The sequence below is a fragment of the Xanthomonas arboricola pv. populi genome, assembly GCF_002939945.1.
GTDB lineage: Bacteria > Pseudomonadota > Gammaproteobacteria > Xanthomonadales > Xanthomonadaceae > Xanthomonas > Xanthomonas arboricola_A.
The window spans coordinates 1-115343 of the sequence record NZ_MDEB01000010.1; the positions used below are offsets into that span (position 1 = coordinate 1).

Annotated in this window: 95 protein-coding genes, 2 tRNA genes and 3 pseudogenes (1 of these 100 running past the window's edge); 39 read left to right on the forward strand and 61 right to left on the reverse strand. The window is 65.4% G+C overall.

The window, feature by feature from the left end; translation table 11 throughout:
* Positions 1–800 precede the first annotated feature (800 nt).
* The 4 genes from XaplCFBP3123_RS19385 to XaplCFBP3123_RS19400 all read right to left on the reverse strand — a co-directional run bounded on the left by XaplCFBP3123_RS19385 (position 801) and on the right by XaplCFBP3123_RS19400 (position 5172).
* Positions 801–1679, reverse strand: a complete 879-nt coding sequence (locus tag XaplCFBP3123_RS19385) for an alpha/beta fold hydrolase (RefSeq protein ID WP_253254257.1) — start codon at positions 1677–1679, stop codon at positions 801–803.
* 197 nt (positions 1680–1876) lie between these two features.
* A complete protein-coding gene (acnB, locus tag XaplCFBP3123_RS19390; protein ID WP_104535508.1) occupies positions 1877–4468 on the reverse strand; it encodes a bifunctional aconitate hydratase 2/2-methylisocitrate dehydratase in 2592 nt (863 codons plus the stop codon).
* Positions 4469–4516: 48 nt separating this feature from the next.
* On the reverse strand, positions 4517–4927 hold the full coding sequence (locus tag XaplCFBP3123_RS19395) for a type II toxin-antitoxin system VapC family toxin (protein WP_016903181.1): 411 nt from the start codon (positions 4925–4927) through the stop codon (positions 4517–4519).
* Complete coding sequence (locus tag XaplCFBP3123_RS19400; protein WP_104535509.1) at positions 4924–5172, reverse strand: AbrB/MazE/SpoVT family DNA-binding domain-containing protein; 249 nt, start codon at positions 5170–5172, stop codon at positions 4924–4926. The genes XaplCFBP3123_RS19395 and XaplCFBP3123_RS19400 overlap by 4 nt, the downstream gene beginning before the upstream one ends.
* Before the next feature lie 151 nt (positions 5173–5323).
* On the opposite strand from XaplCFBP3123_RS19400, the gene acnA reads away from it, so the two are divergent.
* Entirely contained in the window at positions 5324–8092 is a 2769-nt protein-coding gene (gene acnA / locus XaplCFBP3123_RS19405; protein WP_104535510.1) for an aconitate hydratase AcnA, read from the forward strand.
* Positions 8093–8299: 207 nt separating this feature from the next.
* On the opposite strand, the gene XaplCFBP3123_RS19410 is transcribed toward acnA, so the two are convergent.
* Positions 8300–8752, reverse strand: coding sequence for a hypothetical protein (locus XaplCFBP3123_RS19410; RefSeq protein WP_104535511.1), 453 nt, complete (start codon positions 8750–8752; stop codon positions 8300–8302).
* Positions 8753–8846: 94 nt separating this feature from the next.
* Here XaplCFBP3123_RS19410 and XaplCFBP3123_RS19415 point away from each other — a divergent pair, with 94 nt between their 5' ends.
* The 3 genes from XaplCFBP3123_RS19415 (at position 8847) to XaplCFBP3123_RS19420 (ending at position 12348) form a co-directional block, all read left to right on the forward strand.
* The gene (locus XaplCFBP3123_RS19415) at positions 8847–10529 is read left to right on the forward strand and encodes a long-chain fatty acid--CoA ligase (RefSeq protein ID WP_104535512.1); all 1683 of its coding nucleotides are present in this window, start codon (positions 8847–8849) and stop codon (positions 10527–10529) included.
* A 253-nt stretch (positions 10530–10782) separates the two neighbouring features.
* On the forward strand, positions 10783–11067 hold the full coding sequence (locus tag XaplCFBP3123_RS21315) for a hypothetical protein (protein ID WP_146091400.1): 285 nt from the start codon (positions 10783–10785) through the stop codon (positions 11065–11067).
* Positions 11068–11481: 414 nt separating this feature from the next.
* Positions 11482–12348 (forward strand): crotonase/enoyl-CoA hydratase family protein, encoded by an 867-nt coding sequence (locus tag XaplCFBP3123_RS19420; RefSeq protein ID WP_104535513.1) that lies wholly within the window; start codon positions 11482–11484, stop codon positions 12346–12348.
* 8 nt (positions 12349–12356) lie between these two features.
* Here XaplCFBP3123_RS19420 and XaplCFBP3123_RS19425 read toward each other — a convergent pair whose 3' ends face one another.
* The 5 genes from XaplCFBP3123_RS19425 to XaplCFBP3123_RS19445 all read right to left on the reverse strand — a co-directional run bounded on the left by XaplCFBP3123_RS19425 (position 12357) and on the right by XaplCFBP3123_RS19445 (position 19807).
* On the reverse strand, positions 12357–14525 hold the full coding sequence (locus XaplCFBP3123_RS19425; RefSeq protein ID WP_104535514.1) for an ATP-binding protein: 2169 nt from the start codon (positions 14523–14525) through the stop codon (positions 12357–12359).
* On the reverse strand, positions 14522–15664 hold the full coding sequence (locus XaplCFBP3123_RS19430; protein WP_104535515.1) for an HD-GYP domain-containing protein: 1143 nt from the start codon (positions 15662–15664) through the stop codon (positions 14522–14524). Before XaplCFBP3123_RS19430 ends, XaplCFBP3123_RS19425 begins: the two co-directional genes overlap by 4 nt.
* Before the next feature lie 140 nt (positions 15665–15804).
* Complete coding sequence (gene lysS, locus XaplCFBP3123_RS19435) at positions 15805–17322, reverse strand: lysine--tRNA ligase (RefSeq protein ID WP_104535516.1); 1518 nt, start codon at positions 17320–17322, stop codon at positions 15805–15807.
* A gap of 209 nt (positions 17323–17531) precedes the next feature.
* Positions 17532–18657, reverse strand: a protein-coding gene (gene prfB / locus XaplCFBP3123_RS19440) for a peptide chain release factor 2 (protein WP_104535517.1) whose coding sequence is annotated in 2 segments (ribosomal slippage) — positions 17532–18581 and positions 18583–18657 — 1125 coding nt in all. Because the reading frame shifts where the segments join, the coding sequence is not laid out codon by codon here.
* A gap of 229 nt (positions 18658–18886) precedes the next feature.
* A complete protein-coding gene (locus XaplCFBP3123_RS19445; protein ID WP_253254258.1) occupies positions 18887–19807 on the reverse strand; it encodes a LytTR family DNA-binding domain-containing protein in 921 nt (306 codons plus the stop codon).
* A gap of 153 nt (positions 19808–19960) precedes the next feature.
* Here XaplCFBP3123_RS19445 and XaplCFBP3123_RS19450 point away from each other — a divergent pair, with 153 nt between their 5' ends.
* Both XaplCFBP3123_RS19450 and XaplCFBP3123_RS19455 read left to right on the forward strand, forming a co-directional pair.
* On the forward strand, positions 19961–21175 hold the full coding sequence (locus XaplCFBP3123_RS19450) for an acyltransferase family protein (protein WP_104535518.1): 1215 nt from the start codon (positions 19961–19963) through the stop codon (positions 21173–21175).
* Between the two features lie 100 nt (positions 21176–21275).
* On the forward strand, positions 21276–22313 hold the full coding sequence (locus tag XaplCFBP3123_RS19455) for a DUF1176 domain-containing protein (protein WP_104535590.1): 1038 nt from the start codon (positions 21276–21278) through the stop codon (positions 22311–22313).
* A gap of 806 nt (positions 22314–23119) precedes the next feature.
* On the opposite strand, the gene recJ is transcribed toward XaplCFBP3123_RS19455, so the two are convergent.
* From recJ to XaplCFBP3123_RS19525, 12 genes are all read right to left on the reverse strand, one after another.
* Complete coding sequence (recJ, locus tag XaplCFBP3123_RS19465) at positions 23120–24859, reverse strand: single-stranded-DNA-specific exonuclease RecJ (RefSeq protein ID WP_104535519.1); 1740 nt, start codon at positions 24857–24859, stop codon at positions 23120–23122.
* Positions 24856–25776, reverse strand: a complete 921-nt coding sequence (locus XaplCFBP3123_RS19470) for a phosphoglycerate mutase (RefSeq protein WP_104535520.1) — start codon at positions 25774–25776, stop codon at positions 24856–24858. Before XaplCFBP3123_RS19470 ends, recJ begins: the two co-directional genes overlap by 4 nt.
* Before the next feature lie 30 nt (positions 25777–25806).
* Positions 25807–26271 carry a transcription elongation factor GreA gene (greA, locus tag XaplCFBP3123_RS19475; protein ID WP_172453391.1) on the reverse strand — a complete coding sequence of 155 codons (465 nt, stop codon included), beginning with the start codon at positions 26269–26271 and terminating at the stop codon, positions 25807–25809.
* 8 nt (positions 26272–26279) lie between these two features.
* Positions 26280–29522, reverse strand: a complete 3243-nt coding sequence (carB, locus tag XaplCFBP3123_RS19480; protein ID WP_104535521.1) for a carbamoyl-phosphate synthase large subunit — start codon at positions 29520–29522, stop codon at positions 26280–26282.
* A gap of 114 nt (positions 29523–29636) precedes the next feature.
* Positions 29637–29978: a type II secretion system protein M gene (locus XaplCFBP3123_RS19485; RefSeq protein WP_253254259.1), complete on the reverse strand. Its 342-nt coding sequence runs from the start codon at positions 29976–29978 to the stop codon at positions 29637–29639.
* Positions 29979–29989: 11 nt separating this feature from the next.
* The gene (gene carA, locus XaplCFBP3123_RS19490; RefSeq protein ID WP_104535523.1) at positions 29990–31123 is read right to left on the reverse strand and encodes a glutamine-hydrolyzing carbamoyl-phosphate synthase small subunit; all 1134 of its coding nucleotides are present in this window, start codon (positions 31121–31123) and stop codon (positions 29990–29992) included.
* Between the two features lie 240 nt (positions 31124–31363).
* Complete coding sequence (gene dapB / locus XaplCFBP3123_RS19500; protein ID WP_104535525.1) at positions 31364–32080, reverse strand: 4-hydroxy-tetrahydrodipicolinate reductase; 717 nt, start codon at positions 32078–32080, stop codon at positions 31364–31366.
* A gap of 328 nt (positions 32081–32408) precedes the next feature.
* A complete protein-coding gene (locus XaplCFBP3123_RS19505; RefSeq protein WP_104535526.1) occupies positions 32409–33131 on the reverse strand; it encodes an MOSC domain-containing protein in 723 nt (240 codons plus the stop codon).
* Positions 33128–34330 carry a PLP-dependent aminotransferase family protein gene (locus XaplCFBP3123_RS19510; RefSeq protein ID WP_104535527.1) on the reverse strand — a complete coding sequence of 401 codons (1203 nt, stop codon included), beginning with the start codon at positions 34328–34330 and terminating at the stop codon, positions 33128–33130. Before XaplCFBP3123_RS19510 ends, XaplCFBP3123_RS19505 begins: the two co-directional genes overlap by 4 nt.
* 393 nt (positions 34331–34723) lie before the next feature.
* Positions 34724–34978: a DUF6587 family protein gene (locus tag XaplCFBP3123_RS19515; protein ID WP_172453392.1), complete on the reverse strand. Its 255-nt coding sequence runs from the start codon at positions 34976–34978 to the stop codon at positions 34724–34726.
* Between the two features lies 1 nt (position 34979).
* A complete protein-coding gene (feoB, locus tag XaplCFBP3123_RS19520) occupies positions 34980–36839 on the reverse strand; it encodes a ferrous iron transporter B (protein ID WP_104535528.1) in 1860 nt (619 codons plus the stop codon).
* Positions 36836–37084 carry a FeoA family protein gene (locus XaplCFBP3123_RS19525; protein ID WP_104535529.1) on the reverse strand — a complete coding sequence of 83 codons (249 nt, stop codon included), beginning with the start codon at positions 37082–37084 and terminating at the stop codon, positions 36836–36838. Before XaplCFBP3123_RS19525 ends, feoB begins: the two co-directional genes overlap by 4 nt.
* 116 nt (positions 37085–37200) lie before the next feature.
* On the opposite strand from XaplCFBP3123_RS19525, the gene XaplCFBP3123_RS19530 reads away from it, so the two are divergent.
* From XaplCFBP3123_RS19530 to XaplCFBP3123_RS19550, 5 genes are all read left to right on the forward strand, one after another.
* Positions 37201–37998 (forward strand): enoyl-CoA hydratase-related protein, encoded by a 798-nt coding sequence (locus tag XaplCFBP3123_RS19530; RefSeq protein WP_104535530.1) that lies wholly within the window; start codon positions 37201–37203, stop codon positions 37996–37998.
* Complete coding sequence (locus tag XaplCFBP3123_RS19535) at positions 37995–38891, forward strand: hydroxymethylglutaryl-CoA lyase (RefSeq protein ID WP_104535531.1); 897 nt, start codon at positions 37995–37997, stop codon at positions 38889–38891. The genes XaplCFBP3123_RS19530 and XaplCFBP3123_RS19535 overlap by 4 nt, the downstream gene beginning before the upstream one ends.
* A 146-nt stretch (positions 38892–39037) precedes the next feature.
* Positions 39038–39808: an SDR family oxidoreductase gene (locus tag XaplCFBP3123_RS19540; protein WP_104535532.1), complete on the forward strand. Its 771-nt coding sequence runs from the start codon at positions 39038–39040 to the stop codon at positions 39806–39808.
* A 100-nt stretch (positions 39809–39908) separates the two neighbouring features.
* Positions 39909–40475 (forward strand): elongation factor P-like protein YeiP, encoded by a 567-nt coding sequence (yeiP, locus tag XaplCFBP3123_RS19545; protein WP_104535533.1) that lies wholly within the window; start codon positions 39909–39911, stop codon positions 40473–40475.
* Positions 40475–40861, forward strand: a complete 387-nt coding sequence (locus XaplCFBP3123_RS19550; protein ID WP_172453393.1) for a hypothetical protein — start codon at positions 40475–40477, stop codon at positions 40859–40861. Before yeiP ends, XaplCFBP3123_RS19550 begins: the two co-directional genes overlap by 1 nt.
* Before the next feature lie 43 nt (positions 40862–40904).
* On the opposite strand, the gene XaplCFBP3123_RS19555 is transcribed toward XaplCFBP3123_RS19550, so the two are convergent.
* The 3 genes from XaplCFBP3123_RS19555 to XaplCFBP3123_RS19565 are packed head-to-tail and all read right to left on the reverse strand — an operon-like array spanning position 40905 to position 44507.
* Positions 40905–42764, reverse strand: coding sequence for a DUF4105 domain-containing protein (locus XaplCFBP3123_RS19555; protein WP_104535534.1), 1860 nt, complete (start codon positions 42762–42764; stop codon positions 40905–40907).
* Positions 42761–43054, reverse strand: a complete 294-nt coding sequence (locus tag XaplCFBP3123_RS19560) for a DUF2388 domain-containing protein (RefSeq protein WP_104535535.1) — start codon at positions 43052–43054, stop codon at positions 42761–42763. Before XaplCFBP3123_RS19560 ends, XaplCFBP3123_RS19555 begins: the two co-directional genes overlap by 4 nt.
* Positions 43055–43088: 34 nt before the next feature.
* On the reverse strand, positions 43089–44507 hold the full coding sequence (locus XaplCFBP3123_RS19565; RefSeq protein ID WP_104535536.1) for an FAD-binding oxidoreductase: 1419 nt from the start codon (positions 44505–44507) through the stop codon (positions 43089–43091).
* 208 nt (positions 44508–44715) lie between these two features.
* Between XaplCFBP3123_RS19565 and serA the strand changes: the two genes are divergently transcribed.
* Positions 44716–45957, forward strand: coding sequence for a phosphoglycerate dehydrogenase (gene serA, locus XaplCFBP3123_RS19570; RefSeq protein ID WP_104535537.1), 1242 nt, complete (start codon positions 44716–44718; stop codon positions 45955–45957).
* 271 nt (positions 45958–46228) lie between these two features.
* On the opposite strand, the gene XaplCFBP3123_RS19575 is transcribed toward serA, so the two are convergent.
* On the reverse strand, positions 46229–46816 hold the full coding sequence (locus XaplCFBP3123_RS19575) for an NUDIX hydrolase (RefSeq protein ID WP_104535538.1): 588 nt from the start codon (positions 46814–46816) through the stop codon (positions 46229–46231).
* Between the two features lie 141 nt (positions 46817–46957).
* Between XaplCFBP3123_RS19575 and XaplCFBP3123_RS19580 the strand changes: the two genes are divergently transcribed.
* The 6 genes from XaplCFBP3123_RS19580 to XaplCFBP3123_RS19610 all read left to right on the forward strand — a co-directional run bounded on the left by XaplCFBP3123_RS19580 (position 46958) and on the right by XaplCFBP3123_RS19610 (position 54090).
* Positions 46958–48430: an amino acid permease gene (locus XaplCFBP3123_RS19580; protein WP_172453394.1), complete on the forward strand. Its 1473-nt coding sequence runs from the start codon at positions 46958–46960 to the stop codon at positions 48428–48430.
* Positions 48431–48558: 128 nt separating this feature from the next.
* On the forward strand, positions 48559–49989 hold the full coding sequence (locus XaplCFBP3123_RS19585; protein ID WP_104535540.1) for an amino acid permease: 1431 nt from the start codon (positions 48559–48561) through the stop codon (positions 49987–49989).
* Positions 49990–50733: 744 nt separating this feature from the next.
* Entirely contained in the window at positions 50734–51387 is a 654-nt protein-coding gene (locus tag XaplCFBP3123_RS19595) for a methylthioribulose 1-phosphate dehydratase (protein ID WP_104535541.1), read from the forward strand.
* Positions 51388–51427: 40 nt separating this feature from the next.
* Positions 51428–51994, forward strand: coding sequence for a 1,2-dihydroxy-3-keto-5-methylthiopentene dioxygenase (locus XaplCFBP3123_RS19600; RefSeq protein ID WP_104535593.1), 567 nt, complete (start codon positions 51428–51430; stop codon positions 51992–51994).
* Between the two features lie 2 nt (positions 51995–51996).
* Positions 51997–52695 carry an acireductone synthase gene (gene mtnC / locus XaplCFBP3123_RS19605; RefSeq protein WP_104535542.1) on the forward strand — a complete coding sequence of 233 codons (699 nt, stop codon included), beginning with the start codon at positions 51997–51999 and terminating at the stop codon, positions 52693–52695.
* 318 nt (positions 52696–53013) lie between these two features.
* Entirely contained in the window at positions 53014–54090 is a 1077-nt protein-coding gene (locus XaplCFBP3123_RS19610) for a C13 family peptidase (RefSeq protein ID WP_104535594.1), read from the forward strand.
* 274 nt (positions 54091–54364) lie between these two features.
* Here XaplCFBP3123_RS19610 and XaplCFBP3123_RS19615 read toward each other — a convergent pair whose 3' ends face one another.
* From XaplCFBP3123_RS19615 to hisS, 11 genes are all read right to left on the reverse strand, one after another.
* Positions 54365–55948: a calcineurin-like phosphoesterase C-terminal domain-containing protein gene (locus XaplCFBP3123_RS19615; RefSeq protein WP_104535543.1), complete on the reverse strand. Its 1584-nt coding sequence runs from the start codon at positions 55946–55948 to the stop codon at positions 54365–54367.
* A 156-nt stretch (positions 55949–56104) separates the two neighbouring features.
* Positions 56105–56725, reverse strand: a complete 621-nt coding sequence (hisIE, locus tag XaplCFBP3123_RS19620) for a bifunctional phosphoribosyl-AMP cyclohydrolase/phosphoribosyl-ATP diphosphatase HisIE (protein WP_104535544.1) — start codon at positions 56723–56725, stop codon at positions 56105–56107.
* Positions 56715–57491 carry an imidazole glycerol phosphate synthase subunit HisF gene (gene hisF, locus XaplCFBP3123_RS19625; RefSeq protein WP_104535545.1) on the reverse strand — a complete coding sequence of 259 codons (777 nt, stop codon included), beginning with the start codon at positions 57489–57491 and terminating at the stop codon, positions 56715–56717. Before hisF ends, hisIE begins: the two co-directional genes overlap by 11 nt.
* Positions 57485–58219, reverse strand: a complete 735-nt coding sequence (gene hisA / locus XaplCFBP3123_RS19630) for a 1-(5-phosphoribosyl)-5-[(5-phosphoribosylamino)methylideneamino]imidazole-4-carboxamide isomerase (protein WP_104535546.1) — start codon at positions 58217–58219, stop codon at positions 57485–57487. Before hisA ends, hisF begins: the two co-directional genes overlap by 7 nt.
* Positions 58216–58818 carry an imidazole glycerol phosphate synthase subunit HisH gene (hisH, locus tag XaplCFBP3123_RS19635; protein WP_104535547.1) on the reverse strand — a complete coding sequence of 201 codons (603 nt, stop codon included), beginning with the start codon at positions 58816–58818 and terminating at the stop codon, positions 58216–58218. Before hisH ends, hisA begins: the two co-directional genes overlap by 4 nt.
* The gene (gene hisB, locus XaplCFBP3123_RS19640; RefSeq protein WP_104535548.1) at positions 58815–59942 is read right to left on the reverse strand and encodes a bifunctional histidinol-phosphatase/imidazoleglycerol-phosphate dehydratase HisB; all 1128 of its coding nucleotides are present in this window, start codon (positions 59940–59942) and stop codon (positions 58815–58817) included. Before hisB ends, hisH begins: the two co-directional genes overlap by 4 nt.
* Positions 59939–61030 (reverse strand): histidinol-phosphate transaminase, encoded by a 1092-nt coding sequence (gene hisC, locus XaplCFBP3123_RS19645; protein ID WP_104535549.1) that lies wholly within the window; start codon positions 61028–61030, stop codon positions 59939–59941. Before hisC ends, hisB begins: the two co-directional genes overlap by 4 nt.
* Positions 61027–62322, reverse strand: coding sequence for a histidinol dehydrogenase (gene hisD, locus XaplCFBP3123_RS19650; protein WP_104535550.1), 1296 nt, complete (start codon positions 62320–62322; stop codon positions 61027–61029). Before hisD ends, hisC begins: the two co-directional genes overlap by 4 nt.
* The gene (gene hisG, locus XaplCFBP3123_RS19655) at positions 62319–63233 is read right to left on the reverse strand and encodes an ATP phosphoribosyltransferase (RefSeq protein WP_104535551.1); all 915 of its coding nucleotides are present in this window, start codon (positions 63231–63233) and stop codon (positions 62319–62321) included. The genes hisD and hisG overlap by 4 nt, the downstream gene beginning before the upstream one ends.
* Before the next feature lie 9 nt (positions 63234–63242).
* Positions 63243–63569 carry a YerC/YecD family TrpR-related protein gene (locus XaplCFBP3123_RS19660; protein ID WP_104535552.1) on the reverse strand — a complete coding sequence of 109 codons (327 nt, stop codon included), beginning with the start codon at positions 63567–63569 and terminating at the stop codon, positions 63243–63245.
* Between the two features lie 224 nt (positions 63570–63793).
* Entirely contained in the window at positions 63794–65227 is a 1434-nt protein-coding gene (gene hisS / locus XaplCFBP3123_RS19665) for a histidine--tRNA ligase (protein WP_104535553.1), read from the reverse strand.
* 245 nt (positions 65228–65472) lie between these two features.
* Between hisS and XaplCFBP3123_RS19670 the strand changes: the two genes are divergently transcribed.
* The gene (locus XaplCFBP3123_RS19670; protein WP_172453396.1) at positions 65473–66096 is read left to right on the forward strand and encodes a Crp/Fnr family transcriptional regulator; all 624 of its coding nucleotides are present in this window, start codon (positions 65473–65475) and stop codon (positions 66094–66096) included.
* Between the two features lie 113 nt (positions 66097–66209).
* Here the strand turns inward: XaplCFBP3123_RS19670 and XaplCFBP3123_RS19675 are convergent, their stop codons facing one another.
* Both XaplCFBP3123_RS19675 and thrC read right to left on the reverse strand, forming a co-directional pair.
* Positions 66210–66956, reverse strand: a complete 747-nt coding sequence (locus XaplCFBP3123_RS19675; protein WP_104535555.1) for a murein L,D-transpeptidase catalytic domain family protein — start codon at positions 66954–66956, stop codon at positions 66210–66212.
* 101 nt (positions 66957–67057) lie between these two features.
* Positions 67058–68365 carry a threonine synthase gene (gene thrC, locus XaplCFBP3123_RS19680; protein WP_104535556.1) on the reverse strand — a complete coding sequence of 436 codons (1308 nt, stop codon included), beginning with the start codon at positions 68363–68365 and terminating at the stop codon, positions 67058–67060.
* A 146-nt stretch (positions 68366–68511) separates the two neighbouring features.
* Between thrC and XaplCFBP3123_RS19685 the strand changes: the two genes are divergently transcribed.
* Entirely contained in the window at positions 68512–68826 is a 315-nt protein-coding gene (locus XaplCFBP3123_RS19685) for an EthD family reductase (protein ID WP_104535557.1), read from the forward strand.
* A gap of 74 nt (positions 68827–68900) precedes the next feature.
* Here the strand turns inward: XaplCFBP3123_RS19685 and XaplCFBP3123_RS19690 are convergent, their stop codons facing one another.
* The 3 genes from XaplCFBP3123_RS19690 to XaplCFBP3123_RS19700 form a co-directional block, all read right to left on the reverse strand.
* Positions 68901–69851 carry a homoserine kinase gene (locus tag XaplCFBP3123_RS19690; protein ID WP_104535595.1) on the reverse strand — a complete coding sequence of 317 codons (951 nt, stop codon included), beginning with the start codon at positions 69849–69851 and terminating at the stop codon, positions 68901–68903.
* 29 nt (positions 69852–69880) lie between these two features.
* Positions 69881–72388, reverse strand: a complete 2508-nt coding sequence (gene thrA, locus XaplCFBP3123_RS19695; RefSeq protein ID WP_104535558.1) for a bifunctional aspartate kinase/homoserine dehydrogenase I — start codon at positions 72386–72388, stop codon at positions 69881–69883.
* 520 nt (positions 72389–72908) lie between these two features.
* Entirely contained in the window at positions 72909–73397 is a 489-nt protein-coding gene (locus XaplCFBP3123_RS19700) for a TspO/MBR family protein (protein WP_104535559.1), read from the reverse strand.
* Between the two features lie 777 nt (positions 73398–74174).
* On the opposite strand from XaplCFBP3123_RS19700, the gene XaplCFBP3123_RS19705 reads away from it, so the two are divergent.
* The 4 genes from XaplCFBP3123_RS19705 to pgaD are packed head-to-tail and all read left to right on the forward strand — an operon-like array spanning position 74175 to position 79713.
* Positions 74175–76133: a tetratricopeptide repeat protein gene (locus tag XaplCFBP3123_RS19705; RefSeq protein ID WP_104535560.1), complete on the forward strand. Its 1959-nt coding sequence runs from the start codon at positions 74175–74177 to the stop codon at positions 76131–76133.
* Complete coding sequence (gene pgaB, locus XaplCFBP3123_RS19710) at positions 76115–78013, forward strand: poly-beta-1,6-N-acetyl-D-glucosamine N-deacetylase PgaB (protein ID WP_104535561.1); 1899 nt, start codon at positions 76115–76117, stop codon at positions 78011–78013. The genes XaplCFBP3123_RS19705 and pgaB overlap by 19 nt, the downstream gene beginning before the upstream one ends.
* 3 nt (positions 78014–78016) lie before the next feature.
* Positions 78017–79270, forward strand: coding sequence for a poly-beta-1,6-N-acetyl-D-glucosamine synthase (gene pgaC, locus XaplCFBP3123_RS19715; RefSeq protein WP_104535562.1), 1254 nt, complete (start codon positions 78017–78019; stop codon positions 79268–79270).
* The gene (gene pgaD / locus XaplCFBP3123_RS19720; RefSeq protein ID WP_104535563.1) at positions 79267–79713 is read left to right on the forward strand and encodes a poly-beta-1,6-N-acetyl-D-glucosamine biosynthesis protein PgaD; all 447 of its coding nucleotides are present in this window, start codon (positions 79267–79269) and stop codon (positions 79711–79713) included. The genes pgaC and pgaD overlap by 4 nt, the downstream gene beginning before the upstream one ends.
* Before the next feature lie 320 nt (positions 79714–80033).
* Here the strand turns inward: pgaD and XaplCFBP3123_RS19725 are convergent.
* Positions 80034–80110: transfer RNA gene (locus XaplCFBP3123_RS19725), tRNA-Arg, on the reverse strand.
* A 134-nt stretch (positions 80111–80244) separates the two neighbouring features.
* Between XaplCFBP3123_RS19725 and amaB the strand changes: the two genes are divergently transcribed.
* The 8 genes from amaB (at position 80245) to XaplCFBP3123_RS19765 (ending at position 88519) form a co-directional block, all read left to right on the forward strand.
* Positions 80245–81780 carry an L-piperidine-6-carboxylate dehydrogenase gene (gene amaB / locus XaplCFBP3123_RS19730; RefSeq protein WP_104535564.1) on the forward strand — a complete coding sequence of 512 codons (1536 nt, stop codon included), beginning with the start codon at positions 80245–80247 and terminating at the stop codon, positions 81778–81780.
* Between the two features lie 361 nt (positions 81781–82141).
* Positions 82142–82426 (forward strand): DUF4190 domain-containing protein, encoded by a 285-nt coding sequence (locus XaplCFBP3123_RS19735; RefSeq protein WP_102596915.1) that lies wholly within the window; start codon positions 82142–82144, stop codon positions 82424–82426.
* 2 nt (positions 82427–82428) lie between these two features.
* On the forward strand, positions 82429–83196 hold the full coding sequence (locus tag XaplCFBP3123_RS19740; RefSeq protein ID WP_172453397.1) for a class I SAM-dependent methyltransferase: 768 nt from the start codon (positions 82429–82431) through the stop codon (positions 83194–83196).
* A gap of 5 nt (positions 83197–83201) precedes the next feature.
* Complete coding sequence (locus XaplCFBP3123_RS19745; RefSeq protein WP_104535566.1) at positions 83202–84257, forward strand: quinone-dependent dihydroorotate dehydrogenase; 1056 nt, start codon at positions 83202–83204, stop codon at positions 84255–84257.
* Complete coding sequence (gene murB / locus XaplCFBP3123_RS19750) at positions 84254–85306, forward strand: UDP-N-acetylmuramate dehydrogenase (protein ID WP_104535567.1); 1053 nt, start codon at positions 84254–84256, stop codon at positions 85304–85306. Before XaplCFBP3123_RS19745 ends, murB begins: the two co-directional genes overlap by 4 nt.
* Complete coding sequence (locus XaplCFBP3123_RS19755) at positions 85300–86211, forward strand: DMT family transporter (protein WP_104535568.1); 912 nt, start codon at positions 85300–85302, stop codon at positions 86209–86211. The genes murB and XaplCFBP3123_RS19755 overlap by 7 nt, the downstream gene beginning before the upstream one ends.
* A gap of 139 nt (positions 86212–86350) precedes the next feature.
* Entirely contained in the window at positions 86351–87055 is a 705-nt protein-coding gene (locus XaplCFBP3123_RS19760; protein ID WP_104535569.1) for an aspartate/glutamate racemase family protein, read from the forward strand.
* A gap of 165 nt (positions 87056–87220) precedes the next feature.
* A complete protein-coding gene (locus tag XaplCFBP3123_RS19765; RefSeq protein WP_104535570.1) occupies positions 87221–88519 on the forward strand; it encodes an MFS transporter in 1299 nt (432 codons plus the stop codon).
* A gap of 80 nt (positions 88520–88599) precedes the next feature.
* On the opposite strand, the gene XaplCFBP3123_RS19770 is transcribed toward XaplCFBP3123_RS19765, so the two are convergent.
* A complete protein-coding gene (locus XaplCFBP3123_RS19770; protein ID WP_104535571.1) occupies positions 88600–89298 on the reverse strand; it encodes a phosphatase PAP2 family protein in 699 nt (232 codons plus the stop codon).
* Positions 89279–90544, reverse strand: coding sequence for a flavodoxin-dependent (E)-4-hydroxy-3-methylbut-2-enyl-diphosphate synthase (gene ispG / locus XaplCFBP3123_RS19775; protein ID WP_104535572.1), 1266 nt, complete (start codon positions 90542–90544; stop codon positions 89279–89281). Before ispG ends, XaplCFBP3123_RS19770 begins: the two co-directional genes overlap by 20 nt.
* A 120-nt stretch (positions 90545–90664) precedes the next feature.
* Here ispG and XaplCFBP3123_RS19780 point away from each other — a divergent pair, with 120 nt between their 5' ends.
* Together XaplCFBP3123_RS19780 and XaplCFBP3123_RS19785 are read left to right on the forward strand one after the other, a co-directional pair.
* Positions 90665–91891: an ATP-binding protein gene (locus XaplCFBP3123_RS19780; protein ID WP_172453398.1), complete on the forward strand. Its 1227-nt coding sequence runs from the start codon at positions 90665–90667 to the stop codon at positions 91889–91891.
* Positions 91888–92466 carry a response regulator transcription factor gene (locus XaplCFBP3123_RS19785; RefSeq protein ID WP_104535574.1) on the forward strand — a complete coding sequence of 193 codons (579 nt, stop codon included), beginning with the start codon at positions 91888–91890 and terminating at the stop codon, positions 92464–92466. The genes XaplCFBP3123_RS19780 and XaplCFBP3123_RS19785 overlap by 4 nt, the downstream gene beginning before the upstream one ends.
* Positions 92467–92867: 401 nt before the next feature.
* Here the strand turns inward: XaplCFBP3123_RS19785 and XaplCFBP3123_RS19790 are convergent, their stop codons facing one another.
* On the reverse strand, positions 92868–93824 hold the full coding sequence (locus tag XaplCFBP3123_RS19790; RefSeq protein WP_104535575.1) for a glycoside hydrolase family 5 protein: 957 nt from the start codon (positions 93822–93824) through the stop codon (positions 92868–92870).
* 100 nt (positions 93825–93924) lie between these two features.
* Positions 93925–94218 (reverse strand): hypothetical protein, encoded by a 294-nt coding sequence (locus XaplCFBP3123_RS21325; protein WP_146091403.1) that lies wholly within the window; start codon positions 94216–94218, stop codon positions 93925–93927.
* Between the two features lie 79 nt (positions 94219–94297).
* Between XaplCFBP3123_RS21325 and XaplCFBP3123_RS19795 the strand changes: the two genes are divergently transcribed.
* Positions 94298–96154: a putative bifunctional diguanylate cyclase/phosphodiesterase gene (locus XaplCFBP3123_RS19795; protein ID WP_104535576.1), complete on the forward strand. Its 1857-nt coding sequence runs from the start codon at positions 94298–94300 to the stop codon at positions 96152–96154.
* A 93-nt stretch (positions 96155–96247) separates the two neighbouring features.
* On the opposite strand, the gene XaplCFBP3123_RS19800 is transcribed toward XaplCFBP3123_RS19795, so the two are convergent.
* Positions 96248–97810, reverse strand: a complete 1563-nt coding sequence (locus tag XaplCFBP3123_RS19800) for a sodium/sugar symporter (RefSeq protein ID WP_104535577.1) — start codon at positions 97808–97810, stop codon at positions 96248–96250.
* Positions 97811–98065: 255 nt separating this feature from the next.
* On the reverse strand, positions 98066–100678 hold the full coding sequence (locus XaplCFBP3123_RS19805) for a glycoside hydrolase family 3 protein (RefSeq protein WP_104535596.1): 2613 nt from the start codon (positions 100676–100678) through the stop codon (positions 98066–98068).
* A 434-nt stretch (positions 100679–101112) separates the two neighbouring features.
* Here XaplCFBP3123_RS19805 and XaplCFBP3123_RS19810 point away from each other — a divergent pair, with 434 nt between their 5' ends.
* Positions 101113–103068 (forward strand): PhoX family protein, encoded by a 1956-nt coding sequence (locus tag XaplCFBP3123_RS19810; protein WP_104535578.1) that lies wholly within the window; start codon positions 101113–101115, stop codon positions 103066–103068.
* A 331-nt stretch (positions 103069–103399) separates the two neighbouring features.
* On the opposite strand, the gene XaplCFBP3123_RS19820 is transcribed toward XaplCFBP3123_RS19810, so the two are convergent.
* The 8 genes from XaplCFBP3123_RS19820 to pcnB all read right to left on the reverse strand — a co-directional run bounded on the left by XaplCFBP3123_RS19820 (position 103400) and on the right by pcnB (position 110145).
* A complete protein-coding gene (locus tag XaplCFBP3123_RS19820; RefSeq protein ID WP_104535579.1) occupies positions 103400–104023 on the reverse strand; it encodes an AAA family ATPase in 624 nt (207 codons plus the stop codon).
* A 3-nt stretch (positions 104024–104026) separates the two neighbouring features.
* Entirely contained in the window at positions 104027–104371 is a 345-nt protein-coding gene (locus XaplCFBP3123_RS19825) for a type II toxin-antitoxin system prevent-host-death family antitoxin (protein ID WP_104535580.1), read from the reverse strand.
* Positions 104372–104529: 158 nt separating this feature from the next.
* Positions 104530–106044 carry a glucose-6-phosphate isomerase gene (pgi, locus tag XaplCFBP3123_RS19830; protein ID WP_104535581.1) on the reverse strand — a complete coding sequence of 505 codons (1515 nt, stop codon included), beginning with the start codon at positions 106042–106044 and terminating at the stop codon, positions 104530–104532.
* Entirely contained in the window at positions 106041–106421 is a 381-nt protein-coding gene (gene panD, locus XaplCFBP3123_RS19835; protein ID WP_008571260.1) for an aspartate 1-decarboxylase, read from the reverse strand. Before panD ends, pgi begins: the two co-directional genes overlap by 4 nt.
* A gap of 177 nt (positions 106422–106598) precedes the next feature.
* Complete coding sequence (gene panC / locus XaplCFBP3123_RS19840) at positions 106599–107441, reverse strand: pantoate--beta-alanine ligase (RefSeq protein ID WP_104535582.1); 843 nt, start codon at positions 107439–107441, stop codon at positions 106599–106601.
* Positions 107438–108253 carry a 3-methyl-2-oxobutanoate hydroxymethyltransferase gene (panB, locus tag XaplCFBP3123_RS19845; protein WP_104535583.1) on the reverse strand — a complete coding sequence of 272 codons (816 nt, stop codon included), beginning with the start codon at positions 108251–108253 and terminating at the stop codon, positions 107438–107440. The genes panC and panB overlap by 4 nt, the downstream gene beginning before the upstream one ends.
* A 35-nt stretch (positions 108254–108288) precedes the next feature.
* Positions 108289–108774 (reverse strand): 2-amino-4-hydroxy-6-hydroxymethyldihydropteridine diphosphokinase, encoded by a 486-nt coding sequence (folK, locus tag XaplCFBP3123_RS19850; protein WP_104535584.1) that lies wholly within the window; start codon positions 108772–108774, stop codon positions 108289–108291.
* Positions 108775–108777: 3 nt separating this feature from the next.
* On the reverse strand, positions 108778–110145 hold the full coding sequence (pcnB, locus tag XaplCFBP3123_RS19855) for a polynucleotide adenylyltransferase PcnB (RefSeq protein WP_104535585.1): 1368 nt from the start codon (positions 110143–110145) through the stop codon (positions 108778–108780).
* A 47-nt stretch (positions 110146–110192) separates the two neighbouring features.
* On the opposite strand from pcnB, the gene XaplCFBP3123_RS19860 reads away from it, so the two are divergent.
* Positions 110193–110267, forward strand: a tRNA-Glu gene (locus tag XaplCFBP3123_RS19860).
* Positions 110268–110707: 440 nt separating this feature from the next.
* Here the strand turns inward: XaplCFBP3123_RS19860 and XaplCFBP3123_RS19865 are convergent.
* Together XaplCFBP3123_RS19865 and XaplCFBP3123_RS19870 are read right to left on the reverse strand one after the other, a co-directional pair.
* Positions 110708–110914: pseudogene (locus XaplCFBP3123_RS19865) on the reverse strand (hypothetical protein); the annotation flags it as partial.
* Positions 110844–111330, reverse strand: a pseudogene (locus XaplCFBP3123_RS19870) (N-acetylmuramoyl-L-alanine amidase family protein); the annotation flags it as partial. The pseudogenes XaplCFBP3123_RS19865 and XaplCFBP3123_RS19870, both read right to left, overlap by 71 nt.
* Before the next feature lie 66 nt (positions 111331–111396).
* Here XaplCFBP3123_RS19870 and XaplCFBP3123_RS21870 point away from each other — a divergent pair.
* Positions 111397–111619 (forward strand): annotated as a pseudogene (locus XaplCFBP3123_RS21870) (hypothetical protein).
* Between the two features lie 209 nt (positions 111620–111828).
* A complete protein-coding gene (locus tag XaplCFBP3123_RS19880) occupies positions 111829–112302 on the forward strand; it encodes a hypothetical protein (protein ID WP_104535586.1) in 474 nt (157 codons plus the stop codon).
* Here the strand turns inward: XaplCFBP3123_RS19880 and XaplCFBP3123_RS19885 are convergent.
* Both XaplCFBP3123_RS19885 and XaplCFBP3123_RS19890 read right to left on the reverse strand, forming a co-directional pair.
* Complete coding sequence (locus XaplCFBP3123_RS19885) at positions 112247–113794, reverse strand: MASE1 domain-containing protein (protein WP_104535587.1); 1548 nt, start codon at positions 113792–113794, stop codon at positions 112247–112249. The two genes, XaplCFBP3123_RS19880 and XaplCFBP3123_RS19885, sit on opposite strands and share 56 nt — an antisense overlap.
* A gap of 396 nt (positions 113795–114190) precedes the next feature.
* On the reverse strand, positions 114191–115343 hold the 3' portion of the coding sequence (locus XaplCFBP3123_RS19890; protein WP_172453399.1) for a sugar porter family MFS transporter. The gene runs 275 nt beyond the window's last position; 1153 of the gene's 1428 nt are visible here — the last part of the coding sequence; the start codon falls outside the window, past its right edge; its stop codon occupies positions 114191–114193.

The following is a 115343-nucleotide window of genomic DNA, read 5'->3' on the forward strand; positions in this document are numbered from 1 at the left end:
CTGTGGCAATAGTGTCGCGCATCTGCTGTGCTTTGTTCAGAGGTTCCTTAAGGCTGCTGACAACGCTACGTCGTGGTCGTCAGACTTGCTCTCATAGCGTTTTACGCACACATCGGCAGGTGGAAGTAACCCGCCAGAAAGCAAAGCATCTGATCTGGTGCTTCTGTGCAGGGCCCTTGTGATCTGGCCGACGTGGTCTGATTTCCAAAACGTTCCGTCGAAGGCGGGCCGCAAGTTGCTTGGGTTTGCCCTTATCGCTAACCATGCATGCAGGCGACAAAGCCGTTGCGTTAAATGGCCTCGATTAAGTCATCTCGCTTTTGCGGTTGCATCAGTGCACGACCGACTTAGGAGGCGTGATGTCCTTACCGGTTCCGGGACCCTTGGCGGCCTGGATGCCGCCAAGGAGCCTCCAGGGACGGATTCACGGCGTGTCCCGGAAGTGGTGAGGGCATCGCGCCCTCGACCCGCCAGGCTTTGCTGCTTTGAAACGGCAGACAAAGTTCAAAAGCAGGTTGCCTCGAGCTAAGGCTGGCCAATGCGGACTGACCAAAGGCAAAGCATCTGATCTGGTGCTTCTGTGCAGGGCCCTTGCCCGCCCACCATCGCAGGACACGCCGCAAGTACGTCCGTGTAGCAACTGTGTTGATCAGGACCTTACAGATAAGGCTCTTACGCGGCATCCATGCCGCGTAAGGTCCCGCGACGGTGGGCGGGCAAGGACCAAGTGGGATGGTCGGTGCTCATGGTTGCAAGCAACGCATGGTGTCGTTCTGACCGCCAGATCAGCACCACACCAATCAGAGCGGTGCCTGTGCCTGAGCGCTGGCTTCAAGCGCGCGCCTTTCCATCCGCGTCGAATCCGATGCCACGGTACGCTTCAACCAACCCAGCAACTGCGCGGTGACGAACGCCGGATTCTCCAGCGATGCGATATGCCCGGCATCGGGGACCAGCTCGTAGTCGCAACCGATCACCTCGGCCATCAGCCACAGCTCTTCCGGCGGACGCGGAATATCGTCTGCGCCGCCGAGCAGGAACGTGCTTGCCGGATTCAGCGCAGACATCGCCTCCAGGCGATCCGCGCGCCCGAAGATCAGCCGACCCAACGGCACAATCGAGGTGCGCAACTGCTCGGCCGACATCGCCGCCAGGCGCTGCGCAAACGCGGCCGGCAGCGCGGAATTCAGATCGATACCGGGGCGGAAAAAGATCGGCACGATCGCCTCGATCAACGCAGGCGTCACCTGCCCGGCCGCTTCGATCGCATCGAGCAAAGCGAAGTAACGCGTTTGCGTGGCCTGCGGCTCGGCACCCAGGAAGGTATCCATCAGCACCAGGCTGCGGACGCGCTCCGGTGCCAGCAGCGCCAGCTCGGCGCCCCACATGCCACCGACCGACAAACCGACCACCGCGCACTGCGGCAGTTCCAATGCATCCAGCAACAGCAGCATCTGCCCGGCAAGATCGCCCACCGTTCGTGTGCCCGCCGGCAATGCCGAGGATTGCCCGTGCCCCCACAACTCGGGAACGATGACCCGATAGTGCTGCGAAAGCGCCTGGATCTGCGGCTCCCACATGGCCGCATCCCAGAGGTAACTGTGGCCGAGCAGAACCGGAAACCCTTGACCGTATTGTGCGTAGTGCAGCGTTTGACCAGCGATCGTGCAAATAGGCATTGGAAAATCATGAGAGCCGATGGGAGCGGCGCCACTCTAGTCCCCTGCACTTCAGATTTTTGTTGCAATGCGACAGGCGAGTTAACTGATATTGGCTTTAACGCCCGGCATCATGCGGAAAAGCGAAGCGACCGATCCAATAACGAAAAACGCCCGACATTGCCGGGCGTTTTCGAACACGTGATCAACCAGCTGAATCAGGCAGCGACGGTGTCGGCCACGTCCTGATATTCCTGGATCTGATCGAAGTTCATGTAGCGATAGATCTGATCGCCACTGGTCTTGATCACGCCCACATCGGCCATGTATTCGTCCTTGGTCGGGATGCGGCCCAGACGCGAGCAGATCGCGGCCAGTTCCGCCGAACCCAGGTACACGTTGGTGTTGCGGCCGAGACGGTTGGGGAAGTTACGCGTGGAGGTGGAGAACACCGTGGCGCCCTCGCGTGCCTGTGCCTGGTTGCCCATGCACAGCGAGCAGCCCGGCATTTCCATGCGTGCGCCGGCCGCGCCGAAGGTGCCGTAATGGCCTTCCTTGGTCAGCTCGGAGGCGTCCATCTTGGTCGGCGGCGCAACCCACAGACGTGTAGGAATATCGCGCTTGCCTTCCAGCAACTTGGCAGCGGCACGGAAGTGGCCGATGTTGGTCATGCACGAGCCGATGAACACTTCGTCGATCGCCGCACCGGCAACCTCGGACAGCGTCTTGACGTCGTCCGGGTCGTTCGGGCACGCCACGATCGGCTCGTGGATGTCGGCCAGATCGATCTCGATGACGGCCGCGTATTCGGCGTCGGCATCGGGCTGCAGCAGCTGCGGATCTGCCAGCCACTCTTCCATCTTCTTGATACGGCGGCCCAGCGTGCGCGCATCGGCATACCCTTCGGCGATCATCCAGCGCAGCAGCGTGATGTTGCTGGTCAGGTATTCGATGATCGGCGCCTTGTCCAGGTGCACGGTGCAACCGGCCGCCGAACGTTCGGCCGAGGCGTCGGACAACTCGAACGCCTGCTCCACCTTCAGATTCGGCAGACCTTCGATCTCCAGGATGCGGCCGGAGAAGATGTTCTTCTTGCCCTGCTTGGCCACGGTCAGCAGGCCGTCCTTGATCGCGTACAGCGGGATCGCGTTGACCAGGTCGCGCAAGGTCACGCCCGGCTGCATCTGCCCCTTGAAGCGCACCAGCACGCTCTCGGGCATGTCCAGCGGCATCACGCCGGTAGCGGCCGCGAAGGCCACCAGGCCGGAGCCGGCCGGGAACGAAATGCCGATCGGGAAACGCGTGTGCGAATCGCCACCGGTACCGACGGTGTCGGGCAGCAGCATGCGGTTGAGCCAGCTGTGGATCACGCCGTCGCCCGGACGCAGCGACACGCCGCCACGGGTGGAGATGAACTCCGGCAAGGTGTGGTGGGTCTTGACGTCGACAGGCTTCGGGTAGGCGGCGGTGTGGCAGAACGACTGCATCACCAGATCGGCCGAGAAGCCCAGGCAGGCCAGATCCTTCAGCTCGTCGCGCGTCATCGGGCCGGTGGTGTCCTGCGAGCCCACCGAGGTCATCTTCGGCTCGCAATACGTGCCCGGGCGCATGCCCTGGCCTTCCGGCAGACCGCAGGCGCGGCCGACCATCTTCTGCGCCAGCGAGAAACCCTTGCCGGTGTCCGGCGGGTCCATCGGCAGGCGGAACAGGTCCGAGGCCGGCAGGCCCAGGAACTCGCGCGCCTTGGCGGTCAGGCCGCGGCCGACGATCAGCGGAATGCGGCCACCGGCGCGCACTTCGTCGAACAGCACGTCCGACTTCATCGCGAACTCGGCGATCACCTGCCCGTTCTTCAGCGCCTTGCCGTCGTACGGACGCAGCTCGACAACATCGCCGTGCTCCATCTGCGACACGTCCAGCTCGATCGGCAACGCGCCGGCGTCTTCCATCGTGTTGTAGAAGATCGGCGCGATCTTGCTGCCCAGGCACACGCCGCCGAAGCGCTTGTTCGGAATGAACGGAATGTCTTCGCCGGTCCACCACAGCACCGAGTTGGTCGCCGACTTGCGCGAGGAACCGGTACCGACCACGTCGCCGACGTAGGCGACCAGATGGCCCTTGTCCTTGAGATCGGCGATGGCCTGGATCGGGCCGCGCTTGCCGTCTTCTTCCGGCACGAAGGCCGCGCCATCGCGGGCGTTCTTCAACATCGCCAGCGCGTGCAGCGGGATGTCCGGGCGGGTGGTCGCATCCGGCGCCGGCGACAGGTCGTCGGTGTTGGTCTCGCCCGGCACCTTGAACACGGTGACGGTCATGCTCTGCGGCACTTCCGGCTTGCTGGTGAACCACTCGGCATCGGCCCAGCTCTGCAGCACGGCCTTGGCGTGCGCGTTACCGGTTTCGGCCTTTTCCTGCACGTCGTGGAAGGCGTCGAACACCAGCAAGGTGTGCTTGAGCGCCTCGGCGGCGGTGGCGCCCAGCTCGGCGTTGTCGAGCAGATCGATCAGCGGCTGGATGTTGTAGCCACCCAGCATGGTGCCGAGCAGCTCGGTCGCACGCGTGGGGCTGATCAGCGCGGTTTTTTCGGTGCCGAAGGCCACCGCGGCCAGGTACGAGGCCTTGACCTTGGCAGCGTCGTCGACGCCGGCCGGCACGCGCTGGCTGAGCAGCTCGACCAGGAATGCTTCTTCGCCCGCCGGCGGAGCCTTCAGCAGCTCGATGACCTCGGCGGTCTGCTGCGCGGTCAGCGGCAGCGGCGGGATACCGAGCGCGGCGCGCTCTGCAACGTGGTGGCGATAGGCTTCCAACATGCGGATTCTCCGAAAGACAACAGTGAATGTGTAAACGCGAAACGTGGATCAGCGTGCGGGTTTGGGGACAACGATCTTCAAACCCTTGAAGTAGTCGCGGAAAAAGCCCTCGTCGCGGGTGATCAACCCGTCGCACTGGAGCATCGCGTGCGCGCCGATCAGAAAATCGGCCACCACCCGCTCGCGCTTGCCGCCGCGCGCGCGGAAGCGCTTGTTCATATGGCCGGCGCGTACTGCCGCCGCTTCCTGGGTGGCTTCGTAACGCACCCCGATCGAGGCCAGGGTCTCCATCAGGTCGACCTGGGTATCGAGCATGGCCAGCACCTCGGCCACCACCGCATCGCAGACCACCACCTCGTCGCGCGCCAGCGCATCGCCGATGCAGATCTCCGACACCTCGCCGTAGACCGCATCGCCGACCAGGATGTCGAGCAGCACCGAGGAATCCAGGGCGATCATGGGTCGAACGGGTCCCCGGGGGCGCGGCCACGGATGGCGCGCATCGCCTCGTCGGTACTGGTCAGCCCGTCGACCAGCCTGAACTTGCCGCGCACCTTGCGCAGCGCCTCGCTGACGTCCTTGCGCAGGATGATGCGCCCGCCGTCGAGCTCGATCTTGAGCGTGGTGCCCTTGGTCAGGCCCAGGGCATCGCGCACGGCCTTGGGCAGCGTGATCTGCCCGCGTTCGGCAACTGTGGCTTCCATGGAGGTGGCCCCGGCAAAAAGTATGCTGCGATTTTACATACTTGACTTGTCGTACTCAAGACCACATACCCTGTCCTGCAACCGAACGTACACACTGAATTGGTCACACTGTTCCAGACAGACCTAAAGCCTGCAGCCATAGGAGTGATGCATGAGCGATTCCTTTTCCACCCGCACCTCGCTTGAGGTCCACGGCAAGCGCTACGAGTACTACAGCCTGCCGAAGCTGGGCGAGCGCTTCGAGATCGGCCATCTGCCCTATTCGATGAAGATCCTGCTGGAGAACCTGCTCCGGCACGAGGACGGCGGTGTCACCGTCGGCAAGGACCATATCGAAGCGGTCGCCAAGTGGGACCCCAACGCCGAGCCCGATATCGAAATCGCCTTCATGCCCGCCCGCGTGGTGCTGCAGGACTTCACCGGCGTGCCGTGCGTGGTCGACCTGGCCGCGATGCGCGATGCCGTGGTCAAGCTCGGCGGCAACGCCGACCAGATCAACCCGCAGATCCCCTCCGAACTGGTCATCGACCACTCGGTGCAGGTGGACGTATTCGGCTCGGCCGATGCGCTCGACCTCAACGGCAAGATCGAATTCCAGCGTAACCAGGAACGCTACGGCTTCCTGCGCTGGGGCCAGAAGGCGTTCGAAAACTTCAAGGTGGTGCCGCCCAACACCGGCATCGTCCACCAGGTGAACCTGGAAAATCTGGCGCGCGTGGTGATGAGCGCGGACATCGACGGCACCCGGGTCGCGTACCCGGACACCGTGTTCGGCACCGACAGCCACACCACCATGATCAACGGCATCGGCGTGCTGGGCTGGGGCGTGGGCGGGATCGAGGCGGAGGCTGCGATGCTGGGCCAGCCCTCGTCCATGCTGATTCCACAGGTGGTCGGCTTCAAGCTCAGCGGCAAGCTGCCCGAAGGCGCCACCGCCACCGATCTGGTGCTCACCGTCACCCAGATGCTGCGCAAGGCCGGCGTGGTCGGCAAGTTCGTGGAGTTCTACGGCGAAGGCCTGCAGCATCTGCCGCTGGCCGATCGCGCCACGATCGGCAACATGGCACCGGAATACGGCGCCACCTGCGGCATCTTCCCGGTCGACGACGAATCGCTGACCTACCTGCGCCTGTCCGGCCGCAGCGAGGAGCAGATCGCCCTGGTCGAAGCCTATGCCAAGGCGCAGGGCCTGTGGCACGACGCCAACACTCCGCCGGCCCAGTACAGCGCCACGCTGGAGCTGGACATGGGCGAGGTCAAGCCGTCGCTGGCCGGCCCCAAGCGCCCGCAGGACCGCGTGCTGCTGGAAGACATGCAGGCCAACTTCCGCGAGAGCCTCAAGCCGTTCGTGGACGCGCGCAGCAAGCGCCTGACCGACGTCAAGCAGGAAGACCGCCTGAAGAACGAAGGCGGCGGCGGCACTGCGGTCGGCGCCAAGGCCGCGCAAGCCGAGAGTTCCACCGACAGCGGCGCCGGCTGGCAGCTGCGCGACGGCTCGGTGGTGATTGCCGCGATCACCTCCTGCACCAACACCTCCAACCCGGCAGTAATGCTGGGTGCCGGCCTGCTCGCGCGTAACGCGGCGGCCAAGGGGCTGAAGGCGCAGCCGTGGGTGAAGACCTCGCTCGGGCCGGGCTCGCGCGTGGTCACCGATTATCTGAGCAAGGCCGGCGTACTTGCCGATCTGGAAAAGCTCGGTTTCTACGTGGTCGGCTACGGCTGCACCACCTGCATCGGCAATTCCGGCCCGCTGCCGGACGATGTGTCTGCGGCGATCGCCAAGGACGATCTGGTGGTGTCTTCGGTGTTGTCGGGCAACCGCAACTTCGAAGGCCGTGTGCATCCCGAAGTGAAGATGAACTACCTCGCCTCGCCACCGCTGGTGGTGGCGTATGCGATCGCCGGCACCACCGACATCGATCTCACCACCGATCCGCTGGGCACCGGCAGCGACGGGCAGCCGGTGTATCTGCGCGACATCTGGCCGAGCAACAAGGAAATCGGCGACACCATCGCCGCCACCGTCGGCCCGGAGATGTTCAAGCAGAACTATGCCGACGTGTTCAAGGGCGACAGCCGCTGGAACACCATCGCCTCCCCGGATGGCGCGCTGTACGAATGGGACGCGGCCTCGACCTACATCAAGAATCCGCCCTACTTCGACGGCATGACCATGCAGGTCGGCCATGTCGAGGACGTGCATGGCGCGCGCATCATGGGCCTGTTCGGCGATTCGATCACCACCGACCACATCTCGCCGGCCGGCAACATCAAGAAGGATTCGCCGGCGGGCCGCTTCCTGCAGGAGCGTGGCGTCCAACCGGCCGACTTCAACAGCTACGGCAGCCGCCGCGGCAATGACGACGTGATGGTGCGCGGCACCTTCGCCAACATCCGCATCAAGAACCTGATGTTCGGCGGCGAAGAAGGCGGCAACACGCTGTATTACGCAAAGGACGGCACTGCGCCGGAAAAACTGGCGATCTACGATGCGGCAGTGAAGTACAAGGCCGACGGCGTGCCGCTGGTGGTACTGGCCGGCAAGGAATACGGCACCGGTTCCTCGCGTGATTGGGCGGCCAAGGGCACCAACCTGCTCGGCGTCAAGGCGGTGATCGCCGAGAGCTTCGAGCGTATCCACCGCTCCAACCTGGTCGGCATGGGCGTGTTGCCGCTGCAGTTCCTCGAGAACGAAAACGCGCAGACGCTGGGCCTGGATGGTTCGGAAGTGCTGGATATCACCGGCCTGCAGGACGGCGCCAGCCGTCGCGCCACAGTGGATGCCAAAAAGTCCGATGGCAGCGTCAAGCAGTTCCAGGTCAAGGTACTGCTGCTGACGCCCAAGGAAGTGGAGTACTTCAAGCACGGCGGTCTGCTGCAGTACGTGCTGCGTCAACTGGCTGCACGCAGGGCGGCCTGATCGCAAGGCGCGCTGCGCCATCAGCTCGATGACACTCCCGCCGCCTGGCGGGAGTGTCGTTTTGGGCGACCAGAACTCGCTAACGCTGGACAGGTGAGCAATGGTCAGATGCGCATGGACGGTGCACGCGAACGCAGCGAGACGTGAGATGTTCTGCCACCAGACACCGGCCGCGCGCCCGGCGATCCGCACACGGAAATCGCCGTGTCAGCGCCCCGCCGGCTCCCATTGCGCGTGAGACAGCTGCCAGTCGCCGCCCTGCAGGCGCCAGCCGGTGGTCACCTGATAGGTCTGTGCCTGCTCGGGCAGCCAGCGTCCGCTGCCACCGGTCAGCAGCGCGGTGAAGCGCACGCTTGCGGAGTCGTCGCGCAGTCGCACATCCACCGGCCCCAGGGTCACGCCGATCCTGCGATTGCCCAGCATCTGCAGCTGCATCAATCGCCGCAGGCCGGCTGCATCCACTCCTTGTTCGCCGACAAAGTCCTCGGCCACCGGCGCCAACGCCTCGCCGATCTGCCGCGCTTCGATCGCCTGATGCATCGTCTCCAGCGTTGCGCGCAGCCGTTGTTCCGGTGCAGCACGCGTGCAACCGATCCAGGCCACGACGCAAATTGAGACCAACCTGACCCACCATCGCGCTTGAATGCTGCTCTGCTTCACGCTTCGCCTTTTCCATGCATGACGGTATGCTGCCCGCTGTTGTAGTGCCGTGGAACACACCGCGTCACGTACCGAACACCCTGGAGGGGGGCAGATGAATCAGGCACGTCCTTGGTTGCAAAGTTATCCGGCCGGCGTCGCCGCCGAGATCGATCTGGAGCAGTTCCGTACCGTGGCAGAAGTGTTCGCCACCTCGGTCAAGCGGTTTGCCGATCGCCCTGCGTATCACAGCTTCGGCAAGACCATCACCTATCGGCAAGCCGATCAGCTGGTCGAACAATTCGCCGCCTATCTGCTTGGCGAATTGCAGTTGAAGAAAGGCGACCGCGTCGCCCTGATGATGCCCAACTGTCTGCAGTACCCGGTCGCCACGTTCGGCATCCTGCGCGCCGGCCTGACCGTGGTCAACGTCAATCCGCTCTACACCCCGCGCGAGCTGAAGCATCAGCTGGTCGACTCCGGCGCCAGCGTACTGGTGGTGATCGACAACTTCGGCACTACCGTGCAGCAGGTCATTGCTGACACCCCGGTCAAGCAGGTGATCACCACCGGCCTGGGCGACATGCTCGGCTTCCCGAAAGCGGCGCTGGTCAACTTCGTCGTCAAGTACGTCAAGAAGCTGGTGCCGGATTACCGCATCAAGGGCGCGATCCGTTTTCGCGACGCGCTGGCGCTGGGCCGCAAGCACAGCGTGCCGACGCTGCAGATCGAGCCCGACGACATCGCCTTCCTGCAGTACACCGGCGGCACCACCGGCGTGGCCAAGGGCGCGATGCTCACCCACCGCAATCTGGTGGCCAACATGCAGCAGGCCCACCAGTGGCTTGCCGGCACCGGCAAGCTGGAAGAAGGCGCCGAGGTGGTGATCACCGCGCTGCCGCTGTACCACATCTTTGCATTGACGGCCAACGGCCTGGTCTTCATGAAGATCGGCGGCTGCAATCACCTGATCAGCAATCCGCGCGACATGCCCGGCTTCGTGAAGGAATTGAAGAAGACCCGCTTCACCGCCTTCACCGGGGTCAACACGCTGTTCAACGGCCTGCTCAATACCCCCGGCTTCGATCAGGTGGATTTCTCCACGCTCAAGATGACCCTCGGCGGCGGCATGGCGGTGCAACGTTCGGTCGCCGAACGCTGGAAAAAGGTTACCGGCCTGACCCTGGTCGAGGCCTACGGCCTGACCGAAACCTCGCCGGCCGCCTGCATCAACCCGATGGACCTGAAGGACTACAACGGCTCGATCGGCCTGCCGATTCCCTCCACCGATGCCTGCATCAAGGACGACGCCGGCGCGGCGCTGCCGCTGGGCGAGATCGGCGAACTGTGCATCAAGGGCCCGCAGGTGATGAAGGGCTACTGGAAGAAACCCGAAGAAACCGCCAAGGTCATGGATGCCGAAGGCTGGTTGCACACCGGCGATATCGCGCGGATGGACGAACAAGGCTTCGTCTACATCGTCGACCGCAAGAAGGACATGATCCTGGTGTCCGGCTTCAACGTCTACCCGAACGAGATCGAGGACGTGATTGCCGAGATGCCCGGCGTGCTGGAAGTGGCCGCGGTCGGCGTGCCGGACGAGAAGTCCGGCGAGATCGTCAAGGCCGTCATCGTCAAGAAGGACCCGGCCCTGACCGCCGACGCCGTCAAGGCGCATTGCCGCGCCAACCTGACCGGCTACAAGCAGCCGCGCGTGATCGAATTCCGCAAGGAGCTGCCGAAAACCAACGTCGGCAAGATCCTGCGCCGCGAACTGCGGGATGCGCCCACGCCGTAAAGTCCCTGCAAGATCGTTAACTTACATGGATGTTCGACGCCCGCATTGCCTACTGCGATGTGGGCGTTTTTACATCAGCGGCTGAAATGCGCTGACGTGCTGGTTCAGCATGACCGGATTCGATTAATTTTTTTATGCAAACCACGCGTGCGCTGGCCGTTGCCGGCAACATAAAGGATTTCCAATTGGAATGATGGTCGCTGCACGTCCTACAGTTAAAAGTAGGCAAGCACACGACTGATGGCTTGCCAACTTGAAAAGATCCAGCTCAAAAGAATTCCTTAGAAATCCAAATTCAAGCATTAGTAACAATAAAAATCGCGACAAGGTTTTATTTACATCCGGGCGGCAGCAAGAGGCAAGTCACGGCAGCCACCTCGTAGCCATACACATTGAAAATGAAGAAAATGGCAAGCTGAACGTGAAAAAATCAATTGGACTGATAAAACAAAAGCTAAAGGCGCTTACTCCCATGAGCTGCAGCGGGAATAAACACTTGGGAAGCAACATCAACCTGACCCTGAAGTCGAGCTCGTGATAACAGCCATGTCGAGCCCCTAAAATAGATGAGACAGGCCACAACCCGGAAGCTCCGGAACCATCTCCTTCACAACGTTTAACCGACTCGGCATCGGCGGTTCAGTACTCCCCTTTCGTCTCAGCGGCAATTCGCATGATTGAGAGAAGTCCGGCGACATATCCGCCTTCAAGTACTGGGCGCCCCACGCCTGGCGCCTGTGGGGCGAAGGTTGGGAGTGGTGCGACAACGCAGTCAGATGATCAGCCAACCATCCATCTCGCCCTTCCTCCACGCCCCGCAAAAGAACCCACTCAAACGTTACTCTCTTGCGGCGCGTCGTTGTTACGCGCATAGATCGGAAGTCGGCGCAATTTCAACTTAGTCCTCCGTCTAGCTGGCAGCCGACTGGACGGAACATCTCGGAGAATACCCATGTCAGTCGTCCTTCCCATTACCCGTCTTCAGCGCGCCTCTACTGTCAAGGTCGTGGCAGATACCTCGCGCGATGTGTACTGGATGCATATGCATGCTCACTTGGCCACCACGTCTGAGCGACCCTGTTTTTCCTCCAACTTGCTCGATGACCTGATCGAACACCAGCAAATCATTCGCAACGAGGTCAACACCAGCCGTGCCGAATCGCCGTTTATGGTGCTCGTCTCGGACAGTGACGTCTTCAACCTGGGCGGTGATCTGGAATTGTTCTGCGGGCTGATCCGACGCCGCGATCGCGATGCGTTACTGGATTACGCACGCCGCTGCATTCAATGTGCCCATGCCTTCACCACCGGCCTTCATGAGGATATGCACTGCATCGCCCTGGTGCAGGGCAATGCATTAGGTGGCGGCTTCGAAGTTGCCTTGAGCTGCCACACTATCGTGGCCGAGGAAGGCGCGCAACTGGGCTTGCCGGAGGTTTTGTTCGATCTGTTTCCGGGCATGGGGGCTTACTCGTTCCTTTGCCAGCGCATGCCTCCGCGTCAGGCCGAACGCCTTATGCTTGAGGGCAACATGCACAGCGCAGAGGAGCTGCACCGGCTGGGCGTGGTGGATCACGTCGTACCGCGTGGTGAAGGACTTGCGGCGGTGGAGCAGATCATCCGAGAGGGACGGCGTATCCCACATGCGTGGAAAGCAGTCCAGCAAGCAAAGCGTGCCAGCAGCGCGCCATCTCTAGACGAGCTGATGAAAATCACCGAAATCTGGGTCGATACTGCACTGCAGCTTGGGGACAAGTCACTGCGCACAATGGAACGCCTATTCCGAGCCCAGGACCGCCGCAGCATTCGACGCGACTAAACGCTTGATTAGAAAAACGGCGACTGCTGGTCGCCATCGCGCTGGTCTTGTCGCTGGCGCGCTTCTAATGCATCACGGCCCTGAGCCAGGGCTTCCTGCAATTGCGCCAGCTGGCTTTGCCAGTCTGGCGGCAACGGTATGGCCAGCAGCATGGCATTGCTGGCCAACGCTGCGAGGCGCGCCAACCCAAGGTTGGCGGACACACCGCGCAGCGCGTGAGCATGCGCACGATATTCTTCAGCCTGGCCCGTCTGTCCGGCTTGCTGCAACGCTTGCAAGCAGCGGGTGGCATCTGCCAGACATTGCGAGACGAACTGGGATTCGAAGGCATGACCCATGCCTAACTCGGCAAGTTCGTCGAGCACCTGCGGGTCGAATGCCAGTTCATCATCCAATCTGGTTTCCTGGGCAGGCACACGGCCATCGGCAGCGAGTCTTCCGCCGCTGGCTATTTCCGCCAGCGCCCCCAGCAATTTACTGGCTTCCAACGGTTTTCCGAGAAAAGCATGTACGCCGGCTTCTTCGCAGCGCCGAATCGATTCCACAGTCACATCCGCGCTCAAAATCACCACGGGAACGTAAGGCATCCCGCTGGCATGCATCACGCGCATCTGTCGCAGCAGGTCCAGTCCGCTTAGACCCGGCATATGGAGATCGGAGATCACTGCATCGCAGCTCTCCTGAACCAGAAGGTCCAGTACATCTTCCGTTCCCGCAAGACAGACCACGGTGTGCCCAGCCTTTTCCAGCATCCGCTGCACCACCATGCGATTTGCATGGTGATCATCGACAACCAGTATCCGCATCGAACGCACGCGAGCGCGATGGCGCAGAAACGGATTGGAAAAGGCAATCACATTGCTGACCTTATCCGGCAGCTCTTCCTGCAGAGCTGCTTTCTCGATCACCAGCGGCTCGGCTTCGACCCCGATCGGCACCTCGAACCAGAACACACTGCCGCAGGGCTGATTGTCGCGATACCCGATCCGCCCTCCCATACTTTCGACCAGCCCTTTAGCGATGGTGGTCCCCAGGCCGGTTCCCTCATAGTGGCGGTTCAAGCCCATATCGCCTTGCTGGAACGCATCGAACACCCGCGACTGCATCGCTACTGGCACCCCGATTCCAGTATCGCGCACCTCGAAGCGAACGCAGATCCGATCGCCAGGTAGCGAGCCCACTCGTGACACTTTCAGATCAACGCTTCCCTCGTCGGTGAACTTGACCGCGTTGCCGATCAGATTCAGCAGCACCTGCGACAAGTGCCCTGCATCGCCAACCAGGTTGGCGGGCACATCTGCAGCAACTTCCACCTGGTAGCCAATCCCCTTGTTGGTAGCCTGTGGACGCAGGATCAAAGCGACCGAGTTCAGAAGCGAGGCCAACAGAAAATTGGTGCGGATCAGGCGAACTTTACCAGCCTCAATCGCTGAGATATCAAGCACCTCCTCCACCAGCGAACGCAGGTTGAGCGCCGATGCCTGGATCGTCCTTAAATATTCGCTTTGCTCGGCATCCAGCTTGGTCACTGCCAGCAGCTCCGCGGTGCCGGACAGCCCATTCAACGGCGTGCGAAACTCATGACTCATATTCGCCAGGAATTTGCTCTTGGCCTCATTAGCGTGACGGGCGTCATTCAACGCCCTGGTCAGCGCGGTGAGCAAAGAGAGGAAATACAACGGAACGGCGATTTGGCCCAGCAGCAATCCTCCCGCTAACGTCGGAATCGAACGCCAGTAAGGGGAAAACAGGCTCACCAGGATCAGACTGAACGTACCCACCGCCGTCGCGGCGAGTAAGTATCGGCTGCCATAGCGCAGGCCGTTGCCGATTGTCACCCACAAACAGACGACATAAAGAACTCCGCCCGCATCGGCCGTGGCGAGCATCAAGACGACGATGCAAGCGTAGTCGCTGAGCATGCCGATGCAGCGCCGCACATGCGAAATGCCGGGCTGCACAGCAATTGCTGTCAACAAGCCGAGAGACACCACAATCTCCCAGCTCAGCACCCACCAAGTCTTAGCCAGATAGCCGGAGCGCCCCGGTTGGTGCTCCATGGCCCAAACGTAAGCAAACAACAGTATCGCGATGGCAATACGTACAGAGTGCTGCAGATGCTCGCTATCCGGACGCTGCCGGAAGCGGATTCGCAGCCCGTCTATCAACACACTCATCCCACTTGACCTGGACGCGGCGATGCGGTCGAGAATTCCTGGCAGATCTCGTCCAGCTGCGCGCGGCCGCGTAGCAGCGCATCCACGCAGCGCGGGTCGAACAGGCGACCGCGTTGTGCGTACAGATAGGCCAGCGCGGCGTCCATGGTCCATGCCTCCTTGTACGGGCGCGGAGACAGCAGCGCGTCGAAGACATCGGCCACCGCCACGATGCGTGCTTCCAGCGGAATCGCCTCGCCCAACAGTCCATCCGGGTAGCCGGTGCCGTCGTAGCGCTCGTGGTGACGCAGCGCGATCAAGGCGCCGACCTGGATGAAGCGGTTCTGGCTGCCGCTGAGCAGCTCGTAGCCGATGCGCGGATGCCGCTTCATGATGCTCATCTCGTCGTCGGTGAGCTTGCCCGGCTTGAGCAGCACCGCATCGGGAATGGCGATCTTGCCCATGTCGTGCAGCGGTGCGGCCATCTCGATGATGCGCACTTCTTCTTCCGACAACCCGAGCTGCTCGGCGATCAGGCCGGCCACATGCGACATGCGCTCCAGGAAGGCGCTGGTACCCGAGTCGCGGTACTCGATAGCGCGCGCCAGCCGCGACAAGGTTTCGCGTTCGCGTTCTTCGACCTCGTTCATGCTGGCCAGCAGACGCTGCTCCAGCGACAGCGCGCGTTGCTTGACGCTTTCGCTCTGCTGACGCAACTGCAGCAAATTGGAGCAGCGCGCGCGCAGTTCGCGCGGGCGGATCGGCTTGACCAGGAAGTCGATCACACCCGCTTCCAGCGCGGCCTGGCGGATCGGCTCGTCGCCGACGATGGTGATCAGGATGATCGGGATATCGCGATGGCTGGGCAGCCGGCGCAGACGCCGGGCGAACTCCAGACCATCCATGCCGGGCATGCGATAGTCGAGCAGCAACAGATCCACCCGTCCGGCCTCGCACCACGCCAACGCGTCGAGCGGATCACCGAAATCGTAGACCTTCAATTCCGGTGCGATGTCCTCGATGACGTGGCGCAGCATCGTCCGCGCAGACATCTGGTCATCGACAATGACGATGTTCAATCCCAGATCCGCCTTTTCCGACCAGCTTCCCGATGGATCCGCCGACGATACGCCGGCAAGATTACCCAAAACATCCTGCATAGCCGTTGCTCCTCTATCCCGACAACGGAAAAGCGATGACGCCGGCCGCTGTGCCGACTCCCCCGACGATACGCCATTCGGGGCTCCGCTCAAGCATATGCAGTATCTGTGCCGTCGGCACGCCGACGACACGAAAAAGATCAGGCTTCCGGACGCATATACGGGAACAGCAGCACATCGCGGATCGAGGTGCTGCCGGTCAGCAGCATCACCAGGCGGTCGATGCCGATGCCCAGGCCGCCGGTCGGCGCCATGCCGTACTCCAACGCGCGGATGTAATCGGCGTCGTAATGCATCGCTTCGTCGTCGCCACCGTCCTTGGCCTGCACCTGCGCCTGGAAGCGCGCGGCCTGGTCTTCGGGGTCATTGAGCTCGGAGAAGCCGTTGGCCAGTTCCTTGCCGTTGATGAAAAGCTCGAAGCGATCGGTGTAACCCGGCTCGGTGTCGCTGGAACGCGCCAGCGGCGACACCTCGACCGGATGATCGGTAATGAAGGTCGGCTGCACCAAGGTGTGTTCCACAGTGGCTTCGAAGATTTCCAGCAGTAGCTTGCCCCAGCCGTACGATGGCTTGACCTTGATCTTCAGGCGCTCGCAATGGCCCAGCAGCGCAGTGCGATCGGTGCAATCGGCCACGCTGATTTCCGGATTGTGATGGCGAACGGCCTCATCCATGCGCCAGCGACGGAAAGCCGGCGCCAGATCGATGTCGGCACCGTCCCAGTTGACCTGGGTGGTGCCCAGTACCGACTGGGCGGTGTCACGGATCACCTGCTCGGTCAGATCCATGATCTGGTGGTACGTGGCATAGGCCTCGTAGAGTTCGAGCATGGTGAACTCGGGGTTGTGCCGGGTCGACACGCCCTCGTTGCGGAAGTTGCGGTTGATCTCGTAGACCCGCTCCAGGCCACCGACCACCAACCGCTTGAGATACAGCTCCGGCGCCACGCGCAGGTACAGGTCCAGATCCAGCGCGTTGTGGTGGGTGGTGAACGGCTTGGCGGTGGCGCCACCGGGGATGTAATGCATCATCGGCGTTTCCACTTCCAGGAAGCGGCGCGCGTCCAGCCAGGCGCGTATCGCGCGGATGATCCTGGAGCGCTTGATGAAGACCTCGCGCGCCTCCGGAGTGACGATCAGATCGACATAGCGCTGGCGATAGCGCTGCTCCACGTCCGACAAGCCGTGCCACTTGTCCGGTAACGGACGCAGCGACTTGGTCAGCAGGCGCAGCGCGCTGGCCTTGACCGACAGCTCGCCGGTCTTGGTGCGGGTCAGCCCGCCCTCCACCGCCACGATGTCGCCGACATCCCAGCCCTTGAACGCGGCATAGGCATCGCCCAGCACATTGCCCTGCAGGAACAGCTGCACGCGCCCGGACTCGTCCTGGATCTGCGCAAAGCTGGCCTTGCCCATCACCCGCTTGGCCATCAGGCGCCCGGCCATCCTGACCGTGCGCGCGGTCGCTTCCAGCGCCTCGGGGGTCCAGGTGTCGGCATCGGCGAATTCGGCCTGCAGATCGCCGGCGAAGTGTTCGCGGACGAAGTCGTTGGGATAGGCAATGCCCTGGCCGCGCAACGCGCCCAGTTTCGCGCGACGCTCGGCGATGAGGCTGTTCTCGTCGGCGGGGATCTGCGGCGCGGGGGTCTGCTCGGTCATGGCGGGAATCGGTCTGCGATAGGTCGGGCGCATGCCCGGTGGAGAATGCGGAACCGGGTTTGCCGGTTCCTGCGTTTTACGGTGTGTCGGTGACAACTGCACGGCGCAACGGGACTGTTTGGCAAGGTGCCGGGCTGCACTGCGCTGCACATATCGCAGCGGGCGCGGCGACGTCGATGCGCGGCAGGCGCAGCAACGTCTTCCTGCGATCAGGCATCCAGGCGTTTGGAGCCTGCCGCCAGACCGGCCTTGAGGCTGGCCTCGACGAATTCGTCCAGATCGCCGTCCAGCACTTTCTGCGTGTCGCTGCGTTCGATGCCGGTGCGCAGATCCTTGATGCGGCTCTGGTCGAGCACGTAGTTGCGGATCTGGCTGCCCCAGCCAATGTCGGACTTGGTGGCTTCCAGCGCGTCGCGTTCGACGTTGCGCTTCTGCACTTCCAGCTCGTACAACTTGGCCGCCAGCATCTTCATCGCGTTGTCGCGATTCTGGTGCTGGCTGCGGCCGGTCTGGCAGGCGACCACGGTATTGGTCGGAATATGCGTGATGCGCACTGCCGATTCGGTCTTGTTGACGTGCTGACCACCGGCGCCGGAGGAGCGATACACGTCGGTACGCAGATCGGCCGGATTGATGTCGATCTCGATGTTGTCGTCCACTTCCGGCGACACGAACACCGAGGTGAAGCTGGTATGCCGGCGGTTGTCCGAATCGAACGGCGACTTGCGCACCAGCCGGTGCACGCCGATCTCGGTCTTCAACCAGCCATAGGCGTACTCGCCCTCGATGCGGATCGTGGCCGACTTGATGCCCGCCACTTCGCCGCCTGACACTTCCATCAGCTCGGTCTTCCAGCCGCGCGACTCGGCCCAGCGCAGGTACATGCGCAGCAGGATTTCGGCCCAGTCCTGCGCCTCGGTGCCGCCGGCGCCGGCCTGGATGTCGACGAACGCATTGGCGCCGTCCATCTGGCCGGAGAACATGCGCTGGAATTCCAGCGTTTCGACGTGGGTCTGGTACTTGTCCAGATCGGCGATCACCGCCACCGCGGTATCTTCGTCCTGCTCGCTTTCGGCCAGTTCCAGCAGATCGGCGGCATCGGTCAGACCGGCCAGCACATCGGCGATGCCGATGACGGTCTTTTCCAGCATCGAGCGCTCACGACCCAGGGCCTGCGCGCGCTCGGCGTCGTTCCACACATCGGGGCTCTCGAGCTCCCGGCTGACTTCTTCTAGACGCTCTTTCTTGACGTCGTAGTCAAAGATACCCCCTGAGCGAGAGCACGCGATCGTTGAGATCGGTGATGCGCTGGCGGATCGGATTGGTTTCGATCATGACGGACTTCCGGCAAACAAGCCCGGTAGTCTAGCAAGCGGGCGGCGGTGACGGTCGTGGGGGGCCTTAGTTTCGAGCCGGCCCTGGACGTCATGGCCACCACTGCATGCTCAAACCGGAGCAAGGCAGCCAGGAGGCTGCTCAGATGACGAGCCTTGGGCTCGAGCTGTCACCGCCTGGGCGGAGCTGGACCTCCGCGCGACCGCAGCGATGCCGTGTGGACAGCCGGTCAGCCCTGCACAACCTCGATACGCTGCGGTGCGGGTGCCTGCCCTGCCACCACCCGTAACGCAGCCAAGTAACGGCGACTGCACGGCAGCACGGTGGCGTCGGACAGGTGCACGCGGGCGTCGCCGGATTCCAGCGGCTCGATCGCCTGCACGCGTGCCAGCTTCACCAGATAGCTGCGGTGGATGCGCACGAACACGGCCGGATCCAGCCTGGCCTCAATCGCGGCCATCGTGCTGCGCAGTGGGTAATCGTGGCCGCGCACATGCAGATTGACGTAGTTGCCCGAAGCCTGGACCCATTCGATGTCGGCGGTGGCGACCAGGAAGTCGCGCCCCAGCTTGCGCACCAGAAAGCGTTCCGGACGATCCAGCGGCTCGACCGGCTGGCCTTCGTCCGGCGCGGCCAGCAGATGCGCCTCGCCCTGCCGACGCCGGCCATACCATGCCAGCGTGTGTCGTAGCGCCACCAGCAGGGCAAAGGTGCGCAGATCCTTGGAGAGTTCGTAAATCCACTGCAACCACAAGGCACCGAAATCGTAGTGCGCACCGACCGCCAGATAGACCAGCTTACGCAGCAGCACCATGCCGCTCACGTGCAGCAGCCACCAGACAAGTGCGGCCGCCATATAGAGAGGAATGCGCCGCCGCCAGACATCGGCATGCAATGGCCAACGCGTGCAGAGCCAGATCAGCGGCGGCAAGAGCAGCAGTGAGACGGTCGCGCTGCTCAGCTCCCAGGTCAGCACCTGCCACAGCAGCAGCGGCTGACCGTCGCGCCGTGCCGCCAGCCATGTGCTCGCGGTGTTGCCCAGCGCGCTGCCATAGAAAACCAGCAGCCAGATCAACGCCACCCAGTGCCTGCCCGCGCTGGCATCTCTGTCGGTCTCGCGTGCGATCGCCCCGGACGCAGGTGAATTCATCCGCGCATTCTATGCAAACCGCCCACCTGCCGTCCCCCGGTTCGTCCCTGTGGGACCGCAACTGGTCACTCGGGGACGGCGTCGCCGCCCTTGGCGCAGCTGCTTGGGGCCGGGGTTGCCGAGGATGCAGGCATGCCTCCTACCGACACGACCATGACCGAGCGCCGCCACGATATCGATGCCTTGCGCGTCTTCGCCTTCGCACTGCTGATCCTCTACCACGTGGGAATGACCTATGTGGCCGACTGGGATTTCCACCTCAAGAGCGTGCACACCGCGCAGTGGCTGCAATGGCCGATGATCGTGCTCAACCGCTGGCGGATGCCCTTGCTGTTCATGATCTCCGGCATCGCAATCGGGCTGTCGCGGTCGCAGGCCACGCCCTGGCGCTTCGCCTTGCAGCGCTGCGGGCGATTGCTGCCACCGTTGTTGTTCGGCATGTTCGTGGTGGTCGCGGTGCAGGCCTATTGCCAGGGCGTGGGCAACGGCAAGGTCAGCCCGGGCTTCGGCAGCTTCCTGTTGCGCTACTGGCAGGTGCGGCCGTGGCCGGCCGGCAGTTTCGATGGTTGGGAGCACGGCATCACCTGGAACCATCTGTGGTATCTGGCCTATCTGCTGCCCTACACCATCGCGTTGATGGCGCTGGTGTCGCTGACACGCCCGCTGCGGCTGACCGCGTGGCCTCGTTTGCCCGCCGCGCTGGCGGTGCCGGCACTGCTGCTGTTGCCGCTTCTGTGGGAAGCGTTTTGCGTGCTGTGGGTGATGCCGCGCCATCCGCCCACCCACGCGCTGTTTGGCGACTGGTTCGTGCACGCCGAGTCGTTTCCGTTGTTCGTCCTGGGATACCTGCTGGCGCGCAGCGAGGGCTTCTGGCAGTGGGCCGTGCAGCTGCGCTGGCTCACGCTAGGCACCGCGCTTACGGCAATCGGCACCGAACTGGCCATTCGCTATGCCAGCATCCATGGGCAGACTGCGCAACCTGGTGCAGCGCTGGCCTCGCTGCCGTGGGAGGCGATCGAGCACAGCGCACGTGCCGCCTACACCTGGCTGGCGCTGCTGACGATTCTTGGCTGGGCCAGGCACCGATTGAACCGCCCGTTCCGCTGGCTGCCGTACTGCACTGAGGCGGTGTTTCCGTGGTACATCCTGCACCAGAGCCTGATCATCGTGACGCTGTACTGGCTGATGCCGTTGCATCTGAATGCCTGGCTGGAGCCGGCGCTGGTGATCGCCGCCACCGTGATCGGCTGCCTGGCGTTGCACGAGTTTGCGATCCGCCGGGCGCGCTGGTTGCGTCCCTTGTTCGGATTGCGTGCGCGCGGGCGGCGCCTGGCGCGCAAGACCGACAGCGCGCCGGTGCCGCCATGAAGATGCTGCGCAGGCATGTCCCGCTTTGGCGTGCGACTCACTGGACGGCCCGTCGGCAGCACCGCAAGATGCGCGCCTGACCTGTTCTTTCGAAGACACCATGCGCCCTACCCTGCTTGCCGCCACCTTGTTGCTCGCGCCCGCCGCCGCCCTCGCCGATGCGCCGGTCGGCATCGCCTTCGACCACCAGGACTGGACCATCGCCTGCGACAATACCCGCACCTGCCGCGCTGCCGGTTATCAGCCGGATGAAGGCGACAGCACGCCGGTGTCGGTGTTGCTGACGCGCAAGGCCGGTGCCGGGCAAGCGGTCACCGCCGAGTTGATGCTGGGCCAGTACGACGAGGTCAAGATGCCGGCATCGCTCGCATTGCGCATCGACCAGCACGACCTGGGCAAGCTGGCGCTGAATCGCGACAGCGGCACCGCGCCGCTGACCAGCGCGCAGGTGACCGCGCTGCTGGCCGCACTGACCCGCAGCAGCAAGATCGTGGCGGTGGGCAACGATGGTCGCCGCTGGCAGCTGTCCGATCGCGGCGCCGCGGCGGTGCTGCTGAAGATGGACGAGTTCCAGGGCCGGCTGGGCACGCGTGGCGCACTGGTGCGCAAGGGCGATCGCGATGAAGCTGCAGTGCTGCCGGCCGTGCCGGCACCGCAGGTCCGTGCGATCAAACTCGCAGCAACGCAAGCGGCCGATGCGCGCCTGGGCACGCTGCCGGCGCTCTATCAAGCGCTGCGTGCCAGCTTGCCGGCCGATGAGGAATGCAAGGGACTGCAGGCCGGCGATGCAGCCGAGCCGCTGTCGATCACCCGGCTCAGCAACGACAAACTGCTGGTCTCGACCGATTGCTGGATGGGCGCCTACAACGTCGGCACCGGTTTCTGGGTGATCAATGCACGCGCGCCGTTCGCACCGACGTTGGTGACCACGCACGCCAGCGATATCGACGGTTCCACCATCCTTGAGTCGCAGAAGGGCCGCGGCCTGGGCGATTGCTACAGCGAGGCCAGCTGGACCTGGGACGGCCGCCGTTTCGTGCCGACCTCCGAATCCACTTCCGGTCTGTGCCGGCTGGTCGCCGCTGGCGGCGCGTGGGAATTGCCGACCTTGGTGACCGAAGTCAAGAAGGCGCCCTGATCGAGGCGAGGACAGTGCGAGCGAGTGCGAGCGTCAGTGTGCGCTTGCACGGTCTTGCAGGACGCTTCGAACTGCCAACTAGGCTGCTTTGCGGCCGTCAGGCATACGGCTCATAGAGCATGTAATCCCAGGTAAATGCCGCCTGTGGGTGCGCGCTCAGTGCAGAGCACGTGCAGAGCGGCTGAGCTGCAGCCTGGCTGCAGGGTCCTTGCCCGCCCACCATCGCAGGACACGCCGCAAGTACGTCTAGGTAGGCTCTGGCGCGGCATCCATGCCGCTCAAGGTTCCGCGACGGTGGGCGGGCAAGGACCAGTCCAGATGGTCGGTGTGCACGATTGCACGCAGAGCATGACGCATGTTGCTTGGATCACGGCGCGTCCGATCAGCGTCCCGACACACGCCGAACAACACAGGCTTTCAGGAAAGCTCAGCGTCGTCATGGCGAATCTGCAGAAAAAGATGACGAATTGGCGTGCCTTGACCAGGTCATGGAAACGACACGCCGAGGCAGCAGCGTGGCCGGAAATTGGCGGAGAGCGGCACATGGATGTGCCGCGGCGGAGAGTCAGACCGGATGTCTGACCGAGCCGAGGAGCCGATCCCCGGCCGCGCTGCCGCCCCTACCGAAGCCAGCGACTGGTAGCTGCGCGCCTGAGACCCCTACGCTCAGCTCCCTCTACGGACGGATTCACGGCGCGTCCCGCGAGCAGCGAGGACACCGCGCGGCCTCGACCAACGCGACTTGGATCATCCAGATGACGCCAGGTGCGGTCTACAAGAGGTAGAGAGAACGTTGAGCCCGCAGATCAGCCAATGACTGTCGCCGGCTCGCAATGTTCGACGATCAACTGCACCGCGGTGCCGCCGCGATAATCGTCGCTGACCAGGCGGTACGCCAGCCGCACCATGCGCGCCGGCTCGCTGCCGCGCCAGCCATTGAAGTGGATGGCGTTGAGCGGTTCGGCGCGGCCGGCGCAGCGCAGGGTGAGTTTGAGATGGCGCTCCTTGAGCAGGCGCCATTGCAGCACTTCGAACCGGCCATCGAACAGCGGCTCGGGAAAGCCCTGCCCCCACGGCCCGGCCACGCGCAGCGCCTCGGCATGCAGGTGATCGAGTTCGTGCGCGGCCAGTTCGCCATCGCTATGCAATTCGGCATGCAGCAGCGAGGCATCCACCATCGTCTGCACCTGGCGCCGGAATGCCTGTTCGAAAGTCGCCAGCGCGGCCTGCTCCAGGCTCAATCCGGCCGCCATCGCATGCCCGCCGAACTTCTGGATCAGGCCCGGGTGGCGCGCGTCCACCGCGGCCAGCACATCGCGGATATGCAGGCCGGGAATCGAACGCGCCGAGCCACGCAGCTGGCTGCTGCCCGGCTCGGCCGGCGCCAACGCAATCACCGGGCGATGCAGGCGGTCCTTGAGCTTGGAGGCGACCAGGCCGATCACGCCTGGGTGCCAGTCGGCATCGAACAGGCACGCGGCGATCGGCAATTCGCCATCGGCATCCAGCACCACCTTGGTGACGGCCTGCTCGGCATCGTCGGTCATCAACTGCTGCACCGCGCGGCGCTCGGCGTTGATCTCTTCCAGGGTGCCGGCGATCGCGCGCGCCCGGTTCCAGTCCTCGCTGAGCAGCAGCTCGATGCCCAGCGCCATGTCTTCCAGCCGGCCGGCGGCATTGAGACGTGGACCCAACGCAAATCCGATATCGCTGGCGCTCAAGCGCGCCACATCGCGGCCGCTGGCATCGATCAAGGCGCGCAGGCCGATGCAACCCTTGCCCTCGCGCAGGCGGCGCAGGCCGGCCGACACCAGCGCCCGGTTGTTGGTGTCCAGCGGCACCAGATCGGCAACGGTGCCGACTGCCACCAGGTCCAGCAATACCGACAGATCCGGTTCGGCGCGTTCGGCAAAGGCGCCACGCGCGCGCAGCACGCCGCGCAAGGCCATCAGCACGTAGAAGATCACCCCGACCCCGGCCAGGGATTTACTCGGGAAGCGGTCGTTGGCCAGGTTCGGATCGACGATTGCATCGGCCGGCGGCAACACCTCGCCAGGCAGGTGATGGTCGGTGACCAGCACCGTCCAGCCACGCGCCTTGGCCGCGGCCACGCCGGCGTGGCAGGCGATGCCGTGATCGACGGTGACCAGCAGATCCGGCTGCAATGCAGCCAGCTCCTCCACCAGTGCCGGCGACAGGCCGTAGCCATGCACCATGCGATTGGGCACGGCGTGATGCACATCCAGCGCGCCGAGCATGCGCAAACCACGCACACCGACCGCACAGGCGGTGGCGCCATCGCAGTCGAAATCACCCACCACCAGGATGCGCCGTTGCTGCGCGATCGCATCGGCCAGCAACTCGGCCGCGACGTCGCTGTTGTGCAGCAACTGCGGCGACAGCAACTGCCCCAGACGCGGCTGCGCGCCCTGCGTATCGGTAACGCCGCGCGCGGCATAGATGCGGCGCAGCAGCGGCAACATGGCATCGGGCCAACTGCCGGCCTGCCCGGGCGGGCGCCGGACGATCCGCGGGGTGGAGGTCATTGCGCCAGCTGTGCCCGCGGCTTGCGCCAGAAACGCCAGCGTTGCGCATGCGTCAGCGACACGGTTTCGCCATCCTGGAAATCCAGCACCAGCCGATCCAGTTCGCCACGTGCCATCGCCGCCAGCAAGGGCGCCACCGCATCGTCGCTGAACTGCTGCAGCGAGCGCAGGTGCCGCAGGTCCACCAACGCATCCACGCGTTGTTCGCCCTGCGCATCGGCACCGGCCGCCAGCGCCAGCGCACGCAGCAGCGATTCGCGGCTGCGTACCTGACGGTGCGGCGAGCTCACCGCATGCGGCAGCACGCCGCCGCCCCAGAACCACAGCGAATTGATCGCCGGTTTGCCGCTGGCCACGCGGCCCGCGTTCCAGGGATGCTGATGCAGCAGCACCTGCGCCTCGGTCAGCAAGGCACGCCAGCGCCGGCCGATCTCGCCGGCCGGCAGATGCTCGAACAGGTCATCGCCGATCGCCAGATCCGGCGGCGCAAATTCCGGCAATTTGGCATCCGGCGACAGCCGCAGATACCAGCGCGCAGGCGTGGGTGCATCCAGCAGGAAGCCGGCATCGCCGAACATCGGCTTGAGGATCGGCAACAACACCGCCAGGTCCTCGGCGGTGGGGCCGAGCGCCTCGCCATAGCCCATCAAGCGCGCGCCCTGCATGTCCGGTACCACGTAGGCCGGATCGGCACGCACCCAGGTCGCACCGGCCGCATCGCCGGCATCGAGCTGGCGGGTCAATGCGGCCACCGGCCACTGCGCAGGCGTCAGCGTGAAGTGGCGCTGCAGCTGCGCCACCTCGCCGGGCTCGACGCTTTGCTGGTCGGCGCGCGCCAGCGCACGCGCCACCGGCGTGTCGCCAAACTCGCCGGGCAGGCGGCGTCTTTCCGGCAGCAACAGCGTGGCGGTGGTCATCGGTCGGTGGGGTCGCTCAATCCCGGCCCGTCAGTCCAGATAGGCAACGCTGACCACTTCATACTCGCGCTGGCCGGCCGGCGCATCGATGGTGACCGAATCGCCTTCCAGCTTGCCGATCAACGCGCGTGCCAGCGGCGAGGAGATCGCGATCATGCCCAGCTTGATGTCCGCCTCCAGATCGCCAACGATCTGGTAGCGCTTCTCTTCGTCGGTCTCGGTGTCGGCCAGCGTCACCGTGGCGCCGAACACGATCTTGTTGCCGGCCGACAGCTTGGTGATGTCGATGATCTCGGCATGCGAGAGCTCGCCTTCCAGCTGCTTGATGCGGCCTTCGATAAAGCTCTGCTGCTCGCGCGCGGCGTGGTACTCGGCGTTTTCCTTCAGATCGCCGTGCGCACGCGCTTCGGCGATCGCACTGATCACCGCCGGACGCTTGACCGACTTCAGCTGGTCCAGCTCTTCGCGCAGACGCTGCGCGCCCTTTGCCGTCATGGGTGCTCTCATGCTTCCAGTTCCTTGTGCAGTTCCTGCAGCGACCAGACAGGGCCGGTGCCGCGGAATTCCAGCGAATGCACCAGCGCCTTGGCGCCGGCAACGGTGGTCGAATAGGTCACGCGATGCTGCAACGCTTCACGCCGGATCGAGAACGAGTCGGAGATGGCGGCGCGGCCTTCGGTGGTGTTGACGATATACACGATCTCGCCGTTCTTGATCGAATCGACGATATGCGGGCGCCCTTCGGCGACCTTGTTGACGATCTCGCAGCTCAGCCCGTTTTGCTGTAGCCAGGCTCCGGTGCCGCGTGTGGCGACCAGCGTATAGCCACGCTCCACCAGCGCCTGCGCCACCGGCAACACGCGCTTTTTGTCCGGATCGCGCACCGACACGAACGCCTTGCCCACCGGCGGCGCCTTGATGCCGCCGGCCTCCTGCGCGCGCGCAAACGCGGCGCTGAAGCTGCGGCCCACGCCCATCACCTCGCCGGTGGAGCGCATCTCCGGCCCGAGGATCGGGTCCACGCCCTGGAACTTGGCGAACGGGAAGATCGCCTCCTTCACCGAGTAATAGCCCGGCACGATTTCCTTGGTGGCGCCCTGCTCGGCCAGCGTCTTGCCGGCCATGCAGCGCGCGGCGATCTTGGCCAGCGGCATGCCGATCGCCTTGGACACGAACGGCACCGTGCGCGAGGCACGCGGGTTCACTTCCAGCAGGAACACCACATCGTCGCCGGCCTCGTCCACCTGCACCGCGAACTGGGTGTTCATCAGGCCGACCACGTTCAGGCCTTCGGCCAGCATCACCACCTGGCGACGCAGCTCGGCCTGGGTCTTGGGCGAGAGCGAGTACGGCGGCAGCGAGCACGACGAATCGCCCGAATGCACGCCGGCCTCTTCGATGTGTTCCATCAGCCCGCCGATCAGCACGTTGCCGTCCTTGTCGGCGATGATGTCCACGTCCACTTCCACCGCATTGTCGAGGAAGCGGTCCAGCAGCACCGGCGAATCGTTGGAGACCTTGACCGCGTCGCGCACATAGCGCGCCAGATCGGATTCGCCGTAGACGATTTCCATCGCGCGGCCGCCGAGCACGTAGCTCGGGCGCACCACCAGCGGATAGCCGATCTCGCGCGCCAGCACCAGGGCTTCCTCGGCATTGCGGGCAATGCGGTTCGGCGGCTGCTTCAGGCCCAGCTTGTCGACCAGCTGCTGGAAACGCTCGCGGTCTTCGGCCAGATCGATCGAATCGGGCGAGGTGCCGATCACCGGCACGCCGTTGGCTTCCAGCGCGCGCGCCAGCTTCAGCGGGGTCTGGCCGCCGTACTGCACGATCACGCCCTTGGGTTTTTCCAGCTCGACGATTTCCAGCACGTCTTCCAGCGTCAGCGGCTCGAAGTACAGACGGTCGGAGGTGTCGTAGTCGGTGGACACGGTCTCCGGGTTGCAGTTGACCATGATGGTTTCAAAGCCGTCATCGCGCAGCGCCAGCGCCGCATGCACGCAGCAGTAGTCGAACTCGATGCCCTGGCCGATGCGGTTGGGGCCACCGCCCAGGATCATGATCTTGTCGCGATCGGTCGGCAGCGCCTCGCACTCGTCCTCGTAGGTCGAATACAGATACGCGGTGCTGGTGGCGAACTCGGCGGCGCAGGAATCCACGCGCTTGTAGACCGGGCGGACCTTGAGCGCGCGCCGCAGCGTGCGCACCGATTCTTCGTTGGTGCCGGTCAGCTCGGCCAGACGCGCATCGGAGAAACCGGCGCGCTTGAGCGTGCGCAGACGCGCCGCATCCAGTGCCGGCATGCCATCGTCGGCCAGTTGCTGTTCGTGGCTGATCAGTTCTTCGATCTGATCCAGGAACCACGGGTCGATGAACGACAGCGCGTAGACATCGGCCACGCTCATGCCGGCGCGGAAGGCATCGGCGACATAGAACAGGCGCTCCGGGCCCGGCGCCTTGAGCTCGCGCTTGAGCGCGGCGATATCGTCTTCGCTGCTTAGGTCCAGGCCGGTCGGATCCAGCCCGATCTTGCCGGTTTCCAGGCCACGCAGCGCTTTCTGCAGCGACTCCTGGAAGGTGCGGCCCATTGCCATCACCTCGCCCACCGACTTCATCTGGGTGGTCAGGCGCGCATCGGCCTGCGGGAATTTTTCGAACGCAAAGCGCGGGATCTTGGTGACCACGTAGTCGATCGACGGCTCGAACGAGGCCGGGGTCAGGCCACCGGTGATCTCGTTCTTCAATTCGTCCAGCGTGTAGCCCACCGCCAGTTTGGCCGCGACCTTGGCGATCGGGAAACCGGTGGCCTTGGACGCCAGCGCCGACGAACGCGACACGCGCGGGTTCATTTCGATCACCACCACGCGGCCGGTGGTCGGGCTGATGCCGAACTGCACGTTCGAGCCGCCGGTATCCACACCGATCTTGCGCAGCACCGCGATCGAGGCATCGCGCAGGCGCTGGTATTCCTTGTCGGTGAGCGTCTGCGCCGGCGCCACGGTGATCGAGTCGCCGGTATGCACGCCCATCGGGTCGAGGTTTTCGATGGCGCAGACGATGATGCAGTTGTCCGCGGTGTCGCGGACCACTTCCATCTCGAATTCCTTCCAGCCCAGCACCGATTCCTCCACCAGCACTTCGGTGGTCGGCGACAGTTCCAGGCCACGGCCGACGATCTCGATCAGCTCTTCGCGGTTGTAGGCGATGCCGCCGCCGCTGCCGCCCAGGGTGAAGCTGGGACGGATGATGGTCGGGTAGCCGACCCGGGTCTGGATATCCAGCGCCTCTTCCAGCGTGTGCGCCACTTCGGCCCGGGGGCAATCCAGGCCGATCTCGCCCATCGCCACGCGGAACAGCTCGCGGTCTTCGGCCATGCGGATCGCTTCGCGCTTGGCGCCGATCAGCTCGACGTCGTACTTCTCCAGCACGCCGTGGTCGGCCAGATCCAGCGCGCAGTTCAGCGCGGTCTGCCCGCCCATGGTCGGCAGCAGGGCGTCGGGCTTTTCCTTGGCGATGATCTTCTCGACCGTCTGCCAGTTGATCGGCTCGATGTACACCGCATCGGCCATGTCCGGGTCGGTCATGATCGTGGCCGGATTGCTGTTGACCAGCACCACACGATAGCCCTCGTCGCGCAGCGCCTTGCACGCCTGCGCGCCGGAGTAGTCGAACTCGCAGGCCTGGCCGATGACGATCGGGCCGGCGCCGATGATCAGGATGGTTTTTAGGTCGGTGCGCTTTGGCATTTCTTTACTCGATTAGGAACATGCGGCGAGCCGCAAGTGCGGAAGAGTGGCCGCGGCGATCGCATCGCGACGCGGCGTGATAGTGCATCGACTCGGCAGAGCCGAACGCCGGGTTCATCCGGCAGATCCATAGCCCAGGACGCGCAGGGTGTTCTGCATCCACTGATGCAGCGCGAACGCGGCGGCAAAGCTGACCAGGAGCAACAACCAGCCGGTCCCGGACGTCTTGCCCCAACGACGCACCTTGTCCGGGTCGGTGTTCTGCATGCGATGGTGAAAGGATTCCCCTCCAACCAAGTAGCCGACGCCGAAAACGACGCACATCGGCACCAGCAAGGCCAGCTTCATGCCGCCGTGCAGCGTGATCGACTCGGCGCCAGCGCGCGCCTGCTCCAGCGGCATCCACACGCCCCAGTAAGCCAGGGCAACGCCCACCAGCACGATCAGCACGCCCATCAAACGAGCGCTCATGCGCGCTTGGCATCCTTGGCCATCAACTCCACGAACCGATCGAACAACGGCCCCACATCGCGCGGGCCCGGCGAGGCTTCCGGATGGCCCTGGAACGAGAACGCCGGTGCGTCGGTCAGCGCGATGCCCTGATTGGTGCCATCGAACAGCGAACGATGGGTCACCCGCACATTCGCCGGCAGCGAGCTTTCGTCGACCGCAAAGCCATGGTTCTGCGAGGTGATCATCACCCGCCCGCCGTCCAGATCCTGCACCGGATGGTTGGCGCCGTGATGGCCGGTGGTCATCTTGACCGTGCCGGCGCCGGCAGCCAGCGCCAGCAGCTGATGGCCCAGGCAGATGCCGAAGGTCGGCACCTGCCTGGCGATCAGTTCCTGGATGGCGCTGATGGCGTAATCGCAGGGCTCCGGATCGCCCGGACCGTTGGACAGGAACACGCCATCGGGCTGCATCGCCAACACCTCGGCCACCGGCGTGCGTGCCGGCACCACGGTGACGTCGCAACCACGGTCGGCCAGCATGCGCAGGATGTTGAGCTTGACGCCATAATCGTAAGCAACAACCTTGTGCTTCAGCTCGGCGCGCACGAAGGTATCGGAATTCAGATCCAGCGAGCCTTCCTGCCAGCTGTAGCTGGTCTCGGTGGAGACCACCTTGGCCAGGTCCATGCCCTTCAGGCCGGGGAAGCTGCGCGCGGCTTCCAGCGCCTTGGCGACATCGATCTCACCGGCCATCAGCGCGCCGTTCTGGGCGCCCTTCTGCCGCAGCAGGCGGGTCAGCTTGCGGGTGTCGATGCCGGAAATGGCCACCACACCGCGGGCCTGCAGCCATTCCGGCAGTGCGACTTCGCTGCGCCAGCTGCTGGGGCGACGCGGCACATCGCGCACGATCAGGCCGGCGGCCCAGATCTTGCTGGCCTCGTCATCCTGATCGGTAAAGCCGGTGTTGCCGATATGCGGATAGGTCAGCGTGACCATCTGGCGGGCGTAGGAGGGATCGGTCAGGACTTCCTGGTAACCGGTCATGGCGGTGTTGAACACCACTTCGCCGACGGAAAGCCCGTTGGCGCCTACGGATTCGCCCTCGAACACGGTACCGTCTTCGAGGACAAGGATTGCGGGTTGGGTCACGTGGGGGTCTCGCTCTGGCTGCCTGGGACTCCGATGCGCTTCCGGCCAAATTCCGGTTGCAGCAAAGCGCGGACGCGGTGCTGAGGACCGGTCCGACGCTGGTTCGGGCAAGCGAGAATTGTAAAGGCAAGTGCCCCGGCATGCCAGCCTGGAGAACGCCGGTTGCCGTGGCGCCATCGCGATGGCGGGGTGAATGCGCCACTGCGATCATTCGCCATTCATGCGCGGCGACGCGCCGGCTTACAGCACCAGATCGCGCACGCGATAGCTGCCGGCCGGCTTGCCGAGCAGCCGCTTGGCCGCATGCAAGGCACCGCGCGCGAAGATGTCGCGGTTGGTGGCGCGGTGCACCAGTTCCACCCGCTCGCCCAGTCCGGTGAACTGCACCATGTGCTCGCCGACGATGTCGCCGGCGCGCAGGCTGGCAAAGCGCGGCTGCGCACCACTGCCGGTGGCCGCCTCCCCCAGCGTCAGTGCGGTTCCGGAGGGTGCGTCCTGCTTGTGCACGTGATGCGCTTCGACAATGTCGCAATCCCAGCCCGGCAGGCTGCCGGCGGCACGCTCCACCAGTTCGGTCAGCACTGCAACGCCCAGGCTGAAGTTGGACGCCCACACCAACGGAATCTGTTGCGCGGCCTCCAGCAACGCGGCGCGCTGCGCTTCATCCAGACCGGTGGTACCGGACACCAGCGGTTTGCCGCGCTGCGCGCACAACGCCAGGATCGGCGCGAAGCCCTGCGGCAGGCTGAAGTCGATCGCCACATCGAAGCTCGGCGCACCGCCGAGTTCGCTGGCGGCGAAGTACGGCACGCCATCCACCACGCGCTGCGAGGGCGAACGTCCCACCACTGCGCCGACGACGTGCAGCGCCTCGTCTTCGGCAGCCAGGCGCAGCAATGCCTTGCCCATCCGCCCGGAGGCGCCGTGGATCAGAACTTTCACAGGAGACGTTGTCATGGCGGCAGGCTAGCTAGGCGGGGTGGGTTGTACAAGATAGCCGGGATTGGGGAGTTGAGATTGGGGATTGGTTGGGGGCGGGAATCGGGAATGGGGATTGGGGAATCGTTAGAGCGGGTGCGGGTGTGCACGTTTTACGTGCGGTGGCGCTTTGGCTCGGTGATATCCGCGAGGTGTGCGTGGTGGTTGATCGCTGAGTTGGGGGCGACACGGCTTGGCGGGCAGGTGTGGGTTGGCGCCATGCGTGTTCGACGTCGGTGTACGCATGGCACACGCTGCACCTAGCGCGGCCGCGGCCTTTGATCGCGCGCGATGGTGCTGGCTGCTTTCAGTCGGCTGCGCCGTGCAGGCGCTTGCTCCAGCTCTCTATTTCGCGGCGTTGCAGGCGGCGTTCGAATAGCGCCTGCCACGACGGTACCAGCGGCAGCTGCAGCACCTCGGTGATGGCGGCGACATCGACATCGCGCGCATACAACAGCTGTTGCAGGCGCGACAGCGTCCACTGCGGATGCGGCCGCTGCTGCAGCGTCAGCGTAGCGCCGGCCACAACGTCGCCGGGCTGCAGCACGCGGTAATACCAGCCGGTGCGGCCGGTGTCCTGCACGCGGCGCGCCATGTCGCGCAGGCCGAAACGGTCGGACAACTTCCAGCATGGCTGACGCAGCTGCGACACCTCCACTATCGCCGTGCCCAATGCAAAGCGATCGCCCAGACAGACGTTGGCTTCGGTAAGGCCGACGCTGCTCAGGTTTTCGCCGAATGCGCCGGCCGTCTCCAGCAACGCATGCGCACCGAGCTCGGCCTGCCAGGCGGCGTAGTGCTCGCGCGGATAGTGATGGATCGCCTTTTCCGGCCCGCCGTGCACACGCAGGTCGCCCTGCTCGTCGCCGTGCAGACCGTCGATACCGACGCGCACCGTACCGTCCACCGCCCGCTTGTCGATGGCGCTGCGGCTGCCGGGGCGGGTGAACTCGCGTGCGCTACCGATCGCGACGCTGTCGATGGTGACCGCGAGCGCAGGCGCCTGCACGCCGTTGGTCTGCGTGGTCACGCCCCCTGCCCGGGCAATTCGGCCAGCGCCTCGCGCAGCGTTTCACCCAGAATCTGGATGCCGGCATCGATCCTGTCGCCGGGCACGGTGACGAACGACAGCCGCAAGGTATTGACCTGCGGCAAGGTGGCGTAGAACGGCGCGCCCGGCACGAACGCGACATTGCGCGCGATCGCACGCGCCAGCAACGCGGTACCGTCCAGCCCGGGCGGCAGGCTCACCCACAGGAACATGCCGCCTTCGGGGCGATTCCATTCCACCTGGGGCGGGAAATGCCGATCCAGTGCCTCCAGCATCAGGCTGCATTGACGCGCATACAGCGCGCGGATCTGCGGAATATGCGTGTCCAGGAAATCGTCCTGCAGCGTCTGGTAGACCACGCGCTGGGTGAACGACGGCGTATGCAGATCGGCCGCCTGCTTGGCCTGGATCAGCTTGCCCAGCACCGCTTCGGGCGCGACCACATAGCCCAGCCGCAACCCGGGCGCGAGCACCTTGGAGAACGAGCCCATATAGATCACGCCCTCCGGATTGAGCGACAACAGGCTCGGCAGCGGCTGGCCGCTGTAATACAGCTCGCCATACGGATCGTCTTCGACGATCGGCACGCCCGCCTCCGCCGCGCGCGCCACCAGGGCCTGACGTCGCGCCAGCGGCAAACGGCGACCGGTGGGATTCTGGAAATTCGGCAGGCAGTACAGAAAGCGCGCATCGGCCAGCAATGCAGGGTCCAGCGCATCCACCACCACGCCGTCCTCGTCCGAGGGCATGCCGACGAAGCTCGGCTGGAACAGCGAGAACGCCTGCAACGCACCCAGATAGCTCGGCGTTTCCACCAGCACCTTGCTGCCTTCGTCGATAAACACCTTGCCGAGCAGGTCCAGCCCCTGCTGCGAACCGGTGGTGATCAACACCTGGCTGGGCCGGATGCTGGCGCCGTCGCGGCTCAAACGTGCGGCCACCCATTCGCGCAGCGGCGCATAGCCTTCGGTGGGGCCGTATTGCAGCGCGGCCTGCGGCGCATCGCGCAGCACCTGATCGCTGGCCGCACGCATGCGCTCCACCGGAAAGGTGGCCGGCGACGGCAGCCCGCCGGCGAAGGAAATGACCTCCGGCCGCTCGGTCACCTTGAGGATTTCGCGAATCGCCGAACTGGTCAGCGCCTGCGCACGTCGGGAGATCTGGAAGGAGGTCGTCATGGCGCAAGCATAGCGAAGGCATGCGGCCGACGCGCGGTGCATTGCAGCGTCGAATCCGCAACTCGGCCAATGACGGTGTTGCTGCTGCACCGACCATCGTCACGCGTCACGACGCTTGCCTGGGTTGCAGCGGCGCTACCGAAATCGCGGTGCAGTGATGCCGATGCACTCGCGTTGGCGCCGGCCGGCAAGGCAATCGCCACACGCGCATCGCCTCGCACAGGATGTCAGCTGTCGCTTCGGAAGCGATCTGGATTCTGGTGATCGAATGCTTGGAGCCTGGTTATAGATGCCGGCAACCGCAGCCAGGACCGCCAATAACACCAGCAAGCGCCTATCCACCCCCTGCACCGCCGCGTCCTGCAGCCGCGCAAGTGCAGAGGATGCGGTGCGTCAGTGACGACGTGTTGGCGTCGGTCCGCAGCTGTCGCAGCCACCGCAGGCAGAGGCGTTCTGCGCAGCCGGCGGTGCCATGCGGCGGCCCAGCGTCCGCATCCACACAGGCCGGCCATCGCGCAGCAGGCCGATCGCCACTGCGCCACGCAGGCGCCGCAGCGTGCCGGGGAATTGCTTCTTCATCACCACCCACAGGCTGAGCAACACCGCCAGTGCGATGATCAGGTATTGCAAGGTGAGCGACAGATCCACCTCAGCCGGCTCCCAGCAGCACGGCCAGCTGGTAGGTCACCAGCGAGGCCAGATAGGCCAGCGCGAACAGGTACACCGCGCTGATGGTCATCTGCTTCCACGAGTTGGTTTCGCGCTTGATCGTGGCCAGCGTGGAGATGCACATCGGCGCGTAGATGTACCAGACCAGCAGCGACAGTGCGGTGGCCAGCGACCAGCCGTCGCTGATCAGCGGCGACAAGGCCTGCGCAGCGGCATCGTCGTCGGCAGCCGACAGCGCGTACACGGTCGCCAGCGAGGCCACCGCCACTTCGCGCGCGGCCAGGCCAGGGATCAGCGCGATACAGATCTGCCAGTTGAAGCCCAGCGGCGCGAAGAAGATCGCCATCGCATGGCCGATGCGCCCGGCGAAGCTGTAATCGATTGCCGGCAACGTCGCGTCGGCCGGCGCGGCCGGGAACGACAGTAGGAACCACAGCAGGATGGTCAGGGCCAGAATGATGCCGCCGACGCGCTTGAGGAAGATCAGCGCACGCTCCCACAGCCCCAGCGCCAAGTCGGGCAGATGCGGTAGGCGATAGGACGGCAGCTCCAGCATCAACGGATGCTCGCTCTTGTCGCGGCGCCACTTCTTCATCGTCCACGACACCAGCAGCGCGCTGACGATGGCCGCGGCATACAGCGCGAACAGGATCAGGCCTTGCTGGTTGAAGATGCCCCACACGGTCTTCTGCGGGATGAAGGCGCCGATCAGCAAGGCATACACCGGCAGGCGCGCTGAGCAGGTCATCAACGGCGCGACCATGATGGTGGCGAGCCGGTCGCGCGGGTCCTGGATGCTGCGGGTGGACATGATGCCCGGCACCGCGCAGGCAAAGCTCGACAGCAGCGGAATGAACGAACGCCCGGACAAACCCGCCGAAGACATCATACGATCGAGCAGGAACGCCGCGCGCGGCAGATAGCCGGATTCTTCCAGCGCCAGGATGAAGGCGAACAGGATCAGGATCTGCGGCAGGAAGATCACCACCCCACCCAGGCCGGCGATGATGCCGTCCTTGAGCAGGCTGTTGAGCGGGCCTTCCGGCAGCGTGGTGCCCACCCACTCGCCCAGCATTGCGGTGCCGGCATCGATCAGGTCCATCACCGGGGTGGCCCAGGCATATACCGCCTGGAAGATCAGGAACATCACCACCGCCAGCGTGACCAGGCCCCAGACCGGGTGCAGCAGCCAGCGATCCAGCGCATCGTCCACCCGTGAGGTGCGGGTCGGCATGCTGACGGCCGCACTCAGGATCTGCCGCACCTGGGCGTGATAGTTGCCATCGGCTGGCGGCGTGGCGGTGGGGGCGGCCAGGTGCGCGGCCTGCGAATCGAGCCGCTCCACCAGAGCCTTGGCGCCACCGCGGCGCACCGCCACCGTTTCCACCACCGGCACCCCGAGCGCCTGTTCCAGCGCCGGCAGGTCGATGACGATGCCGCGCCGCTGCGCGGCGTCGACCATGTTCAAGGCGACGATCATCGGCCGGCCCAGCTCGCGCAGCTCCAGCGCAAAGCGCAGATGCAGGCGCAGGTTGGTCGCATCCATCACGCAGACCAGCACGTCCGGTGCGGGTTCGCCGGGATAGAAGCCACGGCACAGGTCGCGGGTGATCGCTTCATCCAGACTGGCCGGCTGCAGGCTGTAGGCACCGGGCAGATCCAGCACCGCGAAGTCGCGCCCGGACGGCGCGCGGAAATGCCCTTCCTTGCGTTCGACGGTGACGCCGGTGTAGTTGGCGACCTTCTGCCGGCTGCCGGTCAGCTGGTTGAACAGTGCGGTCTTGCCGCTGTTGGGATTGCCGACCAGCGCCAGACGCATGGGGACGGTTGCGGTGCTCATGCCTGCGCTCCATCGACGCGCACCTGCACACGTGCGGCCTCGCTGCGGCGCAGGGCGAACCGCGTGTAGCCGACCTGCACCAGCAAGGGTTCGCGCCCGACCGGCCCGGTCGCCAGTACCGTGACTTCCTCGCCAGCGACAAAGCCCAGTTCGCGAAGGCGCCTGGCGATCGTGTCGTTGGGGAGGCGATCCTCCACGGAATCCACGATGGCGGCGCGATGCAGAGGCAGGTCGGACAGCGTCACGAAGACGGCCTGATTGTTAGGAATGGTTCTCAATTCTAGCATCGACGCACCGCGTCATGGCTCAGCCGACCCGTGCCGCTATCATGGTTCGCATCCCATTCATGGACGTTGACGCAATGCAGGACACCGGCTTGATCGTGGAGGACCAGGGAGCGGTCCGCACGTTGCGACTGCACCGCCCGGCGGTGCACAACGCCTTCGATGCGACCTTGATCAGCGCGCTCACCGAGGCCTTGCAGCAGGCCGGCCAGGCAGCGCAGATCCGGGTGGTGGTGATCACCGGCGCGGGCGCTACGTTTTCCGCGGGCGCCGACCTGAACTGGATGCGCGGCATGGCCGGCGCCAGCGAGGCCGACAACGCGGCCGATGCGCTCGCCCTGGCGCGCTTGATGCGCACGCTGGACGAGTTGCCCAAGCCGACCATCGCGCGCGTCAACGGCGCGGCGTTCGGCGGCGGCGTGGGCCTGGTGGCGTGCTGTGATATCGCCATCGGCTGCACCGAGGCGCGCTTCGGCCTGACCGAGAGCAAGCTCGGCCTGCTGCCGGCGGTGATTTCGCCGTATGTGATCGCGGCGATCGGCGCGCGCCAGGCGCGGCGCTGGTTCGCCACTGCCGAGATCTTCGACGCAGCCACTGCGCAGTTGCTGGGCCTGTTGCATCAACTGGTCGCCGCCGACCAACTGGATATTGCGGTGGAGCGTCAGGTTCGCCTGTTGCTGGCCGCCGCGCCACTGGCGGCGGCCAGCGCCAAGGCGTTGGTGCGCGCGGTGCTGCCGCCGACCGACCGCGACGCCATCGACGCCGCCAACGCCGCGTGGATCGCACGCCTGCGCGTTTCCCCGGAAGGCCAGGAAGGCCTGGGCGCCTTCCTCGACAAGCGCAGCCCGGCCTGGTTGCCGGAGGGTGCGGCATGAGCGATTTCGTGCGCATTGTCGAAGTCGGCCCGCGCGATGGCCTGCAGAACGAAGCCACACCGATCGCCACCGCCGACAAGATCGCGCTGATCGACCGACTCTCCGCGACCGGGCTGCGCAGCATCGAGGCGACCAGCTTCGTCAGCCCGCGCTGGGTGCCGCAACTGGCCGACGCGGCCGAGGTGTTCGCCGGCATCACGCAGGCACCGGGCATCGCCTATCCGGTTCTGGTGCCCAACCTGCAGGGCTATGCGCGCGCACGCGCCGCCGGTGCACGGGAAGTGGCGGTGTTCACCGCGGCGTCGGAAGCCTTCAATCGCACCAACACCAACGCCGGCATCGACGAATCGATCGAACGCTTTCGCCCGATCCTGGAACAGGCCGCCGTCGATGGCGTGCGCGTGCGCGGTTACGTCTCCACCGTGCTGGGCTGCCCGTATCAGGGCGAGGTGCCGGTGGCCGACGTGGTCGATGTCGCGCAACGGCTGCACGCGCTGGGCTGCTACGAGATTTCGCTGGGCGACACGATTGGCGTCGGCACGCCGGCCAAGGCACGCCAGATGCTGGCCGCGGTGGCGCAGGCGGTGCCGATGCCGGCACTGGCCGTGCACTTCCACGACACCTACGGCCAGGCGCTGGCCAATATCGCTGCCTGCCTGGAGCAAGGCGTGCGCGTGGTCGATGCGGCGGTGTCCGGTGCCGGCGGCTGCCCCTACGCCAAGGGCGCCAGCGGCAATGTCGCCAGCGAAGATGTGGTGTACCTGCTGCACGGGCTGGGCATGCCGACCGGCATCGAGCTGCCCGCCCTCGCCCGCACCGGCCACTGGCTGGCGCAGTTGCTCGGTCGCCAGACCGGCAGCAAGGTCGGCAAGGCCCTGGCGGCCGCCGACTGAGGCGCCAGTCCGGCATGCCACCGTCGCCGCGCCCGCTCCATCCTCCAGATCGGTCGCACTAACGCTTCGGCTAGAATCGCCGGCTGCGTCGTCACCCGTTCGCTGGCCGGCATCACCGGCCTCCAGGATCTCCGAGGAACCACCGCATGCAGCCTTCTTCTGTTCTAGCCATCGTCACCGGCGGCGTTTCCGGCCTGGGCCTGGCCGTGGCGCAGCGCATCGTGGCCGATGGCGGCAAGGTCGCCCTGTTCGACGTCAACGCCGGCAAGGCCGACGCGGCGCTGGCGCTGCTCGGTGACGGCAACGCGCAGTATTTCGCCACCGATGTCACCGACGAGGCGCAGGTCGCCGCCAACGTGGCACAGGCCGCGCAGGCGCTGGGCGGGCTCAACCTGGTGGTGAATTGCGCCGGCATCCTGGGTTCGGGCCGGGTGCTCGGCAAGGAAGCGCCAATGCCGCTGGCGACCTTCCGCACCACCGTGCTGGTCAACCTGGTCGGCAGCTTCAACGTGGCCAAGGCCGCGGCCGACGTGATGCAACACAACCATGCTGGCGATGACGGCGAGCGCGGCGTGATCATCAACACCGCCTCGGTGGCCGCCTATGAAGGCCAGATCGGCCAGGCCGCCTATGCCGCCAGCAAGGGTGGCGTGGTCGGCATGACCTTGCCGATGGCACGCGAACTGGCGCGCTTCGGCATCCGCGTGATGACGATCGCTCCGGGCGTGTTCTGGACCCCGATGGTGGACGGCATGCCCGAGGCCGTGCAGCAATCGCTGGCCGCGGCGATCCCGTTCCCCTCGCGCCTGGGCCAACCCGACGAATACGCCGACACCGTCGCCTTCATCCTGCGCAATCGCTATCTCAATGGCGAAGTGATTCGCCTGGACGGCGGCGTGCGCCTGGCACCCAAGTAGCCGGGAATGGGGAATCGGGAATGGGGAATCGTAACGACGCCCTGCTCTCAGTGCCCCGGCCCCGGCTTTTTCGATTCCCCATTCCCAACTCCCGATTCCCATGAAAGCCAACGACATCAAGAAAGGCAACGTCGTCGAATACAACGGCGGCATCTACCAGATCCGCGACATCGAGCGCAGCTCGCCGCAGGGCCGCGGCGGCAATGTGCGCTTCCGCTTCATCATGTACAGCGTGCCGGGCGGTGTGAAAACCGACGCCAGCTTCGACGCCGACGACAACCTGCCGGAAGTGGAATTGCTGCGCCGTTTGTCCACGTTCTCGTACAAGGATGGCGAGGCGTTCGTGTTCATGGACGATGAGGACTTCACGCCGTACACGCTGGATTCGGAGGTGATCGGCACCGATGCCGGTTACATCACCGACGGGCTGACCGGTATCTACGTGCAGGTGATCGACGACCAGCCGGTGGCCGTGCAACTGCCGCAGACGGTGACGCTGGAAGTGATCGAAACCCCGCCCGAACTCAAGGGCGGCACCGCCACCAAGCGGCCCAAGCCGGCCAAGCTCAACACCGGCCTGGAAATCATGGTGCCCGAGTACATCACCAACGGCGAGCGCGTGCTGGTCAACACCACCACCGGCGAATTCGCAGGCCGCGCCGACTGATGCGCAAGCGGGTCGTTGTGGTGACGCTGGGGCTGTTGGGCGCATGTACGGCGCAACCAGCCCCGGCGCCGACATCCACGCCCGTGCAGGTGGCCTGCACCGACGCCAAGGTGGACGACGAGTGGCTGCAACACCCGCCCGGCCTGTGCGGCATGCCGGAGGATGTGCGCACGCTGGTGGAGGACTACGACACCTGCGAGCACTTCGCGGGCGAGGAGCCGTACGATGCCGATCGTCGCCACGAGATCGACGTGGCGATCGGGCGATTCTGCACGCCGGCACCGGCACGACTTGCAAGGCTGATGCAGCAGTACCGCAACAACGGGCGGGTCAGCGACTGGCTGCGCAAGTATTCGGCGCAAGCGCATCTGCAACCCGCTGGATGAGGTAGGCGCAGCCATCCCTTCTCCCATCGGGAGAAGGTGCCCGTTATTGCGCCTGCAGGGGCACGCCCATGTCCGACTGCACGTTGTCGGCGGTCGCATCACCGCGCGCGAGCACACGCAATCGCGTGCGCAGGCGTTGCACATTCGCCTCGCCCTGCTCCAATCCAGTGCGGACGTCGGCCGGCAATTGCTGCCGCCCCAGCGCCTGCAGCTGTTTCCACCCGTCGACCAATACGCCGGCTTCCTGCGCCACGCGCGCGCTCAGGTCCTGCTGCTCGTCTGCTTGCGGCAGTCCGTAGCCGGCGGCGCCCAACAGCGTCGCCGGCTGACTGAGCTGGGCCTGCCGGGCGAACAGCGCTTGCAACTGACCCTGCACCGAGTCACGCTCGGCCGCGCCGGGTGTCAGCAGGCGCTTGAGCGCATCGCGTGCCAGCAATTCCTGGCGCCGCAACGCGGCCTGTTCCAGCAACAACGCCGCAGCCGTTTCGCGCAGACCGCCGCGGTCGAACCACTGCGCGCGTATGTCCGCTCGCGCGTCCAGCCATTGCTCCACGCTGCTCTGCGGCACCGGCAGGCCGCGGCGGATCACCTCGAACATGGCCTGGTAATGCGCCGCCGCCGACTCGAAGTAGTAGCCTTGGCGAATCGCCTGCGCACGGTCGTCCAGCACCTGCATGTCGGCGATGCCCGCGCGTTGCAACCGCTGCCTTACGCCGCGTGGGGTGATCGACGAAAGTCCGGCCGCGGCAAGCCGCGGCACCCCATCGTGCAAGAGCTTGAAGGTTTCCACCGCGCAGTTGTTGCCGATGAAGTAGTAGCGCCCGTCGTAACTCCAATGCACCTGCGCGGTGCGTGCGAGCAGCGCGGCGATCTCCTCGGCCGTCAGTGCCAGCGGCACCGACGACAGAGCACGCAGCTCCACCTTGGTGTATTCGTCGACAACCTGATTCAACGGCAACACGAACAGCCGCGAGGGATACGCGCCGGTCAGCCCACGCCAGCTGGAAATCTGCACATCGCCGACGAAGGCGCGGAACGACAGCACGCGGTGATACTGCAGATCCAGACGGCAATCGGGGCCGGGTACGCGGCCAGGGGCACAGATCACCAGACGCAACATGCTATGGCCCCAGCGGCTCATCGGCTGCGCATTGCCCTCGGCCAGCAGGTAGTCCACCGCGTACACACGCGCTGGATCCAGTGCCAGCAGTGACATCGCGCCGACATCGTTGTCTGCCTGCAGATACGGCAGCGTCGTCCCGCAACGCGTTGTATCGGGCATGCCACCAACCTGCTCGGCAAACCAGGCCGACAGCGCCGGACGCCGGCAGCGATAATCGGCATCGAGCACATAGTGTTCGAGATTCACCGCGACGAATTCGGCTGGGCTGCGCCGTTCGTAATCGTCGGGGCTGCGATCGCTGAACCGGTTTGCGCCACGCCCGATCCGCCAGGGACGCACCTGCCAGCCGGCAAGATCGCGCAGCCGCGGGTCGCGCGACAGGCCACCTTGCGCACCGCGGTCCAGCACATGCGCCAGTTCGTGCACCACGGCCGCCATCGCCGCGCGCGTGGCCGGTGCATCGGGGTCGGTCTGCGCAGTCGTCGCTTGCGCGCTCCACGCATCCAGCAGGTCACGATCGAGCAGGATGCGCCGGCCGATCGCGCGGCCATGCACGTGCGCCGGCAGATCCGTGCGCCACTGCAGCTGGATCGGTGCGCCGATGCGCTGCATCCAGGCAGGCGGCAGACGCTGCGCAACCTGTTCCACCAATGCGTGCGTGGCGTCGATCTGTGCCGCAGACAGGCCCTGCGGGTCGACATCGATGCGTAATTCGGCCTGCGCCGCCGGTGCGATCGCTGCGGCCAGCCATAGCCACCGGCACCAGCGGCGCGGACTCACTGGGCCAGAATGGACTGCGCCAGTTGCAGGTCGCTGGACAGCCGCGCGGCATCGCTGCGGCTACGCAGCTGCAGTAGCGCCGCTTCCAGACGCGCGCCACGGATGGCGCCATCGCTGGCGACGAATCCGGCCGCGTCTTCGCGCGCATCGGCAACGACTTTGTCATCGCCCGAGCTGCTGCTGTCGGACGAACCGGCCGAAGAGGCACCCGCCGAGGTACCGGCCAGGCTTGTTGCAAAAGCCGCCAGCGGCAGCAGCGTCAAAGCGCAAAACACGAGGGAGCGCATCATGGGCGTATCGATTCCATGTGAAGGTGGTGAAAGACTAACCGGCGCGCACGGCGGCAGGCGCGTCGTCCATCTCGAGCAGCTTGCCGGGATTCAGCAAAAGATGCGGATCGAGCACATGTTTGATCCCGCGCATCAAGGCGATCTCCTCGGCCGAGCGCGTGCTCCACAGGTAGGCCTTCTTGACCAGACCGATGCCGTGTTCGGCAGAAATGCTGCCGCCGAAACGCTGCAAGGCCTGCGCCAGCAACCTGGTGACCTGATCGCAGGCCGCCACGAAATCCGCCTGGCTGGTGCCGTCGGGCTTGAGCACGTTGATATGCAGGTTGCCGTCGCCGATATGACCGAACCACACCACATCGAAATGCGGATAGGCATCGTGCAGCAGCGCCTGGGTTTCGGCCAGGAAGGCCGGCATCGCCGAGATGCGTACCGATACGTCGTTCTTGTACGGCGTGTAGCGCGCCAGCGCTTCGGTGATGCCTTCGCGCAGTCGCCACAACTGTGCGGCCTGCGCATCGCTCTGGCTGATCACCCCGTCGCTGACCCAACCCTGTTCCATGCAGGTCTCGAATGCCGCCATCGCCGCGGCTTCCTGCGCCTCGTCGCCGGCAGCGAATTCGGTGACCACGTAGTACGGATGCACCTCGGCAAACGGCGCCTGCGCGCCGTGCGCCAGCACGTGTTCCAAGGCGCGGTCGGTGAAGAATTCGAACGCTTCCAGCCGCAGCTGCGCGCGGAAGGCGGCGAACACCTGCATCAGCACCTCGAACGAGGGTAGCGCCAGCAGCATCACGTTGCTGGGCGGCGGCGGGTCGGTCAATCGCAGGGTCGCTTCGACCACGACGCCGAGCGTGCCTTCGGAGCCGATCATCAGATGGCGGAAATCGTAGCCGCTGGAATTCTTCACCAGTGCGTTGTTGAGTTCGAGCAGTTCGCCGGCACCGGTGACCACCTTCAGGCCGGCCACCCAGTCGCGGGTATTGCCGTAGCGGATCACGCGGATGCCGCCGGCATTGGTGGCGATATTGCCGCCGATCGAGCACGAGCCGCGCGCGGCGAAATCCACCGGATACACCAGCCCATGCTCGCGCGCGGCGTTGTGCACCGCTTCCAGCGGCATGCCGGCCTGGACGGTGAGCGTGCGATCCACTGCGTTGAACTCCAGCGGCTTGTTCAGGCGCTCCAGGCTCAGCACCAGCTCGCCGTTGGCAGCCACCGCACCGCCGGACAAGCCGGTGCGCCCGCCCGAAGGCACCACCGCAACCGCGTTCGCGTTTGCCCAGTGCAGCACCGCCTGCACCTCGTCCACCGAACCGGGCAAGGCGATCGCCAGCGGGTTGGGCGTCCAGCGCCGCGTCCAGTCGCGGCCGTAGTGTTCCAGGTCGGCCGGCTCGGTCTTCAAACGCAACGCGGGCACGGCCTGTTGCAACGAAAGGATGCGGGGATCGGTCATGGCACACGGCGCTGCGGTAGGAACCGCACAGCGTGCCAGTGCGCGCCAGCCTCGTCCAGCTGCACCGCGTGGCGCCGACGCGGCGTTGGATTCAGCTGAAACCGTTGCACCGCAAGGACTTCGCCTGCGCAAACACCGCATTGCGACCGCCCCATCGCGCAGCCCATCTGGCATAGTTGCCGACCCGATTGCTGCAATGCGCTCCCCCATGTCGCCGAAGAGAACCTCGTTTCCCAAGCAGGACATCCGCGTCCTGTTGCTGGAAGGCATCAGCCAGACTGCCGTGGATGTGTTCCGCGCCGCCGGTTATTCGCAGATCGAACTGCACGCCAAATCGTTGCCGGAAGACGAACTCACCGCGCGCATCGCCGAGGCGCATATCGTCGGCATCCGCTCGCGCACGCAGTTGAGCGCGCAGGTGCTGGCGCATGCCAAGCGGCTGATCGCAGTGGGCTGCTTCTGCATCGGCACCAATCAGGTCGACCTGGACGCGGCCGAACTGGCCGGCATCCCGGTATTCAACGCGCCCTACTCCAATACCCGCAGCGTGGCCGAACTGGTCATCGCCGAGGCGATCCTGCTGTTGCGCGGCATCCCGCAGAAGAACGCCCAATGCCATCGCGGCGGGTGGTCCAAGTCGGCCGCCGGCAGCCACGAAACCCGCGGCAAGGTGCTGGGCATCGTCGGTTACGGGCATATCGGCACCCAGGTCGGCGTGCTGGCCGAGTCCCTGGGCATGCAGGTGATTTTCCACGACATCGAAACCAAGCTGTCGCTGGGTAACGCGCGTGCGGCGATCAATCTGGACGATCTGCTGGCACGCGCGGACGTGGTGACCCTGCATGTGCCGGAGACGCCGTCGACCAAGGACATGATAGGCGCGGCGGAAATCGCGCGCATGAAGCACGGCGCGCACCTGATCAACGCCTCGCGCGGCACGGTGATCGACATCGACGCACTGGACGCGGCGCTGAGCTCGGGCCAGATCAGCGGCGCAGCGGTGGACGTGTTCCCGATCGAGCCCAAGGGCAATGGCGATGCGTTCGAGTCACCGTTGACCGCACACGACAATGTGATCCTGACCCCGCACGTGGGCGGCAGCACGCTGGAAGCGCAGGACAATATCGGTGTCGAAGTGGCCGCCAAGCTGGTGCGCTACAGCGACAACGGCAGCACCCTGTCGGCAGTGAACTTCCCCGAGGTCACCCTGCCCGAACACCCCGACAGCCTGCGCCTGCTGCACATCCACCGCAACGTGCCGGGCGTGTTGTCCAAGATCAACGAACTGTTCTCGCGCCACAACGTCAACATCGACGGCCAGTTCCTGCGCACCGATGCCAAGGTGGGCTACGTGGTGATCGACGTCAGCGCCAGCGAGGCGCAGGCCACCGCGCTGAAGGAAGGCCTGGCACTGATCGAAGGGACCTTGCGGACACGGATTTTGTATTGATCTGTTGGCGCACGAGCGGCCCTCATCCGGCGCTTTGCGCCACCTTCTCCCGCAAGCGGGAGAAGAAAGTGCAGGTCATCCTTCTCCCGCGTGCTTCCTGCTCCCGCATGCTCCCTGCTCCCGCTCGCCCGCTCGCCCTCCTCTCCCGCGTGCTCCCTTCGCGCGCGCGCCCTCCTCTTCCCGCGTACTCCCTTCTACCGCTCGCTCCCTTCTCCCGCTTGCGGGAGAAGGTGCCCGCAGGGCGGATGAGGGCGCACGCCCTCGGCACCCATCACACGCCTCGCGCCACCCATTTCTCGGCCATGCGCCGCATCGACGGATCCAGCTGAGGATCGGCAAGCAGCTCGGCGATCGGCCGCCACGCCAGGGCCAGTGACTCCTCGCTGACCTCGAACGCCTCGTCCGCTCCAGCCACCACGACATAGCGCGCGTCGTAATGCCAGTGCCCGGCCACCTCGCCGCGCGCGGGAATCCAGTGGCGGTCCAGGTCGAAGATGGTCGCCTCAGCCAGGCGCAAGCCGCTCAGTCCGGATTCTTCCTGCGCCTCGCGCAAGGCCACCTGCGCCAGGTCGCGGTCGCCGTCGGCGTGCCCGCCCAGTTGCAGCCAGCGTTGCAGCTTGCGGTGATGGGTCAGCAGCGTGCGCGTGCCATCGGCACTGACTACCCACGCCGAGCCGGTGAAATGACCTTCGACACGCTCGCGCAGGAACGGGTTGGTGGCATCGTCCAGTAGTCGCGCGAACTGCTCGGCCAGCTCCATTTCGTCCGGCCAGCGTGCGCGGTAGTCGGCCAATCGCTGTTGCAGGGTTGCATCCACCATCTGTCGTTCCCGGTCGCCCGTCGCGGGCCAGGCGACCATTATCGCCATTCATGCTGCGTACGCGCTTGTCGTGAGCGTGTAGCTTTGGCAAGGTAGGCCGCTTGCCTGTCCGTTCGGGACGCGGCGCACACCTTCGCCAGGGCGCCAGCGCCTTAGCTTTGCCACTTAGGGATGTACCGAATGCTGAAGTCTCTGTTGAGGGTCAAACCGATCGAGCCCGCTGGACATGTCGATGGGGGCGAACCGGTCGAAGGCAGCCTGCAAGGCGAAGCCACCCTGCAACGCACCCTCACCGCCAAACACCTGATCATGCTCGGCATCGGTGCGGTGATCGGCGCCGGCATCTTCGTGTTGACTGGCCAGGCCGCTGCCAACCACGCCGGCCCGGCGGTAATGCTGTCGTTCGTGTTCGCCGGCATCGCCTGTGCGTTCGCCGGCCTGTGTTACGCAGAGTTCGCGGCGATGATGCCGGTGTCCGGCAGCGCCTACTCGTATTCATATGCCACCCTCGGCGAGGGCATCGCCTGGTTCATCGGCTGGTGCCTGGTGCTGGAATACCTGTTCGCCGGCTCCAGCGTTGCGGTCGGTTGGTCTGCCTACCTGATCAGCTTCCTGACCGGCACGCTGGGATTGCCGTTCCCGGCGGAGCTGGCCGGTGCGCCACTGGCCTGGGACGGCCACAACTTTGTCAGCTCCGGCAACCTCATCAACCTGCCGGCCGTACTGATCGTGGCTGCGGTGAGCATGCTGTGCTACGTGGGCGTCACCCAGTCGGCGTTCGCCAACGCCATCGTGGTGGCGATCAAGGTGGTGGTGATCTGCCTGTTCGTCGGCTTCGGTATCGCCTATATCGACCCGGCCAACTGGCACCCCTTCATCCCGGAAAACACCGGGCCGGGCAAGTTCGGCTGGGACGGGGTGTTCCGTGCCGCGTCCATCGTGTTCTTCTCCTATATCGGCTTCGACGCGGTTTCCACCTCCGCCGGCGAGACCAAGGATCCGCAGAAGAACATGCCGATCGGCATTCTGGTGTCGCTGGCGGTCTGCACCGTCATCTACATCATCGTCTGCGCGGTATTGACCGGCCTGCTGCCCTACACCCAGCTCGGCACCGCCAAGCCGGTGGCCACCGCGCTGGAAGCGCACCCGCAACTGACCTGGCTCAAGACCGCCGTGGAGATCGGCGCGATCGCCGGCCTGTCCTCGGTGGTGCTGGTGATGCTGATGGCGCAGCCGCGCATCTTCTACACCATGGCCAAGGATGGGTTGATGCCCCGACTGTTCGGCAAGGTGCATCCGAAGTTCCATACTCCCTATGTCGGTACGATCTTCGTCGGCGTGGTCGCGGCGCTGCTGGCCGGGTTGATTCCGCTCAGCGTACTGGGCGAGCTGGTGTCGATGGGCACCCTGCTCGCCTTCGCCACCGTGTGCGCCGGGGTGATGGTGCTGCGTTTCACCAAGCCGGATCTGCCGCGGCCGTTCCGGGTGCCGCTGGCGATGCTGATCTGCCCGCTGGGCGCGCTGGCCTGCCTGTTCCTGTTCTTCCAGGCCTTCCAGGAACACTGGAAGGTGTTCGTGGGCTGGACCATGATCGGCCTGGTCATCTATTTCGGTTACGGCATTCGCCATAGCCGGCTGGCCCGTAAGGCGTAACTGCGAGTCCCTCGCAACAGCCCGCACATCCGTGTGCAGGAATTTGACAACGCCAGTCCTTCGCAAGAGCCCGCACATCTCGCACAAGCCCGCACCGCCACGTGCAGGGATTCAACAGGAACCGCTGCATGTTCAAGCAACTCTGGGCCACCAAACACCCGCACGCCAGCCATGAGGCGGCCGACGGGCTGGGCCTGCAACGCGCACTCGGGCCGTGGGGGCTGACCGCGCTGGGCATCGGGGCGGTGATCGGCGGCGGCATCTTCGTCATCACCGGCCAGGCCGCGGCCGACCATGCCGGCCCGGCGATCATGCTGTCGTTCGTGCTGGCCGCGGTGTGCTGCGCGTTCTGCGCGATGGCCTACGCCGAATTCGCCGCGATGGTGCCGGTGTCCGGCAGCGCCTACACCTATACCTATGCCACCTTCGGCGAGCTGGCCGCCTGGTTCATCGGCTGGATGCTGGTGCTGGAATACGGCGTGTCCGCCTCGGCAGTGGCGGTCAGCTGGACCGGCTATTTCCTCAGCCTGCTGGAGCATTTCGACATCCACCTGCCGGCCGCCCTGGTCAGCGCGCCGCTGGACGGCAAGCTGCAGCGCACCGGCGCGATCGCCAACCTGCCCGCGGCCGGTATCGTGCTGCTGCTGACCTGGCTGTGCTACGTGGGCATCCGCAAGTCGTCGGCAATGAACATGGCGATGGTGATCCTCAAGACCGGCTTGATCCTGCTGGTGATCGCGGTGGGCTGGAAATATGTGGATACCGCCAACTGGCACCCGTTCATTCCGGCCAACGAAGGCCCGGGCAAGTACGGCATGGAAGGCGTGCTGCGCGGTGCGGCGATGGTGTTCTTCGCCTACATCGGCTTCGAGGCGGTGTCGGTGGCGGCGCAGGAATCGCACCGCCCGCAACGCGATCTGCCGATCGGCATGATCCTGTCGCTGGTCATCTGCACCGTGCTCTACATCGCCATGGCGGCGGTGATGACCGGGCTGGTGCCCTACACCCTGCTCGGCACCGACGAGCCGGTGGTGACCGCAGTGGCGGCGCATCCGCAGCTGGCCTGGTTGCGCGTGGTGGTGGAAGTCGGCGCGCTGATCGGGCTGTCGTCGGTGGTGCTGGTGATGATCATCGGGCAGCCGCGCATCTTCATGATCATCGCGCGCGATGGCCTGCTGCCGTCGATCTTCACCCGGATTCATCCCAAGTACCGCACCCCACACGTCAATACCGTGATCACCGGCGTGGGCATCGCTCTGCTGGCAGCGGTGTTCCCGCTGGATGTGCTGGGCGAGCTGACCTCGATGGGGACGCTGATCGCGTTCGCGGCAGTGTGCGCCGGCGTGCTGATCCTGCGCCGTACCCACCCGGAACTGCCGCGTCCGTTCCGCATGCCGGTGGCCTGGCTGATCTGCAGCGCCGGCGTGTTGAGCTGCCTGGCGCTGCTGTCGGCGATGACCCTGCACAACTGGATGTTGATGGGGGTGTGGACGCTGGTCGGGCTGGTGGTCTATTTCGGCTACGGCTATCGCCACAGCCGTTTGCGCGACGGTCGCTGAGCACGCGCGCGCGCCAGCACTGACAAAACGACCGCCCGCCGGTTTATGGCAGAGCGGTGACAGCTCTTCGGCTGCTGGGCGGCTGATCTGTGACCTGGTTGCAGGACCCTGATCTGCTGATCTACAACTTGGCTGCAGGGCCCTTGCCCGCCCACCCTCGCGGGACACGCCGCAAGTACGTCCGTGTAGCTCTTACGCGGCATCCATGCCGCGTAAGGTCCCGCGACGGTGGTCGGGCAAGGACCTGTCGAGATGGTCGGTGTGCCTGGTTAAGAGCAAGGCATGACGTGCGCTGGTCGGATCATTGTGCGTCGATCAGCTTCTCACCACCTTCCCATCGCAAGCCGAGCAGCAGACCAGCTTTTTAACGCGCAACCTGCAAACGTCTCGCCTGCCGCCGCAGGCCGAGCAACATGCTTTCAAGAAAACAGCCGGCCAACTGTCTGGTGCGGTGTCCTTGCCGGTTGGGGGACCGTGCGGCGGCATGGATGCCGCCACCGAGCCCCCAGGGACGGGTTCACGGCGTGTCCCGCAAGCGGTGAGGGCACCGCGCACTCGACCGACTAAGCGTTTCACCTGGCCCTCTGGCTGCCTCCGACAAGAGGCGGCTAACAAAAACCATTGCGTTCACCATCTGACGCGCGCGCTTCATCTTCTGTCAGCCATTCGCGATCCGGATGTGACAGCAACAAACCCTGCTGCGCTGCACCTGGCCGTAATCCGGCGGGGCAGTAGAATAGGTCCATGAATGCGACCACTGCCCCCCTGCCCTATAGCGCCGCGCGTCTGCACGAGTTGGCGCAACTGCTGATCGGCAACATCCGCGAGCTGGCCCAGGCCGGCTGGACGCCGGCCACCAGCAGCAATTTCTCCCATCGCCTGGACGAACAGCACGCCGCGATCACCGTATCCGGCCGCGACAAGGGCCGCCTGGTCGAAGAAGACATCATGGTGGTGGACTTCGATGGCCTGGCCGTCGGCCGTCCGCTGCGCCCGTCCGCGGAGACGCTGCTGCACACCCAACTGTATCGCCGCTTCCCGGAAATCGGCTGCGTGCTGCACACGCATTCGCCGGTACAGACCATTGCCTCGCGGCTGTACGCCGGCGCCGGCGTGATCCGGCTGGAAGGCTATGAGCTGTTGAAAGCCTTCGAAGGCAACACCACCCATGAAACGGCGGTGGACGTGCCGGTGTTCGCCAATACGCAGGACATGCAGGTGCTGGCCGCGCAGGTCGAGGCTTTGCTGGACAAACAGAGCCTGTGGGGGTATCTCATCGAAGGACACGGTCTGTATGCCTGGGGCCGCAACATGGCCGAGGCACGCCGTCACCTGGAGGCCTTCGAATTCCTGCTGCATTGCGAACTCGAGCTGCTGAAGCTGCGCGGCCCGCGCTGAGTCCTCGCCACCTCCCCCTTCCCTTGTGAGCCAGATCGCCATGAGCCGACTTCGCATCTTCAACGATTCCGATCCCAACCTGCCGCAGTTCGATAGCCGCGACGGCGAGCAGATTGCCGCCGAGCTGAGCAAGATCGGCGTGACCTTCGAGCGCTGGCAGGCCAATCAGCCGATCGAGCCGGGCGCATCACCCGAGCAGGTGATGGCGGCCTACCGCGACGATATCGAGCGGCTCAGCGCCGAGCGCGGGTTGAAGACCGTCGATGTGGTCAGCATCGCGCCGGACAATCCCAAGCGCGAGGAGATGCGCGCCAAGTTCCTCGACGAGCACTTCCACAAGGAAGACGAGGTGCGTTTCTTCGTCGCCGGCTCGGGCCTGTTCACGCTGCACGTGGACGACAAGGTCTACGAGATCGAATGCGTGAAGGACGACCTGATCGCCGTGCCCGACAGCACCCTGCACTGGTTCGACATGGGGCCGGAGCCGCACTTCGTGGCGATCCGCTTCTTCACCGAGCCCGATGGCTGGGTCGGCCACTTCACCGGCACCGAAATCGCCCGACAATTCCCCCGCTACGCCCCCGAGAAACCTCCAAAGGCCAGCTGACGATGACACGACCGCAAGCGATCCTCACCGATATCGAAGGCACCACCAGCAGCATCTCGTTCGTCAAGGACGTGTTGTTTCCGTATGCGCGCCGCGCCATGCCGGCCTACGTGCGCGAGCACGGCGGTCACCCGCAGGTGCGGCACTGGCTCAATCAGGTGGCCGACGACATCGGCGAGGACGTGCCGGACGAGGTCCTGGTCAGCACCCTGCAGACCTGGATCGACGAGGATCGCAAACACACCGCACTCAAGGCGCTGCAGGGGATGATCTGGAGCGATGGCTACAAGACCGCCGACTTCACCGCGCACATCTATGCCGATGCGGCGATCCAGCTGCAGGCCTGGCATGCGGCCGGCATTCCGCTGTACGTGTATTCGTCCGGCTCGGTGCCGGCGCAGAAGCTGTTCTTCGCGCATAGCGATGCCGGCGATCTGAGCGGGCTGATCAGCGACTGGTTCGATACCGAAGTCGGCCCCAAGCGCGAGAGCGCCAGCTACCGTCGCATCGCCGAACGCATCGGCGTGCCGCCGGGCGAGATCCTGTTCCTGTCGGACGTGATCGAAGAGCTGGACGCCGCCAAGCGTGCCGGCATGCGTACCGCGCTGCTGGACCGCCTCGAGGACTATCCCACCCCACGCTCGGCCGACGAGATCGGCAGTCACCAGCGCGTGGAGAGTTTCACCGAGCTGGCGCTGTAAGCGCGATCGACAAGCCGACTGCGCTCACCATCGGGTGAGCGCAGTCGTTGCTAGGTGCTGCAGGCCACTGATACGTTGCGGTTCAAACGCGCCGTCCGCACCTGCCTGACGGGACGCGCGCGCCGCTCCTGCAGGCTTGGGTCAGCGGGTCTTGCCGATGCGGATTGGCGAGGCCTGTCATGCAAAGTCTGCTGCACGCAACGTGTTCTGCAGGACGTGCTTGAAGCGGATCGATGGACGTTGTGCGACGTCATGGTCTGCGTCGCGATCACTGCGCCCAGGCGCTCCACCCGTTTCTCCCAGACCTCGGCGTTTTTCATGTCGCTGCCTTCCACCTTCGGACCGAACGCCTTGCTGCGGCGGCTCTCCGTCTTGATCGTCATCGTGGCCTTGATGGCCGGCTGTCATCCCGATGCCGGTGCCGCACTGCCGAACCAGGCGGCGGCAGGCAAGGACGAGGTCGACCCGGTCGATAAGACTGCGCTTGCGCAGGCATTGAACGCGCTGCAGCCGCAGCGTCCCGGCGTGACCGACCTATATGTGGTCGGCTTCGCCGGCGATGCCAGCGACGATGTGTTTCGCAACGAGACGCTCTACCTCAAGCAGCTGTTCGAACAACGCTTCGATGCGCGCGGCCGCGTGGTCGCGCTGGTCAACAACCCCGACAATCTGGACGAGCAGCCGTACGCACCGCTGGCGACCTACGACAACCTCTACGAAACGCTCGCCGCAATCGGCAAACGCATGGATCGCAAGGAAGACGCGCTGCTGTTGTTCGTCACCACCCATGGCACCGAAGACCACACGCTGTACGTGCAGGTGGACCAGAACGAGGAGGACTTCATCAGCCCGCAGGATCTGCGCCAGGCACTGGACGATGCCGGCATCGGCAATCGCATCATCGTGCTGTCGGCCTGCTACTCGGGCGGCTTCATTCCGGCGCTGCGTTCGCCGGACACGCTGATCCTCACCGCAGCGCGCGCGGACCGGCCCTCGTTCGGCTGTGGCAACACCTCCAATGCGACCTACTTCGGCCAGGCCTGGCTGATCGATGCGATGAACCGCAGCGACGACCCGCTGGCCGCGTTCGATATGGCCAAAACAGCGATCACCGCGCGCGAGAAACAGGATGGCGAATTGCCGTCGTTGCCGCAGCAGTCGCTCGGCAAGCGCATCGCACCGGTGTTGGCACGCTGGCGTGCGGGACTACAGGTAGGCGCGGCCGTGGCCTACCCATATCCGCCGCTGGAAACCGCTCCGGATGCTGGGCAGGACCAGGATCCGGAAGCCGATTCCGATAGCAGGTCGCTGGACAACCCGGCCAAGGCCAAGGTACCGGCCGCACCGGCCAGCCCGCGCAAACCGTCGCCCGTGCAGGCACCCGCGACGCCATGAAAATTGCCACGCGCTGAGACTAATTCTCATTTCGTCAGCGCTTGCGCAGCCTCGCTACACTTGCCCGGCCAGCCAGCTCCCGCCAGCCAGCATCGATCCCCGCCAGCGCGCCATCGCCTGCCAGCCCGGATCCCAAAACGCCTCCCTCGTGGAGGCGTTTGTGTTTCCGGCGATAGGGTTCAAGCGTCAACGAATCAACAAGCAAACACCGTAGGAGCGCATTGATGCGCGACGGGCTCCACACCAGAACCCCCGCCCCACACACGCCTCCTCTTCAGGGGTCGGCACGCTGCAAGCGATACGCCGTGCGTGCGCTGTACGTCCCGGTCGGCAACGCAGCGCGCACTTCAACGGTGTGCTCGCCAACCTCCAGCACGGTCGGCAACGCGCCACGCCATAGATGCGTGGACGGCGTGGCCTCGGGCGAGCGGTCGTAGCCGCGCAACTGCTCGGCCGCATCGTCGCGTACGTTCTCGGCCAGCAGGTGCGGATCGGCGCGCTCCACCCGCTTCATCGGCTGCCATGCGCCATTGTCGATGCGCATCTCGACGAGGGTGTCGTCCTGGCCCATGAACACATTGGCGTAGATGCCCCAGGCGGCATACGCACCCTGGCGCAGCACCTTGGGCGCGTGCAGCAGCAGTTGCGCATCATCGACCGAACGCGCGACGTGATAGGCCAGCGTGTAGTCGCCGCCGGGCGCGACCTGCAGCACCGCGTAGCCGTTGGGCGTGCCGTCGCTCATCGTCGCATCGGGAATGCCGTCGGCGTCCTTGGCACCGGACCAGAACGCACCGCAGGCCGCGCCGACGTTGTATTCGTGCAGCGGGCGGGCGCCCTGCCAACCTTCGTCGGCGCCGTGATCGACCTGTCGCTGGGTATGGCTGTGTGCGCTGAGCACCAGCACATGCGGGAAATCCTTCAACAGGGCGAACAGGCGGCGACGATCGGCATGCCGGAAGGTCTCCTGCCCCGGCGCCGCGTCGAACAACGGAATATGCATGCCCAGCACCAGCAGCCGCTCGCGCGGCAGCTGCGCCAGATAGGCCTGCAGGAACGCGAACTGGTCCTCGCGCAGGCCGCCGACATAGGCCGGTTTGCCGCCTGGCGTATAGATCACATCGTCCAGGAACACGAAGCTGGCGTTGGCCTCTTCCACCGCATAGGTGTCCGGGCCGTAGACGGCACGCCAGCTGTCGAGCGAATTGGCATCGCCGGCGTCGACGTTGAGATCGTGATTGCCCGGCACATGGAACCACGGCACGCCCAGTTGGGTCGTGACCTTGTTCAGGGCCGGGTACAGGCTCAGATCGTCGCTGACGATATCGCCCAGCGTGGTGCCCAGCCGGGCCGAGGTCTTGCCGACGATCGGTGCCACGATATCGCGCTGGTAATAGCCCACGTCGGTCAGGCTGGCGGTCTGGCTGTCGGCGAACACCAGCATCTGGAAACCCTCCTTGCCGGCACTGGCGCGCGGGGTCAGCGCAAAATCCCAGTGCTGCGTGTTGCGCCCGGTTGCGGCGATGCCGGGATATTTGCGCTTGGCCGAACCCTTGGGCGCGTAGTGACGCCAGAAACCCGGCAGTCCGTCGGCGGTTGGCACGAAGCTGCGCTCGCCCGGCTTGATCACGAACACCGTCTGCCCGTCGCGCACCGGCAGGCGGTAGCGGCCTTGCGCGTCGGTGCGCACCAGCTGCTCGCCATTGGAGACGGTCACGTCGCTAATGCCCGGCTCGTCGGCGTTGCGTCCGGCACGCCCGTCGCGTTCTTCGTAGACGATGCCATCGACCACGGCATCGCGTGCGTACGCGTGTCCGGCGAGCAAACCCAGGGCCAACAGAGCGAAGCGAAGCTGCATGCGTTTTCCCGCGCGAAGATCAGCGGAAATTGTACCCGCCATCGCCAGGCGCACGGCGCGAAAGACACGCCGACACATTCCGTAGGAGCGCACCTGGGCGCGACGGGCATTACCGATAACGCCCGTCGCGCCCGGGTGCGCTCCTACATGACTACGTTACTTGTGCCGCGACTCCAGCAACGCCACCGCATCGCCCAGGCCCAGGCCGCGCGCGCGCAGCAGCACGATCAGGTGATAGAGCAGATCGGCAGACTCACCGAGCAACTCGGCATCGCCCTGCACCACGCCGGCCAACGCGGTTTCCACGCCCTCCTCCCCCACCTTCTGCGCGATGCGGCGGATGCCTTGCTCGAACAGCTTGGTGGTGTAGCTGCCGTGCGGGCGCTCCTGCTCGCGCGTGGCGATCAAGGCATCCAGGTTGCCGAGGAACTGGCCGGGCGCGGTAGGAAAGCAGCTGGTGCGGCCAAGATGGCAGGTCGGCCCACGCGGGCGCGCCTGCACCAGCAGCGTGTCGGCGTCGCAATCGGTCTCGATCGACACCACGTGCAACACGTTCCCCGAGCTCTCGCCCTTGGTCCACAGGCGCTGCTTGCTGCGGCTGAAGAAGGTCACTTCGCCACGTTGCTGCGTCACGGCCAGCGCTTCGGCGTTCATGTAGCCCAGCATCAGCACGCGCAGGTTGTCGGCGTCCTGCACGACCACCGGCAACAAACCATCGCCCTTGCTCCAGTCCAGCGCGGCGAGGGGGTCGCCCAATGCTGTTTCGTTACTGCCCATCACGTACCTCGATCTGTTGCGCGCGCAGGAATTGCTTGAGTTCCGGGATCGGAATCGCGCCGCTGTGAAACACGCTCGCCGCCAGCGCGCCATCCACATCGGCCTGGTCGAACACATCGGCAAAATGCTGCATCTGCCCGGCGCCGCCGGAGGCGATCAACGGCACGCGGCACAGCGCGCGCACCTGACGCAGCTGCGCGATGTCGTAGCCGCGCCGCACGCCATCGTTGTCCATGCAATTGAGCACGATCTCGCCGGCGCCCAGGCGCTGCGCTTCGGCCACCCACTCCAGCGTGCGCATCGGCAAGGCCTGGGTCTTGCTCGGATCGCCGGTGTAACGGCGCACGCGCCACTGCCCGTCCTGCTCGCGGATCGAGTCGACACCGACCACCACGCATTGCACGCCGAAGGCGTCGGCCAGCTCGGAGATCAATTGCGGCCTGCCAAGCGCCGGCGAGTTGATCGAAATCTTGTCGGCACCGGCATGCAGCACGGCGCGCGCCGTTTCCACATCGCGGATGCCGCCGGCCACGCAGAACGGAATATCGATCAGCCGCGCAACCCGCTCGACCCAGGTGTAATCGACCGAGCGCCCTTCCGGGCTGGCACCGATGTCGTAGAACACCAGCTCGTCGGCACCTTGCGCGCGATAACGCAGCGCCAGTTCGACGATGTCGCCCATGTCGATGTGGTCGCGGAACTTGACGCCCTTGACCACGCGCCCGTCGCGCACGTCCAGGCAGGGAATGATGCGGCGGCTCAGCATGCCAGTGCCTCCTTCAATACCAGATGTCCTTCCAGCAGGGCCTTGCCGAGCACGATGCCGGCGCAGCCGGCAGCCTTGGCGGCCGCGACATCGGCCAGATTGCGCGCACCGCCGGACACCTGCACCTGCAACTGCGGCGCCAGCATGCGCAGGTGCGCGTACAGGTCCATGTTGGGGCCGGACAACATCCCGTCGCGCGCAATGTCGGTGCATAGCAGATGTTGCAGGCCGGCCTGCGCGTAACGCACGGTCAACTGATCCAGGGTGGCCTCGGCTGCTTCGGTCCAGCCATGCACCGGCAATTGCCATACGCCGTCGGCGTCCTGACGCGTGTCCAGCGCGATGGTCAGCCGGTCGGCACCGAATTCCTGCAGCCAGCCGATGACGGTGTCGGCCTGGCGCACCGCCAACGAGCCGATCACCACGCGCGCGGCGCCGGCATCGAGGATGCGCGCCACATCCTCGCGTGAGCGCACGCCACCGCCGGTCTGCACCTGCAAGCCGGTGGCACGGGCGATCTCGCCGAGTGTGCTCGCCAGCGTATAACCGCCGGCCTTTGCCGCATCCAGATCGACCAGATGCATCCACTGCGCGCCGGCATCGGCAAACGCCTGCGCGCGTGGCAGCACATCGTCGCCGTACTGCGTCTCGCGCGCGTAGTCGCCTTGCAGCAGGCGCACCACGCAGCCGTTGCGGATATCCAGCGCCGGGTAAACGGTGAAACTCATGGGAAGCTCATCTCAAGAAAATTGCGCAGGATGCGTGCACCGGTCTCGGCCGAACGCTCGGGGTGGAACTGCGCGCCGCAGCGCAGGCCTTGCTGCACCACTGCGGTGAACAGACCGCCGTGATCGCAGGCGGCCACGGTGTCTGCCGTCACCGGCGCGGCATAACCATGCACGAAATAGGCGCTGGCGCGTTCCGGCAAGCCGGCCAGCAACGCAGATGCGCGCATCGGCACCAGCTGATTCCAGCCCATATGCGGCACGCGGATGCCGAGCGCCGGCGTCATGTGCCGCACGATGCCCGGCAGCAAGCCCAGGCAATCGACATCGCCTTCTTCGGAATGTTCGAACAGCAACTGCATGCCCAGGCAGATGCCGATCAGCGGCACCTGCAATTGCCGCAACGGCTCGACCAGGCCCTGTGCGCGCAGGCGCGACATCGCCTCGGGTGCGGCGCCGACGCCAGGCAGGATCACGCGGTCTGCTCCCTGCAAGCCTTCTGCATCGCGTACCAGGCGCGCTTCCACGCCCAGCCGCTCCAATGCGTAGCGCACCGAGCCCAGGTTGGCGCCGCCGGCATCGATCAACGCGACATCGGTCATAGCGCACCCTTGGTGGTGGGCAAGGCGGTGCCTTCGCGACGGATCGCCTGACGCAGCGCACGCGCCAGGGCCTTGAAGCAGGCTTCGACCTTGTGATGATCGTTCTCGCCACGCACGCTCAAGTGCAGGTTCAGGCCGGAGGCATCGCAGATCGAGCGGAAGAAATGCGGCACCAGCTCGGTCGGCATGTCGCCCACGCGTTCGCGCTTGAACTCGCCTTCGAACACGAAGTATGGCCGGCCGCTGAAGTCCAGCGCGGCGCTGGCGATGGTTTCGTCCATCGGCAACGTGAAGCCATGCTGGGTGGTATCGCCGGCCACACGCCACGGGCTGTCTCCGGGATCGAAGCCGTAACGGCCGATGCCGCGCTTGTCGCCCAGCGCTTCGCGCAAGGCCTGGCCCAGCGCCAGACCGGTGTCTTCGATGGTGTGGTGCTCGTCGATATGCAGATCGCCTTCGGCTCGGATATCCAGCGCAAAGCCGCCGTGCTTGCCGATCTGTTCCAGCATATGGTCGAAGAACGGCAGGCCGGTGGCGGTGCGCGGTTCGGCCACGCGATCCAGATCCAGTTCGACGCGGATTTTGGTTTCCTTGGTATTGCGCTGGACCACCGCACGCCGTGGCGCATCGGCCAGTTCGTGTGCGATGCCAGGCCAGTCCCACTCGCCGCCGAACTCGTCGGTGCGCAGCTGGAAACCGCGGATATTGAGGTTCTGCGCAAATTGAATGTCGGTGATGCGGTCGCCCACCATCGCCGAGCGTGCCCAGTCGACCGTGCGGTCCTGCAGGTAAGGCACCATCAGGCCGACACCGGGTTTGCGCGTGGGCGCGTTGTCGGCCGGCCAGCTGCAATCGATCAACACTTCGCGGAACGCGATGCCCTGGCTGGCGAAGATCTGCAGCATGAGGTTGTTGGGGCCATCGAAGGACGCACGCGGATAGCTCTCGCTGCCCAGCCCGTCCTGGTTGCTGACAATGACGAACTGATAGCCGGCATCGCGCAACTTCAGCATCGCAGGAATCACGTTGTCGACCAGGCGCAGTTTTTCGTAGGCGTCGATCTGGTAATCGGCCGGCTCGGTGATCAGCGTTCCATCACGGTCGACGAAAAGAATCGGGGTCATGCGGCGGCCTCCTGCTTGCGTTGCAGCGCACTCAGCACGCGCGCGTTCTGTTCGGGCGTACCCAGGGTGATGCGCAGTGCATCGGACAGCTGCGCAACCGCGCGTTGATCGCGCACCACCACACCGGCTTCCAGCAGCGCCTGAAATGCCGCTTCGGCATCGTCGAAACGCACCAGCAAAAAATTGCCCTGCGACGGATACACCTGACGCACGCCGGCCAGCTGCTCGAGCGCGGTGTGCACGCGCGTGCGCTCGCTGCGTACCTCGGCGATGCGCCGACGCGTGACCTCCAGCGCCGGCGCGGACAAGGCCTGTTCGGCCATTGCCGCGCACGGCGTTGGCACCGGGTACGGCGCCTGGCAGCGCCGCAGCACGGCGATCAGCTCGGCGTTGGCGATCAGGCTGCCGATACGTGCCGCCGCCAGCGCATGCGCCTTGGACAGCGTGCGCAACACCGCCAGATTGTCGTAGCGCGCAAGCAGGCCCACTGCCGACGGTACGTCGGAGAATTCGCCATAGGCTTCGTCAACCACCACCAGCGCCCTGCCCCGCAGGGCCTGCAAGGCGGTTTCGATGTCGTCCAGGGCAATCGCCGAGCCGGCCGGGTTGGACGGCGAACACAGGAACACCAGCTTGGCCCGCGAGGCCAGCACTGCCGCGACGATCGCCGGGATATCCGCGTGGAAACCGTCCGGTCCATCCACCAGCGGCACCTCGACCAGGGGGGCGTTCTGCAGGCGCGCGCAGACTGCGTACATGCCGAACACCGGCGGGGTCACCACAACCGCATCGCGCCCGGGCACGCACAGGCCGCGCACCAGCAGATCGATTGCCTCGTCGCTGCCACGGCCGATCAACAGCTGCTCGGGCGTACAGCCATACAACCCCGCCAATGCAGCGCGCAGACCCTTGGGCTGCGGATCCGGGTAGCGCCGCGTGCTGCCGTTGGGATCGGCAGGATTGCCCCAGGCCGACTCGTTGGCGTTGAGCCACACATCGCCCTGCAAGGCGCTGGTGCGTGCCGACGAATAGCCGGCGAAGGCACGCAGGTCTTCACGCACCAGTTCCAGAATCGATGGCGTACTCATGCCGCCACTCCCATGCGCAATGCCACTGCATTGGCGTGCGCATCCAGGCCTTCGGCGCGCGCCAGAATCAGCGCGCATGTGCCGATGCCGTCGATGCCGGCCTTGCTTGCGGCCTGCACGCTGACCATGTTCTGAAAGCTGGCCACGCTCACGCCGCTGTAGGCACGCGCCGCACCGCTGGTCGGCAGCACGTGGTTGGTGCCGCTGCAGTAATCGCCCAGCGCTTCGGGCGTGTAATCGCCGAGAAATACCGAGCCGGCCGCTTCGACCTGGCCCAGCCACGCACGCGGCTCGCGCAGCGCGAGGATCAGGTGCTCCGGTGCATAGCGATTGCTGATCGCAAACGCCTCCTCCAGCGCCTGCACCTTGATCAGGCGCGATTGCGCCAGCGCCTGGCGCGCGATCCCGGCGCGCGAGAGTTGCGCCAGCTGGGCATCGAGTTCCACCTGCACCGCCGCGATCAGCGCATCGCTGTCGGACAACAGCAGTACCTGCGAATCCGGGCCGTGTTCTGCCTGCGACAGCAGATCGGCGGCAACGAAGGCCGGCTGCGCGCCGGCATCGGCGATCACCAGCACTTCGGACGGGCCGGCCGGCATGTCGATCGCCGCCGCGCCGGACTGCGCCACCTGCTGCTTGGCCTCGGTGACGAAGCTGTTGCCCGGGCCGAACAACTTGTCGCAACCCGGAACCGAGTCGGTGCCGTACGCCATTGCCGCAATCGCCTGCGCACCACCGAGCTTGAACACCCGGCGCACGCCGGTCAGCTGCGCGGCGACCAGCACCGCCGGATCGACGCTGCCGTCCTTGCGCGGCGGCGTGCACAGCACTACCTCGCGGCAACCGGCCAGACGCGCCGGCACGCCGAGCATCAACGCAGTCGACGGCAACGGCGCACTGCCGGCCGGCACGTACAGGCCGACCCGGCCGATCGGCCGCACGATCTTTTCGCAGACCACGCCCGGCGCGGTCTCCACTGCATAGCCGTCGCTCATGCCGGCGCGGTGGAAGGTGTCGATGCGCGCCACCGCATCCTGCATGGCCTGGCGCAGTTCCGGCGCCACCGCCGCTTCGGCGGCGGCGAATTCGGCCTCGCTCACGGCGAAGCTGTCCGGCGCCACGCCATCGAAACGCGCGGTGATCTCGCGCAATGCGGCATCGCCGCGTGCGCGCACATCCGCAATCAGGGCAGCGACCGCGTCGCGCGTCTGCGTGGCCACGGTCTGCACCGGGCGGGTCAATGCCTGCGTCCGCGCAGCGGCGTCCAGTTGCGACCAATCGAGAATATTCATGCCAGCGAGCGCTCCACCGTCAACACCATCAGACCTTGCGCACCTGCGCGTTCGAGTTCTTCCAAGCGTTGCCAGGTCACCGCGCCATGACACATGGTCTGCAGGCGCAACGCGCCGTTGCCGTCGTCGGGCAGTTGCACCAGCGGCTCGGCATCGGGCAGCAGGCGGCGCAGCGCATCCACGGCGTCCTGCTCGGCGCGGAACATCAGCAGCTTGCTATCGCGCAGCTTGAGCACGCCGTCCATGCGCCGCAGCAGCATCGCCAGCAGCGCGGCGCGCGCGTCGGCCGGCTCGCGCACCGCACCGGCCAGCACCGCTTCGCTCTCCATCACCAGTTCCACCGGCTTGAGCTGGTTGGCGGCCAGGGTGGCGCCGCTGGAGACCAGATCGCAGATCAGATCGGCGGTGCCCAGGCGCGGGGCGATTTCCACCGAGCCGGACAATTCCACCACTGCCGCATCGATGCCCTGGCGCTCCAGCCAGTCGGCCAGGATCGCCGGGTAGCTGGTGGCGATCCGCTTGCCGGCCAGTTGCGCCACGCCCTGCCAATCCCACTCTTCCGGCACCGCCAGCATCAGCCGGCACTGGCCGAAACCGACCCCGCGCACCGCGTGATACGCGGCCGGCAGGCCATTGCGGCGGCGCTCGGATGCCTGCTCCTCGAGTTCGTTCTGGCCGACGATGCCCAGGTCGCAGACGCCATCGGCGATCAGGCCGGGGATGTCGTCGTCGCGCACCAGCAGCAGGTCCACCGGCAGCGATTCGCCGTAGCAGAACAGCTTGTCGCGGCTCTGCCGCCAGCTCAGCCCGCAGGCCGCCAGCAGGCTGCGCGCCGGTTCGGCCAGGCGGCCGCTCTTCTGGATGGCGATACGCAACCGGTCACGTGCCGGTGCTGCCGTGGAAGCACTCATCTTGTTCTCTCAGTGGGATTCGACAGGGCGCGACGATTGCTCGCGCAGGGCCTCGGCATAGCCGCCGGCGCCATGTTCCAGGGTGCGTGCAACGCGCCCGATGGTGGTCACGCTGACCTGGGTCAGCTCGTGGATTTCGCGATACGGCACGCCCTTGATCAACAAGGGCACCACCCGCCAGCGGTCGGACATGGCCTCCAGCTCGGCGGGCGTACACAGGTCGCGCAAAAAGGCCTCGACCGCGCTGGGCTCCTTCAGGCACGCCAGCGCATCGGCCAGCATCTTGAGGGAGGCGGCGGCATCGGTACTTTCGCGGGGGGCGGGTCGTTGTTTCATTGCGTTAATGTAATAGCGTGTTACTACATTAGCGCAAACACGGGCTGCGGGACAAGTCCGACGGGCAAAGCGTTCAGAGAAGTCCCGGATCGGGCGATGGATCAGAAAACGCTCAACCCACCGACACTAAGGTGCCAGTGGGCCTGTCCATGCCTGGGTACGCGGTGAGCGCCGCTGCCTGTCTTTACAGGCCTGGCGGTGCCATCTCACAGCTTCCGGTGGCGTCAACCGCCGTTGACGCCACCGGCCACCAGCATCGCCCTGGCCTGCTCCAGCTCCACCAGCAAGGTGCTGGCCAGCTCGTCGCGGGCCACGTCGAACTGCTGCTCGCGCACGAGGTCCTTGACCGCCACCACCCCACGCGCCAGCTCGTCGTCGCCGGCCAGCACCACGAAGCGGATGCCCGCGCGGGCGGCGTACTGGAATTGCTTGCCGATCTTCTTCGGCTCCATCTGCACTTCGGTATTGATGCCGCCGATGCGCAGCCGGCGTGCGATATCCAGCGCGTCGTCCAGGCGCGACTCGTCCATCAGCGCGACCATCGCGTGCACGCTGCTTTCGGCGATGCCCTGGATCAAGCCGGCCTCGCGCAGCTGCCAGAACAGCCGGGTCAGGCCGATCGAAATACCCACGCCGGGCAATTTGGACTTGGTGTAGTGGCTGGCCAGGCTTTCATAACGGCCGCCCGAGCAGATCGAGCCGATCTGCGGGTGGTCGGTCAGCGTGGTCTCGTAGACGGTGCCGGTGTAATAGTCCAGCCCGCGCGCGATCGAGAAGTTCAGGCAGTACGCGCTCTCGGGCACGCCCAGCGCCTTGACCAGCTCCAGCACCTCGCGCAGCTCGGCGATGCCCTCGCCCAGCGTCGCGCTCGCAGCGACCGAGGCGTCCAGCGCCTGCAGCTGCGCCAGCGCATCGGCATGCCCGTTCGAGCGCACCGCCACGAAGGCCAGGATTTTGTCGACCTGCTCGGCGGCGATGCCGAAGCCTTCGCCCACCAGCGTGTCGCGCACGTAGTCGGCGCCGCGCTTGTCGATCTTGTCGACCTCGCGCAACACCGCCAGCTGCAGCTCGCCCTCGGCCACGCCCAGACTTTCGAAGAAGCCGCGCAGCAGCTTGCGGTTGTTCAACTGCACCTTGAACGCGCCGATGCCCAGCTCGGCGAACACCGCGTGGATCACCGCAAGCACTTCGGCATCGTAGCGGATGCTCAATGCATCCTTGCCGATCACGTCGATGTCGCACTGGTAGAACTCGCGGAAGCGTCCGCGCTGGGCACGCTCGCCGCGATACACCCGCTGCATCTGGTAGCGGCGGAACGGGAAGCTCAAGTCGTGCTCGTGCTCGGCCACGTAGCGCGCCAGCGGCACGGTCAGGTCGAAACGCAGCGCCAGTTCCGGCAGGCCGCCCTCGCCGCCCTCGTCTGCCGCCGCAGCGGCATTGGCCAGCGCGCCGGTGGACTGCACGAAGTAGACCTGGCGCTCGGTCTCGCCGCCGGACTTGGTCAGCAACACGTCGGACAGCTCGAACACCGGGGTTTCCACCGGCAGGAACCCGAACCGCTCGTAGTTGCGGCGGATGACGTCCAGCATGCGCTGGAACGCGATCTGCTCGCGCGGCAGCAATTCCATGATGCCGGGCGGCGTACGGGGCTTGATCACGAGCGAAACTCCTGCAGGGCAATGTGGCGAACGCACAATTCTACCGGCTGCCGGCCGCGCTGACCGCATGGCGTATCATGCAGACGCATTCCAGCAATGCGTGACTCATGTACCGGCAGCTTTCAGACCCCAGCAGGACCTGCCCGGCGCCAAGCGCGGCCGAGCGCACCGATGCGCGCGGTTCCGACTGCGCACTGTGCGCGGTCCGCGGCCAGGCCATCTGCGCGGCATTGTCGCCACAGGAAATGGATGACCTCGAGCAGGCCACCAGCGCCCAGTCCTATGCTCCCGGCAGCACCCTGGTGCGCGCCGGCGACACCCGCCATCACGTCTATACGCTGACCTCCGGTGCGCTGCGCATGGTGCGCACGCTGGCCGACGGCCGCCGCCAGGTCACCGGCTTCGTGCTCCCGGGCGATTACGTGGGGCTGACCGAAACGCCGCAGCACCGCCACGATATCGAAGCCATCATCGACAGCCGGGTCTGCCGCACGCCGATAGCACAGATGCGCCAGTTGCGCGAGCGCTACCCGCAGCTGGAACGCAAGCTGCTGCAGCGCGCCAGCATGGAACTGGTGGCCGCGCAGGACACCGGCCTGCTGCTGGCGCGCCTGCAACCCAGCGAACGCCTGGCACATTTCCTGCTGCGCCTGGCCGCCCGCTCCACCCAGCCCGGCGCCAGCGGCGACACCGTGGCCCTGCCGATGAGCCGCAGCGATATCGCCGACCATCTCGGGCTGACCGTGGAAACGGTGAGCCGCACCTTCACCAAGCTCAGGCAACAGCAGCTGATCGCGCTGCCGCAACTGCATCTGGTGCAGATCCTGGATTACGCGGCGCTGCGTCGCCTGGCGGGCGATACCACCTGAGGCGTGGCCGGTGCGTGTTGCATGCGACGCATTGCCCGGCATATCCATCGTCGATTCGATTGACACGCGTTCTTCAGACGTCTTGCGCAGTCATGGGCTGCGCGCTCGCCCGATCAGCGCCCACCCACACTGGCGCTCGCCACCGACGCACCACATCCGCCGCTCAGCAACCGCGATTGCCGCAACCAAGCCCGGTCCGGGTAGTAAGCGAACACGAAGGCGCCTTCACGCAGGGTATCGATCAACTGTCTGGCCACCGCCGGACGCACCGCCGGACAGCCCAGGCTGCGGCCGAGCCGGCCCTGCGTGCGGATCACGGCCTCGCTGACATAGGGCGCGCCATGGATCACGATCGCGCGGTCGCGCGCATGATCGTTGAACCCGGGCTCCAGACCCTTCAGCCGTAACGAATAACCGTTGTGGCCGGTATACGACTCCTGCGCGGTGAATGCGCCCAGGCTGGACTGGAAGCTGCCGTCGTCGTTGGAAAACTTCGCCGCCAGGTTGTTGCCGGTGTTGCGCCCATGCGCCACCCATTCCTGGAACAGCAGCCGCTGCCGTTCCAGATCGAACACCCACAGCCGGCGCTCGGTCGACGGCCGGCTGTAGTCGATGACGCTGAGCACGCGTTCGGCACCCACCTGCTGACGCTGCCGCGCGCATTGCAGCGCCTCGGCCGCCAGGGTCAGCACCTGACGATCCAGCGATGGTGCCTGCCGCGCCAATGCATCGACCAGACCGATACGCGGTGCGCCCAGCGCCGGCAACGGCGCGGCGGACATGACATCGGCCGCGCTGGCCGTTCCAGCCGCTGCCCATCCGTACAACGCGGCGGCAACGGCGATCACTCGATAAGACATGCAACGACCCACATTGGACGCGGCGCCACGCTGAGGCCGCACCCGCTAGAAATAGCCCCATGGGAGACACTTTCCAACCCCGATCGCCTGAACGCGTTCGGTCAGGCCGCATCCGCAAGCAGGCGCTGCCGGAACGCAGCATAGTCCGGCGCCAGCGTTTCGGCATGCGCGGGACGCTGCAGCAGCGCGGCCAGCGCTGGCGGCACCTCCACGGCACGCCCGATCAGCGGCTCGACCACGCCCTCGAACTTGGCCGGATGCGCGGTCGCCGCCACCGCCCAGTCGCCGGTGCCGCCCTCGGCTCCTTCCGCGCGCAACTGTTCCAGCACATGCACGGCGGTGGCGGTATGCGGGCAATGCACTTCGCCGTAGCGCGCAAAGCGCTGCTGCACGGTGTGGCGGATCGCGGCATCGTCCACCGAGAGCGCACGGAAGGCCTCGCGCAGCGCGGCATCGTCGCCTTCGTAGAGCCAGCGCAGCCGCTCGAAGTTGCTCGGCGCGCCCACGTCCATCGCATTGGCCAGCGTCGCCACGCTGGGCTGCGGCGCGTAATCGTCGCCGGCAAAATAATCCGGCAACACATGATTCGCATTGGAGGCCAGCGCGATACGGCCCAGCGGCGCACCGAGCGCGCGCGCCAGGATCGCCGCCAGCCCATTGCCCAGGTTGCCGGTGGGCACCACCAGATTTAGCGCCGCCCCCGCACCGGCATGGTGTTGCAGGGCGGCATGCGCGTAGTAGCTCATCTGCGGCAGCAAGCGGCCCAGGCTGATGCTGTTGGCCGAACTCAGCGGCGCCTGCGCCTGCAGGTCGGCATCGTTCAGGGCCTGCTTGACCATCGCCTGGCAATCGTCGAACGAGCCGGCCACCCGCAAGGCCTGGATGTTGTCGCCGAAGCAGCCCAGCTGATGCGCCTGGCGCGGCGAAACGCGCCCGTCCGGATACAGCACCACCACGCGCAGACCCGGCTGGCGATGGAACGCCGCCGCCACGGCAGCGCCGGTGTCGCCGGAAGTGGCGACCAAAATGGTGAGCGGGCGGTCTTCGGCACGGCGCAGGCGGGTCAGGCAGGCCGCAAGAAAGCGCGCACCGAAATCCTTGAACGCGGCGGTCGGGCCATGGAACAGCTCCAGCGCGTAATCGCCGGGCGTGCCCAGTGCCACCAACGGCGCAGGGAAGTCGAACGCTTCGGCACAGATGGCCGGCAGCTCGGCTGCCAGCGCATCGCCGTCGAAGAATGGCTGCAGCAACGTGGCGGCGGTGTCGGCCAGCGTGGTGCCGGCAGTCAGCGTGCGTACCGGTGGCAGGGTCTGCGGCACGTACAGGCCGCCATCGGGCGCCAGGCCGGCGGCGATCGCCTGGCTCAGGCTTGCGGCGGGTGCGCCGCCACGGGTGGAGAGGAAGTTCATGGTGACGACTCCAGACAAGACGAAGACGGGGCGTTGCCCGTGAATGAGAAAACCGGACACTGCGGCATGGCCGGGCCCCGCCGCGGCGTTGCCCGGCAAGGACGACGCGGCGCTATGCTGCGCGCTCCTTCCAGTGGAGCCGGCAGATGATCAAGGTCAGCGTGATGTACCCGTACCGCGAAGGCGCCCGCTTCGACCACGCCTACTACCGCGACGCGCACATGCCGCTGGTGAGCGCGCGGATGGGCGCGGCCTGCCTGCGCTACACGGTGGACCAGGGCATCAGCGGCGGCGAGCCGGGCAGCCCCCCGGCCTACATCGGCATGTGCCATATCTTTTGCGAGTCGGTGGAGGCCTTCGGCGCCGGATTCGGGCCGCATGCTGAGGAGATTCTCGCCGATATCGCCAACTACACCGATCTTGCGCCGGTGATGCAGATCAGCGAGGTCGTGGTCGGTTGAAGCCTGCCTTGCGCGCTGCACGGCCTGCCTGCCGTGCGCGGGCGATCGATCAACGACGACCTGCGCGCGATGGCTCATGCGAGCAGCCGTGCGGCCGGGCTGGCGATCGGAGACACCCAGTGCTGGCTGTCCAGGCCAACGCCTGCGAAGGCGGCCTTCACCGGTGCGGCCGCAGCGTCGGCAGCCGCGCGCGATGCGAACCAGGCGAACACGCTGGGGCCGGCGCCGGAGATGCTGGCACCAAGTGCATCGTGATCCAGCGCGGCTTGCTTGGCAGCCGCGAATCCGGCAATCAACGGCGCGCGGCGCGGCTCGATCAACACATCGCGCAAGCCCGCACGCACCAGACCGGTATCGCCGGCATGGCAACCGGCCAACACCAAGGCCAGGTTGGTGCTCTGCGCGACGAACTCGCGCAGTTGATAGTGGCCGGCCAGGGCTTCGCGCGCGCGCCGCGTTTCCAGCACCGCATCCGGATGCACCAGCAGGCTGTGCCACGCCGCCGGCACGTTGATCGGCACCAGACGCTCCAGCGTGCACAACACCAGGCCACCTAAAAACAACGGGCCAAGATTGTCGCCGTGGCGGCTGCCGCTGGCCACCGCCTCGCCATCGAGTGCGTGCTGATAGAGCTGCGCGTTGCGCAGCGGCGCATCCAGCAGCGCGTTGGCTGCCACCAAGGCCGCCACGCACGACGCTGCCGAACCGCCCATGCCCGAACTCAAGGCGATGCCTTTGTCGATTTCGATTTCAAAGCCGAACGGCAGCGCCAGCGCCGCGCGCAACGACATCAAGGCCGCACCCGCAGTGTTGCGTTCGGCATCCAGCGGCAAGGCCACCGTGGTGCCACGGATGGCGGCGATGCGCACCAGTGGCGCATCGATGCGCCGCACCGTGACCGTGTCGCCGACGCCATCGATGGGATACCCGAGCAGATCGAATCCCACCGCCACATTCGCCACCGAGGCCGGTGCGAAGGCGCGTGCCTGGCCAAGCGCTCGCGCAGCAATCGCCATCTGCTGCATCTGCGTGCCCTGGTCTGCAGCCGCCTGGTTCACAAACGTGCCCCCTCGCCTGCCGCCACCCGCAGCAGATCGGCAAACACGCCGGCCGCGGTGACTTCCGGCCCCGCGCCAGGCCCCTGCACCACCAGCGGGTTCTCGCAATAACGACGCGTGGTGAACTGCACCACGTTGTCGGTCAGACGCAGATTGGCGAATGCGTGGTCGGCCGGCAGTTCGACCAGGCCCACACTCGGTGCGCGATCCGGCGGCAGCTGCGCGACGTAACGCAGCACATTGCCGCGTGAACGCGCATCGGCCAGGCGCTGCGCAAACGTCGCATCCACTTCATGCAGGCGCGCCATGAAATCGTCCACGCTGGCCTGACGCAACGCTTCGGGCACCAGGCTCTCGACCTGCACGTCTTCCAGGCTGATCTCGCGCCCGGCCTCGCGCGCCAGGATCACCAGCTTGCGCGCCACATCCACGCCGGACAGATCGTCGCGCGGATCCGGTTCGGTATAGCCCATGCCGCGTGCCTGGGTCACCAGTTCGGCGAACGGCACGCTGCCGTCGTACTTGTTGAAGAGCCAGGCCAGCGTGCCGGAGAAGATGCCCTCGATCGAGGTCACCGCATCGCCGGTATCGACCAGATCGCGCAGCGTGGTGATCACCGGCAAGCCGGCGCCCACGGTGGCTTCGTAGCGGAAGCGCGCGCCGCTGGCATCGGCCGCCGCACGGATGGCCTGATACCGCTGCAGCGGGCCGGAGCCGGCTTGCTTGTTCGGCGTCACCACATGGATGCCGGCGGCCAACCAATCCGCATAGCGATCAGCCACTTCCGCGCTGCCGCTGCAATCGATGATCACCGTATGCGGCAGATGCGCGGACAACAGATGCGTGGTGAAACGTTCCAGATCGGTCGCGGTGGCTGCGGAGGCGAAGGCATCGCGCCAGTTGCCGACCAGGCCGCGCTCGTCGAGCAACATGCGACCACGCGAGACCACCGCGCGCAGGCGCAGATCCAGATTGGCCTTGCCCAGCAACTGCGGCTGCGCAATGCGCAACTGGTCCAGCAACGCCGCGCCCACATTGCCCGGGCCGATCACACCGACAGAGAAGGTCTGCGGCGACAACCAGAAGCCGGCATGCGCCGCGCGCAAGGCCTTGGTCGCATGCGCCGCATCGATGGCTACCGAGATATTGCGCTCGGACGAGCCCTGCGCGATCGCCAGGATATTGACCTGCGCGCGCCCCAAGGACTCGAACAGGCGCGCCGCCACACCGGGCTGCCCGGCCATGCCATCGCCCACCGCGGCGAGAACGCTGATGCCGGTGGTCAACTGCACGCGTTGCACCTGACCGACCGTGAGTTCATGCGCAAAGGCCTGCAGCAAGGCATTGCGCGCGCGCTCGGACTCGTGCTGTTTGACCACGCAGCAGATCGAATGCTCGGAAGAACCCTGCGAAATCATCACCACCGACACCTGCGCGGTGCGCAGCGCCGCGAACACGCGCTCGGCCGTGCCCGGCACGCCGATCAGGCCGGTGCCTTCCAGGTTGAGCACGGCCAGATCCGGGCTCAATGTCAGCCCCTTGATCGGCCCGCTCACCGCGCTGCTGGCGGTGATGCGTGTGCCAGGATGTTCGGGCTGGAAGGTGTTGCGAATGATGATCGGCAAGCCGCGCTCGATCGCCGGCGACATGGTCTGCGGGTGCACCACCTTCGCGCCGAAGTACGCCAGCTCGCAGGCTTCGTCGTAGCTCAGCGTTTCCAGCTGCACCGCTTCGGGCACCACGCGCGGGTCTGCCGACAGCACGCCATCCACATCGGTCCAGATATGCAGCTCATCGGCATCGAACAAGGCCGCAAAGATCGCCCCGGAATAATCGCTGCCATTGCGGCCCAACGTGGTGATGCGGTCGGCGCGGTCGCGCGCCACAAAGCCGGTGACCACCACGCGCGTCTGCGGATGCGCCTGGCGCCACGTTGCAAGCCGCTGCGCGCTGACGTCCCAATCCACATCAACGCCGAGTTCGCCGCGGTTGACCACCAGCACATCGCGCGCATCCAGCACCGCGCAATCCTCGCCAAGCGCGCGGAAATGATCGCCGAGCAATTGCGCCGAATACACCTCGCCCATGCCTTGCACGCGGTCGAGCACCTCGCGTGGCAGCTCGCCGATCACCGCCAATGCGCCGAGGATTTGCGACAGATGCTCGAAGCGCTCGTCCAGCCACTCCACCGTCGGCCCGGAATGCTCGCCCAGCAAGGCCACCGCCGCAGCGCGATGACGCGCCCGCGTTTCATGCCAGTGCTCGCGCCATTCGGGGCGGTTCTGCGCGGCCAGTTCGGCCAGCGCGATCAACGCATCGGTCACGCCCTTCATCGCCGAGACCACGGTGACCTGCACCGACTCGTCGCGTGCCAGCAGCAACTGCGCCACATGCCGGTAGCGCTCGGCATCGGCCACCGAGGTGCCGCCGAATTTATGCACCACGGTGCGTGCGGAAGAAGCGGCGATAGCGGCGGGTTCGAGCGAAACAACAGGCGATGACATCGACAGACCTCGTTAGGGAGGCCCCGTCCGCATCAGATGTGGGAGGAAAGCCCCCGCATCCTGATCCGGGTGCGGGGCCGTTGTTTTCGGGAGTTACGCGAAGACGACGGGCCGCACCGGGCGAATGGTGACGGTGGTAATGGTGGTGCTAATGCCGGCCACGCCCGCACCCGGCCGCAGTAGCGGCTGACAGGTAAGCGAAGCGGTGGCGAAAGCATTAGGCATGTGTGCAAAAGACATCACCGGGGCGAGGCCTGTCAAGCGCTGTGAATCAAGCCAGCCTCGCGCAACGCGGCGCCTATACAGAAAGCCTTGCGGGACAAAGATTTAAGCAAGGCAGTCCCAACCGATTGATTGCCATGGAAACTTTTTGTGCGCCGGACCAAGCGGTACTTGCGCAGCATCCTGTAGCGGAGACCTGGTGCCAGACGACGTCGGATTCGGCTGATCCGAGTAGCGGCCGCGCGCCCATCTCGCGCCGAACGCAGAAGTGCATCAGCCACTCTGATCCATACAGCCCTTAGCCAAGCACCTGCGGATTGAGTTGCCACACCGAATAGTTCAACGCCGCCGCAAAACTCACCCACAGCAGATACGGAACCAACAACCACGCAGCAACCCGCTGCCACTTGGCGAACGCTACGATCGTCAGCACCAACGCCACCCACAGCGCCACGATATCGACAAACGCCCAGGCGCCCATGTGCCAGGCAAAGAACAACCAGCTCCACAACCCGTTCAACCCCAACTGCAGCACGAACAGACCCAGCGCCCCACGCGCATTGCTCCACCCACCGCGCCGCCAGACCAACCACACCGACACCGCCATCATCCCGTACAACACCGTCCATACCGGCCCGAACAACCACCCCGGTGGCGCCCAATGCGGCCGCTGCAACTCGGCGTAAAAGGTCGCTGCTTGGATCGATGCAGTCGCTCCCAAGGCCGCCACCAGATAGCAGAGCACCAACCAGCCCATCAGCCCCAGACATCGCGATTTAGTCATCATTTTCCTATTCCAATCTGATTACCACCCACTTTTAAGATAATTCGCTCATCGCAATGCAAACTTCTACACTTTCCGCATCCGCAGCGGTAAATTTCACGACCCGATAAATTCGGATACACAATTTACATGATGAGGCCGAATTGAAAAACCGAAATTTTGATAAATTACTTAAAATTCCCAAGCATCTACGTTGAATACTGATTAAAACAATCCTCCAACCAATTAACTAAAATAAAATAAAATAAATATTTATGCATAAAGTAGAAAATAGCTCTGTTTTCGCAAAAATACAATGACACTTCTACGGGCAAAGTTGTATTCGCTTAATCGCGATGATCGGATAGTCATGCTGGGCATTGCCCAAGGCCGAACGTCATCGTGCCGAACCCTGCCCAGATTGTTTGGTGAGCTTTTTCGCACATTTGTGCCGTTGCGCCAATGGCCGACCTGACCCGATTTTTAGCGTCAATTTTGACACTCAAATTTGATTAAATTCGCGCCTATAGCGGACTGATCCGATGAAGATCACGTTAAATTTGTGATGACGTTGGCTTTACATTGGCATACGCAGTATCGCCAGTCGTCATATGCCTGGAACGCCAATGCACTGCCTTCTTCCCCAGCTTTTGCAACCACGTGCGTCGCGGTTGTCCTGAGCGCTCGGGCGCACTTACTCCTCTGCTCGGCCTCGCTTTGGTTGCCGCGTGTGTGCCGCAGGCGCACAGCGGTGAAGTGCGGTCGAACGGGGTAACTGACGCCTTCATTGCCCTCACTCCCATGCAGCAGGCCGAGCAGTTGCGCGGCCGGCAGCGCTATGCGGATGCCTTGGCCATTTACGAGCGCGTGCTGCATGCCAACCCACGAGATCGTGGCGCTTACACCATGCGCGCAATCACGCTGAGCGAGCTCGGCAGTTCGCAGCTCGCGGCAGAAGCCGTGTGGCGGCATCCGGACTGGTTCTCGCAGCAGGAGCGCGAGCGCATCGAAAACGATCGCATCGCCCGCATGATCGGTTGGGCCAGTGCCGAGCCCATCGATGCCGCGCACCGCTATGCGGAGATCGACCAAGCCTTGGTCAATGTCGCCCGCATCGAACGCGAATCACCGCCGAAGTCGACGTGGGAAGCCACGCGGCTGCGCATCGACAGCCTGGTCGCACTCAACCAGCGTCAGCGCCATCGCGACGTGGTGGCCAACTATCAGGCGTTGAAAGCGCAGGGCATCGAGGTTCCCGCGTATGTGCTGCCGGCGGTCGGCGATTCGCTGTTGGGGCTGCGTCGCCCGGCCGAGGCCGAAGCCGTGCTCCGGCAGGCCCTGCAGCACACCCCCGACGACTTCAACACGCAGCTGTTGCTGGGCTACGCCTTGCTGGAGCAGGAACGCTTCGATCTGGCGATGCCACTGTTCGAAACGCTCGCGGCCACGCAGGCACCGTGGCCGCGTCGCAATGGGGCGAGCAGCGGTTACGAAAACTGGGATCGCTTCAGCGCAGACATCGCCCTGGCCACTACACGCTCGGCGGCCAACGACAATCGGGGCGCAGACGCCCTGTTGCGCGAACGCGTGGCCATCGGGCCCGACAATGCAGAGCTGCAGGCGGCACTGGCCTCGATCGAATTCCGTCGCGGGCTGCCCAGCGCAGCACTGCAACGCAACGCGATGGCGTTGACGCTGGATCCGCATCAAAAACAGGCGCGCGGTGGCGTGGTCGAAGCGCAGCGCGACCTGGATCGCCTGGATCTGGCTGAGGCGACCTTTGCGCAGCTGCATAAGGAGTATCCGGACGACGCCGGCCTGCAGCGGCTTGGCGCCTCACTGGAACGTCAGCGCGGCTGGCAGGTGCATCTGAGCCATGCGCGCGGCCGCAGCGACAACGACACCTTGACCAACAGCACCTCGCCGCTCGGCAACGACTTCGGCAGCACGTTGCTGGAAGCCGAATCGCCCCTGCTCGGCGAGCGCTGGCGTGTAGGTTTGCGCGCACGCGACGATTGGGCCGATTTCCAGGACACGCGTGTGCGCTATCGCAGCTTCTGGCTGGGCACGCACTACCGCTACGACCGGCTGGATGTCAGCACTTACGGCGGACGGGCGCTCGACGACTTCGATCGCGATGGCACCGCCTGGGCGCTGGATGCCGGCTGGCGTTTTTCCGATGCCTGGTACGGCAGCCTGGCCTGGCGCACGCGTGATCCGGAAGCCTCGTTGCAGGCCCGCCGCTTCGGCATCACCGGCGACAGCATCGGCGCGGCCCTGCGCTGGACACCTAACGACGAAAGCCGGTGGGAACTGCAGGCACGCCAGTTGCGCTACAGCGACGGCAACCGGCGCGATCAACTCGATCTTTCGGGCAGCCAACGCCTGTGGGCAAGCCCGCACGTGCTGCTGGATGGCCTGTTCACCGCCTCGGCCGGACGCGCCGACGGCGACCGCGCAGTCAATTACTTCAATCCACGCCGCAGCTCTGCGGTGGCCGCCGGCGTGCGCATCGATCAGATCGGCTGGCGCCGCTACGACTACGCCTTCCGACAGCGGCTGGAGGTCACCGTCGGGCCGACCTATCAGTCCGGCTTCGGCAGCCAGTGGGTGCCCAGCGCGGCGTATCGGCACCTGTGGTCGCTGGGCGATGGCAGTGCGCTGAGTTACGGCGTGAGCTGGTCGCGCCCGGTCTACGACGGCCAGCGCGAACAACAACTTGGATTGGACCTGGATTTCCGATGGGGAGGTACGCCTTGATCCGCCTGCCGCTGTTGCTGGTCGCCTTGTTGCTGATGACGTTCGCGTCGTCGGCGCAGGCGGGCCTGCTGGTGCTCAGCTACCACGATGTTCGCGACGATGTCGCCGCCAAGGGCGATCCCGATCGTTATGCGGTGTCCACCAGCAACTTCGCCGCGCATCTGGACTGGCTGCGCTCGCACGCCTATCACCCGGTGAGCGTGCAGCAGGTACTGGATGCACGTGCCGGCAAACGCGCCCTGCCCTCCAGGCCGGTGTTGCTGACTTTCGACGACGGCTTGCGCAGCGTCTACACGCGTGTGTTCCCGTTATTGCAGGCCTATGGCTATCCCGCGCTGGTTGCGCCGGTGACCAGCTGGGTCGAATTGCCGGCCGGCCAGGTGGTGCCCTACGGCCATCGCGATTTCACCCACGAGGATTTCGTCACCTGGGCGCAACTGCGCGAAATGCAGGACAGCGGCCTGGTCGAAATCGGCTCGCACAGCGACGATTTGCACAAGGGCATTGCCGGCAACCCGTTCGGCAATCAAACGCCTGCCGCTGTCACTCGTCATTGGGATGCGGGCAAGGGCTATGAAAGCGAAGCGGTTTATCGCCAACGCATCCAGACCGATCTGCGCCATAGCCGCGACACCATCGTGGCCCATCTGGGCAAACCGCCGCGCGCCATGGTATGGCCGTATGCCGCCTACAACCGCGCCAGCAATGCCACTGCCGCGCAACTGGGCATGACGCTGAGCTTCGACCTGGAAGGCCGTTCGCACGAAGCCGATATCGGCCAGCAGGGCCGCGACCGCGTGGACGGGCAATCGCTGGCCAGCCTCGGCCGCCTGTTGCTGTTCAACAATCCCGATGTGCGCGACCTGGCCGGCGAACTGCGACGCGATCTGTCGCGCGATGGGCTGCGCGCGATCCAGATCGATCTGGATTACGTCTACGACCCGGACCCGGCGCAGCTGGCACGCAACCTCGACATCCTGGTCCAGCGCGTCAAGGACATTGGCCCCAGCCATGTGTTCCTGCAGGCTTTCGCCGACCCGGACGGCGATGGCGCAGCCGATGCGCTGTACTTCCCCAACCGCCATCTGCCGATGCGCGCGGATCTGTTCGGGCGTGTCGCCTGGCAGCTGCGTACCCGTGCCGGCGTGCGCGTGTTCGCCTGGCTGCCGGTGCTGGGCTTCCATCTGCCCGATGCACAGCAGCAAGCCGCACTGCAGATTCGCGGCAACGACCCGAAGGATGTACCGCGCCTGGATCCGGGCAATCCGCGCACGCATCAGCTGGTCGCCGACATCTACGAAGACCTGGCCGCCAACACCTACTTCGAAGGCCTGCTGTTCCATGACGACGCCTACCTGCGCGACGACGAAGTGCCTGCTTACGGCGGTGGCGACCCGACCAAGCGCACGCAGCAGCTGATCGGCTTCACCCAGGAGCTGAAGGCGGCCGCCGAACGCTGGCGCCCCAAGCTGGTGACCGTGCGCAACCTGTTCGCGCAGCCAGTGCTGGAGCCGCAGAGCGAAGCCTGGTTCGCGCAGCGCCTGGACGCGTTTGCTTCGGCCTACGACTACACCGCGCTGATGGCGATGCCGTACATGGAGCAGGCCAACGATCCACAGCACTGGCTGCAGCAGCTGGCACAGCGTGTCGGCCAGCAACCGCATGGTTTGGAGAACACCATTTTCGAACTGCAGACCGTGGATTGGCGCACCGGCAAGCCATTGCCTGACGGTGTGCTGCTCGCACACAGCAAATTGCTCCTGGCTGCGGGCGTGCGCCACCTGGCGTATTACCCCGACGACTTCATCGGCGGCCACCCGTCTCTTCCCGAAGCGCGCGAGGCCATGTCGGCTCGGCAATTCCCATATATCGAGCGGTAACCGATGACGACCAGCCTCCTGTTGGGCGCCCTGTTCAACTTCGCGTTTTTCTATCCGATCATCATGGCGTTCTTCTGGATGATCGGAGGCACCTACTACTACCTGCGGCGCGAACGCGGCACACCGGGGCCCTCGTCGCCGCCACCGTTGGCCAGCGAGCCGTTCGTGTCGTTGCTGGTGCCCTGCTACAACGAGGCCAAGCATGTCGGCGAAACCATCGCTGCGATGAGCGCGCAGAACTATCCGGATTTCGAGATCATCGCCATCAACGATGGCAGCAACGACAACACGGCCGAAGCGCTCGACGATCTCACCCACCAGCATCCGCGCCTGCGCGTGGTGCATCTGGAACAGAACCACGGCAAGGCCAACGCGCTGCGTGTCGGCACGCTGGCGTCGCGCTCGGACTATCTGGTGTGCGTGGATGCCGACGCCATCCTGGACCCGAATGCAACGCGCTGGATGGTCGGCCACCTGATCTCCGGCCCACGCGTCGGCGGCGTTACCGGCAACCCGCGCGTGCGTAACCGCACCACCTTGATGGGCCGCATGCAGGTGGGCGAGTTTTCCGCCATCGTCGGGCTGATCAAGCGTGCGCAGCGCGTCTACGGACGCCTTTTCACGGTCTCCGGGGTGATCTGCGCGTTCCGGCGCTCGGCACTGCATGGCGTCGGCTTCTGGTCCGACAACATGGTCACCGAAGACATCGACATTTCCTGGCGTCTGCAGCTCGACGACTGGGATATCCGCTACGAACCCAACGCGCTGTGCTGGATCCTGATGCCGGAGACCTTCCGTGGCCTGTGGATGCAGCGCCTGCGCTGGGCGCGCGGTGGTGTGGAAGTGTTGCTGAGCCATGGCCGCCGCGTGCTGTCATGGCGCAGCCGACGCATGTGGGGTGTGCTGCTGGAATACGCGCTCAGCCTGGCCTGGGCCTACACGATGCTCTTCATCATCGTGCTGTGGCTGCTCGGCAAGGTCATCCCGCTGCCGCCTGCGCTGTACGTCGACACCATCCTGCCGCGCTGGCATGGACTGGTACTGGCGGTGGTATGCCTGATGCAGTTCGCCACCAGCTTGGTGATCGAACGCCGCTACGAAAAAGGCCTGGCGCGCCAGTTCTTCTGGGTGATCTGGTATCCGGTCGCCTTCTGGATGATCGGCATGCTCACGGCCGTCATCGCCTTCCCACGTGCCCTGCTCGCGCGTCGCAGCAAACGCGCCCGCTGGAAAAGCCCCGACCGAGGAATCCAATGACACCGCCCATCATCAACCTGCCGCAACGCCTGGGCCGCTCGCGCCGCCTCGCCTACGGCGCCGCCACCGCTGGCGCCTGGATGGTCTACTTCTATCTGTGGGCGCCACTGGCGACGCTGATCGCCTGGTTCTTCGGCCTGCGCAGCGCGTATACGGAGCTATATCTCAAACACAACGCACTGGACCCGTTCGCACTGGGCGCCCTGCCGGTGATCGCACTGATGAGCGCCATCACCACCGTCGGCTGGGCCGAGTACAACCGCATCCGCTTCGCCAAAGCCGACCGGCGCAAACGCCGCCGCACCGTACTCGAACCGGAAGTCGATCAACGCCTGGGCGTTCCCGAACAGCTCGGCAGCCTGCTGCGTCATAGCCGCATCTCGTCGGTGGCGATGGACAAGTTTGCAAGGCCGGTGGGGGTGCGGGTGGTGCGGCATGGGTAAATTAGGAATTAGCTTCCCGACACCACCTTGGTCCCTGCAACGAGGGCCTGCCGGAAATAGATGATTCGACGACGCTCGGGCGCAGTCAGGCGTTTCGCCAGCGGAAAGCCCAATCAATGGACGAGCTGTTCGGGTTCGCACCAAAGCAGGCCGCGAACGAATCCGCGGTGGATGCGCTCTAACACAACCGGAGGGGCTCGCCATGTCACGTTATGGGCTTGCCGCACGATGTCGGCAAGCCCAAAGACGCTGTGGCAACGCCTTCGAATACCCAGAAAATCAAGCCAAACATCAGCACGTCGTTCGTGAACGGTGATTTCTGGTGACCCCGGCCCGATTCGAACGGGCGACCTTCCCCTTAGGAGGGGGACGCTCTATCCAGCTGAGCTACGGGGCCAAGGTGGACATTGTCGCACGATCGTTGCGATTGCCAAGCCGGTGGGTGGTCGGCGGAGCCTGCTAAAATCGGCGGCTACCCGTGTCGCGGGTGGCCCCGACCGCCGCGCGACCGTCCCGACCTTTGGAGATCCCATGTCCGCTGACCTGCTTAAGGCGCTCGACCTCGCCGCGTCCAATTCCGGTACCTATCTTGGCGAGGCGACCTGGTCGCAGGCGACCGGCGCCGGGGTGCTGCAGCCGCTCAATCCGACCACCAACGCGGTGATAGCCGATGTGCAGGCGACCACGCCGGAGGACTACGAGCTGATCGTCCAGCGTGCGCAGGCCGCCTTCAAGGTCTGGCGGACCACGCCTGCGCCGCGCCGTGGTGAGGCCGTCCGCCTGTGTGGCGAGGCGCTGCGCGCGCACAAGGATGCGCTGGGCTCGCTGGTGGCGCTGGAAATGGGCAAGAGCAAGCCCGAGGGCGATGGCGAGGTGCAGGAGATGATCGACATCGCCGACTTCGCAGTGGGCCAGAGCCGCATGCTGTACGGCTACACCATGCACTCGGAACGTCCGGGCCACCGCATGTACGAGCAGTACCAGCCGCTGGGCCTGGTCGGCATCATCAGCGCGTTCAACTTCCCGGTGGCGGTGTGGGCGTGGAATGCGTTTCTGGCGGCGATCTGCGGCGATATCTGCATCTGGAAGCCGTCCAACAAGACCCCGCTGACCGCGATCGCGACGATGAAGATCTGCAATGCCGCGCTCAAGGATGCCGGCTTCCCGGACATCTTCTTCCTGATCAACGATGCCGGCACCTCCCTGTCCGAGAAGCTGGTCGAGGACGGCCGCGTGCCGCTGATCAGCTTCACCGGGTCGACCCAGATCGGCCGCGTGGTTGCGGAAAAGGTCGCGCGCCGCCTGGGCCGTTGCCTGCTGGAACTGGGCGGCAACAACGCCATCATCCTGGACGAAACCGCCGACCTGAAGCTGGCCATCCCCGGCATCGTGTTTGGCGCAGTGGGCACCGCCGGGCAGCGCTGCACCACCACGCGCCGCCTGATCGTGCACGCATCCATCTACGACAACGTGCTGGCCACGCTGGTCAAGGCGTACAAGCAGCTCGACAGCAAGATCGGCGACCCGACCGACCCGGCCAACCTGATGGGCCCGCTCAACAGCCAGGGCGCGGTGGAGCAGTTCCTGGCCTCGATCGCCAAGGCCAAGGCGGCCGGCGGCACGGTGGAAGTGGGCGGCACCGCGATCGACCGCCCCGGCAACTTCGTGCTGCCGGCCATCGTCACCGGGCTGCAGAACAGCGACGCAGTGGTGCAGCACGAGACCTTCGCGCCGATCCTGTACGTGATGAAGTACAGCACGCTGGACGAGGCGATCGAACTGCAGAACGGCGTGCCGCAGGGCCTGTCGTCGTCGATCTTCACCCAGAACCTGAAGGCGGCCGAGAAGTTCCTGTCGGCGGCCGGCAGCGATTGCGGCATCGCCAACGTCAATATCGGCACCTCCGGTGCGGAGATCGGCGGCGCCTTCGGTGGCGAGAAGGAGACCGGCGGTGGCCGCGAATCCGGCTCGGATGCGTGGAAGGTCTATATGCGTCGCCAGACCAATACGATCAACTACTCCGACTCGCTGCCGCTGGCGCAGGGCATCAAGTTCGATCTTGATTGACGGCCACGTGGCGCGCCGGGGAGTGACCGGCGCGCTGCTGGGTCTGCAGTTGGGCAATACCGCTGCACTGCAACCGGCAGCTTGCCGGCAGTGATAGCGTTGGTCGCCGATGTACCGCGACCGGCAGTCGATAACCGCCTGCACCAAGGCCACCGGACCAGCAATCTGCGGAGGGTCCGGCAATCCTTGTTGCCGTAAGTAGCCGCGCCCAACACCGCACCATCGGCAGATTCGAGCGCTCAAGTGCGCCAAACCCGACCACGCGATCGCGTCTGGCCGCAGACGGCACGCCATTCGGGCAGCGGCTCTGGGATAATCGGGCCACGCCAGCCGTCGGCTGCCGCCACTTCAGGAGTTCATGATGAACGTCGTCGTTCGACAGACCAGTACCATGGCCATCGTCAGCCTGGTCTCGGGCATTCTCGGCTGGACGCTGATCCCGTTTCTCGGCAGCCTCTGCGCCATCATCACTGGCCATCTGGCGCGCGGCGAAATCCGCCGCAATCCACAGGGACTGGACGGCGACGGGCTGGCCATCGGCGGGCTGATTCTCGGCTGGCTGGCGGTTGCGCTCTGGGTGGCAGGGGTAGCGATCTTCATCCTGTTCTTCGGCGGCCTGGCCTGGCTTGCGGCCACCAACAGTTGAGTATGGCCGCGCCCTCCTCCGCCCAACGCTTCAATGACCGCGTCGCGGCCTATGTGCGCTACCGGCCGGGTTATCCGCCGCAACTGCTGCGCTGGCTGCACGAAGAGCTGGGCGTGACGCCGGCCACCACGGTGGCCGATATCGGTGCCGGCACCGGGATCTCCAGCCGGCTGTTTCTGGAGGCCGGTTATCCGGTCACGGCGGTGGAACCCAACCCGGCCATGCGCGAAGCGGCGCAGCAGTGGCTGGCGGAGTTCCCCAGGTTCCGGGCGGTCGACGGCACCGCCGAGGCCACCGGGCTGGCCGATGCCAGCGTCGGATTGGTGTCTGCGGCGCAGGCCTTCCACTGGTTCGACATGCAGGCGGTGCGCGCCGAGTGGGCGCGCATCCTGCAGCCCGGCGGGCTGGCGGTGATCTACTGGAACACCCGCGAGCTGGACACCACCGACTTCCTGCGCGGCTACGAGCAACTGCTGCTGGACTACGGCACCGACTATTCGGCCGTGGCCGAACGCTATCAGGACGATGCGACCATGCAGGCCTGGTTCGGCGAAGGCTTCCGCGCGATGGCACGCTTTCCCAACGTGCAGCGGCTGGATTTCGATGCCTTGCGCGGCCGGCTGTTGTCTTCGTCGTATGCGCCGCTCGCGCATGACCCACGCCATGCCCCGATGCTCGCCGCGCTGCGCACGCTGTTCGATGCGCATGCGCGCGACGGGCTGATCGACTTCCAATACCAGACCCGGGTGTTCGCCGGGGGATTGAACTGACCCGCATGTATTCGCTTGCCCGCCCCTTGCTGTTTTCCCTCGACGCCGAGCGTGCCCACGCGCTGGCATTGCGCTCCATCGATGCCGCCTACCGCACCGGCACCACGCCGCTGCTGGCCAGGCGCCCGGTGCCGCTACCGACGCCGGCCTTCGGCTTGATGTTCCCCAATCCGGTCGGGCTCGGTGCCGGCCTGGACAAGAACGGCGAGCACATCGATGCGCTGCTTGCGCTGGGTTTTGGCTTCGTCGAGATCGGCACGGTGACGCCACGGCCGCAGGAGGGCAATCCCAAGCCGCGCATGTTCCGCTTGCCGGAGTATCAGGCGGTGATCAACCGCATGGGCTTCAACAACCTGGGCGTGGATGCGCTGGTGGCCAATGTGCAGCGCGCGCGTCGTCGCGGCGGCCTGCTCGGCATCAACATCGGCAAGAACAAGGACACGCCCAACGAAGAGGCGACCAGCGACTATCGCTATTGTATGGAGCGCGTCTACCCGCTGGCCGACTACATCACCGTCAATATTTCTTCGCCCAACACCGCCGGCTTGCGCGAGTTGCAGGAAGAACAGGCATTGCGTCGGCTGATCGCCGATCTGCGCGAAACCCAGGAAGCTTTGGCCGCGCAACACGGCAAGCGCGTGCCGATGCTGGTGAAGGTGGCGCCGGACCTCAACGACCGCGACATCGATGCGGCCGCGCGCGTGCTGGCCGATCTGGCGGTGGATGGCGTGATCGCCACCAACACTACGGTGACGCGCACCCTGATCGCCAACCATCCGCTGGCTGGCGAGGCCGGCGGCCTGTCGGGCGCGCCGTTGCTGGGGCAATCCACGCTGGTGCTGCGCCGCCTGCGCGCACGCCTGCCCGAGTCGATTCCGTTGATCGGCGTGGGCGGCATCAATTCCGGTGCTGACGCGGTGGCCAAGATGGCGGCTGGCGCGGCCCTGGTGCAGTGCTACAGCGGCCTGGTCTATCGCGGGCCGCCGCTGATCGGCGAATGCGTGGATGCGATCCGTCGCCGCCGCGAAGCGCCCAGCGGCGGTGCGGTGTCGCCGCTATGAGCGATGCAGCGCACGCCGGCTGGCACCTGAGCGAGCACGCGCCACTGCGCGCGCTCAATACCTTCCACGTGGAGGCCACGGCGCGCTGGTTGCTGGGCATCCACGCACCCGACGCACTGCCGCAGGCGCTGGCGGTACCGGAAATCGCCGGGCAGCCGCTGCTGGTGTTGGGCAGCGGCAGCAACGTGCTGCTGGCCGGCGACCCGCCGGGCTGCGTGCTGTGTTTCGAAAACCGCGACATCGCCATCATTGCGCACCACGCCGACCACGCCATCGTGCGCGCCGGTGCCGGCGTCGACTGGCATGCGCTGGTGCTGTATTCGCTGCAGCAAGGTTTGTCGGGGCTGGAGAATCTGGCCTTGATTCCCGGCACGGTCGGCGCCTGTCCGATCCAGAACATCGGTGCATACGGCGCGCAGGTGGGCGACTTCATCCATGTGGTGGACGCCTTCGATCTGCATGCCCAGCAGTTCGTGCGGCTGACGGCGGCCGAGTGCGCTTTCGGCTATCGCGACAGCGTGTTCAAGCAGCAGCCCGAGCGTTATCTGATCGTCGCGGTGGAATTCAATCTGCCGCTGCTGCACGAGTTGCGGCTGGACTACGCCGGCATCCGCGAGGAACTGGCCAGCATGGGCGCCGAACTGGCCGGTGCCGCCGATGTGGCGCAGGCGGTGATCAACATCCGCCGACGCAAACTGCCGGACCCGGATGTGCTCGGCAATGCCGGCAGCTTCTTCAAGAATCCGTTGCTGCCCAGCGAGCAGATCGCCGCGCTGCAGGCCACCTTTGCCGATATGCCGGTGTATCCCGGCGAACAGCCCGGCCAGGGCAAGTTGTCGGCGGCCTGGTTGATCGAGCAGTGCGGCTGGAAGGGCCGGCGCGAGGGCGATGCCGGGGTATCGCCGGACCACGCGCTGGTGCTGGTCAACTACGGCACTGCCAGCGGTGCGCAACTGCTGGATGTTGCGCGGCGCATCGCCGAATCGGTGCGCGAGCGTTACTCGGTGATCCTGGAACCGGAACCGCGCATCATCGGAGCGCATTGGTGACAGCGCAGCAAGCATCACGACGTGCTGCGCTGTGGATGCTCACCAGTACATTCGCCTTCGGCCTGATGGCCATCTGCATCCGGCTGGCGTCGAGCACGACCGCCACCACCGAGATCGCGTTCTTTCGCAATGCGTTCGGGCTGTTAGCATTGTTGCCGCTGATCCTGCGCCCCGGCAGGGCGCTGCCGCGCACGCGGCAATTGCCGCAGTATCTGGCACGCACCCTGATCGGCCTGGCCTCGATGCTGTGCGGGTTCTGGGCAATCGGCCATCTGCCGTTGTCGCAGGCGATCTCGCTGTCGTATTCCACCCCGTTGTTCGTCACCGTGCTGGCCGTGGTGTGGCTGCACGAACAGGTGCGCCTGCGCCGCTGGCTGGCAGTGGCGGCAGGCTTTATCGGCGTGCTGGTGATCCTGCGGCCAGGCTCGTCCACCTTTACACCCGGCCTGCTGATTGCGCTGCTGGCAGCGGTGATCAGCGCCGTGGTGGCGATCCAGATCAAGCAGCTCTCGCGCAGCGACGACTCAGACACCGTGGTGTTCTACACCTATGTGTTCTGGGTGCCGATGTCGCTGATTCCGGCGCTGTTCCAGTGGACCTGGCCGCAGGGCATCGACTGGCTCTGGCTGGCGGCGACCGGCATCTTCGGCACCGCCGGGCAGCTGTTCTGGACGCGTGCACTCAAGCTGGGCGAAGTCTCCGCGCTGCAGCCGATCAGCTTCATGCAGCTGCCGCTGGTGGCGCTGCTGGGCTGGTGGCTGTTCGGCGAGGCGATCGAACGCCACACCTTGGTCGGTGCGGCCATCATCATCTGCGCCAACGTCTATATCGCCCATCGCGAAAGCGTGCTGGCACGTCGCGCCGCCACGCACGCCCCGCTGGAAGGCGCAAAACCGGGCGAGTGATCGACCGTCTGCGGGCCGCCTGACCGGCCCGCGCGATGGCGGGGCGACGCTGCCGACGTACACTGCGCTGTCCGTGCGTCCCGGCATCGACGGGACGACGCAGGCGCACATTCGTTGACTGTTCCGAGGTGAGGTCGGCATGCCGGTTCCAAGTAAAACCATCGGCCTGATCGGCGGCATGAGCTGGGAATCCACCCTGCCCTATTACCGCATCATCAACCAGCGGGTGCGCCATGCCTGCGGCGGCCTGCACTCGGCCAAAGTTTTGCTGTACAGCGCAAATTTCCATGAGATCGAGCGCCTGCAACGTGCCGGCGACTGGGACCGCGCAGGCCAGGCGATGGCGGCAGCGGCGCGGGCGCTGCATGCCGGCGGCGCCGACTTCCTGGTGCTGTGCACCAACACCATGCATTGCGTTGCCGATGCGATCACCTCGGCCACGCCGCTGCCATTGCTGCATATCGCCGATGCCACCGCCGATGCGCTGATTGCGGCAGGCGTCACCCGTGCCGGGCTGCTCGGCACGCGCTTTACCATGGAACAGCCGTTCTATCGCGAGCGCCTGGCCGCGCGCGGCCTGCAGGTGCTGGTACCGCCGGCCGAGGCACGCGCGCAGCTGCATCGGGTGATCTACGACGAACTCTGCCAGGGCATCATCAGGCCGAAGTCGCGCGGCTATTTCCGTCAAGTCATGGCCGACCTCGGCCAGCACGGTGCGCAAGCGATCATCCTGGGCTGCACCGAGATTTCGCTGCTGGTGGACAGCAGCGATGCGCAGCTGCCGTTGTTCGACACCACCGCCCTGCATGCCGAAGCGGCGGCGCACGCAAGTGTGCACGACTGATCGGCACCGGAGGCGCAATCACCGCGCCTTTCCCGAAGTGCATCCGCCTCCCCGTTGCGGGCAACCGTGCAAGCTGCGCCTTGCTGCAGCGATGGCATGGATGACTCGAACGTCATTGCTCCAGCACGCGCATGCGCGCGATCACCTGCCACAGGATGTCATGCCTTGAAGACCCATCCATCACCAGGCACCGCACCAGCAAACCAGCTCACCCGTGGCGATTACAAGACACTGGCCCTGTCCGCACTGGGCGGCGCGCTGGAACTCTACGACTTCATCATCTTCGTTTTCTTCGCGACGGTGCTGGGAGAGCTGTTCTTTCCGCCAGGCATTCCGGACTGGATGCGGCAGTTGCAGACCTTCGGCATCTTTGCTGCCGGCTACCTGATCCGTCCGCTGGGCGGGATCGTGATGGCGCACTTCGGCGATCTGCTGGGTCGCAAGCGCATGTTCGCGCTGAGCATCGGGCTGATGGCATTGCCGACGCTGGCCATCGGCGTGCTGCCGACCTACGCTCAGATCGGCCTGGCCGCCCCGCTACTGCTGCTGACGATGCGGTTGCTGCAGGGCGCGGCCATCGGTGGCGAAGTCCCCAGTGCATGGGTCTTCGTCGCAGAGCACGTGCCTGCGCGGCGCAGAGGACTCGCTTGCGGAATACTGACGGCCGGCCTGGCTGCCGGCGTGTTGCTAGGTTCGCTCAGCGCCGGGGCGATCAATCGCGCCTTCACGCCGCAGGAGATCGCCGATTACGCCTGGCGTCTGCCGTTTTTGGCCGGCGGCGTGTTCGGCCTGCTTTCCGTGTATCTGCGGCGTTGGCTGCACGAAACGCCTGTGTTCGCCGAGCTGATGGCGCTGCGCGCCGTCGCGCGCGAAACGCCGCTCAAGGTAGTGCTGCGCGATCACCCACGCAGTGTGGCGCTGTCGTTGTGGCTGACCTGGATGGTGGCAGCCGGGGTGCTGGTGGTGTCGTTGATGACGCCGACGCTGCTGCAGAGCACCTACCACTATCCGGCAGCGGTCGCCTTGCAGGCCAATCTGCTCGCAGTCCTGCTGCAGGCGATCGGCTCGATCGTGGCCGGCGCCTTGTCCGATCGCTGGGGCAACGGACGCGTGCTGCTTGCCGGCAGCGTGTTTCTGGGCATGAGCGCCTGGCTGTTCTATCGCCTGGCCGGCGATCCGCAGTTGCTGTTTCCGCTGTACGCCCTGCTGGGCGCGGCGCTCGGCGTCCTGGGGGCGATCCCGCGCGTCATGGTCGAAGCGTTTCCGCCGGTGGTGCGCCTGTCCGGCGTGTCGTTCGCCTATAACCTGGGCTATGCCGTATTCGGTGGCCTGACCCCATTGGTAGTGGTGATGTCGCTCAAACAGCACCCGCTGGGACCGGCCTATTACATGATTCTGCTGGCGGTGATTGGCAGCGTGATCGGGCTGCAGTTGTGGCGCCGGGAGCGAGCACCTCGTTGCTGAGTCGAAGGCAGCACGTGTGTGCGCCACGAACGGTGCACGTGGGCGCGCCGACCGCGTTCGACGTCGGCGCGGCCGTGCCCTCAGGCCGAAGCCAGATGGCGACGCCAATGCGGTCGCCGTGCGCCGCGAAACATCACCAGATACAACCCGACCACCCACACCAGCGCGGCCGACCAGCCGCCCAGGATGTCGGAGGGGTAATGCACGCCTAAATAGATCCGCGACACGCCCACCAGCACCGCGAACCCGCTGGCGGCAATGGTCACCGGCCAGCGCCAGCGCGTGTTCCAGGCCAGCGCGATGACCACCGCGGCGAGCGTCATCGAGCCCATCGCATGCCCGCTGGGAAAGCTGAAAGTGGTTTCCGGGGCGATCGATTCCCACAGGCTCGGGCGATCGCGCTGGAACACCTGCTTGGCGCCCATGTTCAACAAGGCCGAGCCGCCAAAGCCGAGTGCGGCAAAGGTCCCCTCGCGCCAGCGCCGCAACATCAGCAACACCAGCACGATGGCGATATCGGCCGGGATCACCCCGTATTGGTAGCCGATCTTGGAAATCACTCCGAAAAACGCATCCAGCCCCGGCGTGGCGATGCTGCGCATGCTCCACAGCAGGGGCTCGTCGAAATAGAAGTTCTCCAGCTCGTGGACTTCGTCGGCCAGGTCGACGAACAACCCCAACGGCAGCAGCACGCCGGCAAACAGCAACGCCATGCGCCACGCATTGCTGCGCAGCCATCCCCTGAAACCGGCCGGCGATTCAGCCGGCGCGGCGGACATAGGTACGTTCGACGTACTGATCGATCAGATCGATGAACTCGTAGGCGATGTTTTCGCCACGCAAGGTGACGCTTTTTTCGCCATCGATGAACACCGGTGCCGACGGCGCCTCGCCGGTGCCAGGCAACGAGATGCCGATATTGGCGTGGCGCGATTCGCCCGGCCCGTTGACCACGCAGCCCATCACCGCCAGGGTCATGTTCTCCGCGCCGGGGTTGCTGATCTTCCACTCCGGCATCTTGGCGCGCACGTGGTTCTGCACCACACCGGCCAGTTCCTGGAAGAACTCCGAGGTGGTGCGGCCGCAACCCGGGCAGGCGGTGACCATCGGCGTGAAGGCGCGCTGGCCAGTGGTCTGCAGCAATTCCTGCGCGACGATCACTTCCTGGGTGCGCGACTGGCCCGGTTCCGGCGTCAGCGAGATGCGGATGGTGTCGCCGATGCCTTCCTGCAGCAGCACGCTCAGCGCCGCCGCCGACGCCACGATGCCCTTGCTGCCGATGCCGGCCTCGGTCAGGCCCAGATGCAGCGCAAAATCGCAGCGGCTCGCCATGTCGCGATACACCGCGATCAGCTCCTGCACCCCGGACACCTTTGCCGACAGGATGATGCGCTCGCGCGCCAGCCCCAGTTCCACCGCGCGCTCGGCCGAATCCACTGCCGAGCGGATCAGCGCTTCGCGCAGCACGCGGCCGGCATCCCAGGGCGCGTCGCGCTGCGAATTCTCGTCCATCAGCTGCGCGGCCAGCGACTGGTCCAGCGAGCCCCAGTTGGCGCCGATGCGCACCGGTTTGTCGTACTTGATGGCGAACTCGATCAGCTGCGCGAACTGCAGATCCTTCTTCTTGCCGAAGCCGACATTGCCCGGATTGATGCGGTACTTGGCCAGCGCTTCGGCGCAGGCCGGCTCGGCGGCGAGCAGCTGGTGCCCGTTGTAATGGAAGTCGCCGATCAACGGCACCTCGATCCCCATCATGCGCAGCTTGTCGACGATGCGGGGAATGGCCGCGGCCGACTCGGCATTGTTGACGGTCAGGCGCACCATTTCCGAGCCGGCGCGCCACAGGTCGGCCACCTGCTTGACGCTGCCGGCGACGTCGGCGGTGTCGGTATTGGTCATCGACTGGACGACCACCGGGTGGCCACCGCCCACGGTCACGCTACCGATCTTGACGGCCTGGGTGATGCGGCGCGGCCAGGCGGTGGCGTCGGCGGGAGGGGTTGGGCGAGTCACGGCGTCGTACATCGCGGTATTTTAGCCTGTCATCGGTCCGCTCACAGCTGAAGCGCTGCGTGGGCCCTCTTCCAGGCCGATGCGACGGTTTGTCGCAGGCCGCCACGCCCCCGAGCGCATAGCATTGCCGTGATGAATTCCTCAGACGCTTCCTTCCTGCGGACCCTGTGCAGCCTGCGCTGGCTGGCCACTGCCGGCCAGGCCGCCACCATCCTGGTCGCCACCGGGCTGATGGGCCTGGACCTGCCGCAACAACCCTTGTGGGCCGGCGTGGCCGCGCTGGCGGTGTTCAACCTGTATGCACAGCTGCGGGTGGCCCACCGTGGCGCGGTCAGCCCGGCCACCGAGTTCGGCCACATCCTGGTCGATGTCACGGTGCTGACCTGGATGGTGGGCTGGAGCGGCGGCATCGCCAACCCGTTCGGCTCGCTGTTCCTGGTGCTGATCGCGCTGGCCGCCCTGGCCCTTCCGCTGGGCTGGGCGATGGCGGTGGCGGCGTCCTGTGTGGCCGGCTATGTGATCAGTGCGGCGTTCGGCCTGCCGCTGCCCTACGGCAACTTCGACCCGCTCAGCCTGCACATGTGGGGCATGGCGGCCAACTTCCTGCTGTCCACGGTGGTGGTGCTGGCCTTCGCCACCCGGCTGGCCTTGTCGATGCGCGAACGCGAACGCGAGATTTCCACCCTGCGCGAGCGTTTCGCGCGCAACGAAGGCATCGTCGCGCTGGCAACGCATGCGGCCTCGGTCGCGCATGAGTTGAACACTCCGCTGGCGACGATGACCCTGCTGGTCGACGACATCGCCGACCAGTGCGACCAGGGCGAGTTGCGCGAGGATCTGGACACCCTGCGCGAGCTGCTGGTGCAGTGCCATGAGCGCGTACTCGCACTGGCCGCGCCGGCCGACAATGGCCACCTCAGCCGCGAAGTGGCGGTCAAGGACGTACTGGAGCAATGGCGTCTGGTGCGCCCGACCATCGAGCTGCGCCGCAACGACGATGCGCCGATGCGCCTGCTGCTGCAGCCCGGCGTCAGCCATCTGCTGATGGTACTGCTCAACAATGCGGCCGATGCCGGCGAACGTGCCGGCCGGCCGCAGATCGATCTGACCCTGCGCGTGGAGCAGGACCATCTCAGCGGCGAAGTACGCGACTACGGTCCGGGCTTCGACACTTCGCAAGCCATGTTGCCGGGCACCCTGTTCAACAGCGGCAAGCACGACGGCATGGGTGTGGGGCTGGCGCTCTCGCATGCCACCGTCGAGCGGCTGCAGGGCGAGTTGTGGATGCTGCCCGCCGAGGGCAGCGGCGCCCGCGTCGGTTTCCGTCTGCCGCTCTCCGAACACGAGGCACTCGCATGACAAGCACTCTCCTGCGCACCGGCCTGCTGGTCGACGACGACACCTTGTACCTGCGCACGCTGCAACGCAGCCTCGCCCGCCGCGGCGTGGAAACCCTGACCGCCACCGATGCGGCCAGTGCGTTGTCGACCGCACGCAGCGCCTTGCCGGATTTCGCCTTGATCGATCTCAAGCTCGGCCACGATTCCGGCCTGAACCTGATCCAGCCGTTGCGCGAGATCCGCGCCGACATGCGCATCCTGCTGGTCACCGGCTACGCGAGCATTGCCACGGCGGTGGAGGCGATCAAACTCGGTGCCGACGACTATCTGCCCAAGCCGGCCAATATCCCCACCATCATGCGCGCGCTGGGCGAAGAGGACGACGAGCTGCCCGAGCCGGACGAAGAAGAAACCGCGCGGGAAATGATGACACCGTTGAGCCGCCTGCAATGGGAGCACATCCAGCAGGCGCTGCACGAAACCGGCGGCAATGTCTCCGCTGCCGCACGCCTGCTCGGCATGCACCGCCGCTCGCTGCAGCGCAAATTGACCAAGCGGCCAAGCCCGGGGCCGTTACGCGAGCCCGGACGTTGAGACGCGGCCAGTTGCCGTGAGGACAAATCGGTCGATGGCGCGGCGCCGTCGCCGCTCGCGGGACACGCCGTGACCCTATCCCCAGGGGCGTGTTAGCGGCATCCATGCCGCCAGCGTTCCAGCAACCGGTAAGGGCACGGCTCCAGACAGTTGGTCGACGCGTTTGAAGACCTGTCTGTAGCGCGGTGTGCATCAGACGTGGAGCCGATGCTTCATGATCGAACAGGCCCATCCAGCACTGCTCTTATCCACACACACCGACCATCTCGACTGGTCCTTGCCCGCTCACCATCGCGGGACCTTACATGGACGTACTTGCAGCGTGTCCCGCGACGGTGGGCGGGCAAGGGCCTGCAACCAAGCGCCAGATCGACCGCTCGACTGACTGCGGAGCTTCAATCTCAACGCGGGCCGAATACGCTCGCCCTGCGCGAGGTCGCGGTAATGCCATCGGCGCCCAGGATCAAGTTGCGGCCCCAGCTGCTGAGGCGCGTGGCGTTCCAGCCGATCGCGATATCCAGCGATTGCGTGCTGCTGTCGTTGCCCGACCACGACCAGCCCAGGTAGCCGACGTTGTATTCGCGGGCGCGGCGCATGATCGCCGCCTCGTCCACGTTCGCGCCGCGATGGTCTCCACCGAACTCACCGATCACCAGCACCAGCTTTTTATCGCGGAAGGCGCGCAGATAATTGTTGACCGTCGCATCGCTGCCGAACACTTCGTACATGTGCACGCTGAAGATCAGGTTGCGGCGGCTGTCGCGTGCCAGCAAGGCGGCAGCGTTGTCGCGCATGTAGAACTTCCAGTCCTGGCCCCAGTTCGGCGCATCCACCATCAGCGCGTGGGTCAACCCGGCCTTGCGCAATGCAGCGATCGCGGTTGCATGGCCATTGACCCATTCGCTGGCGCTCAACTGATTGCCGAACGGCTCGTTGCCGATGTTGATGATGACCTGGTCTTCGTTGCCAATCAGCGCCTTGCGGATGCTGGTCCAGTACTCGGTGGCATTGGCCAGACCGGCGGCAGCGCCGTCTTCGCCATAGCCGGTGGTGTCGTGCACTTCCAATACCGCGATCAAGCCCAGGCTCTTGCAGCGCGCGATGATGCGCGCCACTTCTGCCTCCGGCGTACGGTTCCAGCGATAACCGGAACTGAGCACCACGCGCACGCTATTGGCGCCAGTGGCGGCAATGGCAGCCAGGGCCGCGTCGGAACGGCTTGCGTACCAGGCGTGCGGCAGATTGACGCCACGCAATACCACAGCGCTGCCATTGGACTCACGCAGCTGCGTTCCGGATACCGACAGACCTGCGTGCGCGGCAGACGACAATGCCAGGCCTGCAACGACCAACAACATGCGGTGGGCAAAACGGGACAGCGGTGATTTCACGGTCGATTTCCAGACAGAGGGAGGATGACGGGCGACGGCGGAACTCACAGCAGACGTGAATACTGTGTCAATTCACGACACTGACTGATGCAAACCTGATCGCATAACGAACAACACCAGAGCAAGCGCGCTTAACGGTGACCTGCCGTAGATCCACAAGACGGGCACACCACCAGTCATCGGCAAGGCGTCGATAATGTTGAGCGACCGCATCCAGCGCCGACCGCGACGCCGGACGTTTGCTGACATCACGCATGACGAAGGAGTCGGAGCGATCATCGACCTGGCCCTTGGCAGTCGCCTCATGCTGTGGCCTGGTGCCATCGCGTAGCTGCCGTCCCTGCGCCTCATCTGCAGCCATCGCGCGGCAAGCCTGGCTTCAACTGAACGGAGCAGGGCGCTGTCGATCAAGGGATTACGCGTCAGGCCGATATGTACACATGCATTCCGCGCTCGCTCCTGCCAAGCCCCCTCTTCCGCCCGTGGTCGACGAGTCGACCCGGTTGGCCGTCCTGCGTGGCCTGTGCCTGCTGGACTCGCCGCCCGATGCGGTGTTCGAGACCATCGCCGCCATGGCCGCCCGCAACCTGGGCGCGGAAATCGCGCTGGTGTCGCTGGTGGACGAGCATCGTCAGTGGTTCAAGGCCCGCATCGGCCTGGAACCACAGGAAACGCCGCGCGCCCAGGCGTTCTGCGCACATGCGATCCGCGCCGACGAGGTGATGGTGGTGCCCGACGCGCAACTGGATCCGCGCTTTTGCGACAACCCCCTGGTGCTGGGACCGCCGTTCATCCGTTTCTATGCCGGCGCGCCGCTGACGCTGCGCGATGGCCACCGCATCGGCACCTTGTGCGTGATCGGGACCAGCCCGCGCCCGGGTCTGGACGCCGAAGCGATCACCCAATTGGAGGGCCTGCGCGACCTGGCGGTGCTGCGGGTGGAAAACCTGCGCAGCACCACCTACCGCGACGGTCCGACCGGGCTGCCCAATCGGTCGCGCTTTGCCGAAGACCTGGATGCCTGGCTGTCGCAACGCGACAGCGCACCGGCCACCACCGCGGTGGCGGTCGACATCTGCGGCAGCGATTACTTCCGCGACATGGTCAAGGCGCTGGGCTGGGATTACGCCGACGGTTATATAGAGCTCGCGCAGCGCCGGCTGGCGACCTATCTGCCTGCCGGCACCGCGCTGTATCGGCTGGACCCGACCACCTTCGGTTTCCTGGCCCAGGCCGAGACGCAGCGTTTGTCCACGTTGTGCACCAAGGTCTCCCAGGCCTTTGCCGAGCCGCTGGAACATCAGGGCATTCCGCACACCGCAGTGACCTCGATCGGCATGGTCTCGCTGCAGACCAGCTATGGCGCGGCCGACACCATCCGCTCGCTGACCACCGCGGTGGATGTCTCGCGCGAGCGCGGCGTGCCCTGGAGCATGTACGAACGCAAGCACGACGTGGCGCAGCGCAATACCTTCCGCCTGCTGGCGGCCCTGCCCGCCGCGCTGGACAGCGCCAGTCAGCTGCGCCTGCACTACCAACCGCGCGTGGACCTGCACGATCACCGCTGTGTCGGGGTGGAAGCGCTGCTGCGCTGGCAGCATCCGATGATCGGCCCGGTGATGCCCGCCGACTTCGTGCCGATGGCCGAAAAAACCGCGTTGATCAACCGCATCACCGCCTGGGTGATCGACAACGGCATCGCCCAGGCCGCGCGCTGGCAGCAACAGGGTCTGGACTTCAATCTGGCCTTGAACGTGTCGGCCGCCGATCTGGACCGGCCCGGATTCGCCGGCCTGCTGCGGCGTGGCCTGGAGCGCCACAAGCTGGATCCACGCCGGCTGGAGATCGAATTTACCGAAAGCGCGATGATCCGCCACCCCGAGCATCTGGCCGAGCAATTGGCTGCCATCGCGGCGCTGGGCGTGCATATCGCCATCGACGATTTCGGCACCGGCTACAGCAATTTCAGCTATCTCAAACAGCTGCCGGCCAGCTCGTTGAAGATCGATCAGTCCTTCATCCGCTCGTTGCCGGACAACCGCACCGACCGTACCCTGGTGCCGGCGATGATCCAGCTCGGCCACAGCCTGGGCCAGCGCGTGGTCGCCGAAGGCATCGAGTCGGCGGAGGCCTACGCGCAGTTGCGCGCCTGGGGCTGCGACGAAGGTCAGGGCTACTGGATCGCCAAACCGATGCCGGCGGCCGCGCTGGAGACCTGGCTGCAGACGCCATGGCATGCGCAGTTCGAAGCGCCGGCCAACCCGCTCGCCGCAAACCTGGCCGCGGCGCGGGTGTAAGCGGCAATCGCGCAACATGCAAACGCAATGCGGCGCGACACCCGAGTGTCGCGCCGCATGCGCATCGCCGCTGTCAGCGTGCTGCCCTGGCGATTACCAGAACGCCGCGTACAGCGCGATCAGGATCACCACCACCCCGATCGCACCGATCTTGAAGCCCAGCGTGGTGCCGTAGGCCACATCGTCGGTACGGATCAGGTCGCGTGCCTGGGTGGGCGCCGTCATCAACGACACCAGCACTGCCAGCACCAGCGCCGCCACGAACACCACGCCGATGCGGTCCATGAACGGCAGTTCCGGCCAGGCGAACTTCAGCGCGAACGACAGCACCACCGAGCCGATCGCCGCAGTCAGTGCGCCGGCTTCGTTGGCGCGCTTCCAGAATAGGCCGAGCATGAAGATCACCACCACGCCCGGGGTAAAGAAGCCGGTGAATTCCTGGATGAACTGGAAGCCCTGGTCGAAGTTGCCCAGCAGCGGCCGCGCGGTCAGGATGCCGATCACCACCGCCACGATCGCCACGATGCGACCCACGCGCACCAGTTGCTTCTGCTCGGTCTGCGGCCGGAACTTGGCGTAGAAATCCAGGGTGAAGATCGTCGCCACCGAATTGATCTTGGAGGCCAGCGAGGCCACGATCGCCGCCACCAGCGCGGCGAACACCAGGCCCAGGATGCCGGTCGGCAACAGCTGCATCATGGTCGGATAGGCCTGATCTGGCTTGGCCAGATCCGGCGCCAGCACCACCGCGGCGATGCCCGGCACCACGATCACCAACGGCATCAGCAGCTTCAGGAACGCGGCGAACACCATGCCCTTCTGCGCCTCGCCGATGTTCTTGGCCGCCAGCGCGCGCTGGATGATGTACTGGTTGAAACCCCAGTAACTGATGTTCATCACCCACAGACCGCCCAGCAGCACGCTCAGGCCGGGCAGATCCTTGTAGAACGGGTTGTCCTTGCTCAGGATCATGTGGAAGTGCTCCGGGTGCGCACTCCACAGGTGCTTGAAGCCGGCCAGCACGCCGGCGCCATCGCCGATCCGTGCCAGGGTCAGCCCGGCCACCAGCAGGCCGCCCAGCACCAGCAGGGTGACCTGCACGATGTCGGTCAAGGCCACAGCTTTAAGACCGCCGTACAGCTGATACACCAGCGCGAACACGCCGATCAACGCCAGCGCCAGGGTCTGGTCCATGCCGGTGACCTGGCTGACCGCGATCGACCCCAGCCACAGGATCGAGGTGAGATTGACGAACACGTACAGCAGCAGCCAGAACACCGCCATCAGCGTGCGGATCCACTTGCCGTAGCGCTGTTCCAGGAACTGCGGCATGGTGTAGATGCCGTTGCGCAGGAAGATCGGCAGGAAGAACTTGCCGACGATCAGCAGCGTCAGCGCCGCCATCCACTCGTAGGAGGCGATCGCCAGGCCGATCGCATAGCCGGAACCGGCCATGCCGATGATCTGCTCGGCCGAGATGTTCGCGGCGATCAACGAGGCGCCGATCGCCCACCACGGCAACGACTTGCTCGCCAGGAAGTAATCCTCGGCGCTCTTGGTGTGGCCTGCCTTCTCGCGCGAGACCCACTGCGCGAGCACGAAGATGCCGGTCAGATAGACCAGCACAATCACGATATCCAACGTCGCCAAACCCACTGCACTCTCCTGTCTGGCTCTGGGCGGTGCGTCGTGGACCGGACAGGTCTGCAGACTGCCGCCGCCTGCACCGCGTGCGTGGCGGCAGCGCGGCGAACCGCAGCTGCAGGCCTTCCGGGCCGATCGACGCGCGCGTCCCGCGGCGGCTGATGACACCACCGCTGAGGGTGGCCGCTGTAGCACGTCGCCGGGGCCGGCGACGTGTGTGTCCTGGTTACCTGGGCACACCCACAAGCGCACCTGCGGGTGTGCTGCTTACTTGACCGGGCAGTCGAGCGTGATTTCGGCTTCGTTGAGCGCGCCCAGCGCGATCTTCGACACCGACAGATCCAGCGCCGCAGCGCTTTCGATGCTGGCGACCTGGGTCAGCTTGGTCACGTCCGCACCGGCCACCGCAAAGCACTTCAGCGGCACGCCGAGCACCTTCCACTGGCCCTGCGGCAGCGCGGCCAGGGTCTTCTGCGCATCGACACGGCCGCCGCACTTGTCGCCACAGCCCACGCCCAGCCACACCGGTGCGGTCACCGCGCTGTCGCGGCGCACGGTCAGCTGCAACTGCACATCGCCGTTGCTCTCGCGCGAGACGTCGACCGGCTTGCCGGACACCAGCAGCACGCTGGAGGCCTTGGCACCGGACCACACCAGGCGCCGCGCGTCTTCCTGCGCCTTGTGATCGACCGCGGTCATCTTCAGGCTGCCGTCGGACAGACCCACCGGCAGCGTGGTCGCCGGCATGTTGGCCTGGCCGGGATTGGACAGCTGCATCGCAATGCCCAGCGCCGGCTTGCCGCGCACGAAGTACACCCCGCCCACCGACTGCTCGCCGGACACGCCCGACTCCTCCGGCAGCGCGGCCAGGTCGCCCTTGTCGGCATAGGTCAGACCGAAGCCGAACTTGAACTGCGGGTCGTACTCCTTCTGCCCGACGTTGTTGGCGAACTGCACTGCGGTCTTGGGCCAGGAGAAGCTCAGCTTGCCCTTGAAGTCATTCTGCACCGTGCCGTCGGCCTTGCGCAGCAGCACGTCGGCAATGCCCTCGCCTTCCGAACCCGGCAACCAGGCGGCGACGAACGCATCGGCGGCGTTGATGTACTGGTTCATCCACAACGGGCGCCCGCTCAGGAACACCGCCACCACCGGAATGCCCTCGGCCTTGAGCTTCTTGATCAATGCCAGCTCGCTCTCGTCGCCCGGCTTGTACAGCAGGGTGGCGATGTCGCCCTGGAACTCGGCGTACGGGTTCTCACCGAACACCACCACCGCTACGTCGGGCCTGGTCTTGTACACGCCATCGACTGCCAGCTCGGCCTTGCCGCCGGCGGCCTTGATCTGCTTGTCCAGGCCTTCCCAGATGGTGTTGCCATTGGGGTAGTCGCTGCGCTTGGTGCCGGTGCCCTGCCAGTTCAGCGTCCAGCCGCCGGACTGCTTGCCCATGTCGTTGGCGCCGTCGCCCAGCACCAGCACGCGCTTTTTCGGATCCAGCGGCAGGATGCCGGCCTGGTTCTTCAGCAGCACCAGCGACTCGCGCACCGCCTGGCGGGCGATCGCGCGATGTTCCGGCGCGCCCAGCAATTCGTACTTGCCACCGAGCGGGCGCTTGGACGGCTTGCCGGCTTCGAACAGGCCCAGACGCAGCTTGACGCGCAGGATGCGGCGCACCGCATCGTCCAGGCGCTGCGCCGAAATCTGGCCCGACTTCACCGCCGCCAGTTCGGTCTCGTAGATGCCCTTCCAGCTGTCGGAGGCCATCGCCATGTCGACGCCGGCAATGAACGAAGCCGGGCAGTTTTCGTTGGTGCAGCCCTTGACCTGGCCGTGGCCATTCCAGTCGCCGACCACGAAACCGCCGAAGTTCATGCGGCCCTTGAGCACGTCGGTCAGCATGACCTTGTTGCCGTGCATCTTTTCGCCGTTGAAGCTGTTGAACGAGGCCATCACCGTCTGCGCACCGGCCGCGATCGCCGGCGGATAACCGGCCGCGTGGATGTCGCGCATGGTGGCTTCGGACACCTTGGTGTCGCCCTGGTCCTTGCCGTCGGTGGTGCCGCCGTCGCCGACGAAATGCTTCACCGAGGAAATCACGTGGCTGCCGTCGAGGAACTGCGGGGTGCCCGGCACGCCCTGCACGCCTTCGACCATCTTGCCGGCAAAGCTGGCCACCACGTCCGGCGACTCGGAATAGCCTTCGTAGCTGCGGCCCCAGCGGTCGTCCTGCGGCACCGCCACGGTGGGCGCGAAGGTCCACTCCATGCCGGTGACGCGGGTTTCGGCAGCGGTGACTTCGCCGATCTGCTTGATCAGCTCCGGGTTGCGCGTGGCGCCCAGGCCGATGTTGTGCGGGAACAGCGTGGCACCGACGATGTTGCTCTGGCCGTGCACCGCATCGATGCCGAAGATGATCGGGATCGCATTGCCGCCCTTGGAGGTGTCCATCGACGCTTCGTAGAAGGCGTCGGCCAGCTTCAGCCACTCGGCCGGCTTGGCGTCGTACTTGCCGCCCGGGTCGGAGTTGCCACCGGCCAGCACCGACCCGATGCGGTACTTGCGCACGTCGTCCGGGGTCATGCTGGCGATGTCGCCCTGGATGGTCTGGGCGACCTTCTCTTCGACGCTCATCTTGGCCATCACATCGGTGATGCGCCGCTCCAGGGCCTGGTCCTGGGCGAACGGCCACGTCGGCGACGGCCACTGGTCGGGATGGATGGCGGTGGACGCCTCGGCGGGTGCGGCGGCCGGCGCCGTCTTGCTCGCCTCGGCAGCGGTGTCCTTGCCTTGGCAGGCGGCCAGCATCAGCACCGCGGCGGCGGTAGCCAGAGAGAGGGCACGACGCGCGACAGGCGCGGCGGTACGACGAAGCAGCTTGTCCAAGATCCAGGTCTCCAGGTGGTTCTCCCCACGGCGTTGCGTGACGCCGCAGGCCATTAGGCGGCGTACGCTTGCGTGATTCCCCTACCCTGTCAACACCGCGCGCTTGTATGCCAAACGACGGCCAACTTATTGGCCCGGGCTATAGGCTTGGAATACCGGCAGCACCCGTCAAACCACGGGAAACCGCTAAATCCGGCGTGGCGCTTGCGCTTGCGTGGCGGCGCACTTTGCTGCAATGCACCACTGCGCGTGATCCACACTGCGCAGCCCTGTCGCCCGTGCAGATATTCCCGGGTTCGCTTGCGGCGCCATGTTCGAATGCGCGCCAACAGGTGAGCTCGCCGTCAAACAACTGTCATACCTCGGGCCTAGCGTGACCGGCTTGCCGATGCGCCACCGGCCATCGTTGATCGCCGTCTTTGCCTGGAGTTTCGATGTCTGCCTCCCCCGATCCCGCCCGCCGCCGCCTGATGCAGTTGCTGGCGGCCGTCCCGCTGTTGCCGCTGGGCAGCGCCAGCGCCGCCGCCCTGCAACACCTCGGTGGCGTGGCACTGGCCGCTCGCCCGCTGCGGCCGTTGGACACCCCGACGCAGCTGGTGTCGGCCACCTTCCATGGCATGCCGGCGCCCAGTCTGGCCAACCCGGCCGCGATGGCCACCACCACGGTGGGCTCGTCGCTGACGGTGGCGCGCAGCGACGGCAGCAGCCAGCGGTATGCCCTGGCCTACCACCCGTTCTTCGTCACCGGCGACCAGGTGCCCGACGGCAAGGGCGGCACCGTGCTGGCCGGCGGCTATTACGACATCCAGCACCGCCCGATCATCGACCGCTCCAAACCCGGTGCCGAACGCCCGTTCTTTTCCGATTGCCCGGACGGTTCCTCGCTGCTGACCCTACCCGATGCCAAGGTGCCCGGGGTCAAGGGCAATCACGTGTTCGCGGTGGTGCAGTTCGAATACACCACCCGCGACCAGGCCGGCAACGACACCAACCGCCACCTGCCTGCGCCGATCGCCGTGCTGACGCTGGATCAGGACCCGGCCACCGGCAAGCTGTCGCTGGTGAAGTATCACAACGTCGACACCGCCCCGGTGCACGGGCTGTGGACCACCTGCGGCGCCAGCCTGTCGCCGTGGAATACCCACCTGTCCAGCGAAGAGTACGAACCCGACGCCACCGCGCTGGCCGGCAACACCCAATTCCGCAGCTACAGCACGCATCTGTACGGCGACCCGGAAAAAGCCAATCCGTATCACTACGGCCACCTGCCCGAAATCACCGTGCACCCGGACGGCACCGGGAGCGTGCGCAAGCATTACTGCCTGGGCCGCATCTCGCACGAGCTGGTGCAGGTGATGCCCGACCAGCGCACCGTGCTGATGGGCGACGACGCCACCAATGGCGGGCTGTTCATGTTCATCGCCGACCGCAAGGCGGACCTGTCGGCCGGCACCCTGTACGTGGGCAAGTGGCAGCAGACCTCGGGCGTCGGCCCGGGCGCGGCCACGTTGCGCTGGATCAAGCTCGGCCATGCCACCAGTGCCGAGATCCAGGCCCTGGCCGACCGCCTCACAGCCGCAGATATCCTCGACGTGCACCTGAGCGACCCGGGCGATGCCTCGTTTACCAAGATCCCGTTCAACGGCACCTTCAACTGGATCCGCATCAAGCCGGGCATGGAGAAGGCGGCGACCTATCTGGAAACCCATCGCTACGCGGCGCTGGCCGGCGGCAGCCTGGGCTTCACCAAGCTCGAAGGCACCACCGTCAACGCGCGCGACAAGATCGCCTACATGGCGATGTCCTACATCGTCACCAGCATGCGTAACGGCTCGGGCGACGTGAGGGTGGAAGGCCCGGATGCGGGTGCGGTGTACGCCCTGAATCTGCGCGGCGGCCAGCGCGACAGCCACGGCGTGCCGATCCACAGCGACTGGGTGCCGATCGACATGGCCGCACCGGCCGCGCTCACCGGCCACGATCTGGCCAAGGCCGACGCGCTGGGCAACCTGGCCGACCCGGAACGGCTGGCCAACCCGGACAACCTCAAGTTTTCCGAAGCGCTGCGCACCTTGTTCATCGGCGAAGACAGCAGCCTGCACGTCAACAATTTCCTGTGGGCCTACAACGTGGATAGCGGCACGCTGACGCGGCTGCTGTCGGTGCCGGCCGGCGCCGAATCCACCGGCCTGCACGCGGTCGATCAGATCCACGGCTGGACCTACGTGATGAGCAATTTCCAGCACCCCGGCGACTGGGAAAGCCCGCTGCACGACACCGTCAAGGCGACGCTGGATCCGCTGGTACGCGCCAACTACAAAAACCGCTTCGGCGCGGCGGTGGGCTACCTCACCGGTGATCCGGTGGCAGTGAAGTTGGGCAAGGCCTAGGTACCGCCGTTCCAGTTGCAGCGCTGCGTGACGCTACAGCTGACACGTGCAGCGTGGGGTGCTCGCGGCTGTCGCAATGCCGGCAGGAGCACACCTGGGCGCNGCTTTGCCGGTATGGCCTGTCGCGCCCGGGTGCGCTCCTACGGGTGAGGTTGACACGTGCAGCGTGGCGTTCCCGCTGCTGTCGCAATGCCGGTAGGAGCGCACCTGGGCGCGAGGAGCTTTGCCGGTATGGCCTGTCGCGCCCGGGTGCGCTCCTACGGGTGAGGTCGATGGATGTCGGGCCGCGTCGGTGAGAAGCAGATCAGACCGCAAGTGCCTGAGCGCGCGGTCAGGACTGCCGCAACTCCAGCGCCGTCATTACGATGGGCTTGGCCCAATCGGGCACCTGCGCCAGTTCTTCTGGCGTTTGCGGGTACTGCAGGCCGTTGCGGTCCAGTTCCAGCACCAGCAGCGGCGCGACCTGCCCGGTCGCGTCGGCAGGCGCGCTGTTGTCGTAGACATGCAGCACCGCCAGATGCGGCAGCAGCGCGATCAGGTTGGCGCGCGAGGCATCGTAACGCTCGCGGATCTTGTGCTCGGGGATGGCATGCCCGCCGGCGGCAACGCGCGCGGCCACACGTGCGATATGCAACTCGACGCTCGACAGGCCGCAGAACCAGACCGCCACCGTGTGCGTCGCGCAGGCCTGACGCAGCAGGCGCGGGATGGTCGTCGCGCCCAGGGTGGTTTCGAATGCATAGTCATGGCCGGCGTCCATGGCCTGACGCAGCCGCCGCACGCCTTCCTGCCAGGCTTGCGCATTGGCGTCTTCGGGTGACCAGCCCTGCTCCACCAGCTCCCGGGTGAACGCATCCGGGTTGAACCAGGTGGCGCCGTCCTCCCGCAGCAGGCTGCCCAGCAGCGAACTCTTGCCGGCGCCATTGACGCCGGCCAGCACCAGAATGTTCCCCACGATTTAGAGCGACGGCCCCAGGGTGACCTTCCTGCCCCGGCGTGCCGGCTTGCCGATCACCTGGGCCAAGCCTGCGCCCTCGGTCACCGCCGCAAGATGCGCATCGAATCTGGTCTGCAATGCCTGCAGCGACTGCGCCCGCGTCGAGGCGGCCGCCGCTGCGCCCACCTGACTCACCAGCCGGCGATATTCCTCTGCGTCCACGACCACCGCCTCGGCATGATTATGGTTGGTGATCACCACCGCTCCATGCGAGCGCACCTTGCGCATCAAGCTGGGCCAGCCCTTCACCTTGATGTCGGCGGCGGGAGATTTTTCGAGCTCGGGCAGATCCTGGAGGCGAGACATGGGACGGTCCTGCGCGCTACGGTGACCACAAGCCTACTCCCAATGTCCCATTTTGGGAAATTTGGCTATTTTAGCCCAACCTCTTGCCAGGCGGGACATCCAGAAACGAAACGGGGCCCGCGGGCCCCGTTGTCTTGTGCCAGCCATGCGCAACAGGCTCAGCCGCGCAGCTTGGCCAGCAGTTCGCGCGTCACCGGGTCGGCCACGTCGGCCGACTCGCCCTTCAGTGCCGGTAGCAACTGGCTGGCCAGCTGCTTGCCCAGCTCCACACCGAACTGGTCGAACGCATTGATGCCCCACATCACCGACTGCACGTAGACGCTGTGCTCGTACATCGAGATCAACGCGCCCAGCGCTTGCGGAGTCAGCGCATCGAGCAGGATCACCGTGCTCGGGCGGCCGCCCGGATAGCTGCGGTGCGGATCGCTGCTGTCCTGGCCGTTGGCCAGCGCTTCGGTCTGCGCCAGCACGTTGGCCATCAGCGCGACATGGTTTTCCGCGTACGGATCGTCGTTGTGCACGGTGCCGATGAAATCGGCCGGCACCACGCTGGTGCCCTGATGCAGCGCCTGGAAGAAGCTGTGCTGCACATCGGTGCCCGCACCGCCCCACCACACCGACACGGTGTCGCTGTCCACTGCAGAACCGTCGAGCTTGACCCGCTTGCCCAGGCTTTCCATCACCAGCTGCTGCAGGTAGGCCGGCAGCAGTGCCAGACGCTGGTCGTAGGTCATCACCGCGTGCGTAGCGCTGCCGAGCAGATTGCGGTTCCACACGGCAGTCAGGCCGTGCAACACGGCGACGTTTTCTTCCAGCGGCGTGTCGAGCGCATGCGCGTCGAACTGCGCAGCGCCTTCCAGCAATTGTTCGAAACGTTCGAAGCCGATCGCCAACGCGATCGGGAAACCCACCGCCGACCACAGCGAATAACGCCCACCGACCCAGTCCCACATCGGCAGCACGCGACTCGGCGCGATGTCGAAGGCCTTGGCGGCGCGCTCGGGATTGGCACTCACCGCATACAGGCGCTCGCTGCCGCCCAGCCAGGCGTGCAGGATGCTGCCGTTGAGCAGCGTTTCCTGCGTGCCGAAGGTCTTGGAAATCAGGATGCCGGCGGTGTGCGCCGGGTCCAGCGTGGCCAGCGTGCGCTGCATCGCCGCGCCGTCGACGTTGGAGACGAAATGCACGCGGAACCGCGCACCCGACGGCGCACGCAAGGCATCGGCCACCAGCCGCGGCCCCAGGTCCGATCCGCCGATGCCGACGCTGACGATATCGGTGACGTCGGTGGCTTCCAGTTGCTCGATCAGCGCGCCCATGCGTTGGCGCACTTGCGCAGCGGTTGCATACGCGTCGGAGGCCACCGGCGCATCGGTCAGGTCGCCGCGCAACGCGGTATGCAGTGCAGCGCGCTGTTCGGTGACATTGACCTGCTCGCCGCGGAACAGACGTTGGAACGCACCGGCCAGGTCACGCTCGCGCGCAATGGCGAACAAGGCATCGAGCGCGGCGCGGTCGTACTTCTGCCGCGCGAAATTGAAATACAACGGACCGACCTGCCTGGCGTACTGCGTCGGCCGTTGCGGCTCGGCAGCAAGCAACGCGGGGATGGCAGCGCCGCGCAGGCGCTGGGCGTGGGCGTGAAGCGCGTCGAATCCGTTGGTGTGTGTCATGCGGCCTGCGTGGGGATGCTGTGGTTGGTGTGGGAGATCGCGTTGTGCGCGTTCACATATACCAGATTGGGCTTGAAGGTCTTGGCTTCGTCCTCGCTCATGCTGGCGAAGGCGGCCACGATGATCAGATCGCCCACCTGCACGTGACGCGCGGCGCCGCCGTTGAGCGACATGATGCCGCTGCCTTCCTCGGCACGGATGGCATAGGTGCTGAAACGCGCACCGTTGGTGACGTCCCAGATATGCACCTGTTCGAACTCACGGATGCCGGTGGCTTCCAGCAGCAGGCCGTCGATGGCGATCGAGCCTTCGTAATTGAGCTCGGAGTGGGTGACGGTGGCGCGGTGGATCTTGGCTTTCAGCAGGGACAGGTGCATGACGGGCAACGGCAAAGGAAAGCCGGCATTTTAGCGGAAAGCGCCGGTGTCCACCGGCCTGCCCCAGAACCGGTGATGAGGGCTTCAGGCCGGCGCTGGACAAACGCGCCTGTGCGCCGGATCGCAGGCGTCGCCGGCCACGGCCTGACGCAGCGCATGCAGCAGCGTTCGGACCGCTCAGAATTCCAGGTTGTCGATCAGCCGCGTGGCGCCCAGGCGGGCGGCGATCAAGGTCACGCGCGCGCCGCCATGGCTGTCGCCCGGCTCGCTCAGGTCGGGCAGCCGCACCACCGCGTAATCGACGCGGAAGCCGGCCTGTTCCAGCGCCTGGGTGGCGGCCTCTTCGACCTGCGCACGCGGGGTGCCGGCGGCGTAGCTGTCGCGCATCTGCAGCAGCACTTTGCGGATCCGGGTCGAACGCGGGCGCTCGTCGGCCGTCAGATACTGGTTGCGCGAACTCATCGCCAGGCCATCGGCCTCGCGCACGATGCTGCCGCCCAGGATCTCGATCGGAAACGCCAGGTCGGCCACCATCTGGCGGATCACCGCCAGCTGCTGATAGTCCTTCTTGCCGAAGGCTGCAACATCCGGCTGCACCTGGTTGAACAGCCGCGCCACTACCGTGCACACGCCATCGAAATGCCCCGGTCTGCACACCCCTTCCAGCACGTCGCTGACGCCCGGCGCATGGATCGGTGTGGCCAGTGCGGTACCGAGCGGATACATGGTCTGCACGTCTGGCAACCACAGTGCATCGCAGCCGGCGTCTTCCAGCCCGCGCAGGTCGGCCTCGGGCGTGCGCGGGTAACGCGCGAAGTCTTCGTTCGGACCGAACTGGGTCGGATTGACGAACACGCTCGACACCACACGGTCGGCGTACTGGCGCGCCAGCATCACCAGCGAATAGTGCCCGGCGTGCAGGTTGCCCATGGTCGGCACCAGCGCCACGCGCAAGCCCTCGCGCTTCCAGCCGGTGACCAGCGCGCGCAGGGTGGGAAGATCGGTCAGGGTCTGGATCATGCGGCGTACGCGTGCGCTGCGTCGGGGAAGCTGCCGTCGCGCACGGCCTGCGCGTAAGCGCGTACCGCGCCCGCCACCGAGCCGCCTTCGGCGAGGAAATCCTTGACGAACTTGGGACGGCGGTGGCCGCTGTCCAGGCCCAGCATGTCGTGCATCACCAGCACCTGGCCATCGCAGCCGGGGCCAGCGCCAATGCCGATGGTGGGCACCTGCAGCTCGGCGCTGATCTGTGCGGCGATCGGCGTGGGTACGCATTCCAGCACGACCAGGCTGGCGCCGGCATCGACCACGGCCTGCGCATCGCGGCGCAACTGCTCGCCGGCTTCGCCGCGCCCCTGCACCGTGTAGCCGCCGAAACGCAGCACCGATTGCGGGGTCAGTCCCAGATGCGAGCAGACCGGGATCTCGCGCTCGACCAGATAGCGGATCACCTCGAGCTTGTGCCCGGCGCCCTCGATCTTGACCATCTCCGCGCCAGCCTGCAGCAGTTGGGTGGCAGCGTCGAGCGCGCGCTCCGGCGTGGCATCGGCCTGGAACGACAGATCGGCCACCAGCAATGCCTGCTCCAGCACCCGCGCCACCGCAGCGGTGTGGTAGACCATGTCGGCGGTGGTCACCGGCAAGGTGGAATCGTGCCCCTGCACTACCATGCCCAGCGAATCGCCGACCAGGATCAGGTCGACGCCGTTGGCATCGAAGGTCCGCGCGAAGCCGGCGTCGTAGGCGGTCAACATGACCAGTTTTCGACCCTCGCGCTTGGCCTGCGCCAAGGCGGGCACGGTCCAGGGCTTGCTGTCGGTATGGCTGCTCATGAAGTCATTACGTGGGGTGATAAGCCGGCCATTATCTACCCAATCGGCTCCAGCCCGCAGGCATCGATGGCCTGCAGGGCGTGTCGCACTGTTCCATGGCCCGGAATGATCGCCTCCGGGGCAAGCTCGGACAGCGGCAACAGCGCAAAGGCGCGCGCCTGCAGATGCGGGTGCGGTACCTGCAAACGCGGCAGGTCGATCACCTGGTCGGCGTACAGCAGCAGATCCAGGTCCAGCGTACGCGGGCCCCAGCGCTCACCGTCCACGCGCTGTCGGCCGAAGGCCTGCTCGATACCGAGCAGGGCCTCCAGCAATTCCAGCGGCGCCAGCGCGGTGCGCAGCTGCGCCACGGCATTGATGAAATCGGGCTGGTCTTGGCGGCCCCAGGCCGGCGTGCGGTACAGGCGCGAGGCGGCAATCAGGATGGATTGCGGCAACTCGCCCAGCGCGGCGATGGCCGCGCGCACGCTGGCCTCGGCCGGGCCCAGGTTGGCGCCCAGGCCGACAAAGGCGGTCTGCACGCCCTACTCGCCTGCGGGCGCGCCGGTGCGCCGGCGGCGACGGCGCCGCTTGCGCGGTGCATCCTCTTCGCCAGCGTGATCGGCCTGCGCGGTTTCGATCGCATCGACCAGTTCCTGGCCGGAGGACTTCTGTGCCTCGCGCCAGAATTCGACATCGGCGGCATGATCAGCCGAGGCGAACTGGCGCAACACCAGGAAATCGAACGCGGCGCGGAAACGCGGATGCGACAAGGTGCGGAACACGCGCTTGCGCTGGCGCGAGGAGAAGCGCGTCTGCAGCAGCCAGATTTCCTGCATCGGCAGCGAGAAACGGCGCGGCAGCGCCACGCGTTCGAGCTGATGCAGGGTGACCCGGTCGGCGGCGCGACGCTGCGCGTCTTCCGGCTGCACACCCTGTGCCTGCAGGCCCATCAGGGTGCGGCAGAACGCCGGCCAGAGCAGCAGGGCGAACAGGAACGCCGGCGACACCGGCTCGTCGTTGGCCACGCGCGCATCGGTGTTGCGCAGGCCTTCCAGCACCATGGCGCGCAATGCGCCACTGCGGTTGGAGCGCAATGCGGCCGCACTCTCCGGGAACAGCGCACCGAGCAGGCCGTAACGCTCCAGCCCCTCGAAACTGGCCACACCGTGCCCGGACAGGAACAGCTTGAGAATCTCTTCGAACAAGCGCGCCGGCGCGGCCTCGGACAATAGCCCGGCCAGGCGCGGGATGGGTTCTGCGGTGCCGGCTTCGATATCGAAGTTCAACTTGGCCGCCAGACGCACCGCGCGCAGCATGCGCACCGGGTCTTCCTGGTAGCGCAGTTCCGGGTCGCCGATCAGCTTCATCAGGCGCGCCTGCACGTCTTCGAAGCCGCCGCAGTAGTCGCGTACCGAGAAATCCTCGATCGCGTAGTACAGCGCGTTGCAGGTGAAGTCGCGACGGATCGCATCGTCTTCGATGGTGCCGTAGACGTTGTCGCGCACCAACCGGCCGTTATCCAGTTCGCGGTCGCCGCTGCCATCGTCGATGTTGGCGCGGAACGTGGCCACTTCGATGATCTCGCGGCCGAACACCACATGCGCCAGGCGAAAGCGGCGGCCGATCAGGCGACAGTTGCGAAACAGCGCTTTGACTTCTTCCGGCGTGGCACTGGTGGCCACGTCGAAATCCTTGGGATGGCCGCCGACCAGCAAGTCGCGGACCGCGCCGCCGACCAGGTAGGCACCAAAGCCCGATTCGCGCAAGCGGTACAGCACGCGCAGCGCGTTGGGGCTGATGTCCTTGCGCGAGATGGTGTGCTGGTCGCGTGGGATGACGCGCAGCGTGAACGGAGATCTAACTGAGGGTTCGATGATGGCGCTTCCGTCTTGTGTTGCAGGATTGCCCAACGGGTTTGAGCGCACTATACTAGCCCGCTGCACAAGACGCACCAAACGCTCCCTTCGTCTAATGGTTAGGACGTGGCCCTCTCAAGGCTAAAACAGGGGTTCGAGTCCCCTAGGGAGCACCACCGTCGTCTGACCGCAGAACACGCCAAGACCCCGCATTGCGGGGTTTTTGCGTTATTGGGCATGGATACCTGCCGCTTGGTCGGGTGATGCGCGATGATCCCGTTCCCCAGGTCGGGCAAACCCATCCTCACAGGGCGAGTGCGTCGCTCCGGTGTGCTGGTGTGCCAATGGGCTGAGGCCGGTTGCGGCGCCAGACACCCGTGCATCAAGACATGCGGTCGATCGCCCGCTTCAATCCTGCAGCTGCATATGCTGCAACGTGGTGGTGGCGCATCGGCTTGACCGATGCCGATCACCCCACTACGAACATCATGTACGGCCCGATCAACACATAGACCTGCGCGACAGCGCGTCCGCATCGACGCAGCGTGCGAACGACCCCGCACCTGCGCGCAGCGACGGCAGATCGACGTGGATGTTTGCACTGCATGGCAACTCCTCACTCGGCCAATGGATGAAACGCCTCGGCATCGGCATTACTGCCGGTTTCGGCGATGGCATCGTGGGCATGCAGACTTTCCAGATGGCGCACCGCCAGATGACTGCGTTGGCTGTGCGGCGTGGCCTACGAACCGTTGTGTTGCAACCATTGCGCAACCTCCTCGACCGGCGATGCGTCGCGCCCGCCGTGCTGCTGCAGGAACGAACATATCGGCATTGCGGCGACGGGCGATCAACACCCGCTCGTGCAACGGAACGAAGCGATCGTCGCTGCGGATCATGGTCGGCCGGTAATGCGGATCGGCCGCCAGACGCTGGTGCAGTCGCCCCGCGACCGCCATGGCCACATGCTTGTCGTAGCGCGCGTCGGCACCGCGCCCGGATCCTTGCCACCGTGGCCGGCGTCGATGGCGACCAGGTAGAGATGCAGGCGCGAGCGCGTGGGCGCGACCAGTGCGACAACCGGATCGTATCGGCTGCGGACAACGACGCAGTGCCGCAAGCGGCAGCAATATCCAATACCAGCGCCCTATCCTCCCACCGCACCGTGGCTTTCAGCGACTGCGACAGATCGAGCACCAAGCGCCGCCCATCGCCATGCATGCCGCTACGGATGGCAACGCGCAAAAGCAAGCCCGCCGCGTCCCGCCGACGCCCTCACGTTCACTCTTGCCGAAGAGCACCACGATGTCCCCCGTCATCCCTGACAGCTATACCGCCTGGCGCCGCTATCGAAGTCGACTGCGCCCAGCCACTAACCGCCTCCTTCATCGCCCAACGTCTCGCGAGCCTGCGCGATCTCGGCGACCACCGCACCCAGCAATTTTTGCGTCGTTGGGGTTAGGCGCATCTTCAGCAGGTGATTGAATGGTTCGAGCGTGCTGGTGGCGAACTCGAGCCGAACCGCTAAATAGGACGCGCATCCCAACACCGCACATCACGACTGACCGGATAGATCCAGGTAATAGCGGAGACGATTGACTCTTCCTGGCTGATCGGCGAATGGTATGCCGCAACAATTTTTCTGCGACCAAGAATCAACAAAACTTGTTCGTCAGGACGTACCGTACAAGGGCCTGAATCGCAGGCGGAGTTGCCCCGCGCAGGGGAAGGCAAATCATGAAGAACCTAAACACTTGGCTGAAGATTTTCTGTTTAATCGCCGGACTTTTCGCATCGAGCGCGGCAATGGCTCAATGCTGCCCCTCTAGCGGTGGTATCGGTGCGCATGCAATGACAGGACTTGGCGATAGCAACCCTAAAGCCGCCAACCTGGCCATTGACCCATCGCTCGCCATATATGAACTGCATCGCGACGGAGTCACCTACTTGCAAATCAACGATGTCACCGGCGTGGTCCGCGCGGTAGTTGCCAGAGTGGACAACGCCCTCTGGACGTTGCCAATGGGTAAGGATGTAGAGCGCGTCGTATTGCCTTCAGCAAACAAGATTTCTGCAAGCACGCGCTCAAATGACCCGGCAACACTTGATGCAACCCAACGCGATCAAGCGCGACTCGTCTATCAAACAAGGAACTTCAAGGTACTAACCCGGCGTGAAGCAGCTGGGGACCAGTGGATAGTCTCCCCCTGACCTCCACGGAATCAGGCTCAGCAACAAGGAATGTCACAACCAACGCATGGCGGCGGCGAAGCATGCCGCCATGCGCCTTCAATCGTGCATCCAGTTCAGCTTCGACATCGTCTGAGTCGCGTCCAGCCGGCTCAGCTGACGAAGAATCCGCAATAACGCGCACCACAACCCCCCTAGCCCCTTTGCCTGTCCACGCACGCGCCTGGATGAAATGCCTGCTTGCTGACGGCAAGATCTCGACACAGTTGAGCACACTGCGATACGCGCTTAGCTGTAGCTCCAACGACAGATTCTTACAATCTCCGCGAAACACGTGTTGAAACCGAGATTGGCAGAAACGCTCAAGTGCTGGCGAACGCAACGCTTGATACAGCCCGTGCGTCTCGATTTCCAAAGGATAAAGTGCGGCCACATATTGCTGCAGTAACTGCGACTCAAGCACACCAACCCGTGTCATCTCCATTGCAACTGCGTGCTGCCCTTTCGCCCTCAAATCAGCCACGACGTCTTTGCGCATCCTGTTGATCTGCACATTGATATCAGAATATTCAAGTACGCGGTTGCGCAACAGACGTTCTGCACTGGAATAGCTCGCGCGAGCGAATAGAAAGGCGTCGTCCTTTGCGCGATTTGAAACACTACTGCGAGCAGACTCACGCAGACGAGCGTTAAAAATAAAAAGAGAGGTCGTCATGACTCCATAGAGCAACTGAATATTAAAAACATGTTGATCGAAGAAGCCCGCCTGATAGACCCTGGGAAGAGAGAACTCAAGCCCAAAGCTAGCAAGTAGCGACCCCAATGCGATACCTTTCCACCCATGCCTGAAGGTCATGATGATCATCGGCACAAGCATCGCGATCATCAAAATGTTTCGAATCGATGGGTTGCTCAAGACACCCAGACTGAAGAACAGCCCCAGGATGAAAACGACCGCAACAGCAAGATCTCTTGGCAGACTGGAATGCACTGGACCGTCATTCCAACTGGTCCACAACATCGTGGGAAGCAGCAAAATCAGTATTCCAAGATAGCTACCCGAACAGTAGCGCAGCAGCAGGTCGATCACGGGATAAATCGGTGGACCACCGAGCGTTTCATTTAACAACATACTGCAGACTGCATTCCAAAGCCCTAGCGCAAGTGCGGCAGGAATAAGCCAGTGCTGCTTCTTGACGATATTAGGGACATGGTAACGAAGCAGGAAAATACCGCTGGCAATCAAGGGCACATGCAGGAACGGACTCAGGTAAGACCATAGCGGGTTGAACCCCTGCAGCTCGCCCAGCGGAATACGCAAGACCAACATGGCCGCAGCATCTCCTGCTAATAGGAACGGCCATTCGCGATACGGTCGAAACAGCAAGGTGACGACCCGCAAGCCAACTGGCAAATACCACTGGTCAATGGAGAAGCGCCAGAGGATCAGAGACACCAAGCAGTAGCACACGCTGATCAGCATGCCCCTGACAAGCTCTTTGGCTACCGCCATACCACCGCTCCTTGGTTCCACGATTCGCCCTAGTCTGGAGGGAAACTGCCTGTTGGAGTATAGCGGTGGCGCACAATTTGCAAAAAGAGTCGGTGCGCTTCAAGGCGGTTATCGCCGTTGAAGACATGCATTGCACTATGCTGGTGCATTGGGCTGCACGGGCGTCAGGCCGCCTGACACAGCACAGGCTAGAGCGGCAGGCAGTCGTGAGCACTGCTTCAGCAGGCACACGCACCCAATCCACCTCCACGATGACAGCCAGCTCGATTGAGGCGCTTGCAGCGATGCAGGCATGCGAGACCTCGGCAAGAGCTCAGGCGAGATCGTCAACGAGGAAGGCCGCGCATTGCGCGGCCTTCCTCGTCTTACGTACCGATATCAGCATAACGGAGCAGATCAGCCCTCCATCTGCTCGAGTTCCTTGCCCTTGGTTTCGTAAACGTACTTGAGCACGAAGACCACCGAGATGAAGGCGGCGACGGTGTAGATGCCGTAGGCGCCGGCCAGGCCGATGCTGCCGAGCAGGATCGGGAAGCTGACGGTGATGGCGAAATTGGAGGTCCACTGCGCGGCACCGGCGATCGCCAGGCCCGAGCCGCGGATCTGGTTGGGGAACATCTCGCCCAGCATCACCCACATCACCGGGCCCCACGAGGCATTGAAGAACACCACGTAGACGTTGGCGGCCACCAGCGCGAGCATGCCCATGGCATCGGACATGGCGAGCTTGCCGTTGGGATCCAGCGAGGCGGTGGCGAAGGCATAGGTCACCAGGGCCAGCGAAACCGCCATGCCGGCCGAGCCGATCCACAGCAGCGGCTTGCGGCCGATCTTGTCGACCAGCATCACCGTGACCAGGCAGGCGCCGATGCTGAGGCCGCCGGAGAGCACGTTGATCAGCAGCGCATCCTGTTCGGAGAAGCCCACCGCCTGCCACAGCACGGCGCCGTAGTAGAACACCACGTTGATGCCGACCAGTTGCTGGAACACCGCCAGGCCCACGCCGATCCAGACGATCGGGCGGATCTTGCCGGTGGCCTTGTTGATGAGGTCGGAGAACTTGGGCTTGTGCTGGTCGGCCGACATCGAGGCCGAGATCTCGGCCAGCTTGGTCTGCGCGGCGGCGTTGCCGTACAGGCGCTTCAAGACCACCAGCGCCTGCTCGCGACGGCCCTTGACCACCAGGAAGCGCGGGCTTTCCGGGATGACCAGCAGCAGCAACAGGAACAGCAGCGAGGGAACCGCCTGCATCCAGAACATCCAGCGCCACGCGGCCTGCCCGGCCCATAGCGGTTCGGTGGAGGCACCGGCGGCGTTGGCCAGCAGGTAGTTGCTCAGGAACGCGCAGAACAGCCCGCTGATGATGGCGATCTGCTGCATGGTGGCGAGCCGGCCGCGATAGCGCGCGGAGGCGACCTCGGCGATGTAGGCCGGCGAGATAACGCTGGCGGCGCCTACCGCAAAGCCGCCCATCACGCGGGCGAAGATGAAGAAGCCGGAACTGTGCGAGGCACCGGCGCCAATGGCCGAGAGCAGGAACAGCGCCGCA

Excerpts from the sequence above, each read along its gene's own strand:
- XaplCFBP3123_RS19385 (WP_253254257.1), bottom strand. The coding sequence starts at position 1,679 with ATGCCTATTTGCACGATCGCTGGTCAAACGCTGCACTACGCACAATAC.
- acnB (WP_104535508.1), bottom strand. The coding sequence starts at position 4,468 with ATGTTGGAAGCCTATCGCCACCACGTTGCAGAGCGCGCCGCGCTCGGT.
- XaplCFBP3123_RS19395 (WP_016903181.1), bottom strand. The coding sequence starts at position 4,927 with ATGATCGCCCTGGATTCCTCGGTGCTGCTCGACATCCTGGTCGGCGAT.
- XaplCFBP3123_RS19400 (WP_104535509.1), bottom strand. The coding sequence starts at position 5,172 with ATGGAAGCCACAGTTGCCGAACGCGGGCAGATCACGCTGCCCAAGGCC.
- acnA (WP_104535510.1), top strand. The coding sequence starts at position 5,324 with ATGAGCGATTCCTTTTCCACCCGCACCTCGCTTGAGGTCCACGGCAAG.
- XaplCFBP3123_RS19415 (WP_104535512.1), top strand. The coding sequence starts at position 8,847 with ATGAATCAGGCACGTCCTTGGTTGCAAAGTTATCCGGCCGGCGTCGCC.
- XaplCFBP3123_RS19420 (WP_104535513.1), top strand. The coding sequence starts at position 11,482 with ATGTCAGTCGTCCTTCCCATTACCCGTCTTCAGCGCGCCTCTACTGTC.
- XaplCFBP3123_RS19425 (WP_104535514.1), bottom strand. The coding sequence starts at position 14,525 with ATGAGTGTGTTGATAGACGGGCTGCGAATCCGCTTCCGGCAGCGTCCG.
- XaplCFBP3123_RS19430 (WP_104535515.1), bottom strand. The coding sequence starts at position 15,664 with ATGCAGGATGTTTTGGGTAATCTTGCCGGCGTATCGTCGGCGGATCCA.
- lysS (WP_104535516.1), bottom strand. The coding sequence starts at position 17,322 with ATGACCGAGCAGACCCCCGCGCCGCAGATCCCCGCCGACGAGAACAGC.
- XaplCFBP3123_RS19445 (WP_253254258.1), bottom strand. The coding sequence starts at position 19,807 with ATGAATTCACCTGCGTCCGGGGCGATCGCACGCGAGACCGACAGAGAT.
- XaplCFBP3123_RS19450 (WP_104535518.1), top strand. The coding sequence starts at position 19,961 with ATGACCGAGCGCCGCCACGATATCGATGCCTTGCGCGTCTTCGCCTTC.
- XaplCFBP3123_RS19455 (WP_104535590.1), top strand. The coding sequence starts at position 21,276 with ATGCGCCCTACCCTGCTTGCCGCCACCTTGTTGCTCGCGCCCGCCGCC.
- recJ (WP_104535519.1), bottom strand. The coding sequence starts at position 24,859 with ATGACCTCCACCCCGCGGATCGTCCGGCGCCCGCCCGGGCAGGCCGGC.
- XaplCFBP3123_RS19470 (WP_104535520.1), bottom strand. The coding sequence starts at position 25,776 with ATGACCACCGCCACGCTGTTGCTGCCGGAAAGACGCCGCCTGCCCGGC.
- greA (WP_172453391.1), bottom strand. The coding sequence starts at position 26,271 with ATGACGGCAAAGGGCGCGCAGCGTCTGCGCGAAGAGCTGGACCAGCTG.
- carB (WP_104535521.1), bottom strand. The coding sequence starts at position 29,522 with ATGCCAAAGCGCACCGACCTAAAAACCATCCTGATCATCGGCGCCGGC.
- XaplCFBP3123_RS19485 (WP_253254259.1), bottom strand. The coding sequence starts at position 29,978 with ATGGGCGTGCTGATCGTGCTGGTGGGCGTTGCCCTGGCTTACTGGGGC.
- dapB (WP_104535525.1), bottom strand. The coding sequence starts at position 32,080 with ATGACAACGTCTCCTGTGAAAGTTCTGATCCACGGCGCCTCCGGGCGG.
- XaplCFBP3123_RS19510 (WP_104535527.1), bottom strand. The coding sequence starts at position 34,330 with ATGACGACCTCCTTCCAGATCTCCCGACGTGCGCAGGCGCTGACCAGT.
- feoB (WP_104535528.1), bottom strand. The coding sequence starts at position 36,839 with ATGAGCACCGCAACCGTCCCCATGCGTCTGGCGCTGGTCGGCAATCCC.
- XaplCFBP3123_RS19530 (WP_104535530.1), top strand. The coding sequence starts at position 37,201 with ATGCAGGACACCGGCTTGATCGTGGAGGACCAGGGAGCGGTCCGCACG.
- XaplCFBP3123_RS19535 (WP_104535531.1), top strand. The coding sequence starts at position 37,995 with ATGAGCGATTTCGTGCGCATTGTCGAAGTCGGCCCGCGCGATGGCCTG.
- XaplCFBP3123_RS19540 (WP_104535532.1), top strand. The coding sequence starts at position 39,038 with ATGCAGCCTTCTTCTGTTCTAGCCATCGTCACCGGCGGCGTTTCCGGC.
- yeiP (WP_104535533.1), top strand. The coding sequence starts at position 39,909 with ATGAAAGCCAACGACATCAAGAAAGGCAACGTCGTCGAATACAACGGC.
- XaplCFBP3123_RS19550 (WP_172453393.1), top strand. The coding sequence starts at position 40,475 with ATGCGCAAGCGGGTCGTTGTGGTGACGCTGGGGCTGTTGGGCGCATGT.
- XaplCFBP3123_RS19560 (WP_104535535.1), bottom strand. The coding sequence starts at position 43,054 with ATGATGCGCTCCCTCGTGTTTTGCGCTTTGACGCTGCTGCCGCTGGCG.
- XaplCFBP3123_RS19565 (WP_104535536.1), bottom strand. The coding sequence starts at position 44,507 with ATGACCGATCCCCGCATCCTTTCGTTGCAACAGGCCGTGCCCGCGTTG.
- serA (WP_104535537.1), top strand. The coding sequence starts at position 44,716 with ATGTCGCCGAAGAGAACCTCGTTTCCCAAGCAGGACATCCGCGTCCTG.
- XaplCFBP3123_RS19575 (WP_104535538.1), bottom strand. The coding sequence starts at position 46,816 with ATGGTCGCCTGGCCCGCGACGGGCGACCGGGAACGACAGATGGTGGAT.
- XaplCFBP3123_RS19580 (WP_172453394.1), top strand. The coding sequence starts at position 46,958 with ATGCTGAAGTCTCTGTTGAGGGTCAAACCGATCGAGCCCGCTGGACAT.
- XaplCFBP3123_RS19585 (WP_104535540.1), top strand. The coding sequence starts at position 48,559 with ATGTTCAAGCAACTCTGGGCCACCAAACACCCGCACGCCAGCCATGAG.
- XaplCFBP3123_RS19595 (WP_104535541.1), top strand. The coding sequence starts at position 50,734 with ATGAATGCGACCACTGCCCCCCTGCCCTATAGCGCCGCGCGTCTGCAC.
- XaplCFBP3123_RS19600 (WP_104535593.1), top strand. The coding sequence starts at position 51,428 with ATGAGCCGACTTCGCATCTTCAACGATTCCGATCCCAACCTGCCGCAG.
- mtnC (WP_104535542.1), top strand. The coding sequence starts at position 51,997 with ATGACACGACCGCAAGCGATCCTCACCGATATCGAAGGCACCACCAGC.
- XaplCFBP3123_RS19610 (WP_104535594.1), top strand. The coding sequence starts at position 53,014 with ATGTCGCTGCCTTCCACCTTCGGACCGAACGCCTTGCTGCGGCGGCTC.
- XaplCFBP3123_RS19615 (WP_104535543.1), bottom strand. The coding sequence starts at position 55,948 with ATGCAGCTTCGCTTCGCTCTGTTGGCCCTGGGTTTGCTCGCCGGACAC.
- hisIE (WP_104535544.1), bottom strand. The coding sequence starts at position 56,725 with ATGGGCAGTAACGAAACAGCATTGGGCGACCCCCTCGCCGCGCTGGAC.
- hisF (WP_104535545.1), bottom strand. The coding sequence starts at position 57,491 with ATGCTGAGCCGCCGCATCATTCCCTGCCTGGACGTGCGCGACGGGCGC.
- hisA (WP_104535546.1), bottom strand. The coding sequence starts at position 58,219 with ATGAGTTTCACCGTTTACCCGGCGCTGGATATCCGCAACGGCTGCGTG.
- hisH (WP_104535547.1), bottom strand. The coding sequence starts at position 58,818 with ATGACCGATGTCGCGTTGATCGATGCCGGCGGCGCCAACCTGGGCTCG.
- hisB (WP_104535548.1), bottom strand. The coding sequence starts at position 59,942 with ATGACCCCGATTCTTTTCGTCGACCGTGATGGAACGCTGATCACCGAG.
- hisC (WP_104535549.1), bottom strand. The coding sequence starts at position 61,030 with ATGAGTACGCCATCGATTCTGGAACTGGTGCGTGAAGACCTGCGTGCC.
- hisD (WP_104535550.1), bottom strand. The coding sequence starts at position 62,322 with ATGAATATTCTCGATTGGTCGCAACTGGACGCCGCTGCGCGGACGCAG.
- hisG (WP_104535551.1), bottom strand. The coding sequence starts at position 63,233 with ATGAGTGCTTCCACGGCAGCACCGGCACGTGACCGGTTGCGTATCGCC.
- XaplCFBP3123_RS19660 (WP_104535552.1), bottom strand. The coding sequence starts at position 63,569 with ATGAAACAACGACCCGCCCCCCGCGAAAGTACCGATGCCGCCGCCTCC.
- XaplCFBP3123_RS19670 (WP_172453396.1), top strand. The coding sequence starts at position 65,473 with ATGGATGACCTCGAGCAGGCCACCAGCGCCCAGTCCTATGCTCCCGGC.
- XaplCFBP3123_RS19675 (WP_104535555.1), bottom strand. The coding sequence starts at position 66,956 with ATGTCTTATCGAGTGATCGCCGTTGCCGCCGCGTTGTACGGATGGGCA.
- thrC (WP_104535556.1), bottom strand. The coding sequence starts at position 68,365 with ATGAACTTCCTCTCCACCCGTGGCGGCGCACCCGCCGCAAGCCTGAGC.
- XaplCFBP3123_RS19685 (WP_104535557.1), top strand. The coding sequence starts at position 68,512 with ATGATCAAGGTCAGCGTGATGTACCCGTACCGCGAAGGCGCCCGCTTC.
- XaplCFBP3123_RS19690 (WP_104535595.1), bottom strand. The coding sequence starts at position 69,851 with ATGCAGCAGATGGCGATTGCTGCGCGAGCGCTTGGCCAGGCACGCGCC.
- thrA (WP_104535558.1), bottom strand. The coding sequence starts at position 72,388 with ATGTCATCGCCTGTTGTTTCGCTCGAACCCGCCGCTATCGCCGCTTCT.
- XaplCFBP3123_RS19700 (WP_104535559.1), bottom strand. The coding sequence starts at position 73,397 with ATGATGACTAAATCGCGATGTCTGGGGCTGATGGGCTGGTTGGTGCTC.
- XaplCFBP3123_RS19705 (WP_104535560.1), top strand. The coding sequence starts at position 74,175 with ATGCAGCAGGCCGAGCAGTTGCGCGGCCGGCAGCGCTATGCGGATGCC.
- pgaB (WP_104535561.1), top strand. The coding sequence starts at position 76,115 with ATGGGGAGGTACGCCTTGATCCGCCTGCCGCTGTTGCTGGTCGCCTTG.
- pgaC (WP_104535562.1), top strand. The coding sequence starts at position 78,017 with ATGACGACCAGCCTCCTGTTGGGCGCCCTGTTCAACTTCGCGTTTTTC.
- pgaD (WP_104535563.1), top strand. The coding sequence starts at position 79,267 with ATGACACCGCCCATCATCAACCTGCCGCAACGCCTGGGCCGCTCGCGC.
- amaB (WP_104535564.1), top strand. The coding sequence starts at position 80,245 with ATGTCCGCTGACCTGCTTAAGGCGCTCGACCTCGCCGCGTCCAATTCC.
- XaplCFBP3123_RS19735 (WP_102596915.1), top strand. The coding sequence starts at position 82,142 with ATGAACGTCGTCGTTCGACAGACCAGTACCATGGCCATCGTCAGCCTG.
- XaplCFBP3123_RS19740 (WP_172453397.1), top strand. The coding sequence starts at position 82,429 with ATGGCCGCGCCCTCCTCCGCCCAACGCTTCAATGACCGCGTCGCGGCC.
- XaplCFBP3123_RS19745 (WP_104535566.1), top strand. The coding sequence starts at position 83,202 with ATGTATTCGCTTGCCCGCCCCTTGCTGTTTTCCCTCGACGCCGAGCGT.
- murB (WP_104535567.1), top strand. The coding sequence starts at position 84,254 with ATGAGCGATGCAGCGCACGCCGGCTGGCACCTGAGCGAGCACGCGCCA.
- XaplCFBP3123_RS19760 (WP_104535569.1), top strand. The coding sequence starts at position 86,351 with ATGCCGGTTCCAAGTAAAACCATCGGCCTGATCGGCGGCATGAGCTGG.
- XaplCFBP3123_RS19770 (WP_104535571.1), bottom strand. The coding sequence starts at position 89,298 with ATGTCCGCCGCGCCGGCTGAATCGCCGGCCGGTTTCAGGGGATGGCTG.
- ispG (WP_104535572.1), bottom strand. The coding sequence starts at position 90,544 with ATGTACGACGCCGTGACTCGCCCAACCCCTCCCGCCGACGCCACCGCC.
- XaplCFBP3123_RS19780 (WP_172453398.1), top strand. The coding sequence starts at position 90,665 with ATGAATTCCTCAGACGCTTCCTTCCTGCGGACCCTGTGCAGCCTGCGC.
- XaplCFBP3123_RS19785 (WP_104535574.1), top strand. The coding sequence starts at position 91,888 with ATGACAAGCACTCTCCTGCGCACCGGCCTGCTGGTCGACGACGACACC.
- XaplCFBP3123_RS19790 (WP_104535575.1), bottom strand. The coding sequence starts at position 93,824 with ATGTTGTTGGTCGTTGCAGGCCTGGCATTGTCGTCTGCCGCGCACGCA.
- XaplCFBP3123_RS21325 (WP_146091403.1), bottom strand. The coding sequence starts at position 94,218 with ATGGCTGCAGATGAGGCGCAGGGACGGCAGCTACGCGATGGCACCAGG.
- XaplCFBP3123_RS19795 (WP_104535576.1), top strand. The coding sequence starts at position 94,298 with ATGCATTCCGCGCTCGCTCCTGCCAAGCCCCCTCTTCCGCCCGTGGTC.
- XaplCFBP3123_RS19810 (WP_104535578.1), top strand. The coding sequence starts at position 101,113 with ATGTCTGCCTCCCCCGATCCCGCCCGCCGCCGCCTGATGCAGTTGCTG.
- XaplCFBP3123_RS19825 (WP_104535580.1), bottom strand. The coding sequence starts at position 104,371 with ATGTCTCGCCTCCAGGATCTGCCCGAGCTCGAAAAATCTCCCGCCGCC.
- pgi (WP_104535581.1), bottom strand. The coding sequence starts at position 106,044 with ATGACACACACCAACGGATTCGACGCGCTTCACGCCCACGCCCAGCGC.
- panD (WP_008571260.1), bottom strand. The coding sequence starts at position 106,421 with ATGCACCTGTCCCTGCTGAAAGCCAAGATCCACCGCGCCACCGTCACC.
- panC (WP_104535582.1), bottom strand. The coding sequence starts at position 107,441 with ATGATCCAGACCCTGACCGATCTTCCCACCCTGCGCGCGCTGGTCACC.
- panB (WP_104535583.1), bottom strand. The coding sequence starts at position 108,253 with ATGAGCAGCCATACCGACAGCAAGCCCTGGACCGTGCCCGCCTTGGCG.
- XaplCFBP3123_RS19880 (WP_104535586.1), top strand. The coding sequence starts at position 111,829 with ATGAAGAACCTAAACACTTGGCTGAAGATTTTCTGTTTAATCGCCGGA.
- XaplCFBP3123_RS19885 (WP_104535587.1), bottom strand. The coding sequence starts at position 113,794 with ATGGCGGTAGCCAAAGAGCTTGTCAGGGGCATGCTGATCAGCGTGTGC.